The sequence below is a fragment of the Ancylomarina sp. YFZ004 genome, assembly GCF_054254355.1.
Genome location: NZ_JBTCHQ010000003.1, coordinates 346,029 through 461,371, shown reverse-complemented (window position 1 = coordinate 461,371; position 115,343 = coordinate 346,029). Strand labels below are relative to the sequence as shown.

Here is a 115,343-nt window from a genome sequence, read left to right as displayed (position 1 = left end):
GGTATTTGGTCTGGCTACTTATCTGACAAGGATAATGGCTTTAGGGAATTTAAGTGTGCAGCTGGTAGGGGGTAGGAGGCAATAATGGGAATGGTGATGAAAGTGATGACATCGAGCTAAATGATTGGATGAAAGGGGAACGGATATCAATAGAAAATATGCCATAAAAAAAGCCCATTCAGAATATATCCGAATGGGCAATTATTTTATTTTTCGTCTAACAGTCTAACAGTCTAACAGTCTAACAGTCTAACAGTCTAACAGTCTAACAGTCTAACAGTCTTTCTCCATAAATTTGATTGGATCGATTTCCTAAGGCTTGCTTTTATCCAAATGGAGCTGCTCTCAAGTATAGCAGGGGAGGATTTAGGTCTTAGTCCCAACAGGACCTATATTAAAATGCTTTAAAGTCTAACTGTCAGTCATTTCGGAGGTTTGAGATAAATAAATACACCCTTATTTGTCCCCCTTTTTCCATTAACATGAATTCGAATAGCACTATGAAATTGGCAGGTATATAAAATTTTCATAACCTGTCAAATCTAAATGCAAAACGGATCAATCTGCTTTCTTGGTAACGAAAGGGTTATCCCATTTGTGGGGATAACCCTTTTATGATATTTGGCAAGCTTAATCCTCTTCCTCTTCCTCGTCTTCATCCTCGTTTTCGTCCTCTTCAAAATCAGTTACATCATCGATCTTATCTTCGATTAACTTGGCTAATTCTGAATTTGAATCCTTATTTAGTAAAATTATATTTCCTTCAGAAACAACAGCTGTTGAAAAATCAATATCTTGAAACAAAACGTTCAAATCAATAGTTAAAAGAAGATTATTAACTACAGTTTCACTGATTTCAATTCCGATTTCGCTCTCTATTTCCAACTCGAATTCTTCATCGGTCTCAAATACCACATTGTACTCAACATTATCAACTCCTGTGAATTTGGCTTTCACAACAAAGGATAAATTTCCGTCCAGAACATTGTCAATATCAGCTTCAAATTCATTGTAGATTCCTGGTTCAATATTAATCAGATCCATTTCAGGCTCTGACACACCTGTCAGTAAATTTACTTTGTATGGTCCTTCCCACTCATATTCAACCTCCAATGAATCATCATCTGAATCTCTTTCAATTTCCATCTCTTTAATTCCCATATAGGCTTCCGTAAAAGTTAAAGATTGTGAGGTGATTGCTTTTACAACAGGGTTCGTTATTGCTTTGAATGTTAATTTAACATTAGGGCTATCACTGACACTGTCACTTGATTTATCGCAAGAGAACAAAAAAAGAGACAAAACAGCCAGAAAAGCCACTGAAAATAATTTAAGTTTCATAATAGTAGAATTTTAGATTAATTAAATACTGATTTATAATATGTTATTAGATAGAGTCATTTATAATTCATAAATTCCAGAAAGAAGACCCAATCAAAATATTGTAATTTTTGTATTAACGAGTGATTCCTTTTTTAACTAGCCTTAAATCTGAATGCTACTTAAGCGGCACTGTACAGCTTATTTAATCACTAGATCCAACTACAGAAATAGTGAGTTTCTTTACATAGCCTTCAGATTCGCTTGTAGCCTCCATGTATATGGAAGTTTCGTTTAAACTTATTACTTTCCATTCATCGTTAAGCCAAACCAGAGGTGAGTCATCTGTATCAAAACCGATTTCCAATACTTTTTCATTATTGTCAAGATCTAATTCCCATTCCCCAGAGACTGTGTCCTCACCACTATTAGCTAATAAAGTTGATTCTGAAACGAAGGAGATTGAGTGCGTACCAAAAGCGGAAGTTTCATCGGTGGTATCGGTAAATAAAGTAACTTCCCAAACGTTAGACATCAGGTGTGAGATCAACTCAGTTAGTGCTTCATCTGATAGATCTTGATCATCATCTTCATCACAGTCATCCTCGGATTCATCGATACGCTCTTCCAGTTCTTCATTGTTATGTATCTCGATATTGGAACCATCTGATAGTCGCAGAGAAATTGGGTAGGTAATACTAGCCAATACATCGTCCAAATCATTAAAGATATAATATAGCTCTTGATCCTTGTTAACTGTTACAACAGTAGCAACTTGAGTTTCAATATTAAACAGAGCTACCTCAAATGGATATATAAAGTCAATACATTCAATATCACTGTCCTCATTGTTATCAGAACAATCCTCTTGCAAATCCTCCAATTCATCCTCATTGTATATAACAAGCTCTGTGTAGTTATCTAAGATTACTGTTATGGGATAATATATTTCGATATCATTTAAAGACTGACTGTAGTTTGATTTTAAATATTCGATATCCTCTTCAGAATTTAATATTATTGTCTCATTAATAATATCGATTGAGATGGGATACTTAAGACTTGCACAACTACAATCATCAATAATATTATCTGAAGATCCATCCTTAAGTGCGACACTTAAAATTAGATCTCCAAGATTTGTATTTGATTTGATCACATCTTTAGTCGGCGGTTCTTCAATTTCAGTAAATTCCTTCTGGCATCCATGGAAAAGAACCATGACAGACATCAGTAACAGTACACCCAGCTTCAGCCTTATTTTTGAAATTCGTTTCATACTTATTATTTGATCATTCGAATATAAAACAGATAACTCACACGAATTCCTACTTCTAATTTCAATTATTTATAAATACTTGTATCTTGCCGCTGAAAAACCTTATTAAACACCCAGTTGGAAAATCATCATCAATGGCTGAAAAAAAGAATTTGTGTGAAGAGAAGTTCTTTAATGAAATGTTTAGAACATACTCAAAGGATTTATACAATTTCCTTTACTATAAATATGGGGAGTGTCATAACCCACAAGACATAGTACAAGATAGCTTTACGAAACTTTGGGAGAATTGTAAAAAAGTTCTACCTGAGAAAGTGAAATCTTTTTTATTCACAGTAGCCAATAACACAATGCTAAACACATTTTCAAGACAAAAAACAGTTTTGAAATATAGGGAGCATAAGCCAAAGGATTATACCATTGAATCGCCAGAATATTTGATGGAAGAGAAAGAGTATATGGAAAGATTGCAAAAAGCAATTGAAGATTTAACAGAAGAACAGAGAGTAACATTTTTACTTAATAGAATTGAGGGTAAAAAGCATCAGGAAATAGCCGATATGCTGGGTATATCTAGGAAAGCTGTAGAAAAGAGGATTTATACAGCATTAAATATTTTAAAACAAAAATTAGAAATGCATAATTTTTGATAAAATCTAGGTAGGAGATTTAGCAACTCATCTGTTTTAATAAAGAGAGCATAGATATGACAAACGAAGAATATACAAAAAAATATATAGCCGGCACACTTACAGATGCTGAGATGGACGCGTTTAAAATTTCAGAAGACTACAAGCAGATTTCTAGGCTTTTAAATGCCGTACAAGCTTTTAAAGCACCCGATTATAATGTTGAAGGAGAAATACAGCTACTTTCAGGTAACTTAAAGCATAGAAAAAAAAATGGTTCATTTCGCAAGCAATGGAAGCCTCTATGGGGAGTTGCCGCTACTATACTTTTGATTATAGCCTTTGGTTACATGCAATTTAATAATTCGAATGATACTGGTGAAATGTTATTTGCAGATAAAGCTGAATTTAATTTACCTGATTCATCGTTTGTGGCCTTAAATGAAGGTTCCAAATTATATTACACAATAAAGGAATGGCAAACAGAAAGAAGTGTTGAGCTAAAAGGAGAAGCTTTCTTTAAGGTGAAAAAAGGTTCAAAATTTGAAGTTGAAACAAATCAAGGTGTAATTAGTGTTTTGGGAACGGAATTTAACGTTAAGAGTTGGGAGAATTATTTTGAAGTTACGTGCTATTCAGGCCTTGTTCGTGTTAAAACACCACAAAAAACAGTTAATCTAAGAGCCAATTCTATATTTAGGGTCATTGATGGTATTCCATATCAGCACTCAATTCTCAATGAAAATTCACCTGGGTGGCTGCATGGTGAAAGCACATTTAAAAGTGTGCCTTTGAATATCGTTTTAAAAGAATTTGAAAGACAATACAAGGTTAAAGTAATAAAAAAGGATATTGATTTACCCCAGCTATTTACGGGAAGTTTTACTCACAATAATATCAACCTTGCTTTAGAATCTATTACTCTTCCAATTAATATGGGTTATAAAAAGAATGGTAATAAAATTACAATTGAAAAGGAATAAACCATTAATATTATGCATTGCATTTTTCATTATTTTTTATGGAAATGTAATCGCACAGAAGCCACAGCAACAAGAATCACTTCAAAGTGTTCTTCATGTCTTAGAAAAAAGATTAGATGTTGTATTTACCTATCTCGATGAAACGATTGAAGGGTACTTTATTAAATTACCGGCTGAAAATTTAAACCTTAGTGAAATACTCAATGTTTTAAATGATAAAACAGGTTTAGAATTTAAGAGGTTAAATCAACGGTATATTGCAATTAGCAAACCACAAACAGTTCCTATTCAAATTTGTGGATTAATTAGAGATAAAGAGACCAATAAGGCAATAGAAGGTGCCATTATTTACTCGGGAAACAATTACATACTAAGTGATGATTCAGGTCAATTCAAATTTTCTAAAGATCTAATAGAAGACTCAGTCCTAATTGTAAGACATATAGGCTATGAATCAATTGGTATCGCTAAAGATAACTTGAAGATAGGTAGTAACAATAACTTATACTTAACCCCAGAAACGACTACACTTCAGGAAGTTATTGTCAAAAACTATATTGCAAAAGGCATCAACAAAAATGCGAATGGTTCAGTTCAGTTAGACGTTCAAAACATGGAGGTTTTACCTGGGCTTACCGAACCTGATATTTTGCATACATTACAAGTTTTACCTGGCTTACAAAGTATTAATGAAACAGTTTCAGAAATTAATATTAGAGGCGGAACAAATGATCAAAACCTTATCCTTTGGGATGGGGTAAAAGTATACCAAGCAGGACACTTTTTCGGTTTGATTTCCGCATTTAACTCTTATTTAGTTTCAAAAGCAACTGTTACAAAAAATGGTACAAGTGCAGCAAATGGTGATGGGGTGTCAGGTACAATTGACCTTCAGTTAAAAGATCGCTTAACTAAACGCGTAAAGGTAAGCACAGGTCTTAATTTGCTTAATAGTGATGTCATAATTGAGGCGCCAATTTCCAAATCATCATCCATTCAATTTTCAGCCAGAAGATCAATTTCAAATATAATTGAAACTCCCACCTACAAACAGTATTTTGACAGAGCTTTTAATTATACTGAGGTAACAAGTCACCTCAATCACACAGATAAAGTCATAGACTCTAATCAAGACTTCAACTTTTACGACTATAATTTCAAAATTCTTTATGACATTTCAGAAAAAGACAAACTCGAAGTTGGCCTTCTGAAAATCCACAACTCTATTAATTATGAGGAAAGTGAGATTATTGACAACATTATTGAAACTAAAACCAGTGGCTTAGGACAATCCAGTCTCGTCTCAAACTTAAATTACAGTCGTTTATGGAATAATAGATTAAAAACATCAGTTTTAGGCTACATCTCTTACTATAATTTAGATGCTGTTAATTTTAATATATTAAAAGCCCAGCGCCATATTCAAAAAAATGAGGTGAAAGATATTGGATTGAAACTGAATTCAAGATATACTCTTAGTCCGAATATTGTTATTTTAAATGGGTATCAATTTTGTGAAATAGGTATTCGTAATTTGGAAGATATTAATGTCCCAAACTACAGAAAAGAGGTCAAAAATATTCTGAGAACTCATGCTTTATATACAGAAGGGAATTTTAGCTCCCATTCTCACAATATTAATATACGTTTAGGATTAAGAGCTAATTATTTCCAGGATTTTGATAGACTTATTCTTGAGCCACGCCTAGCTTTTAACCTGAAGTTTCTTGACCATTTTTCGTTTGAGATTCTTGCTGAAGCAAAGAGTCAAAATACGGTTCAAATTACTGATTTTCAAACTGACTTCTTAGGAGTTGAAAAAAGACGTTGGGTTCTATCAGATAATAAGGATATACCAATTATTACCAGTAAGCAATTATCTCTAGGTTTACATTATCAAAAAAGCGATTTACTGATAGCTATAGAAGCATACTCTAAGCGTGTTGAAGGAATTATTTCTTCCAGCCAAGGATTTCATAATGAATTTAAATTTATTCGAACAGTTGGAGCTTACGACACCTATGGGATTGATTTGCTAATTAATAAAAGATTAAAGAATTTAAATTTATGGATTAACTATTCTCTTGCTGAAAATAATTATCGTTTTGAAGAATTTACACCATCGTATTTTCCGAGTAATCTAGATGTATTGCATACATTGACTTTAGGAGGAAGCTATAAAATAAGAAATCTTGAATTATCTGCAGGATATAATTATCGTACGGGTAAACCGTATACAACTCCCGCAATAGAAAATCCTATTTTTCAGAATAAGATAAACTATCAAAAAGTAAATAGTGATTACCTAGAGCCCTACGTTCGACTGGACGTATCAATGAAGTATCGATTCAGTATTACAAACAAAATCCATGGCTTAATCGGTTTCTCTTTATGGAATGCGCTTAATAAGAAGAATGTAATAAACACATATTACATTCTTAATGAAACTAATGAACTAGAACAAATAGAACAAGAAGCTCTAAGAATGACTCCTAATGTGAACTTTAGAGTGAATTTTTAGTTAGTTTCTTTTGTAGAAGTGTGACTTTCGTCTTAAAGGGGTTACCGTATTTGTATATGGTTTGTTGCGTGGTTAAGTACCTAATTTAGCAAATAAAATCCGAGAGGTTTTTCGTATGTAGGCTAGAACTAGCAATAAATTATATACGGTGTTGTGGCACGTTAACTATGTTTTTAATGAACCTCTCAATTAATTATTAAAAGGCTCATTAAAATGTATTCAAAATTAATTTCCTTCACTTAATGAGAAGCTACCATCTCCATTAAAATCAGTAAGATTTATAGTTACAGTCCAAGCACCTGAAACGCCCTCAGAGGTTACTCCTGAGTACGAATCAGGTTCGACACTTCCATTCAAAGACCTGTCTAAAACGGTAGTGCCTTCAGAATCTTTTACAATCATTTGAAATATTCCATTTGCAGAGGAAGTAATGTCTGCATTGTATTCGGCCGTAGAAAGGGAATTTTGCCAATTGAAGGTTTGGGAATTATCTCCTCCATTTCCAGTAAAATCACCACCAATATCACCAGTATTACCTTCGTTCAAAGTGATATTAGCAAAGGCATCATCATCACTATCGCAGCTAGTTAATAAAAGATTAATTGAAAAAATTGTTAGGATAAGTAATGTTACTTTAAAGAATTTCATATAAATAAATTTAGTGTTAAAGTAATATAACAGTTCAAGATGCTAAATTCCTACCAACTAATTGAAATATATAAAGTTTTTTTTTGTAAACTTGAACATATTGAGAATATTTAGTGTTGACCTATGTGCTACAACGTTTTTGTACAAGGTTAGTTGCGTTGTTTAAGCAACTAATATATTAATAATTACTGACCTAGAAAATCCGTAAGAATTTTCGTAAGTGTGCTAAAACTTAGCAATTAATTTTTACGGTGTTGTATGTAGTTTAATCTACTGTTCTAATTTTCGTAAAACTTTACAAGGATTACCAACTGCAAAAACATCTGAAGGTATATCTTTATTAACTACACTTCCTGCTCCTATAATAGTTCTATCTCCAATTGTAACTCCTGGGCAAATTATTACACTACCTCCAAGCCATACATCTTCTCCAATATTTATAGCTTTAGCAAATTCAAGTCCAGAAGCACGCTCTTTATAATTCATAGGATGTGTCGCTGTATATATTTGAACATTAGGACCAATTAAAGTTCTTGAACCTATAGAAACTTTCATTACATCAAGAACAACGCAATTAAAATTGAAATAAACATCTTCTCCGACCTCAATATTAGCTCCATAATCACAATAAAAAGGTGTTTGTATAAACAAGTTTTCCCCTTTATTCGGAATTAATTCTCTTAAAAGTTGATTCTTTTTTCCTTCTTGGTCTTCTGCGAGGTCATTAAAGTTCTTTAATAATAATCTCGTATTTAATCTTTCTTCAGTCAATTTTATATCAGAAGCATTATATAATTCTCCAGATAGCATTTTTTGTTTCTCTGTTTTCATAAATCAACTTATTTAATTATTTCAATTTTGTTTCTCACAATATCGGAAATTACATACAACGTATGTGTAACATCAATATTGATATTATTTCTTTTATATCTTTTGAAAAGGTGACTATACACAGCTAATTTGGGTGTGTATAGTCACCTTTTAGTTTTTATCTTATATACTGAAATGCACAAGACTTGAGTAAAGCTATCAAATTTCATCTATGATTCATACTGTCAAATCGGACAAGATTCTTATACAGATAAATTCCACTTTAAAGAGGTCGCTATATCGATAATGGGATGAACTGAATATTGAGCTGAGAAACGGTGTATTTCTATTCGGGGAAAAAGGGAATAATAGTAGATTAATAGGTGCATACAGGAAACAAGATCTTATAATAAAGCTATTAAAAAGGGGTCTTAAGGGGTATTTATCCAGATCTTACCTAGTTTCTAACTAGATCATTTATCCTGCTTCTATCTCGATTATTTATCCTACTTAAACGATCTTTTGATAGCAAGGCAAGTCTATTTGGTGAAAATTTCCGTTTTTCTAGTAAAATAAGACCTTACAGAGAGTTAAACCTACGAATATAGCTATCATAAAGGGGATTTAAGGGATGTTTATCTAGATCTAATCTAGTTTTCATCCCGATATTAACTAGATAGCTTATCCGTTTAGGAGGATATAAAAAGCCAATCAATATTTTAGTGACTCAGGTCTTAATTGGCCGAAGTCTAAAATATCAGTTGGCTTGATAAATAAAGCTGAAATTACACATCTTCGCTTTGCTTGGATTACTTAATGCAGCCTTGTAAGGTGCTGAATATTTCTACTTGCTCATCATGAGACTTTGTAAAGAGAACATAGAGTATTTGCACCAAATTCTCTTTTGCATCGGGTTTCATTTTTCTAATGGCACCAATAATCTGTTTTTCCTGAATATTGTATTGATTTGCCATACCGCCAAGACTATTTGCAGTCTTAGGAAATAGATTGTTTGCAAAAGCTCATAATATGGTTTGGATAGCGGGCATTTGTGTGATTGCTGTAACGGTTTCTTTTGTTGTGTTAGTCCTGACCTCAGCAATCTCCTTAGCATATTTCCCTTTTAGCTTACTCATTTCATCTTTCAGCTTTTCAATCGTAAATTCATGCTTTAGATTCGCATCGTCCAAAGTTCTGATAAATTATTAAAATCAACGGTCATATATATGAAACGTTTGACGTTTCAACGCGATACCTTATCAAGCCGTTATAAAGTTTATCAAATTATCTGATCTTTAAATTAACACTTTCCGCTAAAAATTTTAGTTCAGTATTAGCTTTAGTTGTTCTTCTTCCTAAGTATTTTATAAGTTTCAATTTCGCCATAAGGTTCAAAATCCAATTTTCTATAAATCGGTTCTCCCATTAATGAAGCATGAAGAACACAAAAATTCATATTATTTTCTTTTGCTTCAATTAATAATCTTTCAGTCATACTTTTTCCTATTCCTTTTCCTCTCCCATTGGGAAGCGTCCCTATCATGTGCAATCCAGCATTATTATTAGAATCAAAGAATATGATGCCACAGCCTAAACTCTCATTGTTTTCTTGATAGATGAATAATCGAATTGTTTCTGATTCATTAACTATTTTATAAATCAGATTGAAGTCAACTTTATACCCAAATGATTCCGACGCAGTTTTCGCAAAATCAATCGAATCTTTTTCTGTTTCTACTCGTTTAATACTGGGATTTGGAGATAGTCTCTTTGTTATTGACTTTAAATCTAGAGCCATGTTTCTTTGTCCGAATACAAATTCGAAATTGGGATTACTTCTTAAATCATTGGGATTTTCTATTGTTATAATTTCAGGTAATTTTCCCTCCTGACTCAGCTGAAGTACTTCATCAAGAACTCCTGCCTTGTTCTTCAAATTAAAGATTCGATTTGGCCAATCAGAATCATCCATTGAAACTGTGGAATAATTCTCTGTCTTCCTTAGTTTGTTGGTCAAATCACCAATTTGCTCCCATAATTCGTATAGGTTATTTATTATCTTTTCGTTCATATTTTACTTCAAATTAGTTATTAACATACCCGATATCATTGCTAAAATCCCTATATATTTTTTTAATGTTAATGGTTCCATTGGTAAATTCATCCATCCCAAATGACCAGCTATCGCCGCAAATATCAATTGTCCACAAAGGCCAATTGAAATCATTGTTGATATCCCAAGTTTAGGTATAGTATACAAATACAGACCAATACCTACCATACTTAAAAATCCACCTGTAAACCATAGGTAAATTGGTATTCCTTTGATTTGATCTATTGTAGGAAAAGTTTTAGTACTTAAAAGAACAAAAACAATTGCAAAGATTATACTTGAAAAAAATGCAATAATAGATGCTAGTAATGGGTTTTTTAAGGCCATTCCTAACTGTGAATTTAAGCCACTTTGTGCAGCTAAAGCAATTCCACCTGTGAATGCTAATAATGAGAGCAATAATTTATTCATTCTGCAAATGAAGCATCAAAAATTCTTATCCACATTTACATATGTTGATTTATTCCTTTATTTTTTTTCTTATTCGGCTCAATTGGGTTGGGGTAATTCCTAAATGTGAAGCAATATGTTGTTGTGCAATTCTAGTGTCAATATTGGGATGAGCGAGACGCAACTTGATATATCTTTCAGTGGCATTCTCAAGGATTAATGAAACTTCCTTTTTCTCTTTATCAATGACCCAGTTTTTTTCTAAGTATGCGATATAAAACTCCTTTAAATCATTCTCCTGATTAATTAATTTTCGGTAAGACTTGTAATCCAATGAAATTAGAATCGTATGCTCTAGAGCTTCAAGCGTAAACTCAGAGGGTTTTTCGAGCATTGAGGAAACAATTGAACCTGCAATGTCATTTTCAAGGAATATATTTTTTGTGTAAATATCTCCCAAAGGGTTTGTAAAATAGGCTCTAAGTACGCCTTTACATATGAAATAGATGTTTTTAGAATAGATCCCATTATTAAGCAATATTTCATTCTTTTCTAGAGTCTTGAATTTGATAATTGATCTCAATAGATTCCATGACTTATCACTAATAAATGAATAGGATTCAAATTTATTTTTCAAATCTAAAATGTATTTATCTCTATCTATTAGCATATTCTATTTATTCGTCCTTTGGGGAGTAAATATTATTTATAAAACATCAATTAAATTCACACTAAAGTATTAAATCTATGCTAAGATTCATACTGGAAAACCTGTCATCTTTTTAACACATAAAATCACATTTAAAAGAAGGCGTTATCTCGATAATGGGATAAAATAATATTGAGCCAAGAAATGATATATTTCTATTCGAGAATAATGGAGCTATTGTGAAGGGGGTTTAGGTGGTATTTATCTAGATCTACCTAGTTTGCTTTTATCTTTAGCTTAAAAAAAAAAGCCCATTCAGATGATCTCCGAATGGGCAATTACTTTATTTTTCGTCTAACAGTCTAACAGTCTAACAGTCTAACAGTCTAACAGTCTAACAGTCTAAGCTCTCGCCATAAATTTAATTGGGTCGATCACGTAACGTTTGTGTAGTGATGAACCAATTGGTCCATCTTCATCAGTAGCCTCAATTTCGAAAGTCAATTCTTTGAGAATTAGAGTAAACAAAATTGGTTTCACAGCAAAATCAAATCCATAATACAAATCATTTTTTCTGTTTATTTACTTTTCCTTGATGAAAAGTAACAAAAATCAATGGCTCCGGCACTCAGTGACCCATCACGGCTCAAAGGCTAAACAGACTGAACTCGTTCGTACCTCACAAAGACAGCATTCTGTTTTTAACGCCTTTTTCACCTATGGGGCCCCACTTACGCTGCCGAGGCCAGGAATAAAAATAAATCTCACAATCTTAATCATATTTTATCAAAATGTTTTGGGCGGGCTTTGTCAGCCTGCCGTGAGGCGTGTCACAGAAGGATCAGGCTGACTTGATTTTTGATTCGCGAACTAAAATATAAAGGTGCTCATAAGCCCTTCGGGGTAGCTTATTTTTTATCTAAGAAACGAGCGAAGCGAGTTCATGAACACCCGTTTTATAATGAGTGAATAAAAAAGTAAGATCCGCCTTAGGCGGATAGAGCGAAAATTCTAAATATAATCCAAAATATACTTAGTACACTTAGACCCAATTTTTGTAACTGATCCTAAGTGAGATTGTCCCAAGCACCTCTGGTTATTCTCCTTGGGGGGCTTTGGGGGATTAAAGGGGAACTGGTATCAATAGAAAACATGCCATAAAAAAAGCCCATTCAGAATATATCCGAATGGGGCATTTATAGTTTTGTTCAACAGTCTAAAAGTCCAACAGTTTAAAAGCCTATTAAGCTCTCGCCATAAATTTAATTGGGTCGATCACGTAACGCTTGTGTAGTGATGAACAAATTGGTCCATCTTCGTCAGTAGCTTCAATTTCGAAAGTCAATTTTTTACCATCAACCTCAGTTAGTTTATTTATATGGATTAGTTTGCATAATCTATAAAGCCATTGCTTCATATTCTATCGTGTATAATATTTTTATAAAAGAATCTACTGACTATTATTTCTTCATATGCCATAAGTGTGACTAATAAAATATTTAGTATTAGGAGTTTTGTTTTTGATTATCTGTTTAAGTGGATCAAATGAAAAATGGATATGTAAAACGTGTTTTTTATAAGAGGTGTAATGACTGTTTTGGTTTTTAAATAATTGAATTTTGCACTATTCCGCTGTTGTATTTTGCTTACATATAGAGTTTTGTGTTTTTCTGTTTTTGTTTTTTGTTTATTAGAAATATTTGATTGTTCGATTATTATTTTCTAGCTTGTAGTCTCAGAAGAATAATTAATATGTTGATTGTTTAATTTTGAATGAAACCAACTTAATCCTAATATGTTTATAATGAAGCTCTCTAGAATAAGTGTGACACTAATGCTGTTTTTTATTTCGCTACCTAGCTATTCACAAACAATAAATGCAGATTTACACGATAGCAACATTGTATTTACCAGTGGAACTTCCAATGTTAATTTTTATGCTGATTTTGGTATTGACTCTAATGAATTCTTGGATGGTCTACAGGGGATTACTTTTAATATTGGCTTTGATCCAACTGCGATTTATGCTGATTCATTGCATATAAAAGCAAACTCTCACTTATTGGGACTACACCCTTCAGAATATATGGAAATGCAAAGAGTCGACTCCAATTACGCTCTGTATTCTATTGTTTTGAAAGGAAGAGAGAAAACATTAAATATGAGTACGCTTCCTTTAATGTTCAACTTTAGAATTAGACCAGAAGTTTCTCAAAAATTGGTCGAGAACGATTGTAACTATCAAATCTATTTTTCAGCAGCAAATCTAAAGGCGCAAGATTCAAAGCAAGCTGCTTTGGAAATAGAACCATTTGATTTTTCTATTGATATTGATTGTGAGGCTCTAAGAGAGAGTAGGACTTTAACTGCAAGCCCTAATCCTACTAAAGGAAAAGTTTGGATAAATACACCTTTTGACTTTATCAATTCTGTAGAACAAGTATTAGTTCATGATATGAAAGGTGTTATGGTGTCAGCAAAAACTCGTGAATACGATAATATTATTGAAGTTGACCTATCATCATTTAAGGAAGGTGTGTATTTAATAACAATAACCTATGATAAGTGGGAAAAAGACGTTCTTAAGATTATTAAGAATTAAGATCACCACACAATAAACCTACAGTTTCGAATTATAACCCAAGAGATAAAAGATATGACCAGAAAAATTCACCTCATTATTAGTTTTATTATGCTCCTGACTTTTACAGCACAGGCACAAAATGATAAAGAATTACTTAAGAGTCATTTCAGAAGTGGAAATGCACCTGGACAGAGTGAATTCCATGATCTTATAAATTTTTGCTACAATTACTCTGTTGGCAAAGGACTTAAATGTGAATCGGGAACGTTAAACGCTGAAGTTACTCTTGATCTGCTTAATCAGATATTGGCAGATTCGGCACAGAAGAATCAGTTCAGATTAGATTCAAGATTTCAAACACTAGAACAAAAACTTAATGCAGACAAAATTGATGTTAATAATAAATTATCTCTTTTAGAAATTGCTTTGCAGGATACTGATGGTGCATTACGACAAAGTTTAAGAGTTATTGAAGAAAGTATAAGTAGTAAGCATGAGACTGATAAGATAAAATTAGTGTCTTTGATATCGGATTTGGAAAAAAAGGTGATTACAAAGATCGATTCATTGGCCAACGCACAAAATGCTGATAAACTTTATCAGGATATAAGAATGACAACTATAGAAGAGAACCATAATGTGTTGAACGATACTGTGGTGAAAATGAAAATAAAACTTGATACGCTTAATTATACCGAGCATGATTTTACACAGACTTTAAAATTAAAGCTTAATAATATTGAAGAAGGTGCTACACGAAGTGATAATAATTTCGCTGATTCTCTGGTTACAAAGCTATTGGCGATAGAGAAGAATGCTAATAATTATCAACTGCCCATGTCGAGCCATGCCAAACTTGGAGGGATCAAACTAAGTGGAGATTTTGTTTTGTACGATGGTAAAGTTTATAGTGCACTCGATCCTGAAAAAGTTGATCGATGGTATGCTACTGATACAATTCTTAATGACTGGTCTAATGTCATGCTGGTAGATCAGAAATGGACAAAAGTACGAATGAAAATTCCCACTGGTGATGCAGATGCTGATGGGAAAAAGCTATACGATTACGGTGAATTTAATCCCCCATATAAATTTATATACGATGATCTTGAAACTAGTTATTATGAATATAATGGAACGGACGAAAGCAATGTGATATTGGGAGAGCATGAGAAACAGAAAAAAATACTAGGTACTAAGAATACCTTAATTGGCCATAAGGCAGGGTATAATTTGTTTGAAGGTGGTGATGAAAATGTGATTATTGGTTTTCAAGCAGGACAATCGTCTGCAAATGTTTCTCATAATGTTTTTGTAGGATCAAGAGCAGGACAGAATATTCAAGGCGGCTCCGATAATGTAGGTCAAATGAATGTGGCTATTGGTAGTCGTTCAATGAGTGGGCGTAACAACAACAAAGAATCTTTGGCTCTAGGTTTTGCCAGTATGGAGCTTGGAGAACAACAGAGTTCTGTTGCTATAGGTATAAAAGCGATGGGGAAGAATTCTGGAGATAATAATATTGCAATTGGTTATGAGGCTGCTTTGTCTGCTGAAGGATCTAATAACAAACAAAATATCAATTTAGGCTACCGGGCAGCTTATGCTTCTATGACAGCCCATCGTAATATTGGTATTGGAGATTCTACTGCATTTAGTAATATTTCTGGCAAAGGGAATCTATTTATTGGTCATGGAAGTGGAAAAACAAATACACTAAGTGGAAATCTATTTATTGGACATGCTATTGATGAAGGTGGCAGTGACAAAATGTTGATTGGTAATAATGGTAAGGTTTTGATATCAGGTGATTTTAATAAGGGCACAGTCAGTATTGATAAGTTTTCCAGCAATCAGATAAAAATTGGTGAAGATAAAGAAGTCATCAACGCTTCGGCTCAGTTTGTTGGGGAAGGTGGTGTTAATACGAGCACGGTTATCGCTTCAAAAAGCTTGAGTGCCGCTGGTGTAGAAATTATTAAAAAAGACGGTGCTGTACTAACAGAACGATATGCCCAAAAAGCACATAGCCATTCTAACTCTGATTTTGTAACGGATGCTGCACATCGTTTTGTCTCGGATACTGAAAAAGGAAGTTGGAACAATAAGGTTGACAAAATAGCTGGTAAAAGTTTAAGTAGCCAAGATTTTACTTTAAGCCTAAAAACAAAACTAGCAGGTATTGAGGCAGGATCCAATAAATATGCACACCCAAACACTCACGCAGCAACAATGATTTCTACTGACACTGATCATCAGTTTGTAAGTGAAACAGAAAAGAGTGAATGGTCAGCTGGAGAAATTCCTCTAGGAGGAATTATTATGTGGTCTGGAGCAACTATCCCAGATGGGTGGGAACTTTGTGATGGTGGTATTTATAATGGGAATGAAACACCTGATTTGCGCGACCGTTTTGTTGTAGGGAGTGGAAATGCATATACAGTTAATGATATTGGAGGAGAAGATACGGTCAAACTTAAAGAAGAGGAAATGCCTGCTCATAATCATGCATTATCTTCTGAAGGTAAACATTCTCATAAAGGATCGGCAAAATATGGAGGGAGTCATAATCATAAATTAAAGAAAACAATAAGTGAACATCATAGAAGTTTTGCTGGTAGGAGTGGTTCAGATCACCCTTTAAAAAATAAAGGAAATTTTTATATGAATAGTACCGAAAGTGCTGGATCACACTCTCATACACTTGATATCAGTGAGAATGAAGAACATGTTCATAAAGTCGGAAATACTGGTGGTGGATTAGCACATGAAAATCGCCCTCCTTATTATGCCTTAGCTTTTATCATGAGAGTAAAATAAATAGTGCTTTTGTTGAATTAAAAGTTAATGCCTAATTACCTGTTCCCATGACTAGAATAATAAGACAAATCATATTTATAAGCTTTAGTTTGTTGCTTAGCTTCAATCTAAAGGCTCAACTTCCCATTGTCAATCAGGATAGCTTAAAGATCCCGAAGGTAAAAACAGAAAGCCGAACCAAATCGGCAGGAGGCGGCAGTAGCTCTGGAGGAATTGCACCAGTTTCCATGCCCATTATGCCATCAGCCAATGCGGCTTCATTGGTTAGGGCAGCAACAGCGTCTCCCAACTTATATACAGGTGCAGTCAATGTGAGCATCCCACTAGTCACCATACCCGCACAAGGTATGTCTGTGCCTATAGGTTTGGTTTATCAATCGAATGGGGTAAAAGTAAACGACAGAAATGGCCCACTTGGTATGACTTGGAACCTGCAAGGTGGTGGGGCGGTAGCACGTATTGTGAGAGGCTATCCTGATGAATTTAATGGACTACTGTATGAAGAAACATGGAAGGCGAATAAACCTAATAAAAGAAAGAGGACAAAGATTAAACTAAAAGGTTACTGGAATACGAATTTCCCAACTGATTATAGTAAGAATGAAAAAAGTTATCAAAAAGTTATTGATCTATGTCAAGGTAAAGATGATGAGATATGGGACTCTGAGCCCGATAAATATTTCTTTTCAGCACCTGGATTATCAGGTAGTTTTTATATCCCTAAAAATGGTATGAGGCCCATTTTACATTGTGATGCTGATATTGATTTACAAGTTAGCTATAAGGATAATGAGATTAATGGCTTTGTGATTACGACTGTTGCAGGTGTTTGTTATGAATTTGGTATGAACTCGCAATATGCAGAAAGGCAAACATTCACAATTGAGAGTAGAAATAGTGAAGCTAGACACAACAAAATTGAAAATTATTTATTTGATTTAAAATTTGAATTTGAGGAACCTGCACTTTCAAAAAGATGGCTTGATGATAAGGATGCTTATACTTCAACATGGTACTTAAAGAGAATTCTAACACCATTTAATAGAGATATTTTAAATTTCACTTACGATGAGGAGATTGATAAGGTGGAAAAGCAAGCTCAATCTTTAGATGTTATTTTAGATAATTCATTTAATTATTTCGAACTCAGTGGCGGTAAGACTCAAATTGAAACTTTTCATAACCCAGAAAATGAATATTACCTTTCTCAATTATTTGCGGCAAAACAAGTCAGTAAAAAGATCATACGTCCCAAGAGATTAACAAGAATTAATTGTGAAAATGGAGATGTTGAATTTTTGTATTCCAAAGCTGATATAAATAATAATAGAAGAATCTCTAATTTGATAATCTATGGCTCAGATAAGAAGAGTGTTGTAAAACAAATTTGTTTCGATTATGATGCTGTAAAAAGTACTGTAGGAGAGCCATTATACCCTAATTTATCAAAATCAGGCGGTTTTTTGGAATCATTAATTGGTGATAATAGTCTAAGTAATAAAAAAGAGGATACTCGGTACTTTTTGAATAAAATATATGAGCTTGATAAAACTCAAAGAGAGGAGATTAAGCTATTTAGTTTTAAATATCACCAATATAAACAATTACCTATAATTAATTCTCAACAGCAAAATCAATTCGGGTTTTACGTTAACTACCCAAACCTAAAATCTCATTACTACATAGATAAGAATTCAAATTATCATCCGCTTTTAGCCTTAGCTTATCATCATTTAGGAGAGTATAAGTTACCTCAGGTTGATTTTAATGAGAATAAGATCAATATAAAAGATACAACAGTAGTTAATGGAATTTTAACTTCTATGCAAAATGCGACTGGAGCGGTTACGAAGTTTGCTTACGATGCGACTTTTGAAGGTGCAATCTTAAAACATACGACGACTCTTGATGGTGATAAGAAAATTGGGAATATTGATTATACCTATCAAGCTGCATCGATACCATTAGGAAATAATTCTAGGAAATATTTATTGGGAGCGAATAAGTTCGGTCTTACGCCATGGGGTAGATCAGAAGCCTCTTTAACCCAAGGAGCAGTAAAAGGATATGGTGTCGTAACAACAAAAGCCAACAAAATTAAAAATCGATTTGAATTCACGACTGCTTCAGATTATGACAATATTAATAAGCGAAATTCAACGTTTAAACGAAAGTATATTGAAAAACTGGTACTCTTTTATAATGGTTACGATCATGATTTTTCTAATATGAAAAATGTTGTTGATGAATTACGGCGTATAGGTTACGATGAAGCAGTTGATGAGTATAATGACAAATGGAAGAAAGTGGTTGGGGAGGAAAATGCTGAAAAATTAAAAGGAACAATCTTATATGCCGAATTTTTTGCAGGTTGTTTTAGTAATTATAGAAGTGTAGATCAATGGATGATAATTAATTATTTTAAGAATTTAGAGACTGTTTCAACAAATGATATTGGGAGACCTACTGAAAGAGATCAACTTAGGGGAATATTGCTAAAAAAAGAAACGTTTAATTCAAATGGAGATGAGTTAGGTGTTGAAATATATGATTATTCACCAATACTTATTTCTAAGTATGATTCAGAAACACCACCATTTATTGTTTCTGAATCTTATACTGATACAAGTGATGAAGAATATATAGTGCCTTATGATATTGAATATGAGTCGTTACGCTTAAATTATATACAGACGATAAGTTTTGTATCAAAACATGAAAGGCTGAGTAAGCAAATGAGTATCAAGAAATATTCCGATATTCATCCATTGCTTCCTAAAATTACACTTGAAGAAAACTTTAGATCTGGAGATGAATTGAGAACTGAAAGAACTTTCAAAATCTTTTCAGAGTACAAAGGAACTTCTACCACAAAATCTTTATCACCAAATAAAGATGATGAACCAGATGATGATGATAATGGAGGCAGTACAAGTGTTAAATACCTTAAATTTAAACCTTATCCTAAATATCAGATACAAAAACAGGTTGTTAAAAAAAATGGGAAACAAGTATCGGGAAGCGAAATTGTATATAATAATAAAACTCGATTGCCAGAACAAAATAAAGCATGGGTAAATGGTGAATATGAAACCACCTTGACATACGATAAACTAGACAATAAAGGAAGAATTCTTGAAGCTCATGGGCGAGATGGAATAAAAATCGCCTATCGCTATAAAGGTAATTTTATCGAGTTAGCAGCTAAGAATGCAAGTTATGAAGACATAAAGAATGGTAAGGCTGAGGATTTAAGAAAAAAACTTGATGATGCTTTAATCACTTCCGCAGTTTATTCTCAAGAGGGATATTTAACTAGCCAAACAGATGCCAATGGTACAAAAGTATACCATGAGTATGATAATTTTGGACGCTTGAAATTAGTCAGTGATTTTGATAAAAATGCTTTAAAAGCTTACGATTATCAATATGGAAAAGTGGGGCAAACGAGCGCTATTACCAGAAAGTTGGGAATTGGTGAGATGGTACTTGGCGATAACTTTACAGTAGGAGGTTTTCTTGAATCAATAACTGAAGGTCTGCCTTCTGCAGGTAGGAATTATACATCCTCATATACTTTCCGAAAAGAAGGGGCTTTGTTTCAGGAAAAGAATAAATCTGAAAAAGCAATTAAAAGTATCGAATATCAAGATGGCCTAGGACGTCCTATTCAGCAAATAAGCTTGAAGACACTACCTGGAGAATATAGCGTGGTTAAAGGGTTTGAGTATGATAGTTTAGGACGACAAAGTACGCAATATAGAGCTTTGCCCATGCTAACTAATGCTAGCTATAAAGACTCATGGAAGACTTATTTAAAATCTGCCTACCAAAGCTCATATAAATCTGAAAGTTTGTACGATTCATATAATCGAGTGAGTAAACAGGGCAGTTTTGGTGATAATTATGCCTTAAATGCACATGCCAGTACATATAAATATGGATTGAACAGAAGTGGTATTCCTTCCTACAGCATTGCACAAGGGGATGATGAATTTAAGGCTAAAACATTCCGTTCAGGTGCATTGATTAGAAACTCGGTTTATTTTGAAGGTATCACAAACGTGAGCTACAAAAATATGGATGGGCAAGTGGTTCGAAAGGCCGCTGTAAAGGGAAATGTGACCACCGATCCGAATTACGATACTGCCTTGATTACGGACTATGTGTACGACGACTACGGGAATTTAAGAGCCATATTACCACCACAGGCTAAGGGAGATATAAATCAAGAGAAACTTGTTTATCAGTTCCATTACGATGATCGAGGGCGAGTGGTTAAGAAAAAAATACCAGGAGCTGGTTCTATTGTATTGGCTTACGACGACTTAGATAGACCTATAACAGAGACTGATGCTTTAGGCAATACCAGCTATGTGAAGTATGACGAATTTTCGCGCCCTATTGAGACGGGGCTTCGACTCCGCTCAGCCACCGGAACAGGTTCAGATACTGATATTCCTCTGCAAAAATCGCATTACGACAATTACGATTTCAGCTTTGCCAAGGATAATACGCCTAGCTTTAAGAATGCTAAGGAAAATAAGGGGCGAAGTACAGGTAGCGAAACCAAAGTGCTGGGCGAAGAGATTTGGATTAAGTCGGTGAACTATTACGACAAGCGTGGGAGACTGATAGAAGTAATCAGCCAAAATAACACGGGTGGTATTGATAAAATTAAAAACACTTGCGATTTTGAGGGGAAAGTGCTCAGTTCTGTTCTAACTAAAAATTACAGAGGCAAAGAATGGATCGTAAAGCGTGAATATGCCTATGGGAAAACAGGTGAATTGCTCGATATGAGCCATAAGGTAAACAAAGAGAGAAAGGTGATTCTTAATTCGTTTAAGTACAAACCAGATGGTGCTTTAGCAGGAAAAAGTGTACACAATGGAAAAATAAAAACCAAATACGAATACGACGAACTGGATAGAATGGTGAAAACAGCTACTGAAAAATATTTTGAGTTAGAACTGGCCTTCGATTCCAATTTAGATGGCACACAAAACACGCCCTATTACGATGGGAGCCTGTCAGCCGTGGCTTGGAAAACCGCAGGTGAAGATCGCTTAACTTACAGTTTCGATTACGATGACTATAAAAACTTGAAAGCTGCTAACTCAAGTGATCATGCTTATACAGCAAACTATAGTTACAATATAAATGGCAATATGGAGACTTTGGCACGTCACGACAGTTTGGGGCTTTACCAAAGTTTTGCATATAAGTACAAGGGCAATCAGCTCGATAGTTTGCAAAGGCTGAATTCCGAAGAGGTAGAAGTTTGGCCAGGCGATGCCAATAATAATGCAACTGTTGATGTGGACGATTTGCTTGATATCGGTTATAATTATAACTTGAAAGTGAGACCTCGCGATACCCGAAGTGATGCATGGATGGCTTGGTGGGTGAAGCGCCGTAAGGGGGATAAAACCGTGTTTAGCGATAGCAATGGAGATGGTCTCATTAATGAGAAGGATACTGTAGCTATCAATCAAAATCTTTTGAAATCGCACCCCATCGCTAAAATAAATAAGAACAACACCTATGCCTATCGTTACGATGACAATGGGAATATGATATACGACGAATACAAGAATATCGAAATACGATACAACCATTTAAACCTACCCGATACCATTATTGCCCATGGGCAAGGTAAAATAATCAACGTCTATTTAGCTGATGGAAGCCTCTTGCAGCGTAAAGTTATTGTTATAGAAAAAGACAAAGATGGATATCCTGCAGAAAATAAAATTGATTGGCTTGATTATCAAGGAGAATTCCTTTTTCAGAAAGACAGACTCTCTAAAATTATTACCGAAGAGGGCTACGCGAGCCCTTCGGAAAGCAATAAAAAGAAGCTGACCTACCACTATGTGGTGAGCGACCATTTGGGACATAGCCGAGTGGTGTTGGACGAGAAAGAGAATGTGGTGCAAACCACAGCCTATTACCCCTATGGTTTACCCATAACTGATCTCTCTAGCGAAACAAAAAATAATTACCTTTATACGGGCAAAGAGTTTATTGGGGAATTTGGTTTGAATTGGTACGATCACCATGCCCGCCAATACGATGCCGAGATTGGGCGTTGGAGTGCTATTGACCCTGCCTTGCAAGCCGCATCACCTTATATGGCCATGGGTAACAACCCTATGATGTATGTGGATACCGATGGTAAAACTTGGGGGATTTTTAAAGGCATAAAAAATGCTTGGGATTATGCATGGGATAAGGGAAATCAATTTGCCAGATGGGCTGAAGAGAATGGCATCCCTTCAGCAGGGATAGGGATGAACTATAATAATGGAAGTGGATTTGGGCCTTCTGCGAATGTGAATGGTCAGCCACTTGACTTAAATGGCGGAATGGCGAGTATGAATAGAGGGCTCGCAAATGCTAGTAATTCAATTGCTACGCAACTGGCAAGTTTAGATATGCCAAACTATAATTATAGGCCATTAGATAGGTTATTGTTTCCTATGGTAGGGTGTGGCCCTATACACTGTAATGGAATTTTAGCAGATGGACAGGCTAATTACCCTACTTTTAATTGGTATGATAATTTAAACTTAGGAAGAGTTGTTTGGAATCATTGGGCTACAAGAAATATTGTTCCTGATTTTCTATCTCTTGGTGTTGGATTTAGTGGAGTTGTAGGTGTAGGTGGAAGTTCAAGTGTTGAACTTCAATGGGTCACAAGAGGGCCACAAGCTTCATTTTATCCAGCTATTACAGCAACTCAGGCTGTAGGTGCTGGTTACTCTATTGATGCAACTTTAAATATAGGAGGTGCTCGTTATTTTGGAGATATAAGCGATATTAAAAGAAGAATGTTGTTGTCGAATATTGGAGAAGGAGATGTTCCGACAGGATTTATTAGTGGTGGTGCGGTTGCTGGAGCTAAAGTTGGTTTTACTTCGACATTGGGAAAAGCTAATAATGGATTTATTATTGGCAATACTTTTAATATTGGTGTAGGATTACCTGCAGGCCCGGTTCCTATAAATGGTGCTATGGGTGTTAGTAATACATGGATGATACATGATTTCTATAAAAATTAATTTTTAAGTAAAATGAAAAATACGAAAATCAAATACATAATTATTGCACTTATATTCGTTGTGGTATACGTTGTAATTACTGAGTTGATATTTAAAAATAGAAGGCAATTGTTTTATGAAAGTAATTTACAAGGCAAACTAATTGAAATTTATTCTAGTAGGGATGGAATTAAAATATCGATTAATAGTAACGATAAAAGCTACAGGTTTTATCCTATAAAATCTTTCGATACGTCTAAATCTTTTGAAAATGTTGCTCAAATAGGTGATTCAATTATCAAACCAACAAAATCTGATACACTTAAATTGATAAAGAAGGGTAAAGTGTATTTATATACTTTCAGGAAGTCTGATTAATAGTAAAATTCAAAATCAGGAATAGCTGTAAGATATAATATTAGGACACAAAACATGGTATTATAAAGACGGAAGAGTAAGCTTCCTATGAGTTACAAATAGATAGAATATATCTTTTGGATCTTATATTTTTGAATTTATAGGAGTGTTAATGAGATATTTATTTCAATTAATACAATGGGCTTTTACCCAAAAGAAATTAAAAAGTTTTAAAGAATTATGGGATGGACCATATACAGAGGATCCAATGAATAGTATTTCATATGGAATGATAAGTATTTTTATAGGTGTGTTTTTCTTGTTTATTTTTATTCTACTTACAATTTGAATAATGGGTTGACAAAAATGGGATTTCTTCCATCTACCGCAAGTCTTTGATTTGTGTAATAATTAGAAATATAAAGCCCAATACTTAATTAAAAAGTGTTGGGCTTTATTATGTGCTTTCTCACATCCTGAACAAATGTTATATTATTAGTGATGCCATAAAAAAGCCCATTCAGAATATATCCGAATGGGCTTTTTTATGTTTTTGTAACAGTCTAACAGTCTAACAGTCTAACAGTCTACAGAAAGTTAGGCTCTTTCCATAAATTTGATAGGATCGATAATGTAGCGCTTATGTAGTGATGAACCAATAGGGCCATCTTCATCAGCTGCATCAATTTCGAAAGTCAATTTTTTACCATCAACCTCAGTTAGTTTAGCCGTAAAAGTTACTTTCTTACCAACTTTTGTTGCTTTAATATGCTTTGTGTTAATCTGAATACCAACTGTATCAAGACCTTTATCTAAATCATTTGCGATGCATTTTACAGCGGTGTTTTCCATGAATGCCACCATTGCTGGTGTTGCAAAAACAGGAAGGCTGCCTGATCCATGTGCAATGGCTGTATTGCTTTCTTCAACCGTAATTTCCTGAGTGAAGCTTAATCCTTTATCTAAAGACATAATTGTAATGTTTTAAAAGTCGTAATAGTTAAAAAGTCCAAAGGTCTAAAAGTCCTAAAGGTCCAAAAGGTCCCAAAGTCTAAAAAGTCCAAGAGTCAAAAAGACATCATATCTAACTTCAACCTTTTCTCTCCTCCCGAGGCTCCAGCTCTGCTGGTCCCGAGAATCGGGATTATCCTTTAACCTAGTTTGTTAAAATTCCGAAGTGAAATGGAATTCCAAATTCTTATAATTCGCTTGTGCCATTTGCAACATATAACCCGAATCGGCTAAGAATACATCTCTGCCTTGTTTATCCTTGGCAATAAACTGGTATTTGGCTTTCTTAAACTCTTTCAACTCTTCATCGTCGTTCGACTTAATCCAGCAAGCTTTGTGAAGGTTGATATGTTCCCAACGACATGATGCGCTATACTCGTGTAGAAGACGGTATTCGATAACTTCAAACTGAAGTGCTCCAACTGTACCAATAACCTTACGACCATTGAATTGAGAGGTGAATAGCTGTGCCACACCTTCGTCCATAAGCTGATCGACACCTTTTGCAAGCTGTTTCGATTTCATTGGATCGGCATTCTCAATATACTTAAACAATTCAGGAGAGAATGAAGGAATTCCTTTGAAGTTGATTTTTTCACCTTCAGTTAAGGTATCACCAATTTTGAAGTTTCCTGTATCATGCAGACCAATAATATCACCAGGGAAAGCCTCTTCAACAATTGATTTTTTCTCTGCCATAAAAGCCGTTGGACTTGAGAATTTTATTTTCTTACCATTACGAACATGCAAATAGGGCGTGTTTCGTTTAAAGGTACCCGATACAATCTTCACAAAGGCAATTCTGTCGCGGTGGTTCGGATCCATATTCGCGTGAATCTTAAATACAAAACCAGAGAATTTTTCTTCAGTAGGCTCGATGATACGCTCAACAGTCTGACAAGGCAGAGGTGAAGGCGCAATCTTGATAAAGACATCAAGTAACTCTTGTACACCAAAGTTATTCAAGGCTGAACCGAAGAAAACAGGTGCAATCTCAGCATTCAAATAGTCTTGAACATCGAATTCAGGATAAACACCTGAAACCAAATCCAATTCTTCACGAAGAATTGCTGCATCTTCACCAATATGATCTTCTAATTCAGGACTATCAATATCGGTAAATTCAATGGTGTCCTGAATCGTTTGTGTTGCAGGTGTAAATAAACTTAAATTTTTGTGGTAGATATTATACACGCCTTTGAAATCAGGTCCCATATTAATAGGCCAACTTAAAGGGTTTACATTCAATTGTAATTCTTCTTCAATCTCGTCAAGCAAATCGAAAGCATCCTTACCCGAACGGTCCATTTTGTTAATGAAGACAATAACGGGTGTTTTTCTCATACGACAAACCTTCATCAATTTTCTGGTTTGTGCCTCAACCCCTTTGGCAACGTCGATTACAATAATAACCGAATCACAAGCGGTAAGTGTACGAAAGGTATCTTCAGCGAAATCCTGGTGACCGGGTGTGTCCAAAATATTAATTTTGTGACCCTTGTATTCAAATCCCATTACCGAAGTTGCAACCGAGATACCTCTCTGACGTTCAATTTCCATAAAGTCAGAAGTTGCAGTCTTCTTAATTTTGTTCGATTTCACAGCACCTGCTACGTGAATAGCACCTCCAAATAACAAAAGTTTTTCGGTTAGTGTTGTTTTACCTGCATCGGGGTGAGAGATGATACCAAAGGTACGTCTTCTCTTTATTTCGTCTATAAAAGCCATAGCTAATTGTGTTTTCTTTCTACTTGAAACTTAAAATTGAGAGTGATTGAACGTATAATATATGTCGAATCACAAACATCAAAGGGCTTATTTGTTCTATATAAAAAAGCATGCAAAACTAAGCATTTTTAGTGGATTTTAAAGTTTGCTCTCAATGAAAATAGTCAATTCAATCCTGTTTTAGAATCAAAAATGCTCAATTTACCGATATTGTTGACTTTACTGAGCTGTGTGAACATTATTTCATCTATTTTTAGCTTTCTGAAAAAGACATTAAGCTAAAAATAGAGATAAACATGAAGAGGATTGCTTTACTTTCTGATACGCATTCGCATTTAGATGATAAAATATTCAAACATATAGAAGCTTGTGATGAAATTTGGCATGCTGGAGATATTGGTAATATTGAAACGGCTGATCGATTGGCAGAACTATTGCCACTGAAAGCTGTTTACGGCAATGCCGATGGGCAGGATGTTCGCCAAGTGCATCCTCTGAATCAAAGGTTCAAATGCGAAGAGGTTGATGTGTGGATGACCCATATTGGTGGTTATCCCAAACGTTATGACATAAATGTACGTGAAGAGATTAAGAGGAACCCACCTCAGCTTTTTATTTCAGGTCATTCTCATATCCTTAAGGTGATGTTCGACAAGGATCTTAATCTGTTGCACATTAATCCGGGAGCAGCAGGTTTGCAAGGTTTTCATCAAGTACAAACTTTGATTCGTTTTACTATAGATGGTAAGCAAATTAAAGACTTGGAAGTTGTTGAATTTGGTACGAAAGGCAAGTAACTTGCTTTATAAGGCCATCATTTATTTTACTTGAAAGCTCATCAGATTGATTCTGATGAGCTTTTTTATTATTTGATTAGTTTGTGTTTGATAATTTTCGTCTATTTAAAGAGATTCGCCTCCAATTACCCTAATTAGAGAATAATTTCACTATCTCTTCATCAATTATTTTTCTCTTCAAAATTTTCTTTTATAAGATTTTTTCAATCGTCTCAAATCAAAGATACATAGGCAATTCTAGAGCAGACAAACATAAATCATAATAGCTGATTTATGTAGACTAGCTAATCCACAACCCATTAGTTCTTAATTATATCCCATAGAATTGAATTATTTACCTGCTTTTAGTATATTTAGATATCTAAATGCTTAAGGAGTCCGATTTGTGTTGAAAGCAAGCAAAAGCAAGGATTTAGAACTAAATAAAAGAAGATCTTTATGTCTGATTTATGAGTTTTTTTATTACTTTAGGAACTCGAAAAAAATAACCTCAAAAGGAGAATACCTCTTTTTATATATCAATATCAAACCAAAATTTTAGAACATGCTTTTTGACCTCGAATTGATTAAATCTGTTTACAAAAATATGCCAGCCCGAATTGAGGCTGCTCGAAAGAATTTAGCAAGACCTCTTACGCTTAGTGAGAAGATTTTGTATTCGCATTTATTCGATAATGATTCTTTGCAGGAATTTAAAAGAGGAGATGCTTATGTGAACTTTGCTCCAGATCGTGTTGCCATGCAGGATGCGACGGCACAAATGGCATTACTCCAATTTATGAATGCTGGAAAATCGAAAGTGGCAGTTCCTTCTACAGTGCATTGCGATCACTTGATTCAAGCTTCGGTAGGTGCTGACGACGATTTAAAGGAGGCTTTATTACAAAATAATGAAGTTTATAATTTCTTACAATCTGTATCAGATAAATATGGTATTGGTTTTTGGAAACCAGGAGCGGGTATTATTCATCAAGTTGTTTTAGAGAACTATGCTTTTCCTGGTGGGATGATGATTGGAACCGATTCTCACACGGTAAATGCCGGTGGCCTTGGAATGGTTGCTATTGGTGTTGGAGGGGCTGATGCTGTAGATGTGATGGCAGGAATGGCTTGGGAGCTTAAAATGCCTAAGCTGATTGGTGTGAAGCTTACAGGAAGACTAAGCGGTTGGGCGTCGTCTAAGGATGTGATTCTAAAGGTTGCAGGTATTCTGACTGTAAAAGGTGGGACTGGCGCTATTGTAGAATATTTTGGAGATGGTGCTGATGCTTTATCTTGTACGGGTAAAGCAACCATTTGTAATATGGGTGCTGAGATTGGCGCAACAACGTCTATCTTTTCTTACGATAAAAACATGAGCACTTATTTACGTCACACAGGACGTGAAGAAATTGCTGAATTGGCTGATAATATTATGCCACACTTGCGTGCTGATGAAGAGGTGACTTTAAACCCTGAGAAATATTACGATGAACTTATCGAGATTAATCTTTCAGAATTAGAGCCATTTATTAATGGCCCATTTACACCAGATTTAGCACACCCACTGTCTGAATTTGCTGATGCTGTTAGGAAGAACGGTTACCCACAAAAATTGGAAGTTGGACTTATTGGTTCATGTACCAACTCGTCATACGAAGATTTATCCAGAGCAGCTTCACTAGCCAAGCAGGCTAAAGATAAAAACCTGAAAGCAAAATCTGAGTTTATTGTAACGCCAGGATCTGAGATGGTTCGATATACAACTGAAAGAGATGGTATCCTAAATGAATTTGAGAATATTGGTGGTGTCATCATGTCGAATGCTTGTGGACCATGTATCGGACAGTGGAAACGTCATTCTGATGATCCAACACGTAAGAATTCAATTATAACCTCATTTAATAGAAATTTTGCCAAGCGTAACGATGGTAATCCTAATACACACGGCTTTGTAGCTTCGCCAGAATTGGTGACAGCCATGGCTATTGCCGGAGATTTAACTTTTAATCCAATGACAGACACGCTAATCAACGAAGATGGTGTAGAAGTGCGATTGGATGAACCACAAGGTTACGAATTACCACCACATGGTTTTGATGTGAAGGATGCAGGTTATCTGGCACCTCAAGCTGATGGGAGTGCTGTGAATATTGTGGTTAATAAGATGTCGGAACGTTTACAGTTATTAGCTCCATTTAAAGCTTGGGACGGTGACGATTACATGGGACTTAAACTTTTAATTAAGGCTAAGGGAAAATGTACGACTGACCATATTTCAATGGCTGGTCCTTGGTTGCGTTTCCGTGGTCACCTCGATAATATTTCTAACAATATGCTGATTGGTGCCATCAATTATTTTAATGACGAAAGCAACTCTATTTTCAACCCAGTATCTGAAAAGTATGAAGAAGTGCCTGCAACAGCTCGTGCAATCAAAGCAAAAGGTTTAGCCAGTTTTGTTGTCGGTGATGAAAATTATGGAGAAGGTTCTTCTCGTGAGCATGCCGCTATGGAGCCACGCCATTTGGGTGTAAAAGTTGTTTTAGTTCGATCTTTTGCTCGAATTCATGAAACGAATCTGAAAAAGCAAGGCGTTCTTGGTTTAACATTCGCTAATAAAGCGGATTACGATAAAATTCAAGAGAAAGATGAAGTTGATGTTTTAGGATTGAAAGATTTTAAGCCAGGGAAAAATTTGACTCTTGTATTGAAGCACGAAGATGGAAGTCAAGACAAAATTGAAGCCTGCCATACGTATAATGAAGCGCAAATAGGATGGTTTAAAGCAGGAAGCGCATTAAACCTTATTCGTAAACAAAACAATTAGTAAAATGGGTATTTATAAAAGGAGATATCCAAAAATACTTAAAAAACATAAAATCAATTTAAACAATAACATTCTAACTACACTAGCCATATGAGAGAGACCTTAAAACTAAAATTATCAAAAAAAATTGATGAGCATCGACCGAGAACAGAACGTCTTTTAAAGGAATTTGGTGATGTTCAGGTAGATAGTGTTACTGTAGCACAAATAATAGGAGGTATGAGAGGTATCAAATCTCTTGTTACTGATATATCTTACCTCGATCCGGAAGAAGGGATTCGTTACCGTGGCTATACGCTTGACGAAGTCATAAAAAATCTACCTAAGGCTAAGGGGGCAGAAATGCCTTTCGTTGAAGGCTTGTTTTATTTGCTTTTAACGGGAGATTTCCCAAATGAAGATGAAGTGATGCAGGTGGTTGAACAATTTAATAAGCGTCGTATTGTACCACGTTACGTTTACGATGTGATTGACTCTTTCCCTGCATCAAGTCACCCAATGGCAATTTTTTCAACTGCCATTTTAACCTTGAATCGCGAATCTGCTTTTAACCGTCAATATAAGGCTGGACTTAATAAGAAAGATTACTGGGAAGCAACTTACGAAGATGCTTTGAATTTGTTAGCAAAGCTACCAGAAATTGCCGCATATATTTATAATAAGCTGTATCGAAAAGGAGACAGAATCCAATCTGATCCGAATTTGGATATGGGAGCAGATTTTGCACATATGATGGGTATAGATAAGCCTTACGATGATGTCTCTCGTCTGCATTTTATTATTCATTCCGATCATGAGAGTGGTAATGTAAGTGCACATACAGGTCACTTGGTTGCTAGTTCATTATCTGATATTTACCTTTCAATTTCTGCTATGATTAACGGTTTAGCAGGACCACTTCACGGATTAGCCAATCAGGAAGTGTTGCGTTGGTTACAGGATGTAATGGACAAGATGGATAATAAGCTGCCAACTGAAGATGAAATGAAACAGTTTGTATGGGATACCTTGAATTCAGGTCAGGTAATTCCTGGTTTCGGTCACGCCGTATTGCGTAAGACGGATCCGCGTTATATGTTGCAACGTGAATTTTCTAAGAAGCATCTACCAGATGATCCAATCTTTAAATATGCTGATTTGCTTTATAAGGTTGTTCCTCCAATTCTTCTGGAGCATGGTAAAGCTAAGAATCCATGGCCTAATGTCGATGCACAGTCGGGTGTTATTCAGTGGCATTATGGCGTAAAAGATTACGATTTTTATACCGTTCTATTTGGTATTGGACGATCAATTGGTATTTGTGCCAATATTATTTGGGACAGGGCTTTAGGTTATCCGCTTGAACGACCAAAATCAGTGACAACTGATATGTTAGAAAAAATGGTTGGTATTAAGAAGTAAGGAAGTATAGCTCACAAAAAATCCCCTTTAAACTAGTGTTTAAAGGGGATTTTTTTAATAATAAAGTTAATTAAGGATGTTAATTTGTTTAAGTTCCATTTCTAATTTTGTCATATCTTTTTGTATCTGATCTTTAAATTGATCATACTGACCTTTTACCTTATCCGATAAAGAATGGTAATATTCAATTCCTCCAAGAAGGTTGTTTTTGAACTTTTCAAGCTTACGAACACTCTTCTTATCTGGATCCTTTAGATCTGCAATCTGTTCTTTCAAGTAGTCGATATAGATATTCAACTCATTGGCAAACATATTAGGACGATCGGTACGTTTAATCAAATTGAAGCGACCATAAATATGATCGACCATTTGCTTGAATGTAGCAGTCTCCGAAAAGTAAGCCATATTTGGACCTGGACAAATAGCAACGCCAGAACCATCAGTCGTTGTTTCCAGATTATTTACAAGATAAGATGCCGCAGATAAACCTTTACAAAGACAAGTTTTTTGACTCATCTTCTCAATCTCAATCTCGTATGCCTCTTCACTCAAATTCTGTGATTTAAGATCCTCAATTTTCAGATTTTGATATTGTCTTGATGCTGTACAGATCGCTTTGTCGGTATATTCTTTGTTGGAAACCAAAAGACGCTTGGTACAGGCACTGCCAAGTTTACCAGCCTTGGTCATTTCTACTTCTTCCTTATCACGGGTATTTCCTTTCAAATTATTGAAACGAACACCTAAAGGTGACGAATGACTTAGGTATAAATCCTCTTCTTTAGCTTCCGAAAGTGTTTTTAGTGTTGTTTTATCAACATCACAAACTTCAGGAACTAATAGGAAAGGCGTACCCCAACCCACAGAGCTGATACCATAATAATCCATCAGAAAATCATGTTCCTCTGATGTGCCAACACCACCTTGAGCGGTGATAGTAAGCTCTAGTTTTCCTTCTGGAACAGGACGATTTTTTGCTTGGAGTGCAGAGTATAGTAGCTCACTTGTATCTGCGCTTAATTCTGATTTATTGTTTTTAAACTCTTCAAGAATTGGTCCCATTAATGAACCATCGGTAGCAAAAGCATGGCCACCACAGTTAAGACCTGATTCAATTCTGTATTCTGAAACCCAGATCCCTTTTTTAGCTAAAAATTTTCCTTGAATAAGTGCCGAACGGAAATCACTTACTTTAAGAACCACTTTCTTTTTAATATAGCCGTCTTCGTTTGGATAAAAATCATCGAATTGCTCCAAGTAGCCATATAAGCGAGGATTCATTCCAGCAGATAATACGACTGACGATTCAAGTGTACTATTGGCAAAACCTCTTAGTGCAGCATGAGCATCGTTATATTCCGATGGTAATTGTTCACCCTCAAAGTAATTGTCCTTATCTACCTTAGTCATGATGTTTACATCAATGTTCCCAAGTGGTAAATTTTCGTTTAACCAAGTCTTAATATCCTTAAGGTAATGGTTATTGTTTACTTTGTCTTGAATTTCTTTTTTTAGAGAAGAGACATCAGGAAGAAGATCCATATATTTCTCAAATTCCTTACCCTTCTCTACTATTGAATCTTTGACTTCTTCGAATTTATCCTTAACCATTTTATCCATAAGGTTAAGGTATGCGGTAATTCTTTCTGCTCTGCAATCCATCGTTTTGCTGGATATAGGTTGGAAAGGCAAACTTAGTTGTTCGCTATAAAATTCACGCAGATTCTCAAGAAGAATATCATCCACAATGGAAACAACTGATGAAATACCATACTGAGCTACTTGCAATGGTGTGTTCACAGTGTATCCCGTTCCCATAACAGGAATGTGGAATGTGTGTGCAGTTTTATTGGTCATTTATTTTTGTTTTTTTGATATGCGTTATGCAATATAACAAGTATTTTTTTTGTTTTGCATTAAACAGCCCGCAAGGTATTGTTTTTAGCCAATTTATCAAATAAAATAATGAAAAAGCGAAGTCTTATTCAGACTTTTGGACTAATATGTGAATAAGGAAAATGCCATTGTTAATCAAAAGAGTTTGTATTGATTTGGATTCTCCTCTGTCTCAATCCCTTCAAGTTTTAATAGACTTTGTTTTCTGTCTAAACCACCAGCATAACCCGTTAGCTTACCACTTTTCCCTATCACCCTATGGCAGGGAATGATAATGGGAATTGGGTTTTGAGAATTGGCTCTTCCCACAGCCCTACATGCTGAGGAATGATCTATATTATTGGCGACATCCTGGTATGAACAGACATTCCCGTATGGAATAGCTATCACTTCTTTCCAAATCTGTTTTTGGAAAGGTGTGCCATGTGGATTTACGTTTACCGTAAATTCTTTAAGCTGTCCGTTAAAGTAGGCCTTAAGTTCATATTTAGTGTGTTCGAGTAAATCAGATCCTTCGATCCATTCAGGATAAATCTCATGAGCTTTATCTTTAGCTTGAAATATAATTTTTTTTAAGGCGAATTCCTGGGCAATAAGAAGTAAATCTCCTATTGGAGATGAGAGTATATCATAATAAACTTGCATATTAGATCGGCTTAGATTTTGTATTGTTTATTGATATCTCGAAGATAATAAAAAGTGAGCTTAAGTGAATTTTAAAAAGATGTTTTTAAAAAAATCTCATGAATATTATCAAAAATAAAAAGCCCAATCGTTAAAAATGAATGGGCTTAATTTTATTATGCAATTTTTTCGTTTGTCTCCGCTAAATCGCGTAATACGACCGAAGCAATATAACAACCGAATATTGGAGGCATATATGAGATTGTACCCACGTTCGATCTTTTATTTTGACTGTCAACCAGTACCACAGCTTTTTTATCGACATCTTCAGGTGAAAAAACAACTTTTACACCTTTGCGAACGCCTATTTGATGCAGTTTCTTTCTAAGCATTCTCGCCAACCTGCAATTGTAGGATTTAGAAATATCTTTGACCTGAATTTGGCTTGGATCCATTTTTCCTCCAGCACCCATCGAGCTCACAATTTTGTAGTTGTTCTTGAGACTATGGAAAATTAAAAATAATTTTGGAGCAAGTGTATCAATGGCATCTACCACATAATCGTAATGGTTTTCATCCAAGACCGCTATCATGCGATCTTCTCGCAAGTATTCATTAATGACTTTTAGTTTTAGATCTGGATTAATATCCAATAACCTATCTGCCATTACATCGACTTTATTTTTACCTAAGGTTTGTGTTGTGGCTGGCATTTGTCTATTAATATTCGATGCTTCAATATCATCGCCATCAACGATGGTCATTTGACCAACTCCTGCACGACATAGTAGTTCTGCTGCATAAGCTCCAACGCCACCAAGTCCAACTACTAATACATGAGCATTTTTAACTTGCTCTAATCTATCTTCTCCGAGAAGCAGTTCCGTTCTGCTCAACCATTCTGTATTCATCTATCTTCAAAAAATATAAGTAAATCTTACGAGTTGATGGTATTTCAGACTATTACTCTGACTGAAATACGCATTTGTAAGTCTCAAAAAGGTCCTTTTTTAGTTCTTCTAATTGTATGCTCTTTAATTGAGCTGCTTTATTATATATATCAATAATAGAATGTTCACTCTCATCCGTTTCCAGGAATACTCGATTTATTGGTATTTCTACAAATACATTTTGAATCTTCTTATCGAATAACAAGGCTTCTCCAAAGGAAATATAACAGTCCTGTTTTAGTAGATTGTTTGCAATCTGAATCGTGTTTCTAAAACCGTGAATCAACCAAGGGGTAGAAGCTTTAATTTTATTTTTAATTGAAATCAATTCAGGAAAGCATCTCACACAGTGAATGATAATGGGCTTTTTGAGACTTTCCGCTATTGCAATCTGTTTTGCGAAAAATTCCTCTTGTATATTCAAAGGAGTCGATATCGTTCTATCTAAACCAATTTCTCCAATGGCTAATACCTTGTCAATTGAAGCAATTGTTTTAATAAAATCAAGATCTTCGTCTGCACTATCCTTATTAAGATGCCAAGGATGCAGGCCCACTGAAATGTATTTGTCAGAATAATCTTCAAGTTTGATCTGTTCAGGAAAATAATTGACCATAGATAATACACCTTCCTTATAATAGGAATGGTGCGTATGTATATCTATGAAGGGCGTTTCGTGCATTTTCTTTTATTTGCTGGCAAAAGTATGAAAATATCGGAAAATGTAACTCTTTATTAGGGATTAGATTGGGAGGGTGGACTTAGTTTATCTCAATGATCTTCATTTTATTACTACACATTTAATAAAGATAAGATTTTAAGTTGACTCTTAAAAGCTTTATTAAAAATAGAGTAATTTCGTCTGTGAGCCTTGTAAACACAGAAAAAAACACTTACTTTGCAAATATAAACGAACGTTCTTTACATATAAGATAATAGCATAATCGCATTAGTTATCGATTGTTAAACTCAACACTTACAAGTTACCGAGAAAGCTACACGTCTGCAAAAGCAGGCCCCAACCTTAGGGTTGTTTTAGGACACGGGGGAAACTTGACCAGATGGGCACTCAAATCCTGTTTTATAGGAGTTTATAAATCCATTAGCTAGTGCGATTTTTTATGTCCCAATGTGGCTTAAGTATATGTAAACGTCTTTTATATCTATTCAATTTTGATTTCGGTAATCTCTCCGGAATTGCTATTTTTGTGTCTAATTAAGGACTAATCACAAACACACATCAGTTTTGACTCAGCGATATTTTTTACAACTTTCTTATAAGGGAACCAATTATCATGGTTGGCAAATACAGCCCAATGCTATTACCGTTCAGGAAGTGTTGAATAAGGCTTTAAGCACTGTTCTTAACCAAGAGATCAACGTTGTAGGCTGTGGTAGAACAGATACAGGTGTTCATGCCAGTGATTTTATGGCTCATTTTGATGTCGCAGAAGCACGAGATGTTGAAAAGGAGAAACTTGTATTTAGGTTGAATCGCTTTTTGCCTTATGATATTGCTGTTGATTCAATGTTTCCGGTTAAACCAGAAGCACATACTCGTTTTGATGCCTTAGCGCGAACATACCAATATTTTATAACTAGAAATAAGAATCCTTTTCGTTCCAATTCTCATTGGCATATGGACCGTGATCTTGATGTTGAGAAAATGAATGAGGCTGCAAAATTACTTTTTGAATATGATGATTTTACAAGTTTTAGTAAGCTTCACACCGACGCTAAAACGAATATTTGTAAAATCTTTAAGGCCGAGTGGGAAGATAGAGGTGGTGAGTTGGTATTCACCGTAAGTGCTAATCGTTTTTTAAGAAATATGGTTAGAGCTATTGTAGGTACTTTGGTTGAAGTTGGTCGTGGCAAAATGGATATGGCTGGTTTTCGTCAGGTTATTGAAAGTATGAACAGATGCAACGCTGGTTCTTCGGTTCCTGGTCATGGGCTATTCCTTTGTACTATTGAATATCCCCAAGGCTTAAAACTGGAAGATGCCTGATGAAATCTACTTGTTTACAGATGGAAGCGTAAATACTCAATCAAGAATAGGTTTTGGAGCTTCTTTAATAGTAGAGGATTTAGCAATATCTCCTGACGAAGCTAAAGAACTGGTACAATTGAAGCAATTTGAAGATACTTCATCTACAAAGTTAGAATTGCAGATTTTATTAGACACACTCGCGAAACTTGAAAAGAGTAAGAAGCGGGTGATTGTTTATACTGACTCTCAAAATATTGTTGGTTTGTCTGATAGGAGGTTGCGATTAGAGAAGAACAAGTACATTTCAAAGAATGGGCGACTAATCGATAATCATGTATTGTATAAAGAGTTTTATAGAATTACAGACTTGTTGAACTGCCAGATTGTAAAAGTTAAAGGACATAAAAGTTCATCTCTCAAAAATAAAATTGATCTCTTTTTTACTCTTGTTGATCGGGCAGCTAGAAATGGTTTGCGAACTCATGGCTAATATTTCTACTCTTCTGCTGTTTTACTCATCATTTTTAAAGTGAACCAAGCTAAAAGGAGTATTACGATACCAATTATTCCCCATAGCCACTTTTCATTCATGAATAAGGCTTCTTTAGAAGTTTTTGATTTCTTCTTGATTATTTGTTCTTCGCCTAATGTAAGCACACTTATCTTCTTTGGGATTTTATTTGCGAAACGAGAGATGTCGTAATTTGGTTTTCTTGCATTAGAATTACCGTAGGTAAGCCAATAAGACGCACTATCCTTAAAACGAGCAAGTAGTTGCCAGATGTATCCGCTTACTTCAATACCACTTACATTTAGAGCTTCATTATCGTGATTTAAAATGATAACTTTGAAATGTTGAGCTTTAATACTCTTAAACTTGAATTTGTTTTGTTCCAGTGATGTTAAGGTTCCAGAAGTGATCGTTCTGTAATTGCGTTTCCAAGCTTTTTCTGTTTTTATACTGTCATTTAAATAGCGAATACTAATAGGTCGATAATAGTCATACGACTTCTCTATCTTTATTTTCAATTCACTTACTAGAACGGGAGAACCCAAATCAATATTAATTTCAGTTGCTTTCCTCTTTTTATTTTGCTGTATGTCTAGTTTGCTGATTTGGTATTTTCTCAATTTCCCATTAATGACTTCTTTACGAGATATCTTCGCATTTTGCAATACAGGTTTCTCGGTACTTGTAATATGCACTTTGAAATATGGAAATTTGCTATTGGGAAAGTTAAGTTGTGAATGTTGATAATTTGTATGCTCATTTTTAATCGATAGAATTCGGTAATCTTCAATTATGGTGTACCAATCCTTTTGATTTTGGCTTCCTTCCAGAGATACGATCCAATCGAAATTATCCTGCTGAAAATCTAATTGAATTCGATTGATTTCATCTTTTGTTGGAACCTTGAAAGAATAATAATACCCACTTTTATTGTGAGATTGATTCAATAATTTAAAATCAATATTCTTATCCTTAACCGTTTCTTTACTTGCCCGAATTAAATAAGGAGCCTCAATTGTATCTCTTTGAGACGAGATGCCAATTATTCTGATATCTGAGAAGTCTGAAGAAACTTGAGCAAAAATGTCGTTTGGTAAGTCCAATTTATGCCACTGATCTGTTACGCCAATAATCTCTCTTTGGTAATTGAAGTCTTTAGTCTGTCCAAAAGTATTGGCGCAGACTAAAAGTAATAGGTATATACAGATTCTAGTTTTCATGAATTCGGGTTTTGTATGCTTAGGATCTTCCGATTCTTAATTCATTTTAATTTATCTCAATATCAGCTTCCTCTGAAATATTGCTTTTGTATTTATTGTACAGAAATGAAATAATTAAAAGTAAGATTCCAAGTGAAACAAATACAATGGTTTTAGCGATTGTACTCAAGTGTGAGATATCGTAAAAGAATAGTTTGATCAGTGTAATTCCAAATAATCCAATGGCTCCAATTCGTAAATGTTGTTTGCTCTTCCAGATACCAAAAGCAATTAGCAGTAAAGAATAGGAGCCCCAAAGAATACTCAATCCCAGTTTATAAGATTGGGCAGAATCCGTAATGTCCATCCAGTTTAATAATTCGCTACTTAGCATCCATAAAATAGAAGTGAATAGTAAATATTCAAACCCAAGCTTAAATGTATTAGTATTTAATCTCTGTTTGATTTGTACATACAATACACTTAAAGCGAATGCAGCAAAAACCATTGAAATGTATCGTATTGCAAGATTATAAATGCCATGATGAAAATATTCTGATTGTTCATTCCCAAGATAAGTCTCTCTTAATTCGCTTACAGAATAAAGTCCCTGTGTTAAGAATAAAATCACTGACAAAGTGATAAATCCAACACATGCATAATCGATTTTTTTGTTTTGGAGTTTTTTGATGTTAAAAAATGAAAGCAGAGAAAAAAACAAGAGGGAATAGTTCAAAACCCATATCGTTTGAAAGTTCTTGATATCAAAGTTTTTAAATATGCTTTCAAAGTTTTGACCTTCTGCTTGAACGGAAATGGCAGAATCAGTAAATAGTTGTTTCCAATAGGTATCAATCTCCATTCTTACCGAAAAGTATAAGGTGAAAATTAAGATAGATGGTACCAAATAGGATACCAATTTGGTTAAGAATTTTTTTGATATGATTTGTGATGGGTATTTTGGATTGTAATTGATACGATTAATAAAACCGAACGAAATAACAAACAGCACAGCGCCTAGAAAGTACACATTAAGGACAGGTGTAATTCTAGATAAAGGGTCGGAAACATGATATGAATTGTACATCTCTGTCCAATCTTGCATAATGCTTACGAAAGCTAAAAACATCATCGCATAGGATAGTCGCTCGTATATCGAAACTTTTTTAGTTCGTCCAATCCAAAACAAAAGAGCAGATTCACTAACCCAAAGTAAAGTAACCCAGTTACCATCTAATTGCACTGGTATTGTGATGGTAATAAATATGAGTACCAAGCCAGATATCAGATGGAAAATGTTTTTGTCGGCAAGATTTCTTTTGTAGATTAAAATGCTCACGATGCTATGCGCAATTGCATTACACAGCGTAAAAAGGCCAAGATATTCTTCATGGTTTTTACTTAAAATCGCACATCCTAAACCGTAAAAAATAAAGGAATTACTTAGAAGTAGAGAGCTGTTGGTTTTCTGAAAAGCTTCCTTACGGAAAACTTTGTATGCAAGGAACATGAGGTAAAAGGTGGCAAAAAATACAAGAAGAAATGTACTGCCAATACCGAAATGTTCATCGTAGGAATATTCTCCCACAAACCAGGAGAAATAGATTAACCAACTTAAAGAGAAAGCCGCATAGTATAGTGGTTTCCAATATTTTTTGAAAGCTATAAATAGAACCCCTATGTTTATAATAGCCATATAACTGAAAAGAACAGCAACTTGACCCGAACCATCGCTAAGAAGAAAGGGAACAGCATAAGCACCAACCAAACCGATATGTGCGATAACTTGCCTATTGTAATTAATAGCTGCAACTACTGTGAATACAGTGAAGATGAGCATAAGAATAAAGGCAAAAGTTTGAGGAAAGAGCTGATAATAACTGTATGCAGCAAAAGTAATGAAGTACATGATTGCTATTGCTCCACTTACTAAAACGGAGCTGTAGCTTTCGTATTTTTCCTTTAGTTTTATTCCAAATCCCAATAAACCGATACCGGACAAATACCCTAATATAATTCTGGTTAAAGGACTAATTAGATCATTATCAATTGAGTATTTTGCACCAATTGATACGCCAATAATCGTAATTGCAATCCCGATTTTATTAATGAGATTTTCTCCAATAAACCTTTCCAGATCTGATTTAGATTTTGGAGACTTCTTTGCTTTAGGAGGTGTTACAGTTATTGGACTTGTAGTTTCAAGCTTTTGTTCTTCCTGTTTTATTGGAGATGCTATATTTTTTAGATCATCAAGAATAGTTTCATTCAAAATTCTAGTCTTGTTTTCTTCAGCCAGAGGTTTTGCTTCGGTATTCTTTAAGCGAATTATTTCATATCGTAATTCGCTAATCTCATTTGAAAGTGATTCTTGTTTATTCCAAAGTGATTCTTGTTTTCTTAGGAGCTCTTGTATTTTTTTGTTGTTGTCTGGCATCTAGTCGAATTTAGGGTATTCGTATTCAATTACCTCATTCTGTAATAGTAGGAAGCGGTCGAACATTAATGAGTTCGAATTTATATAAAGCATTCAAATTAAACAAAATATTTATCTCTTCAGGCTAAAACTGAGATTCGTGGATTACTTGTATCTAAGAATTCCAAATTTCCCAGCTTTTCTCAGCTTGTAAATGCAACATTCTTAAACCATTGTGTGCTTTAGCGCCTTGTTCTGTGCCTTTCGACATGAAAAGAGTCGTAGATGGGTTGTATACGAGATCGTAAAGGAGATGCTTCGAACTTATGCTTGAATAATCTAGATCTGGGCAAGCATCTACTTTTGGTGAGGTTCCAAGTGGGGTGCAATTGATAATCAATCGGTGATTTGAAATAATCTCCGCATTTAGGTCCTCATAAGAGATCGACGTATCACTTCTCCTGCGAGAAACAGATTTATAATCGATATTTTGATTTTTTAGCGCAGTCGCAACGGCTTTTGACGCACCTCCTGTACCCAATATGAGTGCACTTAGTTTTTGACCATCAATAAAGTCAGCTAATGATTCACCGAATCCAAAGATGTCAGTATTATAGCCTTTCAGGTAGGTTTTCCCATTTTTTCTGCGAATCTGTATCGAATTGACAGCTCCAATTTCTTTGGCTAGTGGATCAATCTCATCCAGATAGGCCATAACTTCCTCTTTATAAGGAATGGTAACACATAGACCCAGTAAGCTTGGGTTATCCTGAATCACATCAAGGATCTTTTCAATGCTAAGGATCTCGAAATTTAAAAACTGAGCATCAATAACTTCTTTCTGGAACTTATCAGTAAAGTATTGTTTAGAAAATGAGTGTCCAAGTGGATTACCAATGATGCCGTATGTTTTCATGAGTTCAAGGCTAAAGTCCCGATAGTTATCGGGAAAAGTTTAAAGAAAAGATAAAGGGATTAAAGGATAAAGTTACAAAGGATAAAGGTGAAAAAAAGTTAGTGAAGGGTATTCCTAATTCTGTAATCAACACATTACCATATTATCACATCATCCTATTATTTTTCTGATTCAGGACTGTACTTATCCATAATGATGATGACGATGAAACCCAGAATTGCAAGTCCAATGGCAAATATTAGATTGGCATTCTGCCCAGATATACTTTCAAAAGTTTGTGGTAAAACATTATTTGTATCTAAGGATTTTTCTACTCCATGACGATCGATAAAAGTTGAGACTGTTTGTTTCCATGGCCATACTTTATTCAATGAGCCAATCATAAAGCCTGAAAGTAAGGCAATAGTCATATTGTGATATTTTCTCAATAACCAGCTTAATAGATTTGAGAAACTTAATAAACCGACTACGGCTCCTGCACCAACAACGGCAATAATATCTAGCTTAAAGCTGCTTAGAGCATTTAAAACAAATGCGTATTTACCTAATAGCAAAAGGATAAAAGCACCAGAAATACCTGGTAAAATCATAGCACAAATTGCGAGCGCTCCTGATAGAAAAAGAAACCAATAAGCGTTGGTCGTTTCTGCAGGCGTAACAACAGTAACCATATAGGCAAGCCCGATTCCAACTATCATAGCTATGATACTACGTAATTTCCATTCGGTTATTTTCTTTGCAATAACGAGGGCCGAAGCGACAATTAAGCCAAAAAAGAAAGACCAGATTAAGATAGGGTGTTGTTCTAAGAGGTACTTTATGAGTTTTGCCAGAGACAAGAAACTGATTGCAATACCAATAACGATTGATAACAAAAAGTTACCGTTTACAGCTTTCCAAAAATCAGCGAGCTTAAAATTTAACAACAGCTTAATTGAACTCAGGTTAATCGACTTGATACTTTCAATAAGTTCTTCGTAAATACCCGTTATAAATGCAATCGTTCCACCAGAAACGCCAGGTACCACATCAGCAGCTCCCATTCCCATGCCTTTGATGGCAATAATACTATAGTCTTTTATTGATCGGGTCATATTCTTAATTTATTAGTCGGTCTGAGACGTATTTATGCCTAGTGGAAAATACAAGACCTAAAAAAAAGCTAATTCTATTGATTAGCTTTTATAATTTGTTTGAATTTGTTGTTGTTTTCCAGTTCAGGGAATTGAATGAAAATATCTTCAATTTTATTCTCTGGGTTTGCCATTGCTTTACGGAGATAGTGTTCAGCAGCATTTGTGTCAGCTGCTAACATATAATAAGCCGCGAGGTTATTCTGAAGTTGAACATCCTCAGGACAACAGCCTAAACTTTCAAGTAAAACGTCAATGGCAGCTTCTTCTTTATTATTTTGATGATAGAACTCAGCCAGAGTGATGGCATAAGTTGGATCATAAGGGTCTAAGTTGATAGCCTCACGGAAACAATGTACTGCTTTTTGAGCTTCTGGTTGACGAGAATAGGCCGATCCTAATGCAAACCAATAATCTGGATTTGTATCTTCTAGACTTTTAGCTTCATTAAGATAGATTAAGCTTTCATCAATTTTATCCTGATAAAGAAGAATTAAGCCCATACCAAACCAAGGATCAGAAAATTTTTCATCCTCTTTGATGGCATTCTCGTAATAAATCATTGCTTGATCGAACTCTTCAAGCTTTTCGAAGCATTCTCCGATATAAGAATAAGTGGAGGCATGATCATCTTCGAATTCAAGATATTCGATATAGCTCTTGATGGCTTCTTCGAAATTATCACATAGAGCTAGAGCATTGGCCTTATTAAAATAGGCTTTGCTATGCTTTTCGTTTATGGCAATACAGAAGTCGTAAGCCTCTACAGACTTAAGACTCATATCGTTTCTGTTATAAAGAATTCCTAGATTGTACCAGGCATTGTCTGAAAATGGATCAAGCTCTAGATAAGCCTTATAAGCTTTAATGCTTTCCTCATCATGTTGCATTTTTTCGTAACAATACGCAATCTCAAAAAGAATCTCAGGATCTTCAGGATCTAATTGATGAACTTCTATAAAATAGGGAAGAGCCATTTCATATAAGCCTAAATGCTCAAAAGAAACAGCTATGCTGTATAATAAATCTTCCTTATCATCGTAACACAAATCCAAGGCAATGTCGAATTGGATTTTAGCGTTTTGAGGTTTTTTAAGGATGTTATAAATATTCCCAATAAGGATGTAAATGTTCTTATTTGTGCTTTCTATTTTCCTCAGTTTTTTGAGAATCGTAAGCGCTTTAATCTCTTCTCCTCTGCTAATAAGCACTTGTGCTTGTTTTAGTTGTAATGAAATAGAAGAGGGGTGTTGTGCTAAGGCTAATTCTGAAGCTTGGTTCGCTTTAGCCAATTTGCTGTTTTCAAGATAGTGGTCGACGAGGTTCTCAAACTCATGTACATCGAAGTAGCATGGCTTGTTAGTCTTGAGCATAGTTTCGAATCTGTCTATCGATTCAAGAGCATCATCGTCAAAATAATTCTCAGTATTATCTATCATTGATTTATTTGAAGTGATAATTCTAGTAAGCAAAAATAGTTATTATTTGCAGAATTTCAATAATAAGTTATTAACATTAGTTATTTGTCTCTATTTGGTGTTAAAACTTCCTGAGAATAATAAGCCGCCAACAACTCCCATTAGGATATAGGCTACTTGTGAACCCAGATTTCCAGCATTTTCTATGGGGGAGCCTAAAAATACTGTACTGATGCCCATGAAAGCTTTGCTTCCAGGTACCAGCATAATGATTCCCTGAGTAATAAAAACATGGCGAGGAGATTTTGTAATATATGAGAAAAGATGACTCACCAAGACAACTGTAATACTTCCTATGAAGGTGCTGATAAGAATACCTGTAAAGGATAGAAGCACTGTTACGCTATAGCTGATGATACTGGTCATAATGCCATATATCATATCTTTTCGTCTCACCTGAAAAATGGGTAAAAGACAGATCGCTAGCAAAGGAATTCCCAGATAACTGGTCCATTGTGGCATATTCGATATGGCCGAGTTGATATTGATATCACAGAACAATGGGAGTACTGATAAACCTAAAATAGTTCCAAAGAATTGCTTGAAGAGCGATATCGATGCATCGAATAGTTTTGCCGAACCTGATACGAGACTTTTGTATGTAATCTCTTCGAGTGCTGTTGTTATGGCTAAACCAGGAATGAAAATGATAATGGCTGACAATATCGTAAGTGGTATGTTTAAATTAGGAAGCCATAGGGATAATAAGCCAATGAGTATGGTCACCACAAAGGCAGCCAAGGCCTCAAGCGTGTTGTTGACGAATTGAGATCTTAAGCTCAAGTAGGTCAGGCTATAAACCACAATGCCCATAAGACTTGCCACAAGACAAGAAATCCAATTGGTACCCAAAAGTAAACTAAAGGAGCCTGCACCTAATGCAAAAGCCAGTGTTAAGATCAGGTGATTAACCGTCTTACTTTGTTTATATACCATTCGAAGTTGCAGACTTGCTTCGTCAAAATCAATTTGATCAGCCAAAACCTGGTCTGTAATTTCCACTGATCTGGATAAGGCTCCCAGGTTTAATCCACCCGGAGAAACACTTTCTATATGGTTATAGGATTCATCCTCATTCTCACTATAAAAAACATAGTTAATCCATGTAGGTGTATCCATAAAACTACCTCGTATCCCTTTCGTTTTAGCGACTTCAGAAAGATAGATTTGGATTTTGTAAGAAGGTACACCGTAGATGTGTAAAGCTCTTCCTAATTGTATAATGAATTGGTATTGTTTGGGTGTTTTCAATGCTATTTATCTTGTTTATTCTTAAGTGGAACAAATATAGATAAGACTTTTGAAGTGGAGAGAGCTTTTGAGAAATAAATTTGAAGGAATAAAAAGAGATCAATCCCGATACTCTAGATTAGATTTTGTTTGCGTCTGTCAGGATTACTATCGAGAAACTCTATCATCACCCGACTTAGTAAATTCTTTGTCGGGTTTTTTTATGCAATACCTTTGAAGATTTTAGTCCAAAATAAACGATTCATACGGAACCGACAACATGAATCGACTTGTTCGGCACTATTCTGAAAAAAAATATCAAATAATTAAAACTCCTTAGCATTTGAAGTTCAATCGATTCACTCCGTACAGACTGTAAACATTGACTTCTATGATGTTTTTATTAAAAAAAAGCTTGGAGTTAATAAAAAATACACCATCTTTGCATCGCAATTAGGAGAAACGCGGATGTGGCGTAATTGGTAGCCGCGCTAGACTTAGGATCTAGTGCCGAAAGGCGTGGGGGTTCGAGTCCCTTCATCCGCACAAAAAGGATCAATACGAAAGTGTTGATCCTTTTTTTTATTCCCAAAATTTTGAGCTGAGAGCCCGGGGATAATGGATCACATTCATTTTCTAGTTCTGGTTAAGGAATCGTTCTAATTAAGCATATATTTTGGATTCTATTTTAAATCTTTCGCTAGAGCCGCTGGGCTCATACTTTTTTATTCACTCATTATAATACGGGTGTTCATGAACTCACTTCGCTCGTTTCTTAGATAAAAAGTAAGCTCCCCCGGAGGGCATATGAGCACCCTTATATTTTAGTTCGCGAATCAAAAATCAAGTCAGCCTGATCCTTGTTTTCTCAATGTGGAAACAAAATTAGCACGCCTCACGGCAGGCTGACAAAGCCCGCCCAAAACTTTCTGATAAAAATATGATTAAGATTGTGAGACGGATTTTAAATCTGGCCTCGGCAGTGCAAGTGGGGCCCCATAGGTGAAAAAGGCGTTAAAAACAGAATGCTGTTTGAGTTAGGTACGAACGAGTTCAGTCTGTTTAGCCTTTGAACCGTGATGGGTCACTGAGTGCCGGAGCCATTGATTTTTGTTACTTTTCATCAAGGAAAAGTAAATAAAAAAAAAGTTTGTATTATGAATCTGATTTTGCAGTGAAACAAATTTCCCAAGAATTGATGAAAGTGAAATTCTTCCTATTTTAACAAAGTAAGATTATTCACCTATACCCAGAAATCTCTCTTGATCTTCTTTGAAAGGAGTTTTAGATATTGAGTCTTTCTTATTGTGTTTAATAAAAACATTTGAGTAATTATAGAATTAGATCCAACTTTTACTGGTGATCCGGGATAATTCGGATTGATCCTTACGAACCCTAGTCCCGAATTTCTTTTGGGATTACCTCAAGAAAAATAGTCTGTAACGTTTATTTAGGACTAGTAAAAGTGATTTCTAATGTGAGAGTTTTTGATCCACACCAACCTATTCACTGTTTAAATATTCATAACGACATCTCGATCTGTAGTATTGCACTTGAAAAAAGAGTCAAAAACTTTTACTAGTATATCTATTTGCACTGAATGTACTTAAACACAAGAAAAAAGTGATTCATCAACGATTTTCAACTATTAGGGGAAATTGAATTGAATTCTCACCAAATCAACCTTAAGGTTATTAGAAAAAAAATAATCCAACTATTGGTATATGTGTAGGATATGGTCTAAATTGTAGCATGGTCGCCTCAAAACGAAACTAACTACCTTGTTTTCCATGTTTCTTTAATGTATGCCTAAAGTTAATTTGAATGAGTTCTTCTCACTACTATTTATTAATAAAGATGATTAACAAATGATTTTGAGAATATTAATTTGGAAAAATGATTTGCGATGAGAAATAAATTAACAATGCAATTGATTAATATAAGCAGGGTGGTTCTTCTCTTACTTTTGTCTTTGATGATAAGTTGTTCTCATGATGATGATGATATTATTGAAGATTCAGAACCTCAAATTGTATGGAATTATGGGTATACCTATAGTTATGAATATGAGGATGTAAGTCTGATAGGAGGTGAACTAAGAGCGAGCTTTAGCGTAAATGGAGAATCTGGCAACATAGAAGTAAATGCTTTCGTGAAAGATATTGATGGAAATATTATTGACACCCAGTCAGAAACTTTTTTTGTTGAAGTTGGAAAGGTTTATAATCTTTTTATTAAATGCCGAACTACTAATGGGAATAATAATGAATCCACTCATCTTCGCCTTAATTCTCCTCAGTCATTAAGGGGATATTTGCTGGAATTTGAAGAGCTAAGATTATATAGTGTAGAAATATTGAGACTAGAAATAAGAATTGATTCAGATTCTTGAAATAGTCCATAAAACTTTTCGCTAGAACCGCTGGGCTCTTCCTTTCTTATTCATTCATAATTGAATACTATGTGCCTGAGGAAGAACGGCAGTGCGGTTATTTCTCTCTACCCATTTTATGAGATGGGAAGCTCGTTGTACGAATGGATTGCAAAACAGAATGAAAAAAAACATTGCTACACATTCATAATCTTGTGTTAGGACCCGGACTTCAGAAAACGGATGCTTTTGCCCTTGTTTTGAGTTAGGAACTGGGATCCGTTATTGAGTTTAATGGATGAGCAAATATTCAATTGCACCGAACTAGTTCAATGCATTTTAAATCGAACTTGCAATCAGTGATTGGTGCTTTAATTGGATAGAAATACGCGTAAAAAAAAAGCACGAATGTATCATTCGTGCTTTTGAATTATCATTGAGATTAATCTCTTTCGCTTGCAATTGTAGTCACCATCTTCATTTTACTCATCACGTATTTGTGTGAATTCTTAGTGTGAGGCAATGTGCATTCGCTGCAATCTTTAAAACCGTTGGTATATTTAAAATTGCCACCACATTTATCTTTCAGCATGTATAGAGGGCAAAAACAAAACAGACAATTGAATTCATCTTCGTTCTCAACCTTATGGCATGGGAAATATTCGCATTTTCTATTTTGGGTAAACTTATAATGTTCAGACATATCTTTGATTCTTTACGGATACTTTTCTAAAATGATGTTATTATTTTGATGTAAAGTAAAACATCAACCTGAACTATTCCTATCAATTATTTAGTTTTTCAAACATGCTAATTCTACCTTGTTTTCTTAAAGCGAAGTGTTTTGCTATTTAGTTTGAAAATTTAATTAATTATAGTGTTTGTTTTTACTTATTTTTTCTTGTCAAAAGAAGATACTTGTTGTTTGGTCTTAGGGTTTTATCGATCTGAAGATTCTCTTTCTATTAGTTTTACTGGAAGGACGATGGTTTCCTGACGGTTACCCGTTTTGTTTTGGATGATATCCAAAAGAAGTTCTGTCGCTTTAAGTCCCACATCGAAACCCGATTGTTCTATGGTGGTGAGCGAAGGACTTAGGTATTCAGAGAAAGGTTCATTACTGAAACCGACTATGGCTAAATCTTCTGGAATTCTGATGCCCTTTTCTTTAGCATAGAGTATGATGCTTAAGGCTGTTGTATCATTAGCAGCGAAAATTGCATCCGGAGGATTAGAGGATTCAAGCAATCTTTTAGCACATGCCATACCATCTTCTCTGGTAAGAGGACTTTCTATGATTTGATCTTCATCAATAGTAATATGATGCTTTCTTAGAGCTTTCAAATAGCCTTGAAGACGATTGATGTAGATGTTTAAATGTTGCGGGCCACTAATGTGTGCAATACGTTTGCACCCTTTTGATATTAGATGTTCCGCAGCTAAAAATCCACCTTTAAAGTCATCGACCACCACCTTGCTGGTTTCCAATTCATCACAAACTCTATCAAAAAAGACTAATGGAATGTTTCTGTTGGTGAATGTTTTGTAGTGATCGTAATTGTCTGTATTTAAGGCAATAGATGAAATGACTCCATCTACTCGTGATGCAAAAAGAGTTTGTACACAATCTGCTTCTCGTTCTTCTTGATCGTTTGATTGACAGATGATAACATTATAACCTTTTTCTCGTGCAAATTCTTCGATACCAGTAATTGCAGAAGAGAAGAAGTAGCGACTAATTCGTGGAATGATAACACCGATGGTCTTTGTGCAACTTGTGCGCAAATTTGAAGCCAGGGCATTAGGCTGGTAACCTAATGTTTTTGCCATATCACGCACAGCTGTCTTAGTTTTTTCACTAATACGCGAGTTATTATTGAGTGCACGAGATACTGTAGAACCTGAAATTCCTAGTGCTTTGGCAATGTCATGTATGGTAATGTTACTCTCTTTCTTCATTATATACTCTTGGTTGAATTTCCAGTACAAAGATGCTAATAATTTTTAGATATGATGATGAAATTGAATAAAAAGGTAAACGATTGCGCAGTATTGAAGTCTTCTCGAAAAATATATAAGTTTTTAATATAGCTGAAGAACGTGGTTTTATTGGGGCTTTGATTGTATAAGAGCATCTTGTGGATGTGGAAATAAAAATAAAAATCAGACAATCGATTGCACAATTCAATTGCATTTTATTTCTTTGTGTCGATCAAGAAGTGAAAATGAATCATTCTTGGAAACTACAGATTATTCAAATTATAAAAAATAGATAGCTATGAGCCTAAAGTACGAAGAGAGATATGCTACTCATCCAGCAGATGCAAAGAGTTACGATACGAATCGTTTAAGAGATGAGTATTTGGTGCAGAATGTTATGGAAGAAGGAAGTGTTAATCTGACTTATTCACAATACGATAGATTGATTGTAGGGGGAGCGGTTCCAACCAATAAGGCTTTAATATTGGAAACAATTGATCCATTAAAAGCAGAATATTTTCTTGAAAGAAGAGAATTAGGTGTTGTGAATGTTGGTGGAAAAGGAAGCGTAAGTGTTGATGGTGAAGTGTATGAGTTAGAATACAAAGAAGCTTTATACGTAGGAAAAGGAAAAAAAGAAATTGTGTTTAATAGTTCAGATGCTTCTGCTCCAGCACATTTTTATTTGAATTCAGCACCTGCACATGAGGTATTCCCAACGGTAAAAGTTAGCCGTGAAGATGCTATTGTAATTGAATTAGGTGACGCTAAGAACTCGAATCGCAGAACTCTTAATAAACTAATCGTATCTGATACAATTAAAACGAATCAAATACAAATGGGTATGACTGAGTTACATCCAGGTAGTGTTTGGAATACGATGCCAGCACATACACACAGTAGAAGAATGGAAGCTTACTTCTATTTCGAAGTACCAAGTGATCAAGCGATCTGTCATTTCATGGGCGATCCTAAAGAAACTCGTCACATTTGGATGGCAAATGAAGAAGCGGTTTTCTCACCAACTTGGTCGATTCACTCGGCAGCAGGAACAAGCAACTATACGTTTATTTGGGGTATGGGCGGTGAGAACTTGGATTATGCAGATATGGATATTTGCAAAACCAACGACTTGCGTTAAGCAATTGCTGTTGTGATATAAAATAAATTGTAAGTTTTTTAAAAGATATAGATATGATTCTTGATTCGTTTAAGTTAGATGGAAAAGTTGCTTTGGTAACAGGTGCAACTCATGGTATTGGAATGGCAATTGCTTCTGCATTAGCTGAAGCAGGTGCGCAGATTGTTGTGAATGACATTTCGAAAGAAAACCTTGATAGAGGAATTGCTGATTATGCAAAAAAAGGAATTGACTGTAAAGGATATATTTTTGACGTAACTGATGAAGCTGGTGTAATTGCTGGTATTGAGCAGATCGAGAAAGAAGTTGGTCCTATTGGTATTTTGGTGAACAATGCAGGTATCATCAAACGTGTTCCTATGCAGGATATGGAAGTTAAGGATTACCGTCAGGTGATTGATATCGACTTAGTAGGTCCTTTCATTATGGGAAAATATGTTGGTCGTAAAATGATTGAGCGTCGTGAAGGTAAAATCATCAATATCTGTTCTATGATGAGTGAACTAGGACGTAACGATGTTTGTGCATACGCATCAGCAAAGGGTGGTTTGAAAATGTTGACAAAGAATATGGCTACTGAGTGGGCTAAATTTGGTATCCAAACAAATGGTATCGGACCTGGTTATTTTGCAACTTCTCAAACTGAAGCGATCCGTGTTGATGGTCATCCATTTAATGAATTTATTATCAATAGAACACCAGCAGCTCGTTGGGGTGATCCTGAAGATTTGGCAGGAACTGCAGTTTTCCTTGCATCAAAGGCATCTGACTTTGTAAATGGACACATCGTTTATGTTGATGGTGGTATTTTAGCTACTATCGGTAAGCCAGCGAATGAAGAATAAGTTTTAGTGATAAAAGGGGACACACTTTAGCCTTGGGTGTTGTCCCTTTTATAAATCAAACTAGGTATAAGAGTACGTATTCCTTTTCTATTTCATGGATTTATGGAGTTTGCAAGACAAGCTTGAATCCTGATTCGTTAGAAAAATTAAGTAGGTTGTTTGTCTTGATCAATAAAAATATAAACATGAAACATTATTATTATGCTATTGCTGTAATCGCTACTATGCTTCAAGCATGTAGTTCAAGCCCTTCTCTGGAATTAAAAAATGAGATGAGTCAGGCACGAAAAGATGCGCCTATTGTTATAAAAAGAGAGGTCATTAAAGAGTTTGTAGGTGATATTCCCACAGATAAGGTTCTTGTAGTTATTGATCAAAAAGGAGAATATATTCCAAGTCAGGTCGACGATTTAGATCGTGATGGACAATGGGATGAGTTAGTGTTTGTATGTGATATGGATGCTAATGAATTAAAGAAAGTGAAATTTAATTTTGTAGATCCCAAAGAGGCACCTGTCTATACCGTTCGAACTAATGTTCGATTGGGAGTTGGATCAATTGAAGAAGGATTTGAAGGTACCGATCATGCGATTTCACCTAGAGGATATACAGGTGTGCCTGTTATATTTCAAGCTGAGAGTGTGAGTTGGGAAAACGATATAATGGCATTTCGTAATTATTTTGATTGTAGAAATGCTAAAGATTTATTTGGAAAGTTGTCGCCTGAAATGGTGATGAATAAAGTTGGTACTAAGGAAGTTGGTAGTTACCACCATTTGTCCGATTGGGGAATGGATGTGTTACATGTAGGTCCTTCATTGGGAGCAGGTGGTTTAGCTCTATTTCATCAAGATTCATTGTACCGTTTAGGAAACGTCGAATCACTGGGATTTCAATTGGTATCTCGTGGTCCTGTTCGTTCAATTTTCGAACTCAATTTTGAGAGTTGGGATGTTGATGGCAAGAAGCTTAAGGCTCAGGAAAAAATTACAGTTTGGGCTGGTAAATACTGGTTTCAAAGTGATGTTACAGTTTTAGGTTTAGAGAGTGAAGCAGAATTAGCAATTGGTATTGTAACCAGTCACCTAAAGGATAATAAACCTTTCAATTTTGTTGCTAATAGTGAATATACTGCTGTTGCAACTCATGATATCCAATCTATGAATAAAGACTATTTGGGAATGGGAATTCTACTTCCTACAGATAGTAAAATGAGAACAGGTGATGCACCTTTATTGAGTGAGAAAACAATGAAGGGGTCTCGTTTCCATATGCCAGTTGGTGAAACTCATTTTGTGACTCAAAAAATTAAAAACAATCAGTCTGCAAGACATTACTTTTTTGCTGCATGGGAAGTTGAAAATAAGAACTGGAGCAAGCAAAAAAACTTTGAGAACTTACTGAAATCACAATCGGAGGAGTTGAGTTCACCAGTAAGAGTGATTGTAAAATAACAACTATTTCAATAAATATAAAGAAAGATAAGTGATGGGTAATAAGGTAGTTACTTTTGGAGAAATTATGTTGCGATTGGCAACACCAGGATATGAAAGATTTTCGCAGGCATCAGAATTTAAAGCCACTTTTGGTGGTGGTGAAGCAAATGTTGCGGTATCATTGGCAAACTATGGAATTGAATCGAATTTTGTAACTCGACTGCCTAAAAATGATATCGCTCGTGCTTGCGAAATGGATCTTAAGAAATATGGCGTAAATACGGATCATGTTATATATGGTGGCGATAGATTAGGTATCTATTTTCTGGAAACAGGAGCTGTAAGCCGTGGTTCTAAGGTGGTATACGATCGTGCTCATTCTGCCATTTCAGAAATTGAATTGGGAATGATTGATTGGGATAAGGTTTTTGAAGGTGTCAATTGGTTTCACTGGACAGGTATTACACCTGCAATTTCTCAGGGAGCTGCAGATGTTTGTTTGGAAGCTATCAAGGCGGCAAATGAAAGAGGTATTACCGTTTCTTGTGACTTGAATTACCGTAAAAACCTTTGGAATTACGGGAAAACAGCTGGAGATGTTATGCCTGAGTTAGTTGCCGGAACTGACATTATTTTGGGAAATGAAGAAGATGCTGAGAAAGTTTTAGGAGTTAAGCCAGAGGGTGTTGATGTGACAGGTGGTCATGTTGATGCAGATGCTTATCTTTCCGTTTCGAAACAAATCATGGCGCAATATCCTCGTTGTAAAAAAGTGATTACAACTTTACGTGGATCAATTAATGCAAACCATAACTCATGGTCTGGTGTTTTGTATGATGGAGAAGAGTTGATTAAAGCTAATAACACTTACCAAATTACTGATATTGTTGATCGTGTTGGTGGTGGTGATTCATTTATGGGTGGCTTAATTTATGGCTTATTAACCTGGCCTGATAGAGATCAAAAAGCATTAAATTTTGCAGTCGCAGCATCTTGTTTAAAACATACTATTTATGGTGATTACAATCAAGTTACCGTAGAGGAAGTTGCTAAATTAATGGATGGTGATACTTCTGGACGTGTAGCGCGATAAATGAATTATAAATGAGGAATTATAAGTTGTGAATTTGTAAAGTAGGCCTGATTTATATTAGATATTAGGCATTTCTAATTCATAACTCGTAATTCATAATTGAAAAACTGATGGCTAGATTTTCTAGAATAGAAGTTGCTTTGAAAATGAAAGAGACAGGTATGATTCCCGTTTTTTTTCATAAAGATATAGAGGTTTGTAAAGAGGTTGTAAAAGCTTGTTATGATGGTGGAGCTCGTTTGTTCGAGTTTGTTAATCGCGGCGATTATGCGCATCAAACCTTTGATGAATTAAATAAGTGGGTAAGCAAAGAATGTCCTGATATGATGTTAGGCGTTGGATCTGTTATTGATGCAGGAACAACATCTTTATACATCCAATTGGGAACTAATTTTGTGGTTTCTCCTATCTTAAATGCCGAAATGGCTAAGGTATGTAACCGACGTAAAGTAGCCTGGTCTCCAGGTTGTGGTTCACTTACCGAAATATCATACGCTGAAGAGTTAGGTGCTGAGGTTGTTAAAATCTTCCCAGGTGCTCAAGTAGGTGGTCCTGAGTTTGTGAAGGCTGTAAAAGGTCCATTCCCATGGTCATCTATTATGCCAACAGGTGGTGTTAAACCAGATGAAGAGAATTTAAAATCTTGGTTCGATGCTGGTGTACATTGCGTTGGAATGGGCTCACAACTGATGGTTAAAAAAGCGGATGGATCATTTGATTATCCTGCAATTACAGCATCATGCAAAAGAGCTTTAGATATTATTAAGAAACTAAGATAATAAGAAGGGAATCTTCTTTTAAAGGATTTATAAGGAAACTAATTATGGAAAAACCACAAGGGAATTATCGCTATAGAATATTGGCGATGCTCTTTTTTGCTACGACGATTAACTATATGGATCGTAGTATTATGGGAGTCTTGGGACCAACATTAATGGATCGATTTGATTGGACCAATGCTGATTATGGTTATATCAATATGGCTTTTAAAGCGGCTTATGCTATCGGTATGATCAGCATGGGTGGTATAATTGACCGTTTTGGTACTAGAATTGGCTATACGCTTTCAATAGCTATTTGGAGTGTTTTTGGATTATTACACGCTGCTGTTCGTCCAGCATTTGCATTGATAGGTTTTATTGGTGCTAGATTTGGACTTGGAATTGGTGAAGCTGGTAATTTTCCAGCGGCTGTAAAAACAGTTGCTGAATGGTTCCCAAAGAAAGATCGTGCTTTTGCCACGGGTATTTTTAATGCAGGATCAAACGTTGGAGCGGTTCTTGCCCCAGCCATTATTCCTTTAGTGGTTGCAGCAAATGGTGATAATTGGCAATTTGCCTTTATGATAACAGCTGCTTTTAGTGCTATTTGGGTGGTTCTTTGGCTTAAGGTTTATAAGCGTCCAGAAGTACATCCAAAGGTTTCTAAGGAAGAGTTGGCTTATATTCTTCATGATTGCAAGCCATCAGAGGCAGATGCTGAAAAGGAAGCTGAGAAACTATCATGGTCACGCGTATTGCCTTTGCGTCAGACTTGGGCTTTCGCTATTGGAAAAATTACAGATGCTGTATGGTTCTTTTTTATGTTTTGGTCAGGTATTTTCTTCAAACAAAAATTTGGTTTAGATAGTATCAAAGAACTTGGTGGAGCATTGGTTGTTATTTATATTGTCGCTGATTTTGGTAGTATCGGTGGTGGTTATTTATCCAAAATATTTATAAATAGAGGTTGGACACTTAATGGAGCACGTAAAATTTCATTGTTGATTTGTGCGCTTTGTATTGCTCCTGTTTCTTTTGCAGCTTTGACTGATAATGTGTGGGTTGCCGTTGCTTTAATCGCTTTAGCATCAGGTGGACATCAGGCTTGGTCAGCTAACCTATTTACACTTGTTTCAGATGTGATGCCTAAAAAGGCGATTGCTTCTGTAGTAGGAATTGGAGGAATGGTTGGAGCTCTTTCGGGTATGGTCGTTGATTTTGCTTTAGGGCAAGGTTTAGATGCTACGGGTAACTCATTCTATTTTTGGATGTTCTTAGTAGCTGGAATGCTATACCTGGTTATTTTATTGATTATACATTTAATGTTACCTAAACTGGAACCTTTAAATGAAAATCTTGAACTGGTTAAGTAATTGTAATAAAAATAATAAATCTTATATTGTTATGTTTCATTTTGGTTTTGAGATATAATAGGTTTGGTGTAGGCAGAGTTCCATTATAAATGGAGCTTTGCCTTTTTTTTTATAAAAATTTCAATTTGAACTAAGTTTTCGTTTATTTGTAAGGTGTTTAGAATTGTTTTATTATCAATAAGATAGTTGTTAAATAAGCTTTGCCTTGAGAGTTTGAAGGTTAATCCTATTATTTGTTTTTCTATGAAGAAAATTCTGATTTTATTTATTTTTCTACTGGAGGTGCTTGTTTGTCAAGCACAAGATATCTATTTCGATCATCTAGATCTTAAAAATGGCCTTTCGCAAATATCAGTCACAGCACTTGAGCAGGACAATTTGGGAACCATGTGGATTGGAACTCGTGATGGTCTAAACCGTTATAACGGTTATGAAATTGATGTTTTTCGCCACAACAGGCAGGATACCAGTAGCCTTTTAGGGAATAATATTCGGGATTTGAAAGCGGATGCTAATAATAAATTATGGATTTTAACTGCCGAAGGAATCTCAAATATCAATTTGCAGAATGAAGAACTAATTAATTTTCCCAATCAAAATGTTAGCTGTTTTTATATCAGTGATAAGAATATATGGGTAGGAACGAATTTAGGCCTCTTCTTTTTAGATGAGGAGAGTCGTAAGTATAAAGCTGCAACTCAAATTTTCCCTCATAGAATAAAGGTGAATGAAATTTTTGAGGATTCAGAAGGAAATATCCTTATTGGGACCAGTGACAGAGGTCTTTTTCGTTATGACGCACTCTCCAATCAGTTGGATTCGATATTAGATGTAGAAGTTTCTTGCATACATAAAAGTTCGGATGGCCTTATCTGGGTCGGTACAACTGAAAATGGGGTGTATTGTTTAAAAAAAGATGAGGTTGTTGCCCATTATAATCAGGCTTCAGGCTTAACTCATAATGTGATTAGAGATATTACAGAAGATAAGAATGGGCGAATTTGGATAGGTACGTTTTTTGGGCTGAGTGTGCTTGATCCAGAAAAGAATCTGTTCACCAATTACTATCAGTCAGATAAAAAGCCTTATGGCTTGAGCCATAATTCCATTTATACTTTATTTCGCGATCAAGAAGGCAGTATCTGGATTGGTAGTTATTTTGGAGGTGTAAACATTTACAATTCTCAAACGAATATTTTTCGATATTTTGTTGCAGAAACCGATCAAAATAAATCGATCAATTATAGAGTCGTTGGATCTATGATTGAAGATGACGATAAGAATCTTTGGATTGCTACCGAAGGTGGCGGCGTGAATTTTTACGATAGAAAGAATAACAAATTTAAGTATATAACAAAGGGTGAGGGAGACTATAAGCTCTCACACAATAATGCAAAAAGTCTGTATCTGGATAAGCAAAATAGACTATGGATAGGAACCCATTTGGGAGGTTTGGATGTTTTGAATACAAAAACCGGAAGAATTAAAAAGTACTTAAAGAATGAAGATGATGTTCATTCAATTCCAAGTAATATTATTTCTGCAATAATTCCTTTCGAAAACAATTTACTCTTGGGAACCAATGATGGGGTGGTTGTGTTTAATCCAGATAAAGAAGAATTTAGTCCATTTTTTGAGAATAATGAATTCAAGAAAAGAATAGGCCAAAAAATTTACGCTTTATTATTAGACAGAGATCAACGTTTATGGATTGGATCGGAGACCAAAGGCTTAAGTGTATATGATTTAAAGTCTGGAGAGTTAAAGAACTTTAGGAATAATGTTCAGGATTTAAAAAGTATAGGGAGTAATTTTGTATATCAAATTTACCAGGATCACATGCGGAGAATTTGGGTTGCGACTTCAGGCGGAGGCCTTAATCGTTACCATCCAGAAAACGATAGCTTCACCGCTTATACCAGTAGTGATTACGATTTACCATCTGACTTTATTTATGGAATAGCAGAATCGAGATATGGTTTTCTTTGGATTGCTACAAGTAAAGGAATCAGCCGTTTCGATGTTGAAGAAGAAAGTTTTCGTGCTTACGATTATCAGAACGGATTTCCTTTGAGTGAGATTAATGAAAGGGGTTTGTATATAACAAGCGATGGAGAAGTATTTGTAGGTGGTATTCATGGTATGGTTTCTTTTTATGAGAAAGAGTTACAAAATCAGTCAGTAAAACACCCGCTTTATTTTACTGAACTTCGCGTAAATAATAGTGAAGTGCATCCCAATGATGAAAGTGGTATTTTATCTCAAACACTTCCTTTTACAGAATCGATACGTTTAAATTCAACTCACAGTGTCGTCTCTTTCGATTTTACATCTTTCAATTATTTGAAAACGAATAAAACCAGATACTCATATAAACTTGATGGTTTTGATTCTGATTGGGTGGATGCTGGCTATCGAAGAAGTGTTAATTATACGAATCTGAAAGCTGGAACATATACGTTTACTGTAAAAGAAAAGTTACGACAGGGTGAAGACGGTGCTGAAACCAGTATGAAGATTATAATTGATCCTCCTTTTTACAATACATGGTGGGCTTATCTTATTTATATTGCTTTTGTAAGTGGCATTCTTTTTTATATAAACAGGGTTTTGATATCGAAGGCATTATTAGAGGAGAACCTAAAGAAAGAACAAAGTGATAAGGAACAAATTCGTGAGATGAATCGTTCCAAATTGCAATTTTTCACCAATATATCACATGAATTTCGTACACCGTTAACTCTAATTCTAGGGCAATTGGAAAGCTTGCTTGATAACTCTAATGTGCTTGCTCCCAAAATTTACAATAAAATGTTGGTGGCATATAAAAATTCATTCCGACTAAAGAAACTAATTGATGAACTTCTTGAATTTAGAAAGCAGGAGCTAGGACATATGAAGCTGAAAGTCAATGAGCATGACTTTATTGATTTTTCCAATATGATTTTTGATTCGTTTAAAGAGCATGCAGAGAGGCAGGAAATTAATTATAAGCTTGTTTGTTATCAGGATAAAATTCCTCTATGGTTTGATGCCAGACAGCTGGAAACAGTATTTTTAAATTTATTATCGAATGCTTTCAAATTTACACCTAAAGGCGGGTCAATTTATATTCTAATTAATAAAGCGAGCAAGGATCTTATCATTAAAGTTATTGATTCTGGCCCGGGGATGCCAAAAGCATATTTAGAAAAGATATTTGATCGTTTTTATCAGGTTGATAATATTAGCGAACACAAACAACAGCAGCTTGGGTCCGGAATTGGACTAGCCTTGAGTAAAGGTATTGTTGATATGCATGGTGGTTGTATTCGAGTAGAAAGTGAACTTGGAGAAGGGGCGTGTTTTGAGGTCAGTTTACCACTTGGTAAAGATCATTTTGAAGAAGAACAGGTGATTTGGGATAAACAGCAATTACTTGAGAAAAGTTTGCAATCGCCTCTATTAATAGAAAAAAATGAAGATTTAGAAAAAGAGTTACTGGATACGAACAACTTGGTTCCTAAGTCTACGAGTTTACTTATTGTAGAAGATAATGTAGAAGTCAGAGCTATGCTTTGTGACTCATTTAAAGATGAGTATAATATTGTTGAAGTAGAGAATGGACAGATGGGATTAGATGCAGCTCAACAACACCAACCTGATCTTATTATAAGTGACGTCATGATGCCTGTAATGTCGGGAACCGATATGTGTGAGAAGCTGAAATCTGATTTAACGACTTGTCATATTCCAATTGTTTTACTCACTGCCAAAGAAGCTGTTGAGCATAGGCTTGAAGGATTAGAAATCGGGGCAGATGATTATATCACGAAACCCTTCAATATTAAGTTGCTTAAGGCAAGATGTCGTAATTTAATAAAATCCAGAAAGCAATTGCAGGAAAGTTTTCAAACAAATCCTGGATTGGGGATAAAAGGTATTGCAACAAATTCTCTCGATGCTGAACTCCTCGAAAAAGCAATTGATATTGTGGATAAGAATCTTGATAATTCCAAATTTGATGTGAATACTTTTGCACAGGAAATGTGCTTAGGACGAACGAATTTGTATACCAAAATCAAAGGAATTACAGGTCAAACTCCCAATGAGTTTATTCTAAGCAGTCGATTGAAAAAGGCAGCGCATATGCTTCGTACTGAATCTGGAGTTAGTGTTGCAAATGTGGCCTACTCAGTTGGGTTTACCACACCTCGATATTTTAGTAAGTGTTTCAGTGATCAATTTAAAATTTCACCTTCGAAATATGCAAAAGGTGAGGATGCAATATCATAGTTGTTCAGCTTAAATGAGATTCCATTTTAATCACACGACCAATCTGCTATGTCTTATTGGTCGTTTTTTTGTTTATAGAAACAATTCTATTCGTAAAAAAAAGAGTTGGATGAATTTGTATGCTATTAAATCCTGATTTCAGATTATTAACTGTTACTTCCAGACCTTAAAGCGCAAAATTATCTTCATATTCCTTTCTGTTACATTTCTGATTACCCGAATTTGCTGCTGATTAATTAAAATATTGTTCAGTCATGTAGTGTTTGTGGTCAGATTAGGTCTCTTTTGTGTTTGTAAAGACCCTACTGAATTATTTTGGACATCTTTTGTATAATAAAGTCATATCCTTAAATTTCTTTCCACGTAGTTTCATGCATTCGTTTTCGTAAGCATAATCATTATTAAAGACAGGTCTTGAGTAATTGCCATGTATTTGACTTTTAATGATTTTGTAGTTTATATAGAAAACAAACCCACACTAAATTTAACCCCTTTTTTGAAAGTGTGTGACAATTCTCTCTAAGTGGGTGAGGAATTGGAACCAGTTTCAAAAAGCAAACGATTTATGAAGAAATGAAAAAAATAATTGGACTTTTTGTATTCTTTTTCATTACAGGAATACAAATTCTCTTTGCACAGGACCATTCAGTCAGCGGAAAGGTTTCTCTTGAAGAGGATGGATTAGGCGTTCCTGGAGCTTCGGTTTCAGTGAAAGGAACAACAGTCGGTACTACAACCGATATTGATGGAAATTATGTGTTGAAAATCCCTGAAGATGGAAAGGTTCTCGTCTTTTCTTTTGTAGGAACAAAAACTCAGGAAATTCTTATAGGAACAAAGCTTACTATAAATATAGGCCTGCAAACTGATAATATTGGTTTGAACGAGGTTGTTGCAGTTGGCTATGGTACCATGCGCAAAAGTGACCTGACAGGTGCAACTTCGCGGGTATCTTCGGAATCGATTGTGAGTATTCAAACTGCTGATGTGAGCCAGGCTCTGCAGGGGAGACTTTCAGGTGTTTCTGTACAATCTAATAGTGGGGCACCAGGTGGAGATATAAAAATTAGAATTCGAGGAACCAACTCAATTAATGGAAGTAACGATCCTTTGGTTATTGTAGATGGTTTTATTGGGCAATCGTTATCGGATTTGAATCCAAACGATATTGAATCTTTAGAGGTATTGAAAGATGCTTCAGCTACTGCAATATACGGATCACGTGGTGCTAATGGTGTGATATTAGTTACAACAAAAAGAGGTAAGGAAGGGAAAATTCAGATCTCGTATAATGGTTATGCAGGTATTCAGAAATTAACCAATAAAATGAATTTGATGGATGCTGCTACTTATGCTAAAACAGTCAATCAGAAGCGTGTAGAGACCGGTGGATCTGAAGATTATACTCTGGAACAAATTGAAGGTTTTAGAGCAAATGGAGGGACTGATTGGCAAGATGAGATCTATAGAACAGCCATGACACAAAATCATGATCTTTCGGTTAGTGGAAAAAAGGATGGTTTCAATTATCTGTTTTCTGGACAATACTTAAATCAGGATGGGATTTTAAAGAATTCAAATTTTGAAAGATTTAGCTATCGGGCAAATGTTGATGTTGATTTATCTTCCAAATTAAAATTAGGTATCAGAATAAATGGAATCCTGAGTAAAGATCGTCCTCATAAATTGAGTTGGCCTAATGGATCTATCTCGAATGATGCGATTACAATGGAACCTACTCTTCCTATTTATGATGAAGAAGGTAATTACACACGATCAGGAGCTGCAACAGTATCTAATCCAGTTGCTGATTATAAAGAGCAAAATCATTATATCGATAATGTGAAGCAAAACTTGAACGCTTATTTTGATTATAAGATTTCAGATAAGTGGAACCTTAGAGTATCGGGAGGATTTAATACCCGTGACTACGTATCTAATATGTATTCGAGTGTAAATTTATATGCTGGTGTTGGAGATAATGGACGTGCTTCTATTTCTAATAAAAAATACTACGTATGGCAAAACACTAATATTCTGAACTATAAAAACCAGATTGGAAAGCATAAAATTGATTTTACTCTAGTAAATGAGCAAACGGGATCTAAGACTCAAAATTCTAGCCTTTCGACAAAGAATTTCGATGTTGAAAATGGCTTTTATGATGTTTCATTGGGGAAAGAACCTTTGGCTCCATCATCTTCATTTGTTGACTGGCAATTGATGTCTTTTCTAAGTCGTATAAACTATGTGTTTGATGATAAATATTTATTTACAGTAGCTATGAGAGCAGATGGTTCATCTAAATTTGCTGATAATCACAAATGGGGATACTTTCCTAGTGGTTCTGCCGCTTGGCGACTTTCTGAAGAGCCTTTCATGAAAGATTGGGGCTTTTTCGATAATTTGAAACTGCGTTCTAGTTTTGGTATTACCGGATCTCAGTCTACAGCTCCTTATCAGTCAAAAGGCGTGATGAATACAGGGGTGAATTATGCTGTTGATGGTTCAGCCGTAAGTGTAGGAATTGCACCAGCACGTTCTGATAATCCTTATTTGTCCTGGGAGAAAACAGCCCAGGTTGATTTAGGAATCGATATGGCCGTTTGGAATGGTAAATTAACTCTTACTGCTGATTATTATTACAAACGAACAAGTGATCTGCTTTTGGAAGTGGCAGTTCCATTTTATACGGGTTTCAAATCAGAGTTTAAGAATCTTGGTGAAGTAGAGAATGAAGGATTTGAAGTTGATCTAGGAACTAATCTGGAGTTTGGTAAATTGAAATGGCATTCAAATATAACATTGAGTATTAACAGAAACAAAGTATTGGATTTAGGTGATAGTGAAAAGATTGTCATGGGTGATAATACAACCAGTGCTTTAATTCAGAAGGGAAAATCTTTAGGATTAATTTATGGTTATAAATTTGATGGCGTTTGGCAGGCTAGTGAAGCAACTGAAGCGGCAGTTTTTGGTAATAAGCCAGGTGATGCACGTTTTGTAGATGTTAATGGCGATCAAGTAATATCAGCGGATGATAGAACTATTATAGGGCATGGTTATCCAAAGTTTAGTATGGGGTGGTCTAATTCTTTCACATATAAGAATTTCGATATGGATTTCTTATTTGTAGGCACATTCGGGAATGATGTGAAGAATGAAGTGTACAGCCGTTCTATGGGATGGAGTAATCAGGATGCTACTAATGTTGATATTTTAAATCGTTGGACTCCTGAAAATGCGAGCAATACCATTCCTGCATTTAGTAAAACCTATAAGACATCTTATTTAGACAATTCTTCAGCTGTTGTAGAAGATGCATCATTTATTAGATTGAGTAATGTTTCACTTGGTTATACTTTTGACCGTGACGTATTGAACAGATTCAATATTGAAAAACTTAGAATTTTTGTAAGTGGTCAGAATCTATGGACCTCGACAGATTATAAGGGTTATAATCCAGAAGTGAATAATGCAGGAGGAGCAAGTACAGACTATAGTGTTGGTTTTGACCGTGCCCCGTATCCATTAGCTAGAGTGATTAATTTTGGTGTAAACTTGACATTTTAAAACCTTGAATTGAAATGAATAAAATATATAAAAATATAAGTTATGGCTTAAGTTTTTTAATTTGCTTGAGTTTGTTTTCAGCTTGCGATTTCTTAGAAGAGGAGGATACTTATTTATTGAGTCCTGATAACTATTTTTCATCGGAACAAGAGTTGGATGCAGCCATATATCCGATATACAACTATATTTTCAAAGATGATAGCCGATTAAATGGTATCAGTGGTCGTGGTTGGGGTCTAAATTCAGGAGCCGATGACATTACTGCCACCAGAGGTTTAAATAAGCAACGCTTATTGGAGTTTGACGATTTTGAAGTTTCTACAGAAAATAACGACCTCGAAATGGCTTGGAAAGCTCTTTATCGTGCGGTAGGAGCAGCAAATAATGTGATCAGAAATATTGATCGTATCCAGGAAATCCCAATGGCTGATGGTCTGCGAAATGCCCGGATAGGAGAGGTGCGTTTCTTGCGTGCTCTTTCTTACTTCTATTTGGTTCGTTTCTGGGGAGAAGTGCCTATTGTTGACGACTTGATGAACGGTGTTGATGCGCAAAAAGCTAGAAAAGCTAAAATTGAGGAAGTATACGATTTTATATTAGCAGATGCATTAGAGGCTGAAAAATTATTGCCTGTTGATCAAGTTGATAAAGGACGTCCAAGTCAGGATGCTGTCAAAACTTTACTTTCCTATGTCTATTTACATATGGCTGGATGGCCTTTGGAAAAAGGAAGCGAATACTACCAAAAAGCAGCAGATAAAGCCAAGGAAATTATCGATGCGGGTAACTATCAATTAGAAGCAGATTATTCAGACTTGTGGAAATTTGATTCGCGATTTTCCGAGAATGAACATATTTTTGCTTTTTATCCAGATTTTTCTTCAAATAGAAATTACGGAACCTTTGGTAATAAATCTTTTAGAGGTAAAGAAGAAGGTGGATGGAGAGAAGTTTTGGTTGAAAAAGAATTTGCCCGAAACTTTCCAAACGATAATCGAAAAGAATGGACAATTTATGAAACCATTAAATACGATAAAAAGGGTAGAGACTTGCCGGAAGCTAAATGGATTCCTTGGGAGAATTCATTAGAAGCACATCCTTTTATTGCCAAATTTCGTGATATAGGTGGTGCAACATGGAATGAAGCGACTTCCAATTGTTTGTATCCTATCTTCCGATTTGCTGATGTTTTATTGATTTATGCAGAAGCGTCAAATTTAGCAGAAGGAGCTCCATCTGCACTAGCTTATGCTGCATTATGGGCTGTTCAGGATAGAGCTTATGTAGGAAGTTCGGTAGAAAGTAACAAGCTTACATTCGGAGCTTCTCAGGATGAATTTGATGAAGTTGTGCTACAAGAGCGTGCTTGGGAGTTTGCCTTTGAAATGAAACGTTGGCACGATTTGGTACGACGAAACAAAGTGAAGGAAGCAAATTTAAACCATGCGGACGAGCGAAATGATTTCGACGCATCTTCCATTACTGAAGATAAATATCTGTTCCCAATCCCGGCAAGGGAGAAATTGATTAATCCAAATTTATAAAAAAAGATGAGCTGGTATTTATTGCCAGCTCATATTTTTAATTCCCCTATTCGTGAGAACTTAAGAATAGATTTATTCCTTCCCCTTAGCTTAATCAGAAAAGCTTCTCTTCATAATTGGAGATATTTCCTTTTTTATAAAGGTTAATGTCCCGTAAAACCAATACAAATATCACTTATTATCAGTGAGTTTGACATAAAAAGTTTGACTTAAGGAACTCTTTGATATTTTTACACCCAAATTCGTACAGAATATGGTGTAATCGTACGAATAAAGAGTCTTAGATGCTATGATTGTGTCGTTTGGAAGATATTGGATGTTTTTTGGATAAAAGTATCATATCGACACTTTATGGCTTAGATATATTTACGCAGTCGTTTTCGTAAGCGACTTTGATATCTAAAAAAATCTAATACTAATATGACTAAAACCCAAATCTAATGAATCATTCAAACGATTGTAAAAGTAAATGGCGCTTGGGAAGCCAATGGATGGCCATAGCTTTTGCCTTCCTTTCGGTCTTCACTTTTTCTTGTGATGACGAAACGGAAAATAAGGAAGTGATGGCACCCAGTGAACTTCGTTATGCTTCGGTAAGTGAAGTTTATGAAGGTAAAGCAATGGAAACTGCTAGTCCTGTAGTTTTTTCAACTGGAAAAAGTACATTTGAAATTGCAGCAGGTACTGCCGAAGATGGTGGTACTTATATTGAAGGAGAGTTTCAGATTGTTGATACAGTTGGTGTCATCAAATTGGAAGCCGATAATCAACTTGTTGCAGGAACATACTCTCTTGATATTAAAGTAAGCAATAGCGCTGGAGAAACCACTTTCCCAAATGCTTTTGAGTTGATTGTTTTGCCATCAGCTATTGAAGGCTTACAGTACACTCCATTTACACAAACCATTGTTCGTGGACTTGAAGGTCAGAAGACAAGTGTACCTGTTTTTAAAGGTAGTAATCCAGCAACTTTCGAATTACTTGAGGCTGGTGATTTTATAATTAATGCTGAGACAGGTGAGGTTTCTTTACCTCTGGATTCTGAAATTCAGGCAGGTGATTATAATTTAACAGTTAAGGTTCTTAATGCTGGTGGAACTGCCACATTTGAAGACGTTATCACTATTCAGCTAGAAACTAAAGCTGAAGAATTGCTTTATACACCACAATCTTATTTAGATGTACAGCAAGGACAGGCAATGCAAAGTTCTGAGCCGACAGTTGGGGGAACTGCACCATTTACTTTCGAGTTGAAAGACAATATGGGAGCTTTCACAATTGATGCGAATACAGGTGTTATTTCATTGCCTGTTGATCATGCATTGGATATTGATACTTATAATCTAACAGTTGTTGTTACAAATGCACATGGAAGTACTGAGTTTGCAAATGCAGCTTCAATTCAAATTGTTGAGATCAAAGCTGTATTGCCTTCTAATTTGCAATATGCAACAAATACATATGTTGTAAATGAGGCCTTTGCTTTTGAATCGGTTCAACCGACTGTATCTGGATCTACGCCAATGACATTTTCTTTGGTTGATGATAGAGGTGCTTTTGTAATTGATGCAAACACGGGTGTGGTTTCGCTTATAGAAGGAAATACTTTGACTGTTGGAGAATATCCTCTTTCGGTGAAAGCAACTAATATAAAAGGAGAAGTGACTTTTGCTGATGCAATCACTGTAACAATTAAACTTGCTATTTCAGAGGTGATATTCGAAGATGGTTGGGATACTGTTAATCCTTCGGTTGGAGAAAAAGCTTTGGGCAATATGCTTACATACAGTGCTGTTGGAGATCCTGTTCAAGCTAGTAATAACAAATGGACTCAAGGATGGGGTAATTGGGGCGTTAAAGATCAATCTGATGCCTCTGTACGAGGAGCTTCTATGATACCAGCTAAAAAAGAAAATGATGACTGGTTGTTAGCACCTTCAGTTGATTTGACAAATTGTGTACAGGCAAAATTAAATTTTGCAGGTTACTCTAAATATGGTATTGATGCTAGTACGCTAACTTTGCTTGTAGCTGAAAATTATACTGGTGATGTTGATGCTGCCACTTGGGTAGAAGTCGCATTTGATCAATTACCAACTACGTCTCCTTCTGCAGATCGTGAAGTTGATTTGAGTCAATTCGATGGCAAAAATATTACAATTGCTCTTCGTCATTCAAGTCTTTTGTCTGGTGATCTTACCTTAATTCAGTTCTCAAGATCTCATTTTATAGTAGATTTCAAGGTAAATGCTATTCGTAAATAGGAATGATGATGATGATGAAAATAGGTCACAAAAAACATATACAAAGGATGGTGCCAGTATTACTACTGGTATCCTTCCTAAGCTTTGGTGCTGTATCTTCTTTTGCTAAAGATAAAAGCAAAGGAAAAACAGTCTTATTCGAAGATGGCTGGCAAGCTTTGAAACCTGTCGATGGAGAAAATCAAACAGGAAATTTCACTTGTATTAGCCTTGAGGGAGAAGCTGTTCAATCGGCTAATAAAAAATGGACAAGCAGCTGGGGAAATTGGACCGTTAATGGTACTGATGGAGAATCTAAGCGAGGCGTTGTAATGGTTCCAAATAAGGAGATAAACGATGATTGGTTAATTTCTGAAGAGATTGACTTGAATGATTGCAAAAAGCCTGTATTGAATATCGAAGCATACTCGAAATACGGGACAGCTGCTGGGAATGACTTGAAAGTTTTAATATCGACTAATTATAATGGAGATATTGAATCAGCTAATTGGGATGAGTTGTACTTGGAGAGTATTCATAAGCAAAACCAAGCAGTAGGTCGTCGTATTCTTCTGAAGAAATATCTGGGAGAAAAAGTAGTTGTTGCATTTAGATCTATTCATAAAGGAAAATCCCTTAAGAATTTGACCAGAACAACATTTATTTCGAAAGTGACAGTTAGTGCAATGAAAAAATAGTGTTGTCTGAATAAGATTAACCTAATCTATAGAAATGAATTTCATGAAAAATATAAATAAACTTAGAAAATTGGCACACGGCGTACTTTTGCTTGTGTTTATGTTTTCGTCGACCCTAATTTTTGCTCAAGGCAAAAAAGTTAGTGGAGTTGTTAATGATGCTTCTGGTATTACTTTACCAGGTGTTAGTATTTTGGAAAAAGGAACTACAAACGGTACTTCAACAGATATTGATGGGAAGTTTAGCTTGCAGGTAAAACCAAATGCAGACTTAGTCATTTCTTTTATCGGGTTCAAAACTCGAACAATTAGTGTTGAAGGCTCGGTTGATTTTACAATTGAATTGCAGGAAGACACACAGCAGTTAGATCAGGTCGTAGTCGTAGGATATGGAACTAAGAGTATTAAAGATATTACAGGTTCAATAGCCTCTGTTCGACCAGAAGATTTGGCAAAAGCACCAGTTGCAAATTTCGACCAGGCACTTTCTGGACGTATGGCAGGTGTGCAGGTAACCAGTACTGATGGTCAGCCAGGTAGTGGAATGCAAATTGTAATTCGTGGGGGGAATTCCGTTACGGGTGATAATACGCCATTGTATGTGATTGATGGAATACCAATGGAAAGTTTTGATCCAGGTATGATTTCAACTCGAGATATAGAAAGTTACGATGTCTTAAAGGATGCTTCTGCAACTGCTATTTATGGTTCACGTGGAGCAAATGGTGTTATTATCATTAACACAAAAGGTGGAAAAGTAGGGCCTTCAAAAGTGAATTTTAACTCATCAGTTGGTGTGCAATGGATTCCGAACAGAATTGATGTGATGAAGCCTTATGATTTTGTTGAATTGCAAAAAGAAGTAGCTTATGCAAAAGGTGGAACTTCTATCGATGATTTTTATTCTTTTTGGGTTGATTCTGATTCGTATCGTGATACTAAAGGAACAAATTGGCAGGATGAAATTTTCCGTCATGCCATCATTCAGAATCATACTGTGTCGATGAGTGGCGGTAACAAGAAAACAAAACATTATGCCTCTTTTGATTATTTGAATCAGGAGGGTACAATGATCCAGACCGGTTATGAAAAATATAATGGACGTTTGAAACTAGACCATAACTTGACTGACAAGATCAAAGTGGGAATTAACATGAACTACTCTGTAATGCAACAGACTGGTGATAAAGTTTCTGGTAATAATCGTGTGAGTATTTTAGCCGATGCAATTACATTCCGTCCTGTTGAACCGATTAATGATGATGGCTTGCAGAATGGTATCGACCTGGATGATCCAAACAACATGCGTTTTAACCCTGTTAAGACTTTGAATAATACAGAGCGCAAAACTGATTGGAATGTTTTTCGTACCAATATCTATACAGATTTTACCTTAGCAAAAGGTTTAAATCTGAAACTCACAGGAGGTTATGTATCAGACAACCGTCGTCAAGAGTTATTTTATGGACAGGAAACTTTGGAAGGCTATAAAGGAGCTAACGGAATTAATGGTCAATTAACCGACCGTCGATATTACACAGCATCGACTTCGAATATATTGACTTATAAAACAAAAATTGACGATCATAAAATAACTGGATTATTGGGTTATGAATTCAGTGTTCGTAACAATGACTGGTTTAGAGCTCGTAATACACATATGCCTCTAGATAACCTGGGTGTTGACAATATTGGCTTAGGAGAGGATCCTAAGGTTCCAGAATCATATTCTGAGAAAGTTACATTATTGTCCTATTTCTCACGTTTAGATTATTCTTTTCGTGATAAATATTTGTTAACAGCTTCTTTCCGTATGGATGGTTCTTCTAAATTTATTGGAGATAATAAGTGGGGCTATTTCCCATCATTTTCTGCAGGTTGGAGAATGATTGAAGAACCTTTTATTAATGATTTGAATGTATTTTCTAATTTGAAGCTACGTGCTGGATGGGGTGCAACAGGAAACAATAAGGTAGGAGCTTATTCTGCACACAGTCAGATGAATGCTGATGCTTATAGTGGTTATGCTTTTGATGGACAGTATTCTAAAGGTATCTACATGACTAATTTGGCAGACCCAAATCTTAAATGGGAAACGACCTATCAGTATAATGCTGGTATAGATATGGGATTCTTTGATAACCGCTTAAATGTTACAGTTGATGCTTACAAAAAGAACACTATAGATCTATTATTAAATCGCTCAATGGCACCTTCTACATCATTTAAAACTGTGTGGACAAATGTGGGTGAAATAGAGAATAGAGGATTGGAAATTGCAATTACTTCTAGAAATATTGATACTGAAGATTTCAAATGGACAACAAATTTTAATATCTCATTCAATAGAAATAAAACCGTGAAATTGAATGATGGTGAATCTTCAATGTCACTTAACCCTGAGTGGAACTATAAGTTTACCGAACATCAATATATTACCTCTGTAGGTAATCCTGTTGGACAAATTTACGGTCTTTTATCAGACGGTCTTTATCAAGTTGATGATTTCAATTATGTGAACGGAGATGGTTACGTATTAAAAGATGGTATAACTGACAATGGAGGTAATGTTATTCCTGGTTCAGTTAAATATAGAGATTTAAATAATGACTTAACTATCGATGAAAGAGATAGAACGGTTATTGGTAATCCTGAGCCATTGCATTTTGGTGGTATTAATAACACGTTTAATTATAAGAATTGGGATCTTTCATTCTTGTTTCAATGGTCATATGGAAATGATATCTTAAATGCTAACAGAATTCTTTTTGAAAGCCCAAGTATTAAAGAAAACTATAATTTCTATGCTTCGGTAGCTGATCGTTACACACCTACGAATCCTTCAAACGAAATACATACTATACGTGGAGATAAAGCGATATTAGGATATGCTCCTGAAGGAAATAAAGTGTCAGATCGAGTAATTGAAGACGGTTCTTATTTAAAACTGAAGACTTTATCGATTGGTTATACATTTGGTAAGGAACTGTTGAAAAAAACTGCCTTCTCAAAAGCCCGAGTATATGCAGCAGCTCAGAATTTATTGACATGGACTAATTATTCAGGTTATGATCCGGAAGTTTCTGTAGGAAAGTTTGGTGCTTTGACTCCAGGCTTAGACTATTCAGCTTATCCTGTGAGTACAACGGTAACCTTTGGTGTTGATGTAACTTTCTAAATAAAAATCTTAACATGAGTTACTTATATCGCTTTTATTTTGATAACCGCTTATAAGTGATTCATGTCAAAAGAAACATTGAACTCTTTTAGTGATTTTTTATAAATCTAGAGTTCTTAAAATATTTATTCAAATGAAAAGATCATTATTAATAATAATCGCAGTTTTATCAATCTTTTTTACGGGATGTGAAAAGGATTTGGAACAAAACCCTTTGTCAACGATTAGTCCAAGTAACTTCTATAGAAATGAAGGCGATTGTCGATTGGCTTTGAACTCAGTTTATAGTGATATCGGAAGTCGTTATGCTTATGGTGAGCAGTTGGGTATTCAGTTTATGGTGGGGACCGACGAATCAGTTTTCTCTCGTTCATATAATTCATGGACGATTGGTTTATACATTCATAATGCGTCTACCGTTGATATAGAGAATACATGGAGAACTTTGTATAGAGGTATTAATAATGCTAACCTTTTATTGGCAAATTTACCTAATGCAGATTTTAATGATGAAGCAAAAAAGCTAAGATATGAGGCTGAAACTAGATTTTTAAGAGCCTTTTATTATTTTGATTTAGTACGTTGGTGGGGTGGTGTACCATTAAGAACAGAGCCTATCAATGATGCACAAACAGCTAACGATTTTTCTCGTTCTTCTGCTGAAGAAGTTTACCAGTTTGTTATTGACGAGCTTGAAGCAATAGCTCCTAATTTACCTCTTCCTTCTGAAGGTTTGCAGTATGGTCGTGTTAGTAGAACAGCTGCTTGGGGACTTTTATCAAGAGTTTATTTGACTCAGGCAGGCGTTGCTTTGCAGCATATGCCTGCAGAATCGTATGCCAAAGTAATTGAATATTGCGATTTGGTTATCAATAGCGGAGAGCATAGCTTAATTACTGATTATTCAGAAGTATTTCTTAATGAAATTCAGGGTGTAAACAATGATACGGAAGTCATTTTTGAAGTTCAATTCGAAAATTTAAAGAGTTCAGGAATTGAAGAAAGTGGAAAACATGGTAACCTTAATGGTATTATGTGTCAGAAAGCAGGTTCACCATATGGATATGCTTTTACTTACGCAGGTTTGTCGCTAATCAATGCTTACGATCAGGATAATGATGTACGTTACGATTGGAATATTGCAGATTTCAAGGTAGACAAAAAGGGAGTAGTGAAAATTCAAAAGAACAATTACGAATGGTTTCCTGGAAAATTCCGTCGTATCCAAAAAATCACAAATACAGATGGTTCTTTAAGCTGGGTTGGTTTGGAACCAGGTGATATCGACAAGAATTATACAGGTATTAACTTTCCGATATTACGTTACTCAGATATTCTATTGATGAAAGCTGAGGCACTAAATGAGTTAGATCGTACTGCAGACGCTGTTCCATTTTTGGATCAGGTACGCACACGTTCTGGTTTATCTAATATCGAGTCCGCATTGGTTTCTACAAGCGAAAATTTCCACTCTCAGCTGATGGATGAACGAATGAGAGAATTTTGCTTCGAAGGTATTCGTAAGCATGACTTGATTCGTTGGGGTGTTCTGGAAGAAAAACTTCAGGGCTTAAGAACAGATATGGAGACAGCTAATATTGCGACCTCAAGAGAATGGTTATACCGTTCTTCTGATAATGTGGAAGCAAAGCATTATTTGTTGCCAATTCCATTGAAAGAAATGACTGAGAATAAAATGATGGAGCAAAATCCGTTGTGGAAATAGATTAAGATAGGGATCAGAGAGATAAGCTCTCTTTGATCCTGTTTAATATGATAAAGAAAACAAATGTTATATAAAAGACAATGTTTTATCTCGATTGTGTTTTTACTGCTTAGTGGTGCAGCTTGTACATTTTCCTCAGTTTCAAAAAGCAATGGGAAAAATTCACAATCTGCGATTTCAATTTTTCAGGAAAAACTACAAATCAATATTGAAAATGAATTGAACCTATGTGAGGATCAATTAAAACAGTCTGTGGCTTTAAATACGGATTTAAATACGCATCCTCGCCTGATTGAATCTGGCGATAAGCATTGGAAAATGCCTAAGAACGATGTTTTAATCTGGACTGTTGGCTTCTACCCAGGCATTCTTTGGCAGATGTATGAAAGCACTCAGAATGAATATTGGAAAGAGGAAGCTCTGAAAAGAACATTGCCCCTTGAGTCCTATAAAAATAATCGTGAGCATCACGATGTGGGCTTCATGATGTATTGCTCTTATGGACAAGCCTATCGTTTAACTGGGAATAAAGAATATCGTGATGTTTTGATTCAGTCTGCTAAGTCATTAATATCAAGATATAATCCTAAAGTTGGAACCATAAAGTCATGGTCGAATGAACTACATCCTCAGTGGAAGCAACACATCACGATTATTGATAATATGTTGAATCTGGAACTTTTGTTTTGGGCTTCGAAAGAAACCGGAGATCCCATTTACAGAGACATTGCGGTGAAACATGCTGAAACGACTATGAAAAACCATTTCAGAGAAGATTTTTCATGTTATCATGTTGTGGAATACGATGAGAACACAGGTGCAGTTCGAAACAAAAACACGTCTCAAGGCTATGCTGATGAGAGTGTTTGGGCAAGAGGACAGTCCTGGGCAGTGTATGGTTATACCATGGTTTATCGTGAGACAGGTGATCCTAAATTTTTGGACTTTGCAAAGAAAGTATCTGAACGTTATATTTCTGGTCTGCCTGAGGATTATATACCCTATTGGGATTTTAATCTGACTGGTAAAAAGGGAGAACCTCGTGATGCTTCGGCTGCTGCGATTGCTGCTGCAGGTTTGGTTGAGTTGAGTACTTTGGTCAAAACATCAGAATTGGCAAAACGTTATTGTGCTGCTGCTGATGGAATATTAAACTCACTAGCTTCTCCAGCTTATTCTGCAAGGGGGGTAAATGATGCCTTTTTACTTCATAGTACAGGAGCTAAGCCACAAGGAAATGAAATTGATGTAGCACTGGTTTATGCTGATTATTATTATCTTGAGGCTTTATTAAGACGTAAAGCTTTAAAATAAGCCGAACATGCCTTTTAGGCTGTATTACTTACATATAGATATAGCTCCTTAAGGTTTAGAAAACTTTAAGGAGTTTTTTTTATCATATAATGTCAAGATTGTTTCAATTTGTTGAGAAGACAGTCAAACTATAGAAAAGGAAATGTTATTTTTAAGCCGTTTTATGTTTGGACTCGCCAGTCTTGGACTTTATAAAAAAATTAACCTTTGATTTTTTAAAATGAAGATTATTAAATACATCATCCTTATAGTTTTATTCCTTGCCTTTTCAGGATCTGCTTTCTCAAAAAATGAAAGCTTACGTTTTCAGAAACTTAACACTGTTGATGGCTTGAATTCAAACGTGGTGTATGCTTTATTTCAGGATTCCAGAGGCTTTATTTGGATGGGAACCAAAGAAGGCATTAATCGATACGATGCTTATAGTATTCGTTCTTTCTCCTTACCTTCTGATATCTACAAAAATAATGCGCATCAAAGAATCAATTCTATTTGTGAAGATTTAGCGGGTAATATCTGGTTAGGTACGCCCAATGGGATCATTCAAATGGAAGCTTTCACTGGTGAAATGACTCATTATTCTTTGCCAAACGAAACCAAGGCTTCTCAATCTCAATATGTCAATTCGATTGTTATATCTAATCAAAACGAAATTTGGGTAGGGACACGAAATGGCTTGTATCTCTATAATCAAGAACAGAATAAATTTAATCAATACGAATATTTCCCTTTTAGTAGTAAATCGACTTTTTATTCAAAAGGGGAGCGTGTGATCAATGATCTTTGTTTTGATGCCCAGGAAAATCTATGGATTGCAACGGCTGGTAATGGTCTTACAATTTTGGATATATCCCTTAAGAAGAAACGTGTTTTTAAACGATCAAAGGGGCAGAATATAAGTTTAATCAGTTCCAATTATATTGAATCTATTTTCAAAGATAGTCAGAATGTTATGTGGTTGGCAACGGTAAATGGGTTATGTCGTTACAATCCTAAAGAAGAAGACTTTTCGGTGTATCGACATTCTGATAAAAATCCCCATTCCATTTTAGACAATAGCGTGACAACAATTGCTGAAGATTTGGATGGACAACTTTGGATTGGTAGCAAAAAAGGTCTCGATCGCTTTGATAGAGCAAGTGGTGAATTTCATCATCATCAAAATCATCCTTTACGTCCCGAAAGTATTTCTAGCAATACCATTTTGTCTTTATTGGCTGATCGATCGGGTAATTTTTGGGTCGGAAGTATGCAGGGCGTCAATTATTTTTATCCTAAAAATCTAAAGTTTGATCTTTATCAAAATATACCCGATAACAAAAACTCATTAATTGATAATACCCTAAGAACTCTTGTTGCTGACTCTTCAGGAAAAATTTGGATTGGTAGTCTTAAGGACGGTATTAATAGTTTTGATCCGAAAACTCAGAAGTTTCTATCCTACCGTATGGAACATGGAACCAAACGATGGAAAAAACACAATGCTATTCGCACTGCATATATTGATATGAAGGGTCAACTTTTTTTTGGCACCGATGGGGGAGTCTTGCTTTATAATCAGGTGAAAAATCGTTTCGAAAACTTCGATGCACAGGGGAAAATAAGCTTCAAGAAGGGTGTTTTTGAAATTATGAAAGACAGTCAAGGTGCTTATTGGTTTGCTGAAATTGATAAAGGACTTTGGAGATGGCATCCATCTACGGGTGAAACTCATCTTTATAAAAAAGACTCTGTCAGTGGACTGATTAGTACCAACCTAAAAGTGATGCAACAAACTTCTGATGGAGATATTTGGGTCGGAACACATATGAAAGGCTTATGTAAATTGCCATTTGGACAAACAAAATTTATAAGTTACAAGCATTCCAAAAAACCAGGAAGCTTAAGTAATAATCGAGTGTATTCAATTTTCGAAGACTCTAAAAAGAACTTATGGATTGGTACTGGGAGGGGGTTAAATAAATACAATAAGACTAATGAGTCTTTTGATATTCTAGGTATCGATGAAGGACTTTCAGAGAAAATGATTCTTAGCATTCAAGAAGATAGCTTAGGCCGATTGTGGCTGGGAACCAACAAGGGTTTATCTTGTTTTGATGTAGATAAGCAGCAAGTCGCAAATTTTTATCAGGAAGATGGTTTGCAAGGGAATATTTTTGAATATAAAGTGGCCTCTAAACACGCTAGTGGACAATTGTATTTTGGTGGTAATAATGGCTTGAATGCTTTTTATCCTCAGGATTTCAAGATGAATACTTATATGCCTAACTTAAAGTTTATTCAAGCATCGTCTTCTAATGGTATTGTAAATATAAGTCGTAGTTTACTGGCTTCGGAAAATGATAATCAAAAGATTAAAATTGAAAATTCAGAAAAAAATGTTGTTGTTGAAATGGCTTCGGACTCTTATGTCGAAGCTTATAAAAACAACTATACATATAGAATATTACCACTAGACTCCACTTGGAAGCTTTTAGCCTTATCACATCATGAAATTGAACTACCTGCACTAGACGTTGGAGAACATTCTCTAGAGGTCAAGGTTTCGAATAATCATATGAAGTGGAACCCCAAAGTTTCAGTTTTACAGATTGAGGTGAATCGAGATTGGAGTCAAAATAGTGGTCTATTGTATGGGCTTTTAATTTCATCAGCATTGGGACTGCTTGTTTGGCTAGGAAAATCTCGATTAAGAATAAGTAAAACTAGAAAGTCTAATAAACAACAGCAGGATAAAAAAACAACTAAGACGATATCTCGTGTGAAAGTTCCTGCTAAAGATGTATCCGAATGGGCTGAGTCCACAAAACAGCTTAAGGATTTTATGATAGAGACATCGCTTTACAGAGATAAGCGCCTTACAAAAGGACAATTGGCTATTCAGATTGGATGGACAGAGGTACACTTATCTAACACCCTACGTGAAGGTTTAGAGACTAATTTTAACGATTTTATAAACGCATTTAGAGTTGAAGAGGTCAAAGAGAGGTTAAAAGACCCGCGAAGTAGAGATTTCACCTTGATTGCAATAGCCGAGGAATGTGGTTTCAATTCTAAAACCTCATTTTATAGAACTTTTAAAAAGTTTACTGATTTGACACCTAGTGAGTACTTGGAACAAATACATCCTGAAGCTTAAATTTCAGCAAATACTCTTTTAGCTTTTTGATGAAGTCCATTTGTAGACTACACCCAACATAATTCGGCGTGTATTCTGATACCTTGTGCTATGCGAAGAGAATTGCATATTCTCTACCCTATAGTATTGTTTTTTACTGTCGAGTAGATTAGCTCCTTTAAGTGAAATCTGTAGTTTTTTCTTGAAGAAATGTCGATTGATAGCCAGATCTAAATTATAAAGTTTGCCTTGTAAACCATTTTTATTGATTGTTTTCGATTGCCATGAATAATTCACTTGCAGGCGGGTACTTTTCTGTAACTGAAATGTGCTGCTAAGTTTGTAATTGTAACTCCATATCTGCTTTTGAACTAAGGAAAGCGCCTTGCCTGAAAAACTCTGATGATATACGGTTCCACTTCCATTAAAGCGACACCACTTTGTTGCCTTATAGCTAAAGGTATATTCTAAACCGTAAAGTCTCTGTTCGCCCAGATTACCGAAAGTTCGAAACAGGGTATCAGCCTGACTGTTATATTCAGCCATCACCACATCTTTGATATACCGTTTGTAAAGAGCTAGTCCCATTTGGTACTTTTCGCTGTGCAAAGAATATTCCAAAGAAATTGAGTGTTCTTTTTCAGGTTTCAAATATGGATTACCGTACTGAATGTTTAAAGGATTATTATCGTTCCGGTATGAATTAAGTTGATGTGCGGCAGGTAGCTTATAACTTTTCTTATATGAGAACGAGATATCGCTTTTCTCCCAATTGTGCCCGACTTTTATAGTAGGTAATAGGCTGAGGTATGAATTGTTATTATCAGCAATCATATCGTTTCTGGAGTTTTCGGTATGGCGTGCAATGTATCGCAGCCGAGTTCCCGCCGAAGCAAACCATTTATTGTGTTGATGGTTGATAATACCATATACAGCTGCGCTTTGTTTTTCGAACTTGTAAAGAAAAGTTTTAGCCGGTACCAGCAACCATTCGTTCTCACCATGATTATATACCTCTTGAGCAGAATTCTGATCATATCTGTCGAGACTGGCATCAGCTCCCAATTCAATTCTTGTTTCCTCACTTGCCTTTAGTTCATAATCGATAGAGCTTTGTATTTTCTCTTGATCTAATGCGATTTCGTCTTGCTTTTGGTAGGGATAAGTACTTGTAGGATCTCCTTCGGGTGAATAGTTTAAACTTTCGAGCAAACGATCGTTTTCTTGATTGATTTGACGATAATTAAACTGGAATTTGAGATCCTGATTCTCCCATTTGCCCACATACTGTGCCCGCATCATCCTGATTGTTTTATTTTTTTCTGATGCCTGATTTTGCTGTGTATACTGTGTTAATTCATTAACCTTATCTCGTTTCTCTTTGAGTGTACTTACCAAAGGATTGCTTTGTGTTTTTTGCCATTGTCCCATCAGCTTAGCCAAATGCTTGGGCGAAAAGCGGTGGTTAATACCCAATCGTATTTGATTTTGCTTTGTTTCCTGACTTTGATCTTTATCCTGTAAAATTATAGGGATTTGTCCTTCTATTTTATTTTCGCGTTTCAATTGATTACTCGATTCAAAATCATTCTCCTTATGACTTGCTTGAGCAAAACCAGCCCAGTTTTTATATTTTTTACTGGCATAGAGGTTTTCCTGATGATTGCCCATATGATCGGCTCCAAGTTTAAGTTTGCTGAATGACTTGGATTGAATAGGAGCTTTAAGTATGATATTGATCACACTACCTTCAGCATCGTATTTGGCTGAGGGGTTTTGAATGACTTCAATTTTAGCTATACTCGACGGTGTGATCTGATCCAACTCGCTAATATCATCTGTTTTTACGCCATCAATTAGAATTGTGGCTTCTCGTCCGCGAATTGTAGCCTTATCATCCATATCCATTGATACAGAGGGCAGGTTGCTTAATAAATCCACTGTTGAATTGGTTCCCCCTTCAGCGAGTTTATCGGGATATAAGACCCAGTTACCATTTTCGTTTCCTATGGCCTTCTTTTCAGCAGTTACAACGATTTCATGTAAACTCTGTGCAGACGAAAGCAATGTTATCTTACCCAAATGGATAAGATTACTATCTGCCTTAATAATTGCGGTGTATTTTTCGTAGCCCAGAAATTGAACTTGAATGCGATATGTGGAACCTAAATTCGCTTTTAAATTAAACAGTCCCAGACTATCACTTAATGTGCCATCAACAGGAATGTTTGACTCCAATGGGAATAAAGCAACTTGTGCAAAGGCTAAAGCTTCTTCATTATTGGGTTCCCATACGATACCTTTTATTTCAGAGATCTGAGCTATTGTATTGATATGAGAAAGACAAGTAATGATTAAAACCAGAGAGAGAAGTCGCAAAATACATTTCATTTATTAGAGATTTGAGCTGAGTTAGATCTGTAACAATATTACAGTACGAAGAAATGGAATTCTTTCCCAGTTTGCCTATAAACAAAGAAAGCATAAGTCCCAAATAGTGAGTTTGGGACTTATGCTTTATATTTTTGTGACTGTGTTGTGACTTACTCCTTCAATTCAAAAATCTGATAGTTGTCGTAAAATCCTCTGGCAGGTAGCATTAGACGTATGGCTGTTTGTCCTTCACCAAGGGGCGCGTCGTTTTCGATATCTTTATACTGAAAGACCAGTTTATCATCAATTCTGAACTCTATTTGATCCTCCCACTTAATCACCTTCATGTGATGTTTGCCAATTAGGTTCTGAATGCTGTAGTCTTCTCCCTTTGTTACCAATCGGCGACCAGGACATTTTCGGAGATTGGCTGTTCCACGCTTGGGTGCCAAAAAAGAAATGCGGTAATTGTAAATATCGCCTTTGGTGTACTGTGCTGCAACTCCACAGCGTGGTTTCAATGACGGATCAAAAACATTTTCGCCATGACTTCCTTTTGCCGAAAACATGATCATGTGTAAAGGGTAGGGAATTGGGCTTTGAAAATCAAATTCGATCACGTAGTTTTCAGGTGATATTGTCTTGTTCCAAAAGACGAGGTGTCCACCACGAAAGGCTTTTCCTTTTTTATAGATTGGATACAATTCCGGTTCTGCTTTTTGTGCCAAAGCATCCACGTAATTTTGGTACCATTTATCTGTTCCTTCTTCGAATACCAGTTCACCTTTTTTCATTTTACGATTCACCTTCTTGTGGTATCGTGAATAGAGCTCCAGTCGGCCTTTTTTAATTTTGGCTATACCGGGTCCTTCCATCACCCAATCTTCCAATGATGCTTTTTTGTTGAAATCGCATTCGTAGACGAGTTGTTTCTGTTTGCCTATTTCGAGAGATTCTTGTGAAAATGAAGAGAGCGTAATTAAACTGAGACATATAAGAAGAAATGATCTTTTCATGTTTTCTGTTTTTTAGTATTAAGCGCAAAGTGCGCTAAGATTTTCACGCAAATAGCGCCAAGTATATTTGTGAAATCTGTACTTAACTATTTGCCTTAAAAAGGGACGTTGAAAATTATCCTTTGTTTCCTTTATCCATTCTTTTAAATATTTGCGATGTCTTCTTAGTTGTTTCTGATATCCTGATTTATAAGTAGTTTATACATTCCATATTTTTTATTTTGAACCTGACAGGTCAATTTAAGATGGATATTATTCACCTGTCAGGTTTAGAACTAGCTTATGTTTTTTGCCCTTCTGACCTTTCGAATATACTTCGATACTCCTCAGTGAACGCTCAGTTTATTGGACATTTCAGACCTTTAAGACTTTCGGACCTTTCAACTTTTATATTACAAATAGCTAATGAAAGGATCATTCGTTCTTATTAGAATTTCACGAAGCTTTTCTGTTAAGTCCTGCTCCAATTCTGAATTCTCACCATAAATATTCTTGGTTTGGTAAGGATCATTTTTATCATCGTATAAGAAGTGATGCTTTTCGCCTTCATTATCATAGGCTATGACGTAAGTGTGAGTATGAGTTTTAACCCCACGACGTTTTTCTGTATCATCTTCAGGTTTAGCAAAGAAGTACAAAGCAGCTTCAGGACGATCTACTTTTTCGTTACGGAAGATACCTGAGTAATCATTACCTTCTACTTCTTCTGGAATTTCTTTGTTCAGTCCCATCAAACCTAAAAGAGTAGGCATCACATCTGGTACACTTAAAAGAAGATCATCGCTACCTGCTTTGATTTTTTCTGGCCAACGGATGATGAATGGGATATCGAAAGCTTCGCTAAACCATACATTTTTATGCATCATTCCTTGGCTACCTAACATTTCGCCATGGTCTGATGTGAAAATAACGATGGTGTTTTTATCAAGACCTTGTTCTTTTAAAGTCTGCAATACTTTTCCAATTTGCACATCAACACCTTCGCACATAGCAAAGTAATCTGTCGATTGATCGATACGATCATCTACCCACATGTCGCCAAAACCATGGTCGCCCATTTCGGTATTGTTGGTAAATTGAACATTAGGTCGGTTTAAGACATCCTTCTCAGTTTTGCCTTCGAAACGCTCTTTGTATTTTTCAGGAACTAAATTAAATGGGTGATGTGGTGGGTTGATACCCCAGAATAATGCGAATGGTTTCTCATCATCACGGAATTTATCGCCTGCATTCTCCAAATATTTTTGTACGACTTCAGCCTCATGTTCAGGTGACCACTGCTCGAAATATTTAGCTTCATCTTCTTTAGCCTCATTAATCCAATAGTGAGGAGTCAGGTGATTATCATCAGCTCCGTATGAATACCAAAAATCGAATCCATGACGGTATCTTCCAGGCTTGCAATAGGAATCCCAAACATTTCCTTTCCCATCTTCAGGTGGCGCAGGACCATCTAAATGCCATTTACCAACATAGCCTGCATTGTAATTGTTTTGTGAAAGTACATCTGAGAAACAAACATCATCTGGATTCAGGAAATTACCATGTTTGGTTCGTCCTGAATGGCAATTTGAAAGCACTCCGTTCGAAAGTGGGTATTTTCCGGTAAGTAACATACCACGGTAAGGGCTGCATAGTGGGTGATTACTCACTGCATGAGTAAAAACAACACCTTGTTTCGATAAGGCATCGATATTTGGCGTTTTAACGGGGTCTTGATTCATAAAGCCCATTGCCTGCTTACGGTATTGATCTGGAAAAATATATAAAAGGTTCGGACGTTTCCCATTTTTCATGCAAGACGTAAGAAAACCTTGTGGAATCAAAGTCATTCCAGCAGTAACAGCTGCTGAGCTCTTTAAGAAATTTCTTCGGGATATATTATTTTTAGTCATATAAAATCGTTTGTAACTCCGGCATTTATCGGAATGTTAGTTGTCGGCTTTGAACTCTGTAGAATTCATAGCTGACAAACAATAACTGTTAATTTATTACTGTGCTATCAATTCTATTTCTCTTGTTAATCCATGTTGGCAAGTGAACTCTAGCACAGTTTCATTTGTATTACTACTGATTAACTTGCAATATTCATTTGCTTTAAGAGACCAGTTCCCTTTTAAAGTTACCTTAATTTTGGATTCTTTACTTTCATTTTTTGTCCAATCTCTCGAATACACGCTGCGTTCCTTACGTTTGCCATTTTCCATTACAACGTCTGCTTCTCCTTCGTAAAGATGAAGATCAGGATCGCAAAGACTCATTACTTTCGAATTGTCTTTATCTTTTATCATGACCAATGCAGGAGCACTTACCGAATTCAATCCCGATAATTCAACATCCGCATTTGCTTCAAATAGTGCAAAAGCAGTCGTTGAAGTGGCATGATCTCTTATAATATGAGCCTTACTGTCTTTTTGTAAAACGGTATAAGCAGCTTTCTTCTTTTTGCTCATCTGCTTTGCAAATTGAACTAGTTCATTGTGATTGCTCTGAACCAAGATTGTATACTCATAGTTTGCTCCCTGAGGTGCTTTACCGTGCTTAATTACGGCTGTTGTGAATTTACCTTGGTTAGGCGTTTCCTTTTTTTGATCCCTTGAGTGCTGCAATTGTTTGCCTACTTCAACAGTATAGGCTGCAGGAATATAAAAACTGTTACCTACATTATCAGTTAATAAGTTGGCTTTCTTAGTCTGACTTATTTGTTTGAATGGAAACTGATTGATTTCATCTTTGTTGTAAGTAATGCTTTCTGATTCCTCATTCAAATAGTTTTGAAAAAGAGTCGTTTCAGTCTCATAATCAGCATTTGTATTTTCGATATCGCTACCCAAACAAATGATTCTATTGTCGAAAAAGAAAACAGATTTTGTTGCACGATGTGAACCGTTGTATTTGTCGTGTTCATGCAATTTCATGGCCCACGCTCCATTTTTTCCCTCAAGAGAGATAGCGCCAGCAAAAGCTTCATCCGAAATCAACATTTCTTCGTAACCAGTTACCAGATCAACATTCAAAATAGTCGCTTTAAGTTTTTCGATAGGAAGATGAATGGCAGTTGTACCTGCAAATCGTCCCCAATCCCATCCGTTTACATTAAAGCCTGAAGTGAACACGCTTGGTTTTTCTCCTCCTGAAATGATTTGAACTTGTCCGTGTTTCATGTAGCGACCGTAGTAGTTCGCTCCAATATAATGTTCAGCAGCCCAAAGGTAACGACTGTGTCCTTGTGCCGTAGCTGACCAGTTTGCTCTACGGTGTATGCCCAACGCGGCATAGTTCATAGTCCAATTTCCATTGGGATCTACTTCTGCTTTAAAGCCCTTTTTTTGTAGTTTCTTTACAGTCCCTGTCGCTTTTTTGCCTTCCATTAATCTTAGGTAAGCTGCTGCCATTTCAGCATCAATCTTATTTTTCCCATCAGGCGTTCCCGAGAGGGTCATGAACTTGTAATGTTTGACAGATAGTTTACCCTTACCATTAGGATGACGCCCCGACATAGAAGTCGGCCATGTTTCTTTATTACAGAAAAGGCGGGTTTTTAATAAGGATTCTTTCAAGTTACGATGCCCTTCTTCCGAAACACTGAAGGGTGTTTGATTGAAGAAATAAACCATCAAAGTTGCTCCGTTGTAGCCACCATTGGCATAGGCAGGGTAGTTGTTAGCATGATGAAAGACACTTCCATCTACTTTGAAACAGTCCTTAACTCCAGGTGCATACGCTAGACCATTATCAAGCCATTTGACGTAAGCATTTAAATATCTAACTTTTTCAGGTGAATCTTCTAACATCAAAATACTCGCTAAACGTCCCATAACCGAGGTGTTAAAAGCGTCGATGCTCATGCCTTTATGGTGAATAGGGGCAAATATTTCTTTTATTCCTGAGTACCATTCCATAGCTTTTTGAGCTTGTTCAGCTCGCTCTGTGCGAATTAATGACTCACGCATTAGAAAGTAAGCTGAGTAGTAAGTTCTCATGCTGTATCCTAAATGGTGCAATGTTCCATTGGCACTTCCTTCTGCCCAACCTTGATCAACTAGGTGATCGGACATATCAAAGAACATCTGTTCCAGTTCGGCTTTTATTTTTTGATCTTTAGTTTGATTGTAAGCCGATGAAATCTCGTACATCAGTTTTGTGTAGGCAGCTAATCCCTTACCTTTTTTGTCGAAATAGTTCTTGAATTTCTTGGTATAGGGCTTATATATTTCTGAAAATCGGCAAAACCACATCACTTTTCCAGAGATCTGATCATCCTGACGTGCAATTTCAAACTTATTGTATGCCTTTTTAAATTTGTCAAGCAGCTTTTCATTAACCTTCAGCTTTTTAATGACTTCTTTGCTGTATCTTTTATTGATGGTTTGAATGCCTTTAATTTGTTCTTGTGTTAGGGCTTCTAATTTTTCGCTTGGTTTATTTAAGCTCGATTTATAAAGAATCAGCCAATGGTTTTTTGTTTTGGCATTAACGAAAGGAATTTGGTAATCAGGTGTATTCCATCTGCTGTCGGCAGGTGTACACAGCATAATATGATCGAAGAACAGTGTTCCCGAACTACCTTCAGGAGCAAGTATCTTCATATTATTCATACTTGTCGCTGGATTTCCCTTCATATCGCGCTCAAAAGCAACCCATGCTGCTCTCCATCCTTTAAAATCGATTCCAAATTCGAATTCACAGTTTACTTTTTGATCGCTAAGGAACTGAAATTTGATTTTCTCATCCTTAGGCGTTTCATTGTAGATCCATACACAAAAAGTTGGTATAGATTTATCTATAGCATTCGGATCGAAAGGTTTGAAATTAATGTCCTGTTTAATTATTAATTCAGAATTTGGTTCATACTTCCATTGCAAACTTTGCTTTCCATGTTTGTAATGAGTCGTACTTGTTACAATGCTTGATGGGGTAGGTGTCGACCAATTTTGACTTATTGAATCTTCAAAGGAAATAATGGCAGGATTGATAAAATCCTGAGCCGATACTTTATTGAAGAACAAAATCAAAAAGATCAGTATTAATTTTAAAGGCTGTTTCATATTCATCATAGATCGTTTTAAATCGATTGCAATAAAATAATTATTGTTGAAACTTTAGAATTTTTATTATTCACAAAGGTGCCATATTAATAATTTGGGATTCCTAAGTGTTTTTTTGCTGACAGGTTTATAATATCGCCTTTATAAACCTGTCAGACTTGTATTACTATTCCTCCAGTTTCCTTTTACGCACAAGTGCTTCTAAAAAGTAATAGTCGGCATAGTTTAATGGAACATCAATTTCAGCACCATGTGGTATACTTCCCACAGAGTGCATTAAAAGAAAATTGTTGTTCTCACCTAACTTAGCTCTGTAGGCATCTGATGATAGATTTTCTACAATTTGATCGGCAAGAGCTTTATATTTATCTGTCTTTTCAGGACAGTAGGTACTCATTTCGTATAATGCAGAAGCTATAACCGCAGCTGCTGAAGCATCACGTGGTGTGTTGGGGATTTTAGGGCAATCAAAATCCCAGTATGGAACCAAATCCTTAGGCATTCTTGGGTGTGCGAAAAGATATGCTGCAATATCTTCAGCCTTTTTCAAGAATTTTGCATCCTTGGTTTCGCGATAGCAAAGTGCATAGCCATACATGGCCCAGCCCTGACCTCTCGACCAGGCTGACTCATCAGCATAACCTTGAGCAGTCACTTTATTGCGAACTTGTCCAGTTATTGTATCATAGTCGATAACGTGATAACAAGAGTGATCTGGGCGAAAATGATGATCCAATGTTGTTTCGGCATGCTTGATGGCAATATCTCTATAGCTTTGATCACCACTTAGCTTACTAGCTTCAAAAAGTAATTCCAGATTCATCATGTTATCGATAATAACTGGACACTGCCAGCCACGTTTTGCTTGCCAGCCTCGCTGAACATTCCACGATTGGATAGCCCCAATATTTGGACGAAAGCGTGTGCTTAATGATTTTGCTGTTTGAATAATAACCTTTTTGTATGCTGGATTATTGGTCAGTTTGTATCCGTTACCATAGCTACAGTAAACCATAAAACCAACATCATGATGCCAGGTTAAGTGTTGAACTGTATCCAATGTTTCAGTTACTTTCTCAGCTTCAGTCTTCCATTTTTTATCGCCTGTTAGTTCATACAAATACCAAAGTGATCCTGGAAAGAACCCACTAGTCCAAAGTTCAGGTGTGTTATATCTTGTACTACCATCTTTACGAATTGTTCTGGGATTCAGAATTTCTCCTTTGGCATTCATCATATCAATTTCGAATCCAATTTGTTGGCTCGCAAATTCGATATTTTCCTCAATGATGTCTTTTGAACTTGTTTTAGGATTGCTACATGAAAACAAACTGAGCATGCAAGCTGAAACAAGTGTTAATTTAAAAATTTGATTCATTTTTGATCTTAATTATTTAAAGTTTGAATGTTGATTCGATTGATTTTCCTCGATTCATTCCATCAGGGAATCGGATTGTGCAGGATTCTGTTTTGTCTTTTTCAGTAAGCTTTATCTCAGCCTTATCTTGCTTATGCAATGGGTCCGAAAGAGTGATTTGCCAATCAGTATTGTTCTTTTTTAAATGAAGTATTGTTGGCTGATTTGCAGATAGAGTTAGATCAGTTGTCAACTGAATTTCTCCAGCTTTATAGAAAACGATCATGTAAGTATCTGTGTCATATTTAATGGCCTGAACTATCTCATTATTTTGAATGATAATTGGCAGTTTCTTAAGGGTATTTTGGAATGTTTTCAGATCAATACCCGGAATGACGATATATGAATAATCGGCATCAATAAATTCTGATCCATGCGAAAAGGATAATTGAAATATAGAAGTGTTTTCAATTTGGTTTTTCTTGTTGGCGTATCGGCCATCCAGATCGGACCAGTTACCCGTTCTTTCTTCAGCAAACAGTTTTAGCTTGCCTGTTGCATTGCTTGGAAGGATGATGTAGCCCGTGTTATCATGATGAACCCAGGATGGCTTGACGATCGTTTTAGATTCAATATTCTTTGTCTTTCCAGCTTTAATCTTTCCCTTTTTGCCATTGATCTGGTAATGAATATCGCCTTTCCTTTCAGTTTGATTTATTGTTGTCAACACATCGAAAGTATCTGCTAGATTTTTATTAATTCCATTGCCCAGAGCCATCATCTTATTGTCAAAGGTGAAGTAGGCTTTGTTTGCCTTTAAATTCACACAACTACTTTTTCTATCGTATTGAAATGCTGCTATACCGTGCTCGCCAGTTGACAAACCACCTGCGAATTCATTAAGGCTTTTGCTTTCTTTTCCCCAAGGACTTAGTGGAAGTTTGCCTGTTTTCTGAATGGCAGTAATGCCAGGCCATGCTCTCCAGTTCCATCCTATTCTGGCTTTATCATACTCTTTTCCGGTGCTATAAATAATAGTGGAACCATCGCCGCTCAAGAAATTATTTTTACCATGAGCTCTTTCGTTTTCAGATGTCTCGCAACCCGTTGATCGGTTTGAAAGCATTTTAATAGCAAAGTAGGCCTTAGGTGTGCTATGAATTAATAGGTCGGTGTTCCAAAAATATTTTGTGGAATCAATGTGTGCGAATTGTTTGTTCTGATGTCTCTTCAAAAGCGCATTAAGAGCTTCGGTTTTTGTCGTGTTAACATGACCATCTTTTAAGATTCTCAAGAGATCTTTGCGAATAGCTCCTTTATCAAGTGGTGTTTGTTTTAGAGCATTGTGTCGACCTGCAATATTCAAGGCACCATGATTTTTATAGTAGTACCACTGAATACCATCCAGGTAATAGTCAGCTAATGTATTCCATTCTTCTTGTGTTAGTTCCCATTTACTGTTATTGGTAGCTTTCGCATAATTCAAAACATGATTGATCCAATGTACGCCATAGCCAATCCAGTAGTTTTGTGCACCACCAGCGTTGTGCTGAATCCATGATCCATCAGGTGTGAAACCTGTTGGTAAATCACTTGTAGTATTTAGTACACGTGGAAACTGTTCTTTCACTAATTGATGAACCCAATCCAGTTCTTTAACATCCCCGGAACATGATGCAATAGCGGTCATGGCCCACAAACGGTATCCCATATTCCCACCACGGTTATGACCACGGTTTTTATCGAATACACTGGGGCTTTTCCCGTTGTACCAACACCAGTGACTAAATTCTGTTATACTTTGAACAAGCTTATCTATTTGTTTTTCTTTTATTGCAGATGTCTGTCGATCTTTCATCATATCCTCATAGAAAACAAGCTCAATGGCAGCTACAGCCCTTAGTGTTTCAAATGGAATTGATGGAAATTTATATTTTGGTCGATGATCTAACCAGTATTGTAAGGCTTTGTATGTGGCATTTCTTAGCTCTTCCTTGTTGGAATAAGAAGCTTGACGGTAATCAATTGCCCACTGCATTATACGACCAGTAATCTGTTTTTTATCAGGTTTTGAATCTGAAAAACGACCATCCTCTCGAAGAAGCGTAAGGGCTTTTTCGGTACTCATCTTTTCCCATCGAGTGGATAGGTTTTTTCCTTCAAGATTTTTTCTAATCTTATCGAGTTCATTACTTTTTGTGCCTTGCGAAAAGCTTGTTGTCGAAAGCAGGAAACAAGAGATTAGTAAAGAGAAAACGATCGTAATTTTTTTCATATTCATAACAGAATTGATATGGATTTAAAGACATGTTATAAGCTTGACTGCATTTAAAATTATGAATTGAGAGTTTCTCTAATGATAAATTATTCAATTTTGGGACGATTCTTAGGATGTTGGGATGTATGTGGCAGGTAGTCAGCTTTATATTTATTGATTTTTGAGGTTTCAAATTCTTGATATAAGAAATTGGGAGTGTGACGCGTATGTGAAAATTGTACGGATAATTAAAGGCTGTATTTTTCATGAGTCAAGGGTGTGATTTGTTCTATTGATTCCCTATTTGTTTAATGTGCTGTGCATTAGTTGATTGGTCTTGTTGTGCGCCTGGTGTATGACTTATTTGCTGTATGTTCAATATTGTTCGGATGATATTGGTCTAATGCGTAAATGATTGAACCTCAGCGCTTGGAGGTGCTGGTTTGTTTGCTTTGGTGCCGAAATGGTTTTTTGGGACAGTAAGTGTTTGTTGTGCAGTGCTCTTTCAGGTATCTTGAAATCGTTTTCGAAAGGCATATTTTGAAAGTAACAAGTAGGATTATAAATAAAACAAACAGAATGAAATACTTTTTATCGCTTATCAGCTTGGTCGTTTTGCTGCAATCTTGTTCTCAAGACAATAAGCCTGAAGTTGATTTTATTAAGAAGACATTACTTTATCAGGATGATTTTAGCTCTATGAATTCCAGCGATTGGATTGTAGAATTACAGGCTGAAACTGGAAATTTTGTTGGTATAAATGATGGTGCTTTAGAGATTGATGTTCCTAAGGGAGCAACCGTCTGGTATAAGCATAGACTAGAGGGCGACATCTTGATTGAATACAAAGCAAGCGTTATAGATAATGATGGTCCTAATGATAGAGTGAGTGATTTGAATTGTTTTTGGATGGCTACTGATTCACGAAATACAGATGATTTATTTGATACGCCAAGAAAAGCTTCTGGTAAGTTTCACGATTACGATACTTTGCAATTGTATTATGTAGGTTTGGGAGGACATAACAATACTAAAACAAGATTTCGTAGGTATAATGGAAAAGGAGATAAGCCCCTTCTTCCTGAACATGATTTAGAAGATAAAACTGATTTAATTTTCCCTAATAAATCTTGTGAAATCCAATTGATAGCTATGGGGAATCAAGTGCAGTTTTTCAGAGATGGGAAATTAGTTTATGATTTTGTTGATGAATCACCTTATACCCAAGGCTGGTTTGGAATCAGAACAATAGAGAATCATATGACAATTGATGACTTTAAGGTTTATCGTATTGAAAAGAAAAAATAGATAAATAACGATATGAAGAACTATTTTAAAAAAATAACAAGCCTCTTATTTGCATTCCTAATACTAGGACAAGTTTATGCCAAGCAGGAAAGAGTTATTGTAAGAACAGTTGAAGATGTTAAAAATGCTATTGAGAATGGAAGAATAGACATCCTATTGGAAGATGGAATTTACCATGATCTAAGAATTGAAATGAACTATTCTGGTTCGAAAAAAAATCAGATTAGATTATCTGCAAAGAATCCGGGACAAGTTATAATTAGTGGGGATTCACATATTGACTTAAATGGTGACTATATACATTTATCTGGTCTGGATTTTAATCATGGCGATCGAAATAAAGCTGAGGCTTTAGTCATGATTAAGGGGAACCATAATCGCATTTCACAAAGTCGTTTTAGTAATTACAGTAAAGTTGATGGTGTTTGGATTCAACTAAATGGTCAATACAATCAAGTTGATTATTGTTGGTTTGAAGGAAAAACATCGGGAGCAAGTTATATAAATGTTGATGTGCCTAAAAAAGGAGGTAATCATCATTTAGTCGATCATAACTTCTTTGCCAGACCACCACTTGGTAAGAACGGAGGATCAGCTATGAGAATTGGACATGGATCTATGGCAACTAGATTTTGCTATACGGTTGTTGAATTTAATTTGTTTGAAGACTGCAGTGGTGAGGGTGAAATCATGTCTTCGAAGAGTTGTGGGAACACATTTCGTTATAATACCTTCTTAAACTGTAAAGGCGGTTTAAGTCTTCGTCAAGGTGAACAAGGAATTATTGAGAGTAACTATTTTGTTTCCCGAAAAGGTGAGAAAAATAGATGTGGTGGTATATCTCTACGTAGTAGAAATCATTTGGTTGTGAATAATTATTTCTTTGGTTTGGCTCCTAAAAAAAGCGGTGTAATAAATTTTGGAAATGGAACACTTCCCGATCCTAAGCGTGCAGCACTAGGAATCATAGCTATTCATTTCCCTAAAACTGCAGAAAATATGATTGTCAATAATCAATTGGTTCAGAATAAGACTGAATCTATTGATTTGTTGAGTGATTATAGACACAGAAATAAACTTGTTCCTACCGACAGTATGTTTTTTTATAATAATGTCATGATAGGTGCAAAGACTCATGTGAGATTGCATGAAAAACCTCAGTATCTCGTTTGGAAGAATAATTTTTATCAAGGAAAATTGGGTGTTGAAACGGAAGGGTTAAAAAAGAAAACGTTTCTCATCTCTAAGTTGGATGATTCAGTAATGGTATTGAATGAGAAAGGACCACTTGCAGATCAATCATGGGTAAATGACTTGCCTGAAGAAATGTTGAATAGACTTGAGTTTAGAGGAAAGAAGAAAAAATTACCTGTTGGGGTTTATTTTGCACCCAAAGGAAAAAGAGGTGGCTTGCAAGAGATGCTAAATAAAAAGGATGTTGGACCAAACTGGAAATAATAAGATCATGATTAGAAGGAATATACAGAAAAGAATTGGAGATATAGTTTTACTTGTGATTTTGCTCATTCTTTTTGGTGGTACAATAATAAGCGCTAATGCTGATGTGTTAACAAAAAAAGTGAAGCATCCCCGCTTATTTTTTAAGTCTAATGAATTATCACAATTAGCATTGTTACGTAATACCACTCATAAAGCGGAGTGGAAAAGCTTATTGAATATCTGCGAAAGCTTAGAAAGGAAAGATCCTATTTTAAAACCTAAATCGAAATTGGTATTCGCTTTTCCTGAAAAATTAGCGGCTGTTGCCTTGGTTCAGCTTTTAGATCCTTCACAAGCTTATCAGAAAACTTTTGAAAAGCATTTCTGGACTATTATGAACTGGAAAGAGTGGGATGAATGGATTGATGGCAAAGGAAAAGGACCAGCTAATGACCTAGGAGTTGCACAAGCTCTTATTGCTTTAACAGCCTGTTATGATTGGCAATATCAGAATATGACTGATGAGCAGAGAGTTTTTGTTAGTCAAAAGTTGATTCGTATAGCTCATCATTTCTATAAGGATTATAGTCGTTTTCATACCAAGAGTTTTGCTATCATGAATTGTAATCATGGTACCAACGTGTATGCTGCTTTAAGTGCGGTATTATATGGGACTGACCGAATTCCTGACGATTATAAGAAGGAATGGACAGAATGTCTAGATCATAAATACGAAACATTAACCAGCCAGATGAACTCAAATATGAGTGATGGCTTTAGCGATGAGGGAGCAACATATTTTATGTTTCAATTAAAAACCTACATGCAATGGTTTGAGCTGAGACGTAATGGTTTGAACTTAGCTTATGGAAAGCCTTATGAAGATTTAGCCTGGTTTAAAAATGCCTCAGCTTATTGTTTGTATACAATATTACCTGGTGGACATGATAATTTTGGCGGTTTGGCTCGTTATGCTGATGCAAACCAAAAATTCTGGGGAAACCCTTATTCGTCTTTTCCTGCTTTGGCTAAAAACTTGAAAGATCCGATTGCTCAGTGGTTAGCTTCCGATCTTGATTTGAAAGAAGTAGAATTGTGGCGAGCGGAAAAATCTAAAGAGAAAGATAACAATCAGAAATCAAATTTTGATGTGTGGAGATACATTGGGAAAGATGGTAATCTATCATCGGTTGATTTAAATACCTTACCTAATTATCGATTTTTCGAAGATGCAGGTATGTTTGTGTGGCGTTCATCTTGGGAAAATGATGCGAGCTACTTCACCATCAAATCCGGACAGCATTATCAAGGTCATGGACAACCTGATGATGGACAATTTATGTTGCACCGTGCAGGTGTTCCTTATATTATCGATATGGGCTACTCCAATCCGAAATATACACATGAGCACAATGTTTTGCTTGTGAATGGTAAAGGTCAAGTAGGCGATGGTGATGTGTGGAGTAAATTCGGGGAGTATCCGGATAATAAAGCGATTTGGGGTAAAACCGATGTGGTTTTAAGTACGGGTAAACAAGCCGATTCTGATTACTTCAATTTGATTTGTGATCCTTCAAACATGTATCCTGTTAAGGAATTGAAGAAATGGAATCGTGAGGTAATTGGTTGGAATGGCATGTTTTTGATGCGCGATGTAATGGATGCTAATGAAGAGGTTGATTTTGAATTGCTTTTGCATGCATATACCAGTCGAAAAGGAAAGAAAGATGCTTATGAATATGCTAAAGATCGTAATGTAAATCCGTTTACATCAACAGTAGATAAGCAGTGGACTATTGACCCTCGAAAGGGGAAAGCACCTTTACTGCTAGTTAAAGATTTATCTGATAGTAAATGGAACAGTGAAGTTGATGAAGCTTGGTTTTACGATAACTACATGAGAAAAAAGGATGGAAAAGGCTATGTGCAGTTGGGATCTGTCTTAAAAAGAAAACAAAAAGCTTCAAAGGCAAATTCTCTTCTCTTTTTTGCTTTCGAGGATGAAATGAAAGATATGTCCGTGACTAAATTAAAAAAAGGAGAGGGGATTCAGATTCATGAAGGAGGAAGCTTGATTAAAGAATTAGCTTGGAATAATTCGAATAAATTAAGTCGGTTGATTTTTGAAGGTGAAATGGCTGGGATGGCTTTTCATGAATCTAAAGCAACTTCTTGGTTTGGTCGTGATATCACACTATTAAAGAATAAAAAAATAGTAAAGATCCTTGCTGATAAGCCTGTCTCAGTTCATGCAACTCGCGTAGAGAATCAATTGACTCTACATTTCTCCACCAAAGAGAAAACTCAAGTGGAAATACCTCTTTCTGCAAAACCGAAATCTATAATACTAAATGGTGAATCCATTGAGCTTGTTTATAGAGATGGGAAACTTGTCTTCGATTTGAAGGGCGATTCTAAAGATAAAATTCAGCTTACTTTATAATTATAAACATGTTGAAACTGATTGTTACACTAACTATTGCATTGTTTATTGCTTTATGTGCGAATGCACAATATATGCAATTAGAGAAAGAAGTTCCTACCAATTGGAAGACAACAAAAGGAGCGAAGCTCAGTATGAGCGACCTACATTACAAATTGGGGAAAGAATCTGTACGATGGGATTGGAAAAAGGGTAGTGAGATACTTGTGACTAAGCCTAAAGGCATGCTTGAGGCATTGAAAACTTCTAAGGGAGGATTGATGCTTTGGATTTACAATGAATCACCCCTTGATGATGTCATTCAGTTTCAATTTGGAACAGCTAATCAGATTGAATATCATTTCGAATATAAAATCAATTTTAAAGGTTGGCGAGCATGTTGGATTCAGTTCGACAAGGATATGCAAGGTTCGAAAAGCACAAAGAACTTAAGCTGGATGAAGGTGCTTGCACCTGTAAAGGCTAAAAAAGGTCAACTGTACTTTGATAGAATGATGTTTCCTAAAAAAGGAATTTCACGTAAACAGACCCCAGATGCTCAGCTTCCATACGTTAATCCTAAGTTGAATGAAAACCATTGGGGCGCTTTGTATTTTTGGGAATCTACATTGCAGAACGATATTGCTCTTCAATCTATATTGAGTCCTAGCGATAAGGCAGGTCTCGAACAGCTTGATGTAAATTTTATTGCAGCCTATAAGGGAAGTCCTTTGGATAAAAAAGCAGAAAAGAAAGTCAAAGATAAGTTCCGCAAATTTGGCATTCATCGATTGAAATCCGGAATTGTAGGTAATCCATTTGTTTCTAAAGATGAGGCTGTTAAGAAGAGTCAGGATCTAACACTTGAAAAAGTAGAAAAAGTGTTTTATAGTTTAGCTCAACATTACTACAATACCAAAGATGAAGAAAGTAAGTCAATGTTTTTGGATTTACTTGATCATCTTATGGATCAGGGCTTGGCTTATGGTAGTGCGATTGGTACAAATCACCATTATGGCTATCAGTTTCGTAAATACCCGCCAGCCATTTTTCTGATGAAAGAGGTTTTGAAGGAAGAAGGCAAATTGAATGAGGTAGCTAAGATGCTGAATTACTGGACCGGTGTTCAGGAGTATCGCGAACTACCTGTATCTGGTACTTTACAAGGCGTTATGGACAGTTGGAATACCACTGTAATTCCTCGTATGCTTGCAATCTTGTGTATCGACAACCCTTCGGAACAACTAAGAGAGATGCAAGCGGTTAAGCGCTGGATGGATATATCTCTCAAAATAGTGCCTGGAACCATGGGAGGAATTAAGGCTGACGGTTGTGGCTTTCATCATGGCGGTTTATATCCTGCTTATTGCAATGGTGGTTTTGCTGGACTTGGTGACTATTTAAAAATGACGACTAACACACCCTTTGCTTTATCAGCAGAATCAAGAACAAATGTTGGGATGGCTCTCCGTACGATGAAAAATTATACCCACGACTTAGAATGGGGTTTTGGTATTAGTGGACGTCATCCACTTGATGGTACTATGAGTTTAGGCCTGAAGCAGGCTTATGCTTATCTAGCGCTTTCTGGAGATCCGTATACAGGTGATGAAATCTGGAATGAAATGGCTGAGGCTTATTTGCGAATGGAAACGGATGATTCGGAATTCAAAAAACTCTTTGAAAGTAAAGGCTTAAGTCCAGAATTGGTGCCTGAAGGACATTTTACCTATAACTATGGTGCTTTGGGTATTCATCGACGTAACAATTGGATGGCTACAATCAAAGGTTACAACAAGCATGTTTGGGGTTCTGAAATATACACCAGAGATAATCGATATGGCAGATATCAGAGCTATGGTACTGTTCAAATAATGCACAAGAACACAAAAGAAAGTGGCTTTGTTGAAGCTGGATGGGATTGGAATTCCTACCCTGGAGCAACCAATATTCACCTGCCTTTGGATCTTTTGGAAAGCCCGAACAAGAATACATTGATGGAAAAGTCGAAGCAAGGTTTCGCTGGATCGTCTCACTTAAATGGTGAAAATGGCGTTTTTGGAATCCATTTGAAAGAGAATAATAGAGAACGTTTTACTGCTAACTTCCATGCTCTGAAATCAGTGTTTGCTTTTGATAATGTATTGATATGTTTGGGTTCTAATATTTCCAATAGTAATGAGGATTATCCTAGTAAAACAAGCTTATTTCAATCTTTTCTAACAAGTTCTGATAAACCTCAATGGATTGATGGAGATAAAAAGTGGACAGAATTTCCTGCCCAAAAGGATTTATCTGAAGGAAAAAATCATAGTCTGATGGATCCCTATGGTAATGCTTACTGGATTGCTGGTGGAAACTCGATTCAGTTGAAAAGGATTGAGCAAAACTCACGTCATAACAAAACAAAAAAGCCAACGCATGGCAAGTTTGCTTTAGCACATATAAATCATGGCTTTGCGCCTAAAAATGCCGATTATGAGTATGCTATACTCCCTCAGACTAGCTTGAAGGATTTAGTGGCTTTTTCAAAAGCAATGACGAATGAAAAAACGGCTCGATATCAGGTTATTCAGAAGGATAGCATTGCTCATATAGTTCACCATAAAGGAAGTAATACTAAGGCTTATGTGGTGTTTGAAAGTGCTGATGAGCTTCATGATGAAAACTTGATTTCAGTCAGTTCACCATCTTTAATCATGCTAAAAGGAATGGCGAATAAAAGCTTAAGAATGAGCCTTTGTGATCCGGATTTACATTTGAGCGAAGAACGTTATACAACGGCAGAAGCCAGTACGCCTATTAAAATACAGGTAAAACTAGTAGGAGAATGGAATCTATCTATGGCGCAAAGTAATTGCCAAATACTGCAATGTAGTAATGGTTTTACAAGCATTGAATTTACTTGTGTTGATGGTATTCCAATTGAAGTAAATTTAGAAAAATATTAAGAAAATGGAGGCTGTATTTAAATAGACATCCTTAAAATATATCACTATAACATGAATAGTATGCGTAAATTTTTACTTGTTCTTTTTTTAGGATTGTGCTTATTCAGTACAGATGTTAGAGCCCAATATATTGGTTTGGAAACACAGGTTCCCAATACTTGGAGTACCAATAATGGTGCGAGTTTAAGTATGAGTACTGATCATTATAAATTAGGAAATGAATCGCTTAAGTGGGACTGGACACAAGGATCTAATTTGACTGTAATGAACCCTCCTAATATGCAAACAGCCTTGAATACTTACAAAGGTGGTTTGATGTTATGGGTTTATAATGAAACGCCACTGGATAAAAATATAACTTTTCAGTTTGGTAAGGGAAGCACAATGGAGTATGAGTTTGATTATGGCATCAACTTTAAAGGATGGAGAGCTTGTTGGATACGATTCGATGAGGATATGAGTGGTCCAAAATCTCGTAGAGATCTCGATTATATGAAGGTCGTTGCTCCAGTAGATATTACTTCTGGAAGCCTTTATTTTGATCGTATGATTTTCCCATCGGAACGCATTCATGATCGTGTTACGCCCGACAAACAGCTACCCTTCATTAATCCAGATATGAATACGAATCATTGGGCAGCTATTTGGCATTGGTATGATACTTATTCACATGATATCCCAGCGGAAGCTACAGTTAGTTCAGAAGAGCAAGATGCTTTTGATTCTATGGAGATTGAAATGGTAAGTGCGTTTCAAGGAAGTACACCAAGCAGTAAAAAAATTACGTCAACTAAGAGTGCATTTAAGGCATTTCAAATTCATCGAAATGGTGAGTTGATAACGGGTCGTCCTTATGTGAGTGATGATGAATATGACAATGCGCAGAATGATGTCAAGATGGATCAGGTTGGACCTGTTTTGGGAGATTTGGCTCAAATTTGGCATCATCATAAGGATACAGAGGTTAAACAAATGTTTTATGATTTGTTGGACTATGTTATGGATCAAGGTTTGAATGTGGGAAGTGGTATGGGAACCAATCACCATTACGGATATAATTTTCGTGAGTTTCCGCCTGCTATTTTCTTAATGAAAGATGCTTTAAAAGCAGATGGTAAGTTAGACAAAGCAGCTGCGATGCTATCATACTGGACCGGGGTTCAGGAATACAGAACTCAGCCTGAAGTAGGAAGCCTTCAGGGCTTGATGGACAGTTGGAATACAACCGTGATTCCCCGCCTGATTGCAGTAATGACGATGGACGATACGCCTGAAAAAGCTAGAGAGATGAAGGCGATTAAACGTTGGATGGATATCTCATTGAAAATTGTACCAGGCAGCATGGGTGGAATCAAAGAAGATGGTTCCGGCTTTCATCATGGCGGTTTGTATCCGGCATACAGTAAAGGTGGTTACGCAGGAGTTGGGGATTTTTTGAAATATGTGAACGGAACTTGTTTTGCACTTTCTGATGAGGCAAGAATTAATTTTGGAAAAGCTTTATTAACGATGCGAAACTATTCCAATCATCTGGATTGGGGATTTGGTATTTGTGGAAGACATCCTCTGGCAGGCTCCATTAGTAATGGAACCGTAAATGCTTTTGCTTACTTAGCTAAGTCTGGTAATCCTCATACTAATGCAGCTATTTGGAACGATATGGCAGCTTCGTATATGCGACTGGCATCATCTAATACGACATTTAAACAAGAGTTTGCTTCTTTGGGGATTACATCGGAGGCTACACCCGAAGGAAATTTCACTTACAATTATGGCGCTTTAGGCATTCACCGTCGAGATAGCTGGATGGTGAGTATTAAGGGCTACAATAAGCATGTTTGGGGATCTGAAATATATACTAAGGATAACAGATATGGTCGTTATCAGAGTTATGGAACGATTCAGGTGATTGGATCAGGAGATAAAGTAAATGCTGTAGAAAGTGGATTCGTTGAAAATGGCTGGGATTGGAACAGATATCCAGGAGCAACCAGTATCCATTTACCTTTAGATTTATTGGAGAGTCCTTTATCTGGAACATTGATGGAGAAATCGAATGAAGGGTTTACAGGGGCATCCAATCTTAATGGAGAGAACGGAATCTTTGGTATGAAACTTAGAGAGAAAAGCAGAACGAATTTTACTGCTGATCATCAGGCTAATAAATCAGTATTTTGTTTCGATAATCGCATTATTTGTTTGGGATCTGATATTTCAAATTCAAATTCTCAGCACAAGACAGAAACAAGCTTATTCCAGGTAAATTTGCAAAATCAATCAGATGCGATTTATATTGATGGAGGAAATGCGATTACCAGTTTTCCCTTAGATCAAAATCTAAGTTTAGATAATAGTCATTGGCTAGTTGACCCTGTAGGTAATGCTTATTGGATAAAAACAGGTGCCGATGTGAATATTACTCGTTCAACACAGGATTCTCGCCACAATAAAACGAAAGCTAACACCCAAGGTGATTTTGCTACAGCTTGGATTAATCACGGCACTTCTCCTTCAAATAAGACTTATGAATATATCGTATTGCCAAATTCAAATACTCAGTCAATTCAGGATTTCTCTAATCGAATGAAAAGTGAGGAAACTGCAGCTTATAAAGTAGTACAGCAAGACGAAAATGCCCATATTGTATGGGATCGTGAAACCAATACCACTGGCTACGTGTTTTTTGAACAGAACACAAATTCAACTGATGAGTTTGTTAAACAAGTAAGTGCTCCAAGTTTGGTGATGATTAAAGCTTCCACTGATAAGCGTGAACTGAGTTTAAGTATGTGTGATCCTGATCTTCATTTTAAAGAGGTCGCTTTTACCTCTGCAAATCCAAGCCAAGAATCTGTAATTGTTCTGACATTAAAAGGGACTTGGGAACTAACTGGTCATAATTCAGAAGGTGAGATTATTTCAACAGCTAATCAGCAAACACAGATCCAATTCAAGTTGAAAGATGGTATTCCTCAGGCGTTAAGCTTGACGAAAGTTGATGATGTTTCTGATAATACACCTCCAACTATTTATCAAATGAATATTGATGATATAAGAGATACATCTGCATCAATAGAGATTGGAAGCAACGAAAATGGCGTTATATATTGGTATTTAAATACGACTGTTGAAACCGCTCCTATTGTTGAAGATATTATTGATGGGGCAGGAGCTATAATTAATGGACAAACAGATTGTTCTGAAAATGAATTATGGACAGAAGAATTGACTAATCTACAAAGAGGAGAGACCTACATTTTATATGCTGTGGCTAAGGATGTATCTGATAATATTTCAGAAATATACTCGTCTGATAGTTTTAGTACACTCGTAACCGGTTTACCAGATATTGATGGGGAGGAAGACGTCTTTATTTATTCTAGCAATGGTGAAATTATTCTACGTTCAACAGTTTTACCTCCAAAAAACACAAAAGTTCAAGTTTTTGATTTAATGGGTAGGATAGTCGTTTCTGCTCCTTATGAACATTCTACCGAGTTGAATTTGAATGTTCCCAATAAAACGGGTCTCTATATTGTCCGATTACAAATGAATGGGCAGAGTACCTCTAAAAAACTGATAATTAAATAATAAGCTTTTAATTTTATTTATGAATAAGATCACTATAAATTTCTTTTTACTTCTCCTTGTTCTGTTATTTGTTCAATGTAACAATAAGGCAAATGATAATTTTTTATCTCAAAATGAGATTCTGGCAAAACAGAAGATAGACCTTGAAAACAAGCTATCCGATAATAGAAACTTAGCTTCTGTAGTTATTCCTTTATCAGAATTAAATGCGAAGCTACAAGCTGAAAAGGGAACAAACTTGCTCGTAACTTTAAATTCAGAAGTGATTCCATCGCAGCTTGATGATTTGGATGGGGATGGAATTGTAGATGAGCTAGTTTTTCAGGTTTCCATGGCAGCGAAATCAAAAATTCAACTATTGATTTGTAAAGTTAGTGATGAAATTGCGGATCGATATATTTTTGAAAGTGAAGTGTATGCACAAATGGGAATGAAAAATGGGAAAATGCCTTTTATCAAAAAGGATAGTATATATTCTGAATCTGGTGATCTGTACAAGCCAATTATGCATCATGGACCGGCTACTGAGTCTGAGTTAATGGCCTACCGTATGTATTTTGATGATAGATGTAGTATTGATATCTATGGTAAAATGCATCGACGATTAGAGTTGGAAACAACCAATTGGTATTCGAACGATTCCCTTATTACGAAGCAATATGGCGGTGACATTCTTTTTGTGAAAAACACTTTGGGTGTTGGATCACCTAGAATATGGAATGGAAAAGAAACGCAGCTTTTAAAAGCGACAAAAGGACGTTATGCTGTTGTTCGATCCAAAGGTCCAGTCCGTACCATTATCGATATGGTGGCTCCAAATATTGAATCTGTAGTGGGGAATACCAAAGTCTTGTTACGTATGATTCAGTATGCAGGTAAAAGAGAAATGAACCTACAGGTGTTTGCTGATGGTAATTTGCCTCAGTTTTGTACAGGAGTACGTAAGATGAAGGTTTCCAAAGTGACAAAAGATGAGGAGAAAAGTTTTCTTGGCCTTTGGGGAACCGAATTCCCACGACTAGATCACGAAAAATACCCACAAGTAACAGTTGGTTTAGGCGTTGTCATGTCTCATGAGTATTTCGATGGATTCGATAAAGATGACAATAATCACCTTATGAAATTGAAAGGGAATAAAACTTTTGTAGAATACATCGTAACTGCTGCTTTTCAGGATGAGAAGGAAGGTTTTAAAGATGCCCAGTCTTTCTTCGATTATCTGGATCGTTTAAGCTTGGAGATCAACAGTCCGCTGAAGCTGTCCCGATTAAAATAATGAGTCAATTTTCGAGTTGAATTGAATCACTGTAAAAAGCATCTGTTGGATTTCCAGCAGATGCTTTTTCATTTCTATAGATGAGGGTAAGCCAATGCTTTTCCTGTTTTACGATCGAGAGGCGTTTGAGCGTTTACTCCTTTTAGATAGTCTTGCAATTGCTTGCAAAGTTTGGCCGCTATTTCAGGTTCATGATCAAGTAAATTGACTTTCTCTGAAATATCATTGTCCAGATTGAAAAGTTCTATTTTTTCATCTTCATAGCCGTAACATAACTTCCATTTACCCATACGTATGGAGCTAAAAGGTCTGATGCTTGGGTATTCATCACGTAAGCTTTTCCAAGCCCAGTAGTGAGGGTAATGAAAATATAGACCTTCAGGACGTTCGAATTTAGCTTCACCTGTAAGCAGAGGGCTTAGGTCTTTGCCATCAATACTAGCAAGGTATGACTTTGGCGAAACACCTGCCATTTGAAGGATCGTTGGAAAAAAATCATCGCTTATTACGGGTTCGTCACATTGCGTGTCAGCTTTTGTAGTCCCAGGCCATTTTACTATCATTGGTACTCGAATTCCACCTTCACGACAAGTTCCTTTTCCATCACTAAGGGGTGCATTTGTCGTCGGTTTTCCTGCATGGGTAACCAGTCCACCATTATCCGACATAAATATGATAATCGTATTGTCTGCTATGTGTAGCTCGTCCAATTTGTTCATAATAGAACCCAGACTATTGTCCATACTAGCTACCATTGAAGCGTATTTTGCTTCAGCATCAGTTTTACCTTCTCGAATAAATTGCTTGACCAATTGTTTGTGTTCCTCAATAGGCGTATGAACGGCATAATGTGCAAAATTCAAGAAAAAGGGATTGCCTTCTTTTGCGAATTGTTCCAATAGCTGATTTGCTTTTATCGTAAGAGCATCGGTAAGATATAAACTGTCTTTTTCAAACTCTTCTAGTCCTGGAACCTGAAGCGGACTGCCTTTTTTGCCATAGGGGTAATAATAAGACCCGGGCTGTCCGGCATGATGCCCAGCGATATTATAATCGAATCCCAATTGTTTCGGATCTGCACCACTCGTTCCTTCTAGTCCCAAATGGGCTTTCCCAATATGAGCTGTTGTGTAGCCATGTTCCTGTAATATCTTGGGGAAAGTAATGCTGTTCGATTGTAATCCATTTACATTCCAATCGGGAATAAACAGTTTTTGTTCCGATTCGGGTACATCATTGGTTTGTCCAGGAATCCAGTTGGTAATCTGACTTCGAGCTGGATTTTTACCCGTTAGAATACTACAGCGCGTAGGTGAACAAACAGGACTGGCAGAATAGGCGTTGGTAAATTTGACCCCTTGATGAGCCAGTTTTTCCATATTTGGTGTTTTCTGATAACTATTATTATCGCTTAGAGTTTTACCAAATGGTACTGAAGTATCAGTCCAACCCATATCATCAACCAGAAATAGAATGATATTTGGTGATGCGGGTTTGTGTTCTTTTTGAGTACAGGCAAGTAGAGCTCCAGCACAAGTAAGTAAGCCTAGGCTACGGCTTAAACCAGTTTTTTTGAATTGCATTTTTACAGATAGTTTGTTTCATGTTAAAGCTAGAAATCAGAATAGGGAAATACAAGTAAGTTATGACAAACGTTTGTATTTAGCTGTCCCAAATTAAAAATTGGGAATTGTTTGGGATGAATCGATTTCTCTATGTTTTGAATTGTATAATATTGGAATAAATGTGAATGATATTAGACAATCTACAATGTGCTTATTCTGATATTTGAGTTCTTCATACAAATACTAATTCAAAATTCTGAATACAGTGAATATATCTAAATCTATCCATGCAATCTGGCCTGTCATGTTGGGAGCTTGTTCAACAGGTGTACCAAGTCAGGAAGCAAATGTAAATGATACAAAGAAGCCAAATGTTATTGTTGTTATCACCGACGATCAGGGCTATGGACAATTAAATTTTGATCCGAATTCCTATAATCAAGATCAACTTAATAATACAACTGTTACTAAAAGATATCGAACTTCGGTTGAGGAGGCATATAAGGCAGCTCAAACGGCTATGCCCAATACAGCTAAGTTAGCCAACGAAGGTGTCAAATTTACCAATGCTTTTGTTGCCTCTACAACTTGTGCTCCCTCTCGTGCAGCATTACTTACTGGAAAATACACGCAACGTTTTGGTATTTATAACAACTACGATGCTGAAGCTGGCGTAAAACCTGAAGAGAAATTCTTATCAGAAACATTTCAAGACAATGGCTATAAAACGGCTATGATTGGAAAGTGGCACTTAGGTGAGCTGACGATTGATTCTCTTGCAGATAGAACTAGAGACTATCATAGAGATTGCATTTATGGTTGTGTGAAAGATCAGCATCCATTAAATAAAGGATTCGATTATTACTTTGGATTTAATTATCACGGAAGTAACTATTATAATGCTACCAGTCTGTTTAGAGATTACGATCACGTAAAATCACAGGGCTATATTACCGATGAATTTACTGATGAGGCTTTGACTTATGTTGAGAAAAATAAGGAGAATCCATTTTTTATGTATTTATCGTATAATGCACCTCATCTTCCATTAGAAGAAAGAGCACCGCGAAAGTATCAGCGATTTAATACGGGTAATCCTGAAGTTGATAATTATTACGCCACACTAGCCGCAGTTGATGATGGTATAGGTAAGATTGTAAGTAAACTTGCCGAATTAAAGTTGGATGATAATACCATAATACTATTTGTTAGTGACAACGGTGCGGTGGTAGATTCTCCTTTACCATTGAATGGCGCTTTTAAAGGAAACAAAGGCTTGATGTTTCAGGGAGGTATTCATGTTCCTATGTTTGCCTGGTATCCTTCAAAATATAAAAAAGGTCTTGTTGTTACGGATAATGTTTCAGCTATGGATTTATTACCTACAGTTTTGGCCGAAGCAGGTATTAATTTACCAGCAAATCTTGATGGAATTGATTTGGCAGCAAGTTTGAAAGGTGAAAAAAGTTCATCAAATGACAGGCAATTATTTTGGGCGGGTACTCAAGCTTATCACTGGAGTGATATTAACTTAGGTTTTTGGAATGACTATACAGACTTTGTAGCCGGAACTAAGATGAAGGATGAGTTTCCAATAAGTAAGTATAAGGAGAATGTTTCTGATCCTGCAGGAACCGTTTTGGAAGGTGATTACATGATGCATTATTACCCTGTAGGAAACCGATTTGAATTATTTAATATTGCAAAGGATCCAGGAGAAGAGAAGAATCTTGCTAAAGAAAATACTAAATTAGTAAAGCGTTTAAAGAAAGCTTTCGATCAGTGGATTTTGAAAATGGATAAGCCTGTTGAGTGGAAAATAAAAACTTGGGAGAAATTATTACCAAAAGTCTAATATTAAATATTGGAACTAATTTAAATAAGACTTCAAGTAAATTGTATGATGAATAAAATAAGTAACTCTTTGTTTCTTGGGGCAAGTGCCTTGCTATTGCAATCTTGTGGAGGAGCTGTTGAGAAAAAAGAAATGAATCAAGATAAACCTAATGTCTTGTTCATAGCGGTAGATGATTTAAATGATTGGACGGGGATATCTAAAGGACATCCTGATGTGAAAACTCCAAATTTAGATCGTTTGGCAAAACGTGGGGTCTATTTTACTAATGCTCATGCGGCTGTTGCGGTTTGTACACCTTCAAGACTGTCAGTACTTTCTTCTCTGAGCCCAGTAACAACAGGTTGTTATACAAATAAGAGTGGCACCCCAAATCAGGAAATTTGGAAGGATGTAACTCTTTTACCAGCCTATTTTCGTCAGAATGGATACAGAACAATGGGTTGTGGTAAAATTGAAGGCCATGCTTGTTGGGCAATTGAGGATGATTTTGAGAATCAGAAATTGTGGGACGAACGTCGCCCTCGAGTTTTTGGTTTAACAGAGCAGTTGACTAAAGATGGTAATCGTTATGGTGCACCAGACTTTTACCCATTCCCAATGGGCGGATCAGGAACGACTAATTACAATAAAGAGCATGGTACTAATTTTCCTGGATTTTCATTGTGTGCTGGGCCTATCGATAGAGATTATTTGCCAGAAGGAAAAATGCCCGATGAAATTAATGTTGAGTGGGCAATTGAGCGTTTACAGAAAGATTACGACAAACCTTTTATGTTGGGACTTGGATTTCTAAGACCTCATGTTCCTTATACAGCACCCCGAGAGTATTTTGATATGTACCCTTTGGATAAGATTAAAGTTCCAAAGGCTCTGGAGAATGAGTTTAGTGATATTCCTATCTATGGCAAAGCAATGGCAGAGGGTATAACTGATCCAGGAGCTGAGATGATTGTAAACACCATTAGTCCAACTTACAGAAAAGAGCTTGTACAAGGCTATTTAGCTTCGATTTCATTTATGGATGCTCAACTTGGTCGTTTGCTCGATGCTTTAGATAATAGTAAGTACAAACAAAATACCATCATTGTTCTTTGGTCTGATCATGGTCAATGTTTTGGAGAGAAACGAAACTGGCGAAAGAATAATATTTGGAATGAGGCCACTGTAGCGCCAATGCTTTGGGTTGTTCCTGGTGTAGTGCCCGAAGGGAAAGTAAATTCAAAGGCTGTAAGTTTATTGGATATATATCCAACTTTATCTGACTTGTGTGGTATGGATAGACAAGAACAGCATGATGGTGAAAATATTCTTCCATTGCTTCTGGATATGAATGCTAAGCGTCAAAATCCTGTCATTAGTACTTGGACTCATGGAAGTCATTCTGTTCGAGTTGGAAAGTGGAGGTATATTCACTATTACGATGGTTCTGAAGAGTTATATGATGAAGTGAAAGACTTTGGCGAGCATGTAAACCTAGCCAATAAGCTTGAGCATAAAGAACTCATTGAAGAATTGAAGACGTATTTACCAAAGGATATTTACAAACCAACTGCCAAGAATAAACAATTTCATATGATTAACGATCGAGTGAAGCGTTGGACTAAAGATCCGAAATCTATGCCTGAGTGGTTGAAATAGGAATGAAATCTTAAAATAATGCTCAGCTAATTCGTTGTTGAGCATTATTTTAAAAATACTTTTAAAAAATATTTTAAAAGATGAATCTTCTTTTAAAAATATTTATACTTTTATCACGAAAACAAACACTAACTAAATACAATTAGATTGAGACCAGAATTCAAATATGAGAAAGAGGTAGTAGGAACTGCTAATGCCAAAAAACGAAAAGTGGAACAATATGGAAAGATTGTATCTCATTTGTATGTTAATGGAAAAGCTTCTATTGCTGATATCGTAAAGCAATCTAAGATAAGTCAGCCTTTGGTTGCTTCATTGGTTGATGATTTGCTAGGTTTTGGCATTATTCTCGATAATGGTATTGGAGACTCAATAGGAGGAAGGCGACCAAGCCTTTATTGTATTAATCCAGAATATCAATACGTTTTAGGGGTTGATATCAATTTGCATACGCTTACAATTGCACTCTTTGATTTAAACAATACGCTTGTTTGTAGAGAAGAATTCAAAAACTTTGATTTAAATAATTCATCAGAGTATACAGATGCTTTAGTCGAAAAAGTCAATAATATACTTGAGAAAATGAATATTCCTTCTGCTAATGTTTTAGCAATGGGTGTATCTATTCCAGGTTTAGTTGACGCTAAAAATGGTATCAGCTTCACACATTTGTCATTTACTAAGGAGGGATTAGCCACTTATTTAGGCAATAAACTTGGATTCAGAATCTTGTTGGATAATGATGCAAGGTTAATGGCTTTGGGTGAAAAAGCTTTTGGAATGGCGAAAGGTAAAAAGGATGTTTTGTGTTTGAATTTAAGCAATAGAATCGGTTTGGGGATCATCTTAAACGGGCAGTTGTATTCTGGTAAAAATGGTTTTGCTGGAGAGTTCGGACACATTTTGATCGATCCGGATGGCGACTTATGTTATTGTGGGAAAATAGGTTGTTTGGAAACTTTAACCTCAGGTGAGATTTTAGTTAAAAATATAAATAAGGCTCTTGAAAAGGGGCAGGTTAGCTTATTAAGTCATAAAAAAGATAAAAATTTATCAGTTGATCTACGAGCAGTTATTGAAGCCATTGTTGATGGCGATCAATTTGCAATCGATCAGCTGAATAAGATGGGAGAATATTTAGGTAAAGGATTAGTTACTCTAATTCATTTGCTTAACCCAGAGATGATAATTATTGGAGGAAGATTGGCTCGTACAGGAAAATATATTTCAGATCCTGTGAATACGGCTATGAATAAATATGCAATGGACAGAATTAGTTCTGAAACAGAGCTTGTTTGTTCTGAATTATTAGACGATTCAGCACTGATGGGAACCTTGTCCAATGTAATGAATGAAGTATTAAGAATAAATTAAAAATTAGATATGAAACCGACACTATTAGTACTTGCAGCTGGAATGGGAAGCCGATATGGGGGATTAAAGCAAATTGACCCAATTGGACCTTCTCAGGAAACCATCATTGATTATTCAATTCATGATGCGATTGCAGCCGGTTTTGGGAAAATCGTTTTTGTTATTAGAGAAGGATTTGAAAAAGAATTCAAGGCGCTTTTTAATACCAAACTTGCAGGTAAGATTGAAGTTGATTACGTGAATCAGGAAATTGTAAAAGTACCTGAAGGATCTACTTATAATATTGATAGAGAAAAACCATGGGGAACTGGTCATGCAATATTAATTGCTAAAGAATGCATTAATGAACCATTTGCAGTAATTAATGCAGATGATTATTATGGTGTAGAAGCTTTTACGACCATGGCAGATTTCTTAATGAATACAATTACTGAGGAAGAATATGGAATGGTCGGTTACCAATTATCCAACACCATTTCCGAAAACGGTTTCGTCTCTCGTGGCGTATGTGCTACAAATAATATTGAGCATTTAACAACTGTTATCGAACGTACTCATATCGAGAAATTAGTAGATGGAATAGCGTATAAAGAGGATGAGAAATGGACGCCAATTTCTGGAGAAACAACTGTTTCGATGAATTTCTGGGGTTTTACACCTCATGTATTTAATCATCTTGATGATCAATTTAAATCTTTCTTAGCTGAGTCAGGACAAGAGTTAAAATCTGAATTTTTTATTCCATCCGTTGTTGCTAAAATAATTGATGGTGGAAAAACCAATGTTAAAGTTTTAAAATCAAATGCTCAGTGGTTTGGTGTGACTTACCGTGAGGATAAAGATAAAGCAGCTAAAGCTATTTTGGATCTGGTTGAACAAGGTGTATACCCTGCAAAACTATGGAATTAATTGATGCCTTAACATAGGTGTTTGCTAACTAGAATGAAATTACCCTAAAGAAGAAATATAATGACTTTAATAAAATCAATATCGGGAATTAGAGGCACGATTGGTGGAAGACCTGGTCAGGCTCTAACGCCTATGGACATAGTAAGTATTGCAGGTGCTTTTGGCATGTGGCTTCAAAAAAGTGGAGCCAATAAAAAGCTTGTGATAGGTCGTGATGCGAGAATCAGTGGCGAAATGGTTAACCAGCTTGTTGTAGGTTCTTTAATTTCGGTAGGAGTTGAAGTAATCGATCTTGGTTTAGCAACGACTCCAACTGTGGAAATGGCTGTGACCGATATGAATGCAGGTGGCGGTATTATTATTACAGCTAGCCACAACCCTAAGAACTGGAATGCTCTGAAGTTATTGAACAATAAAGGTGAATTTATTTCCGATCAGGATGGGAAAGATTTACTTCAGTTGGTTGAAGATAAAAACTACACCTATAACGAAGTTGAAGATCTGGGGTCTTATTCAAAAGACGAAAATTATTTAGATAAGCATATCCAACACATACTTGATTTGGATCTAGTAGATGTTGAAGCAATTAAAACTGCCGACTTTTCTGTTGCTGTTGATGCTGTAAACTCTGTTGGTGGTTTTGCTATCCCTCGTCTTTTAAAAGCTCTTGGGGTTAATAAAGTGACTGAAATCAATTGTGTCCCTGATGGGAATTTTGCTCATAATCCAGAACCACTTCCAGAAAATATTGTTGAAATAAGCGAGCTGGTTAAAAATGGCCAATTGGATTTAGGGATTATTGTTGATCCTGATGTTGATCGTTTAGCTCTAGTTTGTAATGATGGAACGCCTTTTGGCGAAGAATATACTTTGGTTTCGGTAGCTGATTACGTGCTTCAGCATACTAAAGGCGCCTTAGTTGCTAATTTATCATCGACTATGGCTTTGCGAGGTATCGCAGAAAAGCATGGCGTAGAATTTTTCGAATCAGCAGTTGGTGAAGTTAACGTGGTGAGAGAAATGAATAAGCAAGCGGCTGCAATTGGTGGTGAAGGTAATGGAGGTGTGATATATCCAGGATTGCACAATGGTAGAGACGCCCTAGTTGGTGTTGCCTTATTCCTGACTTATCTGGCTAAGAGCAAGATGACTTCTGCTGAATTACGAGCGACCTATCCTGATTACAAGATCGAAAAACAAAAAATCGAATTAGATGGTGTTGCAGATTTGGATGGTATCCTGGAACAAGTTCGTAGGAAATTTATGGATTACCCAAGCAATACAATTGATGGATTAAAAATCACTTTCCCTGAAGGATGGGTGCATATGAGAAAATCTAATACTGAACAAATCATTCGCATTTATGCAGAAGCGACTACAGGAAAATATGCTAAGGATTTAGCAGAATGCGTTAAGCAATTAATGAATAATCAAAACTAATTAAATCGATAAGTCATAATCACTAATACAAATCGATTTCAACCTTAAAACCCAATACAAATGAGTAAATCTCAATCTTCATTTAAGAGCTTTGTTTTGCCAATGATCATCATTGGAGCCTTGTTCTTCGTTTTTGGCTTTGTTACTTGGCTAAATGGAATTTTAATTCCATATCTACAAATAGCTTGTGACCTATCCGATTTTCAGGCCATGTTTGTTGCCTTTGCCTTTTACATTGCTTACACTATAATGGCACTACCTTCGTCCTGGGTTATAAAAAAGCTGGGTTTTAAAAATGGTATGATGGTCGGTTTATGGGTAATGGCAGTGGGAACACTTATTTTTATTCCTGCAGCTATGTCTAGAACTTACCTAACTTTCTTAACGGGTCTTTTTGTTATGGGTACGGGGCTTGCAATTTTACAAACAGCATCAAATCCATATGTTACTGTTATTGGACCAAAGGAAAGTGCGGCTCGTCGAATCAGTATTTTGGGAATTTGCAACAAGTTTGCAGGAGCTATGGCACCTCTAATTTTGGCATACTACATTCTTAACGATGGTGATGCATTTAAGCTAAGTTTGGAAACAATGGATGCCGTTTCTCGTGTTGCTGCTCTTGATACTTTAGCAGCTCGTGTTATCAACCCATACATTGTCATGACTATCGTTCTTTTCCTTATGGGATTTGGCGTTCGTATGGCACCACTTCCTGAAATTGACGTAACAAAGAATGGTGACGATGAAGCTATAGATAATTCCAACAAGAAAAATATTTTTGATTTCCCTCATTTAATACTTGGTGTTTTAGCTTTGTTCTTTTATGTAGGTGCCGAAGTTGTGGCGGGTGATACAATTATTCGTTACGGTATTTCATTGGGAATTGAAATGAATGTTGCTAAAGCCTTTACTTCATATACTATGGTGACTATGGTGGTTGGATATTTATTGGGAATTACATTAATTCCACGTGTCATTTCTCAACGATTTGCACTACAAATGTCAGCCATTTTTGGTATTATTTTCTCATTAGGTGTGATCTTAACATCAGGTTTAACCTCTGTTATATTTGTTGCTTTATTTGGTTTTGCTAATGCATTAGTTTGGCCAGCTATTTGGCCACTTGCCTTGTCAAACCTAGGCCGTTTCATAAACACGGGTTCTGCTTTACTTATCATGGCTATTTCTGGAGGTGCTATTATGCCTTTGGTTTGGGGTGGCCTATCAGATGCTTTCGGAAGTCAGCAAGCTTATTGGGTAATGGTACCATGTTACTTGTTCATTCTTTTCTATTCTATTAAGGGATGCAAGTTGAAATCTTGGAAAAGTGAGAAAAATAAGCCTGGAAAAGTGGAATGTTGTGTAGGGAATTAATAAAAACAAATGGACAAAAATTATAATACAATTGTATCCAAGTTTCAGTTAGAGGGGGATATTGAAAATATTCGCCCTCTAGGTGAAGGCTTTATAAACGATACCTTTTTTGTAAAAACGCTTGGTGATATTCAGCCAGACTATTTATTACAGAGAAAAAATAAGAATATTTTCAAGGATGTTCCTGGAATGATGGATAACATCCAGAAAGTTACAACTCATCTTAAAACTAAGATTACTGCTGTTGGTGGTGATACAAGTCGAGAGGCAATGACGCTTATTTTCACAGAAAAGAATGAATTATTCTTTATTGATGAAGAAGGTAACTATTGGACCATGTGTCTTTTTATTAAAGACAACTTAACTTATGAATCGGCTGATAGTCCAGAACTGGCTTTAGCAGGTGGGAAAGGTATTGGTAAGTTTCAAGCCATGCTTTCAGATATGAAAGAGCCTTTGGTTGATATACTTCCAGGCTTTCACAATATCCGATATCGTTTTGAACAATGGGATGAGGTTTTGAAACAAGATCCAGTTGGTCGTAAGGGTAATCTTGCTGAAGAGATTGCTTGGATAGAGAATAGAAGAGAAGAGATGCTGAAGTTTTGGGCATTGGTCGAAAATGGAACTATTCCTACTCGAGTAACTCATAACGATACAAAAATCAATAATATACTGTTTGATAAAGACGGTGATGTATTGTGTGTTATCGATTTGGATACTGTTTTGAATAGTACCGTATTGAATGATTTTGGTGATGCCATGCGTTCATATACCAATACAGGCTTGGAAGATGATGAGAATCTTGAAAATATCGGTATGGACTTCGATATTTATAAAGGATTCACTCAAGGGTATCTTCAGGAAGCAAGCTCTTTCTTAACAGAATCAGAGCTTGAGTATTTAGCTTTTTCTGCAAAATATATAACCTACGAACAAGTTCTTAGATTCCTAATGGACTATATCGATGGTGACAAATACTACAAAACCAAATCAACAGAACACAACTTAATACGTACTCACGCGCAATATAAGTTATTAGTCAGTATGGAAGAACAGTTTTCAGAGATGAAAACATTTGTTGAAGATTGCATCAAGCAATTAAATAATATATAATCAGATGAAAAATATATTCGATTCAAAAGTAGAACAAGCTTTCTACGAATTGTCAGGTGTTCAGGAAATCACCTCAAAAATCCCTTACGTTGAGGTTGATAATTTCCCAAAATTAGGCTT

74 protein-coding genes and 1 tRNA gene (1 of these 75 only partly in view) are annotated in these 115,343 nt (G+C 35.9%); 43 read left to right on the top strand and 32 right to left on the bottom strand.

Features of this window, described 5'->3' with window-relative positions; translation table 11 throughout:
• Nucleotides 1–630: 630 nt before the first annotated feature.
• Nucleotides 631–1,341 carry a hypothetical protein gene (locus tag ACXR6G_RS07405; protein ID WP_458360778.1) on the bottom strand — a complete coding sequence of 237 codons (711 nt, stop codon included), beginning with the start codon at nt 1,339–1,341 and terminating at the stop codon, nt 631–633.
• A 184-nt stretch (nt 1,342–1,525) separates the two neighbouring features.
• Entirely contained in the window at nt 1,526–2,599 is a 1,074-nt protein-coding gene (locus tag ACXR6G_RS07400) for a hypothetical protein (RefSeq protein WP_458360777.1), read from the bottom strand.
• Between the two features lie 134 nt (nt 2,600–2,733).
• Here ACXR6G_RS07400 and ACXR6G_RS07395 point away from each other — a divergent pair, with 134 nt between their 5' ends.
• Genes ACXR6G_RS07395 through ACXR6G_RS07385 form a run of 3 tightly spaced genes read left to right on the top strand, consistent with a single transcriptional unit; the run spans nt 2,734 to nt 6,732 of the window.
• Complete coding sequence (locus ACXR6G_RS07395; RefSeq protein ID WP_458360776.1) at nt 2,734–3,249, top strand: RNA polymerase sigma factor; 516 nt, start codon at nt 2,734–2,736, stop codon at nt 3,247–3,249.
• Nucleotides 3,250–3,305: 56 nt separating this feature from the next.
• Nucleotides 3,306–4,211 carry a FecR family protein gene (locus ACXR6G_RS07390; protein WP_458360775.1) on the top strand — a complete coding sequence of 302 codons (906 nt, stop codon included), beginning with the start codon at nt 3,306–3,308 and terminating at the stop codon, nt 4,209–4,211.
• Nucleotides 4,180–6,732 carry a TonB-dependent receptor gene (locus tag ACXR6G_RS07385; RefSeq protein ID WP_458360774.1) on the top strand — a complete coding sequence of 851 codons (2,553 nt, stop codon included), beginning with the start codon at nt 4,180–4,182 and terminating at the stop codon, nt 6,730–6,732. The genes ACXR6G_RS07390 and ACXR6G_RS07385 overlap by 32 nt, the downstream gene beginning before the upstream one ends.
• Nucleotides 6,733–6,957: 225 nt before the next feature.
• On the opposite strand, the gene ACXR6G_RS07380 is transcribed toward ACXR6G_RS07385, so the two are convergent.
• From ACXR6G_RS07380 to ACXR6G_RS07340, 9 genes are all read right to left on the bottom strand, one after another.
• On the bottom strand, nt 6,958–7,380 hold the full coding sequence (locus tag ACXR6G_RS07380) for a hypothetical protein (RefSeq protein ID WP_458360773.1): 423 nt from the start codon (nt 7,378–7,380) through the stop codon (nt 6,958–6,960).
• Nucleotides 7,381–7,650: 270 nt separating this feature from the next.
• On the bottom strand, nt 7,651–8,211 hold the full coding sequence (locus tag ACXR6G_RS07375) for a sugar O-acetyltransferase (protein WP_458360772.1): 561 nt from the start codon (nt 8,209–8,211) through the stop codon (nt 7,651–7,653).
• A 788-nt stretch (nt 8,212–8,999) separates the two neighbouring features.
• Complete coding sequence (locus ACXR6G_RS07370; RefSeq protein ID WP_458360771.1) at nt 9,000–9,164, bottom strand: hypothetical protein; 165 nt, start codon at nt 9,162–9,164, stop codon at nt 9,000–9,002.
• A 48-nt stretch (nt 9,165–9,212) separates the two neighbouring features.
• Nucleotides 9,213–9,380 carry a hypothetical protein gene (locus ACXR6G_RS07365; protein WP_458360770.1) on the bottom strand — a complete coding sequence of 56 codons (168 nt, stop codon included), beginning with the start codon at nt 9,378–9,380 and terminating at the stop codon, nt 9,213–9,215.
• 149 nt (nt 9,381–9,529) lie between these two features.
• Nucleotides 9,530–10,261: a GNAT family N-acetyltransferase gene (locus ACXR6G_RS07360; RefSeq protein ID WP_458360769.1), complete on the bottom strand. Its 732-nt coding sequence runs from the start codon at nt 10,259–10,261 to the stop codon at nt 9,530–9,532.
• 3 nt (nt 10,262–10,264) lie between these two features.
• Nucleotides 10,265–10,714 carry a DMT family transporter gene (locus ACXR6G_RS07355; RefSeq protein WP_458360768.1) on the bottom strand — a complete coding sequence of 150 codons (450 nt, stop codon included), beginning with the start codon at nt 10,712–10,714 and terminating at the stop codon, nt 10,265–10,267.
• Between the two features lie 49 nt (nt 10,715–10,763).
• The gene (locus ACXR6G_RS07350) at nt 10,764–11,363 is read right to left on the bottom strand and encodes a Crp/Fnr family transcriptional regulator (protein ID WP_458360767.1); all 600 of its coding nucleotides are present in this window, start codon (nt 11,361–11,363) and stop codon (nt 10,764–10,766) included.
• A gap of 381 nt (nt 11,364–11,744) precedes the next feature.
• Nucleotides 11,745–11,882, bottom strand: a complete 138-nt coding sequence (locus ACXR6G_RS07345; RefSeq protein WP_458360766.1) for a hypothetical protein — start codon at nt 11,880–11,882, stop codon at nt 11,745–11,747.
• 703 nt (nt 11,883–12,585) lie between these two features.
• A complete protein-coding gene (locus ACXR6G_RS07340; protein ID WP_458360765.1) occupies nt 12,586–12,759 on the bottom strand; it encodes a thioesterase family protein in 174 nt (57 codons plus the stop codon).
• A 387-nt stretch (nt 12,760–13,146) separates the two neighbouring features.
• Here ACXR6G_RS07340 and ACXR6G_RS07335 point away from each other — a divergent pair, with 387 nt between their 5' ends.
• From ACXR6G_RS07335 to ACXR6G_RS07320, 4 genes are read left to right on the top strand one after another with little or no spacing between them, the layout of a single operon-like run.
• Nucleotides 13,147–13,944, top strand: coding sequence for a T9SS type A sorting domain-containing protein (locus ACXR6G_RS07335; RefSeq protein WP_458360764.1), 798 nt, complete (start codon nt 13,147–13,149; stop codon nt 13,942–13,944).
• Between the two features lie 54 nt (nt 13,945–13,998).
• Nucleotides 13,999–16,746: a tail fiber protein gene (locus ACXR6G_RS07330; RefSeq protein ID WP_458360763.1), complete on the top strand. Its 2,748-nt coding sequence runs from the start codon at nt 13,999–14,001 to the stop codon at nt 16,744–16,746.
• 47 nt (nt 16,747–16,793) lie between these two features.
• Nucleotides 16,794–23,813, top strand: coding sequence for a DUF6443 domain-containing protein (locus tag ACXR6G_RS07325; RefSeq protein WP_458360762.1), 7,020 nt, complete (start codon nt 16,794–16,796; stop codon nt 23,811–23,813).
• Nucleotides 23,814–23,825: 12 nt separating this feature from the next.
• Nucleotides 23,826–24,170 (top strand): hypothetical protein, encoded by a 345-nt coding sequence (locus ACXR6G_RS07320; protein WP_458360761.1) that lies wholly within the window; start codon nt 23,826–23,828, stop codon nt 24,168–24,170.
• A 576-nt stretch (nt 24,171–24,746) separates the two neighbouring features.
• On the opposite strand, the gene ACXR6G_RS07315 is transcribed toward ACXR6G_RS07320, so the two are convergent.
• Together ACXR6G_RS07315 and ACXR6G_RS07310 are read right to left on the bottom strand one after the other, a co-directional pair.
• Nucleotides 24,747–25,121 (bottom strand): thioesterase family protein, encoded by a 375-nt coding sequence (locus tag ACXR6G_RS07315; RefSeq protein WP_458360760.1) that lies wholly within the window; start codon nt 25,119–25,121, stop codon nt 24,747–24,749.
• Nucleotides 25,122–25,313: 192 nt separating this feature from the next.
• Complete coding sequence (locus tag ACXR6G_RS07310) at nt 25,314–26,888, bottom strand: peptide chain release factor 3 (protein ID WP_458360759.1); 1,575 nt, start codon at nt 26,886–26,888, stop codon at nt 25,314–25,316.
• A 296-nt stretch (nt 26,889–27,184) separates the two neighbouring features.
• Here ACXR6G_RS07310 and ACXR6G_RS07305 point away from each other — a divergent pair, with 296 nt between their 5' ends.
• The 3 genes from ACXR6G_RS07305 to ACXR6G_RS07295 all read left to right on the top strand — a co-directional run bounded on the left by ACXR6G_RS07305 (nt 27,185) and on the right by ACXR6G_RS07295 (nt 31,895).
• Nucleotides 27,185–27,685: a metallophosphoesterase family protein gene (locus tag ACXR6G_RS07305; RefSeq protein ID WP_458360758.1), complete on the top strand. Its 501-nt coding sequence runs from the start codon at nt 27,185–27,187 to the stop codon at nt 27,683–27,685.
• 544 nt (nt 27,686–28,229) lie between these two features.
• Nucleotides 28,230–30,494, top strand: a complete 2,265-nt coding sequence (locus ACXR6G_RS07300) for an aconitate hydratase (protein ID WP_458360757.1) — start codon at nt 28,230–28,232, stop codon at nt 30,492–30,494.
• Between the two features lie 90 nt (nt 30,495–30,584).
• Complete coding sequence (locus ACXR6G_RS07295; protein WP_458360756.1) at nt 30,585–31,895, top strand: citrate (Si)-synthase; 1,311 nt, start codon at nt 30,585–30,587, stop codon at nt 31,893–31,895.
• A gap of 66 nt (nt 31,896–31,961) precedes the next feature.
• Here ACXR6G_RS07295 and ACXR6G_RS07290 read toward each other — a convergent pair whose 3' ends face one another.
• The 4 genes from ACXR6G_RS07290 to ACXR6G_RS07275 all read right to left on the bottom strand — a co-directional run bounded on the left by ACXR6G_RS07290 (nt 31,962) and on the right by ACXR6G_RS07275 (nt 36,047).
• Nucleotides 31,962–33,752, bottom strand: a complete 1,791-nt coding sequence (locus tag ACXR6G_RS07290; RefSeq protein WP_458360755.1) for a hypothetical protein — start codon at nt 33,750–33,752, stop codon at nt 31,962–31,964.
• Between the two features lie 174 nt (nt 33,753–33,926).
• On the bottom strand, nt 33,927–34,436 hold the full coding sequence (locus ACXR6G_RS07285) for a methylated-DNA--[protein]-cysteine S-methyltransferase (RefSeq protein WP_458360754.1): 510 nt from the start codon (nt 34,434–34,436) through the stop codon (nt 33,927–33,929).
• 155 nt (nt 34,437–34,591) lie between these two features.
• Nucleotides 34,592–35,311, bottom strand: a complete 720-nt coding sequence (locus ACXR6G_RS07280) for a tRNA threonylcarbamoyladenosine dehydratase (RefSeq protein WP_458360753.1) — start codon at nt 35,309–35,311, stop codon at nt 34,592–34,594.
• Between the two features lie 67 nt (nt 35,312–35,378).
• Nucleotides 35,379–36,047, bottom strand: coding sequence for a TatD family hydrolase (locus tag ACXR6G_RS07275; protein WP_458360752.1), 669 nt, complete (start codon nt 36,045–36,047; stop codon nt 35,379–35,381).
• Between the two features lie 564 nt (nt 36,048–36,611).
• Between ACXR6G_RS07275 and truA the strand changes: the two genes are divergently transcribed.
• Both truA and ACXR6G_RS07265 read left to right on the top strand, forming a co-directional pair.
• On the top strand, nt 36,612–37,376 hold the full coding sequence (gene truA / locus ACXR6G_RS07270) for a tRNA pseudouridine(38-40) synthase TruA (RefSeq protein ID WP_458360751.1): 765 nt from the start codon (nt 36,612–36,614) through the stop codon (nt 37,374–37,376).
• Nucleotides 37,369–37,848, top strand: a complete 480-nt coding sequence (locus ACXR6G_RS07265) for an RNase H family protein (protein ID WP_458360750.1) — start codon at nt 37,369–37,371, stop codon at nt 37,846–37,848. The genes truA and ACXR6G_RS07265 overlap by 8 nt, the downstream gene beginning before the upstream one ends.
• Nucleotides 37,849–37,853: 5 nt before the next feature.
• On the opposite strand, the gene ACXR6G_RS07260 is transcribed toward ACXR6G_RS07265, so the two are convergent.
• From ACXR6G_RS07260 to ACXR6G_RS07235, 6 genes are all read right to left on the bottom strand, one after another.
• Entirely contained in the window at nt 37,854–39,089 is a 1,236-nt protein-coding gene (locus ACXR6G_RS07260; protein ID WP_458360749.1) for a DUF3999 family protein, read from the bottom strand.
• Between the two features lie 46 nt (nt 39,090–39,135).
• Nucleotides 39,136–41,505 carry a DUF2339 domain-containing protein gene (locus ACXR6G_RS07255; protein WP_458360748.1) on the bottom strand — a complete coding sequence of 790 codons (2,370 nt, stop codon included), beginning with the start codon at nt 41,503–41,505 and terminating at the stop codon, nt 39,136–39,138.
• A gap of 154 nt (nt 41,506–41,659) precedes the next feature.
• Nucleotides 41,660–42,400 (bottom strand): shikimate dehydrogenase family protein, encoded by a 741-nt coding sequence (locus ACXR6G_RS07250; protein WP_458360747.1) that lies wholly within the window; start codon nt 42,398–42,400, stop codon nt 41,660–41,662.
• Nucleotides 42,401–42,558: 158 nt separating this feature from the next.
• A complete protein-coding gene (locus ACXR6G_RS07245; RefSeq protein ID WP_458360746.1) occupies nt 42,559–43,494 on the bottom strand; it encodes a DUF368 domain-containing protein in 936 nt (311 codons plus the stop codon).
• A gap of 74 nt (nt 43,495–43,568) precedes the next feature.
• Nucleotides 43,569–44,972 (bottom strand): tetratricopeptide repeat protein, encoded by a 1,404-nt coding sequence (locus tag ACXR6G_RS07240; RefSeq protein WP_458360745.1) that lies wholly within the window; start codon nt 44,970–44,972, stop codon nt 43,569–43,571.
• A 90-nt stretch (nt 44,973–45,062) separates the two neighbouring features.
• Nucleotides 45,063–46,262 (bottom strand): threonine/serine ThrE exporter family protein, encoded by a 1,200-nt coding sequence (locus tag ACXR6G_RS07235; RefSeq protein WP_458360744.1) that lies wholly within the window; start codon nt 46,260–46,262, stop codon nt 45,063–45,065.
• Between the two features lie 443 nt (nt 46,263–46,705).
• Between ACXR6G_RS07235 and ACXR6G_RS07230 the strand changes: the two genes are divergently transcribed.
• Both ACXR6G_RS07230 and ACXR6G_RS07225 read left to right on the top strand, forming a co-directional pair.
• Nucleotides 46,706–46,787 (top strand) — tRNA-Leu (locus ACXR6G_RS07230).
• Between the two features lie 1,360 nt (nt 46,788–48,147).
• A complete protein-coding gene (locus ACXR6G_RS07225) occupies nt 48,148–48,633 on the top strand; it encodes a hypothetical protein (RefSeq protein ID WP_458360743.1) in 486 nt (161 codons plus the stop codon).
• 421 nt (nt 48,634–49,054) lie between these two features.
• Here the strand turns inward: ACXR6G_RS07225 and ACXR6G_RS07220 are convergent, their stop codons facing one another.
• Together ACXR6G_RS07220 and ACXR6G_RS07215 are read right to left on the bottom strand one after the other, a co-directional pair.
• Nucleotides 49,055–49,315 (bottom strand): cysteine-rich small domain-containing protein, encoded by a 261-nt coding sequence (locus ACXR6G_RS07220; protein WP_458360742.1) that lies wholly within the window; start codon nt 49,313–49,315, stop codon nt 49,055–49,057.
• A 236-nt stretch (nt 49,316–49,551) separates the two neighbouring features.
• Nucleotides 49,552–50,571, bottom strand: coding sequence for a LacI family DNA-binding transcriptional regulator (locus ACXR6G_RS07215; protein ID WP_458360741.1), 1,020 nt, complete (start codon nt 50,569–50,571; stop codon nt 49,552–49,554).
• A 319-nt stretch (nt 50,572–50,890) separates the two neighbouring features.
• Here ACXR6G_RS07215 and kduI point away from each other — a divergent pair, with 319 nt between their 5' ends.
• The 15 genes from kduI (at nt 50,891) to ACXR6G_RS07140 (ending at nt 78,931) form a co-directional block, all read left to right on the top strand.
• The gene (kduI, locus tag ACXR6G_RS07210) at nt 50,891–51,733 is read left to right on the top strand and encodes a 5-dehydro-4-deoxy-D-glucuronate isomerase (RefSeq protein ID WP_458360740.1); all 843 of its coding nucleotides are present in this window, start codon (nt 50,891–50,893) and stop codon (nt 51,731–51,733) included.
• A 53-nt stretch (nt 51,734–51,786) separates the two neighbouring features.
• On the top strand, nt 51,787–52,578 hold the full coding sequence (locus ACXR6G_RS07205; protein ID WP_458360739.1) for a gluconate 5-dehydrogenase: 792 nt from the start codon (nt 51,787–51,789) through the stop codon (nt 52,576–52,578).
• A gap of 185 nt (nt 52,579–52,763) precedes the next feature.
• The gene (locus tag ACXR6G_RS07200) at nt 52,764–54,032 is read left to right on the top strand and encodes a DUF4861 domain-containing protein (protein ID WP_458360738.1); all 1,269 of its coding nucleotides are present in this window, start codon (nt 52,764–52,766) and stop codon (nt 54,030–54,032) included.
• Between the two features lie 34 nt (nt 54,033–54,066).
• Nucleotides 54,067–55,107: a PfkB family carbohydrate kinase gene (locus tag ACXR6G_RS07195; RefSeq protein ID WP_458360737.1), complete on the top strand. Its 1,041-nt coding sequence runs from the start codon at nt 54,067–54,069 to the stop codon at nt 55,105–55,107.
• A 110-nt stretch (nt 55,108–55,217) separates the two neighbouring features.
• Nucleotides 55,218–55,886 (top strand): bifunctional 4-hydroxy-2-oxoglutarate aldolase/2-dehydro-3-deoxy-phosphogluconate aldolase, encoded by a 669-nt coding sequence (locus ACXR6G_RS07190; RefSeq protein WP_458360736.1) that lies wholly within the window; start codon nt 55,218–55,220, stop codon nt 55,884–55,886.
• A 44-nt stretch (nt 55,887–55,930) separates the two neighbouring features.
• On the top strand, nt 55,931–57,241 hold the full coding sequence (locus ACXR6G_RS07185; RefSeq protein ID WP_458360735.1) for an MFS transporter: 1,311 nt from the start codon (nt 55,931–55,933) through the stop codon (nt 57,239–57,241).
• Between the two features lie 243 nt (nt 57,242–57,484).
• Nucleotides 57,485–61,516 carry a hybrid sensor histidine kinase/response regulator transcription factor gene (locus tag ACXR6G_RS07180; RefSeq protein ID WP_458360734.1) on the top strand — a complete coding sequence of 1,344 codons (4,032 nt, stop codon included), beginning with the start codon at nt 57,485–57,487 and terminating at the stop codon, nt 61,514–61,516.
• A gap of 573 nt (nt 61,517–62,089) precedes the next feature.
• Nucleotides 62,090–65,089, top strand: a complete 3,000-nt coding sequence (locus ACXR6G_RS07175) for a SusC/RagA family TonB-linked outer membrane protein (RefSeq protein ID WP_458360733.1) — start codon at nt 62,090–62,092, stop codon at nt 65,087–65,089.
• 14 nt (nt 65,090–65,103) lie between these two features.
• Entirely contained in the window at nt 65,104–66,633 is a 1,530-nt protein-coding gene (locus ACXR6G_RS07170; protein WP_458360732.1) for a RagB/SusD family nutrient uptake outer membrane protein, read from the top strand.
• A 440-nt stretch (nt 66,634–67,073) separates the two neighbouring features.
• Nucleotides 67,074–68,897: a surface glycan-binding family protein gene (locus ACXR6G_RS07165; RefSeq protein ID WP_458360731.1), complete on the top strand. Its 1,824-nt coding sequence runs from the start codon at nt 67,074–67,076 to the stop codon at nt 68,895–68,897.
• Nucleotides 68,898–68,944: 47 nt separating this feature from the next.
• Nucleotides 68,945–69,574 (top strand): choice-of-anchor J domain-containing protein, encoded by a 630-nt coding sequence (locus ACXR6G_RS07160; RefSeq protein WP_458360730.1) that lies wholly within the window; start codon nt 68,945–68,947, stop codon nt 69,572–69,574.
• Nucleotides 69,575–69,617: 43 nt separating this feature from the next.
• Nucleotides 69,618–72,752 carry a SusC/RagA family TonB-linked outer membrane protein gene (locus tag ACXR6G_RS07155; RefSeq protein WP_458360729.1) on the top strand — a complete coding sequence of 1,045 codons (3,135 nt, stop codon included), beginning with the start codon at nt 69,618–69,620 and terminating at the stop codon, nt 72,750–72,752.
• A 133-nt stretch (nt 72,753–72,885) separates the two neighbouring features.
• Nucleotides 72,886–74,478 (top strand): RagB/SusD family nutrient uptake outer membrane protein, encoded by a 1,593-nt coding sequence (locus ACXR6G_RS07150; protein ID WP_458360728.1) that lies wholly within the window; start codon nt 72,886–72,888, stop codon nt 74,476–74,478.
• A gap of 63 nt (nt 74,479–74,541) precedes the next feature.
• Complete coding sequence (locus ACXR6G_RS07145) at nt 74,542–75,792, top strand: glycoside hydrolase family 88 protein (RefSeq protein WP_458360727.1); 1,251 nt, start codon at nt 74,542–74,544, stop codon at nt 75,790–75,792.
• A 220-nt stretch (nt 75,793–76,012) separates the two neighbouring features.
• A complete protein-coding gene (locus ACXR6G_RS07140) occupies nt 76,013–78,931 on the top strand; it encodes a ligand-binding sensor domain-containing protein (RefSeq protein ID WP_458360726.1) in 2,919 nt (972 codons plus the stop codon).
• Nucleotides 78,932–78,949: 18 nt separating this feature from the next.
• Here ACXR6G_RS07140 and ACXR6G_RS07135 read toward each other — a convergent pair whose 3' ends face one another.
• The 6 genes from ACXR6G_RS07135 to ACXR6G_RS07110 all read right to left on the bottom strand — a co-directional run bounded on the left by ACXR6G_RS07135 (nt 78,950) and on the right by ACXR6G_RS07110 (nt 90,979).
• Entirely contained in the window at nt 78,950–81,301 is a 2,352-nt protein-coding gene (locus ACXR6G_RS07135) for a TonB-dependent receptor domain-containing protein (RefSeq protein ID WP_458360725.1), read from the bottom strand.
• Nucleotides 81,302–81,453: 152 nt separating this feature from the next.
• Nucleotides 81,454–82,299, bottom strand: a complete 846-nt coding sequence (locus ACXR6G_RS07130) for a DUF1961 family protein (protein ID WP_458360724.1) — start codon at nt 82,297–82,299, stop codon at nt 81,454–81,456.
• A gap of 392 nt (nt 82,300–82,691) precedes the next feature.
• The gene (locus ACXR6G_RS07125; RefSeq protein WP_458360723.1) at nt 82,692–84,194 is read right to left on the bottom strand and encodes a sulfatase-like hydrolase/transferase; all 1,503 of its coding nucleotides are present in this window, start codon (nt 84,192–84,194) and stop codon (nt 82,692–82,694) included.
• A 96-nt stretch (nt 84,195–84,290) separates the two neighbouring features.
• Entirely contained in the window at nt 84,291–87,356 is a 3,066-nt protein-coding gene (locus ACXR6G_RS07120; RefSeq protein ID WP_458360722.1) for a chondroitinase family polysaccharide lyase, read from the bottom strand.
• 157 nt (nt 87,357–87,513) lie between these two features.
• On the bottom strand, nt 87,514–88,725 hold the full coding sequence (locus ACXR6G_RS07115) for a glycoside hydrolase family 88 protein (protein ID WP_458360721.1): 1,212 nt from the start codon (nt 88,723–88,725) through the stop codon (nt 87,514–87,516).
• A gap of 16 nt (nt 88,726–88,741) precedes the next feature.
• The gene (locus tag ACXR6G_RS07110; protein ID WP_458360720.1) at nt 88,742–90,979 is read right to left on the bottom strand and encodes a polysaccharide lyase family 8 super-sandwich domain-containing protein; all 2,238 of its coding nucleotides are present in this window, start codon (nt 90,977–90,979) and stop codon (nt 88,742–88,744) included.
• Between the two features lie 561 nt (nt 90,980–91,540).
• On the opposite strand from ACXR6G_RS07110, the gene ACXR6G_RS07105 reads away from it, so the two are divergent.
• From ACXR6G_RS07105 to ACXR6G_RS07080, 6 genes are read left to right on the top strand one after another with little or no spacing between them, the layout of a single operon-like run.
• Nucleotides 91,541–92,269 (top strand): DUF6250 domain-containing protein, encoded by a 729-nt coding sequence (locus tag ACXR6G_RS07105; protein WP_458360719.1) that lies wholly within the window; start codon nt 91,541–91,543, stop codon nt 92,267–92,269.
• A gap of 12 nt (nt 92,270–92,281) precedes the next feature.
• Nucleotides 92,282–93,727: a polysaccharide lyase 6 family protein gene (locus tag ACXR6G_RS07100; protein WP_458360718.1), complete on the top strand. Its 1,446-nt coding sequence runs from the start codon at nt 92,282–92,284 to the stop codon at nt 93,725–93,727.
• Between the two features lie 7 nt (nt 93,728–93,734).
• Nucleotides 93,735–96,152 (top strand): DUF4962 domain-containing protein, encoded by a 2,418-nt coding sequence (locus ACXR6G_RS07095; RefSeq protein WP_458360717.1) that lies wholly within the window; start codon nt 93,735–93,737, stop codon nt 96,150–96,152.
• 8 nt (nt 96,153–96,160) lie between these two features.
• Nucleotides 96,161–99,082 carry a chondroitinase family polysaccharide lyase gene (locus tag ACXR6G_RS07090; protein ID WP_458360716.1) on the top strand — a complete coding sequence of 974 codons (2,922 nt, stop codon included), beginning with the start codon at nt 96,161–96,163 and terminating at the stop codon, nt 99,080–99,082.
• Between the two features lie 60 nt (nt 99,083–99,142).
• Entirely contained in the window at nt 99,143–102,673 is a 3,531-nt protein-coding gene (locus ACXR6G_RS07085) for a chondroitinase family polysaccharide lyase (protein WP_458360715.1), read from the top strand.
• Nucleotides 102,674–102,692: 19 nt separating this feature from the next.
• Nucleotides 102,693–103,949 carry a DUF4861 family protein gene (locus ACXR6G_RS07080; RefSeq protein ID WP_458360714.1) on the top strand — a complete coding sequence of 419 codons (1,257 nt, stop codon included), beginning with the start codon at nt 102,693–102,695 and terminating at the stop codon, nt 103,947–103,949.
• A gap of 74 nt (nt 103,950–104,023) precedes the next feature.
• Here ACXR6G_RS07080 and ACXR6G_RS07075 read toward each other — a convergent pair whose 3' ends face one another.
• Complete coding sequence (locus ACXR6G_RS07075; protein ID WP_458360713.1) at nt 104,024–105,532, bottom strand: sulfatase; 1,509 nt, start codon at nt 105,530–105,532, stop codon at nt 104,024–104,026.
• Nucleotides 105,533–105,779: 247 nt separating this feature from the next.
• Between ACXR6G_RS07075 and ACXR6G_RS07070 the strand changes: the two genes are divergently transcribed.
• From ACXR6G_RS07070 to ACXR6G_RS07035, 8 genes are all read left to right on the top strand, one after another.
• Complete coding sequence (locus ACXR6G_RS07070) at nt 105,780–107,369, top strand: sulfatase-like hydrolase/transferase (RefSeq protein WP_458360712.1); 1,590 nt, start codon at nt 105,780–105,782, stop codon at nt 107,367–107,369.
• A 45-nt stretch (nt 107,370–107,414) separates the two neighbouring features.
• Complete coding sequence (locus ACXR6G_RS07065; protein WP_458360711.1) at nt 107,415–109,010, top strand: sulfatase; 1,596 nt, start codon at nt 107,415–107,417, stop codon at nt 109,008–109,010.
• Nucleotides 109,011–109,157: 147 nt separating this feature from the next.
• Nucleotides 109,158–110,384 (top strand): ROK family protein, encoded by a 1,227-nt coding sequence (locus ACXR6G_RS07060; RefSeq protein ID WP_458360710.1) that lies wholly within the window; start codon nt 109,158–109,160, stop codon nt 110,382–110,384.
• A gap of 9 nt (nt 110,385–110,393) precedes the next feature.
• Nucleotides 110,394–111,293, top strand: a complete 900-nt coding sequence (locus ACXR6G_RS07055; protein WP_458360709.1) for a nucleotidyltransferase family protein — start codon at nt 110,394–110,396, stop codon at nt 111,291–111,293.
• A gap of 60 nt (nt 111,294–111,353) precedes the next feature.
• The gene (glmM, locus tag ACXR6G_RS07050) at nt 111,354–112,733 is read left to right on the top strand and encodes a phosphoglucosamine mutase (protein ID WP_458360708.1); all 1,380 of its coding nucleotides are present in this window, start codon (nt 111,354–111,356) and stop codon (nt 112,731–112,733) included.
• Between the two features lie 60 nt (nt 112,734–112,793).
• Entirely contained in the window at nt 112,794–114,107 is a 1,314-nt protein-coding gene (locus ACXR6G_RS07045; RefSeq protein WP_458360707.1) for a sugar MFS transporter, read from the top strand.
• A gap of 9 nt (nt 114,108–114,116) precedes the next feature.
• Complete coding sequence (locus tag ACXR6G_RS07040; RefSeq protein WP_458360706.1) at nt 114,117–115,223, top strand: phosphotransferase enzyme family protein; 1,107 nt, start codon at nt 114,117–114,119, stop codon at nt 115,221–115,223.
• 4 nt (nt 115,224–115,227) lie between these two features.
• Nucleotides 115,228–115,343: the 5' end (the start) of a glucosamine-6-phosphate isomerase gene (locus ACXR6G_RS07035; RefSeq protein ID WP_458360705.1), read on the top strand. It continues 2,212 nt past the right edge of the window; 116 of the gene's 2,328 nt are visible here — the first part of the coding sequence; its start codon is at nt 115,228–115,230; its stop codon lies beyond the right edge, outside the window.

Bases quoted from the DNA above. Each gene is read 5' to 3' on its own strand.
- ACXR6G_RS07160 (WP_458360730.1), top strand. From the start codon at position 68,945: ATGGTGCCAGTATTACTACTGGTATCCTTCCTAAGCTTTGGTGCTGTA.
- ACXR6G_RS07140 (WP_458360726.1), top strand. From the start codon at position 76,013: ATGAAGATTATTAAATACATCATCCTTATAGTTTTATTCCTTGCCTTT.
- ACXR6G_RS07110 (WP_458360720.1), bottom strand. From the start codon at position 90,979: ATGAAAAAAATTACGATCGTTTTCTCTTTACTAATCTCTTGTTTCCTG.
- ACXR6G_RS07170 (WP_458360732.1), top strand. From the start codon at position 65,104: ATGAATAAAATATATAAAAATATAAGTTATGGCTTAAGTTTTTTAATT.
- ACXR6G_RS07185 (WP_458360735.1), top strand. From the start codon at position 55,931: ATGGAAAAACCACAAGGGAATTATCGCTATAGAATATTGGCGATGCTC.
- ACXR6G_RS07220 (WP_458360742.1), bottom strand. From the start codon at position 49,315: ATGTCTGAACATTATAAGTTTACCCAAAATAGAAAATGCGAATATTTC.
- ACXR6G_RS07045 (WP_458360707.1), top strand. From the start codon at position 112,794: ATGAGTAAATCTCAATCTTCATTTAAGAGCTTTGTTTTGCCAATGATC.
- ACXR6G_RS07090 (WP_458360716.1), top strand. From the start codon at position 96,161: ATGTTGAAACTGATTGTTACACTAACTATTGCATTGTTTATTGCTTTA.
- ACXR6G_RS07295 (WP_458360756.1), top strand. From the start codon at position 30,585: ATGAGAGAGACCTTAAAACTAAAATTATCAAAAAAAATTGATGAGCAT.
- ACXR6G_RS07330 (WP_458360763.1), top strand. From the start codon at position 13,999: ATGACCAGAAAAATTCACCTCATTATTAGTTTTATTATGCTCCTGACT.
- ACXR6G_RS07145 (WP_458360727.1), top strand. From the start codon at position 74,542: ATGTTATATAAAAGACAATGTTTTATCTCGATTGTGTTTTTACTGCTT.
- ACXR6G_RS07225 (WP_458360743.1), top strand. From the start codon at position 48,148: ATGAGAAATAAATTAACAATGCAATTGATTAATATAAGCAGGGTGGTT.
- ACXR6G_RS07355 (WP_458360768.1), bottom strand. From the start codon at position 10,714: ATGAATAAATTATTGCTCTCATTATTAGCATTCACAGGTGGAATTGCT.
- kduI (WP_458360740.1), top strand. From the start codon at position 50,891: ATGAGCCTAAAGTACGAAGAGAGATATGCTACTCATCCAGCAGATGCA.
- ACXR6G_RS07290 (WP_458360755.1), bottom strand. From the start codon at position 33,752: ATGACCAATAAAACTGCACACACATTCCACATTCCTGTTATGGGAACG.
- ACXR6G_RS07055 (WP_458360709.1), top strand. From the start codon at position 110,394: ATGAAACCGACACTATTAGTACTTGCAGCTGGAATGGGAAGCCGATAT.
- ACXR6G_RS07165 (WP_458360731.1), top strand. From the start codon at position 67,074: ATGAATCATTCAAACGATTGTAAAAGTAAATGGCGCTTGGGAAGCCAA.
- ACXR6G_RS07075 (WP_458360713.1), bottom strand. From the start codon at position 105,532: ATGCAATTCAAAAAAACTGGTTTAAGCCGTAGCCTAGGCTTACTTACT.
- ACXR6G_RS07195 (WP_458360737.1), top strand. From the start codon at position 54,067: ATGGGTAATAAGGTAGTTACTTTTGGAGAAATTATGTTGCGATTGGCA.
- ACXR6G_RS07375 (WP_458360772.1), bottom strand. From the start codon at position 8,211: ATGAAAACAGAGAAACAAAAAATGCTATCTGGAGAATTATATAATGCT.
- ACXR6G_RS07175 (WP_458360733.1), top strand. From the start codon at position 62,090: ATGAAAAAAATAATTGGACTTTTTGTATTCTTTTTCATTACAGGAATA.
- glmM (WP_458360708.1), top strand. From the start codon at position 111,354: ATGACTTTAATAAAATCAATATCGGGAATTAGAGGCACGATTGGTGGA.
- ACXR6G_RS07305 (WP_458360758.1), top strand. From the start codon at position 27,185: ATGAAGAGGATTGCTTTACTTTCTGATACGCATTCGCATTTAGATGAT.
- ACXR6G_RS07215 (WP_458360741.1), bottom strand. From the start codon at position 50,571: ATGAAGAAAGAGAGTAACATTACCATACATGACATTGCCAAAGCACTA.
- ACXR6G_RS07080 (WP_458360714.1), top strand. From the start codon at position 102,693: ATGAATAAGATCACTATAAATTTCTTTTTACTTCTCCTTGTTCTGTTA.
- ACXR6G_RS07340 (WP_458360765.1), bottom strand. From the start codon at position 12,759: ATGAAGCAATGGCTTTATAGATTATGCAAACTAATCCATATAAATAAA.
- ACXR6G_RS07115 (WP_458360721.1), bottom strand. From the start codon at position 88,725: ATGAATCAAATTTTTAAATTAACACTTGTTTCAGCTTGCATGCTCAGT.
- ACXR6G_RS07150 (WP_458360728.1), top strand. From the start codon at position 72,886: ATGAAAAGATCATTATTAATAATAATCGCAGTTTTATCAATCTTTTTT.
- ACXR6G_RS07360 (WP_458360769.1), bottom strand. From the start codon at position 10,261: ATGAACGAAAAGATAATAAATAACCTATACGAATTATGGGAGCAAATT.
- ACXR6G_RS07065 (WP_458360711.1), top strand. From the start codon at position 107,415: ATGATGAATAAAATAAGTAACTCTTTGTTTCTTGGGGCAAGTGCCTTG.
- ACXR6G_RS07180 (WP_458360734.1), top strand. From the start codon at position 57,485: ATGAAGAAAATTCTGATTTTATTTATTTTTCTACTGGAGGTGCTTGTT.
- ACXR6G_RS07040 (WP_458360706.1), top strand. From the start codon at position 114,117: ATGGACAAAAATTATAATACAATTGTATCCAAGTTTCAGTTAGAGGGG.
- ACXR6G_RS07275 (WP_458360752.1), bottom strand. From the start codon at position 36,047: ATGCACGAAACGCCCTTCATAGATATACATACGCACCATTCCTATTAT.
- ACXR6G_RS07370 (WP_458360771.1), bottom strand. From the start codon at position 9,164: ATGGCAAATCAATACAATATTCAGGAAAAACAGATTATTGGTGCCATT.
- ACXR6G_RS07380 (WP_458360773.1), bottom strand. From the start codon at position 7,380: ATGAAATTCTTTAAAGTAACATTACTTATCCTAACAATTTTTTCAATT.
- ACXR6G_RS07130 (WP_458360724.1), bottom strand. From the start codon at position 82,299: ATGAAAAGATCATTTCTTCTTATATGTCTCAGTTTAATTACGCTCTCT.
- ACXR6G_RS07315 (WP_458360760.1), bottom strand. From the start codon at position 25,121: ATGTCTTTAGATAAAGGATTAAGCTTCACTCAGGAAATTACGGTTGAA.
- ACXR6G_RS07155 (WP_458360729.1), top strand. From the start codon at position 69,618: ATGAAAAATATAAATAAACTTAGAAAATTGGCACACGGCGTACTTTTG.
- ACXR6G_RS07405 (WP_458360778.1), bottom strand. From the start codon at position 1,341: ATGAAACTTAAATTATTTTCAGTGGCTTTTCTGGCTGTTTTGTCTCTT.
- ACXR6G_RS07385 (WP_458360774.1), top strand. From the start codon at position 4,180: ATGGTAATAAAATTACAATTGAAAAGGAATAAACCATTAATATTATGC.
- ACXR6G_RS07390 (WP_458360775.1), top strand. From the start codon at position 3,306: ATGACAAACGAAGAATATACAAAAAAATATATAGCCGGCACACTTACA.
- ACXR6G_RS07205 (WP_458360739.1), top strand. From the start codon at position 51,787: ATGATTCTTGATTCGTTTAAGTTAGATGGAAAAGTTGCTTTGGTAACA.
- ACXR6G_RS07350 (WP_458360767.1), bottom strand. From the start codon at position 11,363: ATGCTAATAGATAGAGATAAATACATTTTAGATTTGAAAAATAAATTT.
- ACXR6G_RS07260 (WP_458360749.1), bottom strand. From the start codon at position 39,089: ATGAAAACTAGAATCTGTATATACCTATTACTTTTAGTCTGCGCCAAT.
- ACXR6G_RS07255 (WP_458360748.1), bottom strand. From the start codon at position 41,505: ATGCCAGACAACAACAAAAAAATACAAGAGCTCCTAAGAAAACAAGAA.
- ACXR6G_RS07320 (WP_458360761.1), top strand. From the start codon at position 23,826: ATGAAAAATACGAAAATCAAATACATAATTATTGCACTTATATTCGTT.
- ACXR6G_RS07100 (WP_458360718.1), top strand. From the start codon at position 92,282: ATGAAGAACTATTTTAAAAAAATAACAAGCCTCTTATTTGCATTCCTA.
- ACXR6G_RS07085 (WP_458360715.1), top strand. From the start codon at position 99,143: ATGCGTAAATTTTTACTTGTTCTTTTTTTAGGATTGTGCTTATTCAGT.
- ACXR6G_RS07105 (WP_458360719.1), top strand. From the start codon at position 91,541: ATGAAATACTTTTTATCGCTTATCAGCTTGGTCGTTTTGCTGCAATCT.
- ACXR6G_RS07120 (WP_458360722.1), bottom strand. From the start codon at position 87,356: ATGATGAATATGAAACAGCCTTTAAAATTAATACTGATCTTTTTGATT.
- ACXR6G_RS07265 (WP_458360750.1), top strand. From the start codon at position 37,369: ATGCCTGATGAAATCTACTTGTTTACAGATGGAAGCGTAAATACTCAA.
- ACXR6G_RS07285 (WP_458360754.1), bottom strand. From the start codon at position 34,436: ATGCAAGTTTATTATGATATACTCTCATCTCCAATAGGAGATTTACTT.
- ACXR6G_RS07400 (WP_458360777.1), bottom strand. From the start codon at position 2,599: ATGAAACGAATTTCAAAAATAAGGCTGAAGCTGGGTGTACTGTTACTG.
- ACXR6G_RS07245 (WP_458360746.1), bottom strand. From the start codon at position 43,494: ATGACCCGATCAATAAAAGACTATAGTATTATTGCCATCAAAGGCATG.
- ACXR6G_RS07190 (WP_458360736.1), top strand. From the start codon at position 55,218: ATGGCTAGATTTTCTAGAATAGAAGTTGCTTTGAAAATGAAAGAGACA.
- ACXR6G_RS07200 (WP_458360738.1), top strand. From the start codon at position 52,764: ATGAAACATTATTATTATGCTATTGCTGTAATCGCTACTATGCTTCAA.
- ACXR6G_RS07395 (WP_458360776.1), top strand. From the start codon at position 2,734: ATGGCTGAAAAAAAGAATTTGTGTGAAGAGAAGTTCTTTAATGAAATG.
- ACXR6G_RS07335 (WP_458360764.1), top strand. From the start codon at position 13,147: ATGAAGCTCTCTAGAATAAGTGTGACACTAATGCTGTTTTTTATTTCG.
- ACXR6G_RS07310 (WP_458360759.1), bottom strand. From the start codon at position 26,888: ATGGCTTTTATAGACGAAATAAAGAGAAGACGTACCTTTGGTATCATC.
- ACXR6G_RS07125 (WP_458360723.1), bottom strand. From the start codon at position 84,194: ATGACTAAAAATAATATATCCCGAAGAAATTTCTTAAAGAGCTCAGCA.
- ACXR6G_RS07095 (WP_458360717.1), top strand. From the start codon at position 93,735: ATGATTAGAAGGAATATACAGAAAAGAATTGGAGATATAGTTTTACTT.
- ACXR6G_RS07135 (WP_458360725.1), bottom strand. From the start codon at position 81,301: ATGAAATGTATTTTGCGACTTCTCTCTCTGGTTTTAATCATTACTTGT.
- ACXR6G_RS07250 (WP_458360747.1), bottom strand. From the start codon at position 42,400: ATGAAAACATACGGCATCATTGGTAATCCACTTGGACACTCATTTTCT.
- ACXR6G_RS07240 (WP_458360745.1), bottom strand. From the start codon at position 44,972: ATGATAGATAATACTGAGAATTATTTTGACGATGATGCTCTTGAATCG.
- ACXR6G_RS07300 (WP_458360757.1), top strand. From the start codon at position 28,230: ATGCTTTTTGACCTCGAATTGATTAAATCTGTTTACAAAAATATGCCA.
- ACXR6G_RS07325 (WP_458360762.1), top strand. From the start codon at position 16,794: ATGACTAGAATAATAAGACAAATCATATTTATAAGCTTTAGTTTGTTG.